The sequence below is a fragment of the Embleya sp. NPDC001921 genome (assembly GCF_053594475.1).
In genome coordinates, this window is the sequence record NZ_JBSFEO010000017.1 from 113034 (window position 1) to 209240 (window position 96207).

89 protein-coding genes and 3 pseudogenes (1 of these 92 cut by a window edge) are annotated in these 96207 nt (G+C 72.1%); 43 read left to right on the forward strand and 49 right to left on the reverse strand.

From position 1 onward, the window contains the following. From ACWCPW_RS21145 to ACWCPW_RS21155, 3 genes are all read left to right on the forward strand, one after another. Nucleotides 1-124 carry the 3' end of a WS/DGAT/MGAT family O-acyltransferase gene (locus ACWCPW_RS21145; RefSeq protein ID WP_449763119.1) on the forward strand. Its footprint begins 1280 nt before the window's first position, so only the last 124 of its 1404 coding nucleotides appear in the window; the start codon falls outside the window, past its left edge; it ends in the stop codon at nt 122-124. A 149-nt stretch (nt 125-273) separates the two neighbouring features. Then, nucleotides 274-1242, forward strand: coding sequence for a prolyl aminopeptidase (pip, locus tag ACWCPW_RS21150; RefSeq protein WP_449763120.1), 969 nt, complete (start codon nt 274-276; stop codon nt 1240-1242). Nucleotides 1243-1271: 29 nt separating this feature from the next. Beyond that, a complete protein-coding gene (locus tag ACWCPW_RS21155; RefSeq protein ID WP_449763121.1) occupies nt 1272-2051 on the forward strand; it encodes an alpha/beta hydrolase in 780 nt (259 codons plus the stop codon). A 180-nt stretch (nt 2052-2231) separates the two neighbouring features. Here ACWCPW_RS21155 and ACWCPW_RS21160 read toward each other — a convergent pair whose 3' ends face one another. Next, nucleotides 2232-3182: a DMT family transporter gene (locus ACWCPW_RS21160; protein ID WP_449763122.1), complete on the reverse strand. Its 951-nt coding sequence runs from the start codon at nt 3180-3182 to the stop codon at nt 2232-2234. Between the two features lie 178 nt (nt 3183-3360). Between ACWCPW_RS21160 and ACWCPW_RS21165 the strand changes: the two genes are divergently transcribed. After that, nucleotides 3361-3918, forward strand: coding sequence for a CGNR zinc finger domain-containing protein (locus tag ACWCPW_RS21165; protein ID WP_449763123.1), 558 nt, complete (start codon nt 3361-3363; stop codon nt 3916-3918). On the opposite strand, the gene ACWCPW_RS21170 is transcribed toward ACWCPW_RS21165, so the two are convergent. From ACWCPW_RS21170 to ACWCPW_RS21185, 4 genes are all read right to left on the reverse strand, one after another. Beyond that, nucleotides 3915-4442 (reverse strand): MarR family winged helix-turn-helix transcriptional regulator, encoded by a 528-nt coding sequence (locus ACWCPW_RS21170; protein WP_449763124.1) that lies wholly within the window; start codon nt 4440-4442, stop codon nt 3915-3917. The genes ACWCPW_RS21165 and ACWCPW_RS21170 overlap by 4 nt on opposite strands. A 113-nt stretch (nt 4443-4555) precedes the next feature. Then, entirely contained in the window at nt 4556-4960 is a 405-nt protein-coding gene (locus tag ACWCPW_RS21175) for a cupin domain-containing protein (protein WP_449763125.1), read from the reverse strand. A 303-nt stretch (nt 4961-5263) separates the two neighbouring features. Next, on the reverse strand, nt 5264-7207 hold the full coding sequence (locus ACWCPW_RS21180; RefSeq protein ID WP_449763204.1) for a hypothetical protein: 1944 nt from the start codon (nt 7205-7207) through the stop codon (nt 5264-5266). A gap of 477 nt (nt 7208-7684) precedes the next feature. Next, nucleotides 7685-7888, reverse strand: coding sequence for a hypothetical protein (locus ACWCPW_RS21185; RefSeq protein ID WP_449763126.1), 204 nt, complete (start codon nt 7886-7888; stop codon nt 7685-7687). A gap of 700 nt (nt 7889-8588) precedes the next feature. On the opposite strand from ACWCPW_RS21185, the gene ACWCPW_RS21190 reads away from it, so the two are divergent. After that, nucleotides 8589-9320 carry a ZIP family metal transporter gene (locus ACWCPW_RS21190; protein ID WP_449763205.1) on the forward strand — a complete coding sequence of 244 codons (732 nt, stop codon included), beginning with the start codon at nt 8589-8591 and terminating at the stop codon, nt 9318-9320. A gap of 395 nt (nt 9321-9715) precedes the next feature. Here ACWCPW_RS21190 and ACWCPW_RS21195 read toward each other — a convergent pair whose 3' ends face one another. The 3 genes from ACWCPW_RS21195 to ACWCPW_RS21205 form a co-directional block, all read right to left on the reverse strand. After that, complete coding sequence (locus ACWCPW_RS21195; RefSeq protein WP_449763127.1) at nt 9716-10120, reverse strand: VOC family protein; 405 nt, start codon at nt 10118-10120, stop codon at nt 9716-9718. Next, nucleotides 10117-10548 (reverse strand): DUF3995 domain-containing protein, encoded by a 432-nt coding sequence (locus tag ACWCPW_RS21200; RefSeq protein WP_449763128.1) that lies wholly within the window; start codon nt 10546-10548, stop codon nt 10117-10119. The genes ACWCPW_RS21195 and ACWCPW_RS21200 overlap by 4 nt, the downstream gene beginning before the upstream one ends. A gap of 956 nt (nt 10549-11504) precedes the next feature. Further along, nucleotides 11505-12521: a D-cysteine desulfhydrase family protein gene (locus ACWCPW_RS21205; protein WP_449763206.1), complete on the reverse strand. Its 1017-nt coding sequence runs from the start codon at nt 12519-12521 to the stop codon at nt 11505-11507. Between the two features lie 272 nt (nt 12522-12793). On the opposite strand from ACWCPW_RS21205, the gene ACWCPW_RS21210 reads away from it, so the two are divergent. Then, on the forward strand, nt 12794-13321 hold the full coding sequence (locus tag ACWCPW_RS21210; RefSeq protein WP_449763129.1) for a hypothetical protein: 528 nt from the start codon (nt 12794-12796) through the stop codon (nt 13319-13321). A 561-nt stretch (nt 13322-13882) separates the two neighbouring features. Further along, the gene (locus ACWCPW_RS21215) at nt 13883-14878 is read left to right on the forward strand and encodes a protein kinase domain-containing protein (RefSeq protein ID WP_449763130.1); all 996 of its coding nucleotides are present in this window, start codon (nt 13883-13885) and stop codon (nt 14876-14878) included. Between the two features lie 251 nt (nt 14879-15129). On the opposite strand, the pseudogene ACWCPW_RS21220 reads toward ACWCPW_RS21215, so the two are convergent. Further along, nucleotides 15130-16004: pseudogene (locus ACWCPW_RS21220) on the reverse strand (Tn3 family transposase); the annotation flags it as partial. Next, nucleotides 16001-16165 (reverse strand): annotated as a pseudogene (locus tag ACWCPW_RS21225) (DUF4158 domain-containing protein); the annotation flags it as partial. The pseudogenes ACWCPW_RS21225 and ACWCPW_RS21220, both read right to left, overlap by 4 nt. 702 nt (nt 16166-16867) lie before the next feature. Here ACWCPW_RS21225 and ACWCPW_RS21230 point away from each other — a divergent pair. Then, nucleotides 16868-17323, forward strand: a complete 456-nt coding sequence (locus tag ACWCPW_RS21230) for a hypothetical protein (RefSeq protein WP_449763131.1) — start codon at nt 16868-16870, stop codon at nt 17321-17323. Between the two features lie 219 nt (nt 17324-17542). Here the strand turns inward: ACWCPW_RS21230 and ACWCPW_RS21235 are convergent, their stop codons facing one another. Then, nucleotides 17543-18334, reverse strand: coding sequence for an alpha/beta hydrolase (locus tag ACWCPW_RS21235; RefSeq protein ID WP_449763132.1), 792 nt, complete (start codon nt 18332-18334; stop codon nt 17543-17545). A 1419-nt stretch (nt 18335-19753) separates the two neighbouring features. Between ACWCPW_RS21235 and ACWCPW_RS21240 the strand changes: the two genes are divergently transcribed. Beyond that, nucleotides 19754-20119: a YrdB family protein gene (locus ACWCPW_RS21240; RefSeq protein ID WP_449763133.1), complete on the forward strand. Its 366-nt coding sequence runs from the start codon at nt 19754-19756 to the stop codon at nt 20117-20119. 334 nt (nt 20120-20453) lie between these two features. Here the strand turns inward: ACWCPW_RS21240 and ACWCPW_RS21245 are convergent, their stop codons facing one another. The 3 genes from ACWCPW_RS21245 to ACWCPW_RS21255 form a co-directional block, all read right to left on the reverse strand. Beyond that, nucleotides 20454-21374, reverse strand: coding sequence for an anti-sigma factor RsbA family regulatory protein (locus ACWCPW_RS21245; RefSeq protein ID WP_449763134.1), 921 nt, complete (start codon nt 21372-21374; stop codon nt 20454-20456). Next, nucleotides 21371-21712, reverse strand: a complete 342-nt coding sequence (locus tag ACWCPW_RS21250) for an STAS domain-containing protein (RefSeq protein WP_449763135.1) — start codon at nt 21710-21712, stop codon at nt 21371-21373. Before ACWCPW_RS21250 ends, ACWCPW_RS21245 begins: the two co-directional genes overlap by 4 nt. Nucleotides 21713-21776: 64 nt before the next feature. Then, entirely contained in the window at nt 21777-22859 is a 1083-nt protein-coding gene (locus ACWCPW_RS21255; RefSeq protein ID WP_449763136.1) for a phosphotransferase, read from the reverse strand. Between the two features lie 474 nt (nt 22860-23333). Between ACWCPW_RS21255 and ACWCPW_RS21260 the strand changes: the two genes are divergently transcribed. Then, the gene (locus ACWCPW_RS21260; protein ID WP_449763207.1) at nt 23334-24170 is read left to right on the forward strand and encodes an undecaprenyl-diphosphate phosphatase; all 837 of its coding nucleotides are present in this window, start codon (nt 23334-23336) and stop codon (nt 24168-24170) included. 200 nt (nt 24171-24370) lie between these two features. Here the strand turns inward: ACWCPW_RS21260 and ACWCPW_RS21265 are convergent, their stop codons facing one another. Beyond that, a complete protein-coding gene (locus tag ACWCPW_RS21265) occupies nt 24371-25102 on the reverse strand; it encodes a hypothetical protein (protein WP_449763137.1) in 732 nt (243 codons plus the stop codon). Between the two features lie 284 nt (nt 25103-25386). Beyond that, nucleotides 25387-25740, reverse strand: coding sequence for an ATP-binding protein (locus tag ACWCPW_RS21270; protein ID WP_406299558.1), 354 nt, complete (start codon nt 25738-25740; stop codon nt 25387-25389). Between the two features lie 79 nt (nt 25741-25819). On the opposite strand from ACWCPW_RS21270, the gene ACWCPW_RS21275 reads away from it, so the two are divergent. Continuing rightward, complete coding sequence (locus tag ACWCPW_RS21275; RefSeq protein ID WP_449763138.1) at nt 25820-26071, forward strand: hypothetical protein; 252 nt, start codon at nt 25820-25822, stop codon at nt 26069-26071. Between the two features lie 194 nt (nt 26072-26265). Here ACWCPW_RS21275 and ACWCPW_RS21280 read toward each other — a convergent pair whose 3' ends face one another. Together ACWCPW_RS21280 and ACWCPW_RS21285 are read right to left on the reverse strand one after the other, a co-directional pair. After that, on the reverse strand, nt 26266-26907 hold the full coding sequence (locus tag ACWCPW_RS21280) for a hypothetical protein (RefSeq protein WP_449763139.1): 642 nt from the start codon (nt 26905-26907) through the stop codon (nt 26266-26268). Beyond that, nucleotides 26904-27698, reverse strand: coding sequence for a hypothetical protein (locus tag ACWCPW_RS21285; RefSeq protein WP_449763140.1), 795 nt, complete (start codon nt 27696-27698; stop codon nt 26904-26906). The genes ACWCPW_RS21280 and ACWCPW_RS21285 overlap by 4 nt, the downstream gene beginning before the upstream one ends. Nucleotides 27699-27951: 253 nt before the next feature. On the opposite strand from ACWCPW_RS21285, the gene ACWCPW_RS21290 reads away from it, so the two are divergent. Both ACWCPW_RS21290 and ACWCPW_RS21295 read left to right on the forward strand, forming a co-directional pair. After that, complete coding sequence (locus ACWCPW_RS21290) at nt 27952-28701, forward strand: tyrosine-protein phosphatase (RefSeq protein WP_449763141.1); 750 nt, start codon at nt 27952-27954, stop codon at nt 28699-28701. Nucleotides 28702-28775: 74 nt separating this feature from the next. Next, a complete protein-coding gene (locus tag ACWCPW_RS21295) occupies nt 28776-29567 on the forward strand; it encodes a GNAT family N-acetyltransferase (RefSeq protein ID WP_449763142.1) in 792 nt (263 codons plus the stop codon). Nucleotides 29568-29706: 139 nt separating this feature from the next. Here ACWCPW_RS21295 and ACWCPW_RS21300 read toward each other — a convergent pair whose 3' ends face one another. Together ACWCPW_RS21300 and ACWCPW_RS21305 are read right to left on the reverse strand one after the other, a co-directional pair. After that, nucleotides 29707-30507: a family 1 encapsulin nanocompartment shell protein gene (locus ACWCPW_RS21300; protein WP_449763143.1), complete on the reverse strand. Its 801-nt coding sequence runs from the start codon at nt 30505-30507 to the stop codon at nt 29707-29709. A gap of 91 nt (nt 30508-30598) precedes the next feature. Continuing rightward, complete coding sequence (locus ACWCPW_RS21305) at nt 30599-31768, reverse strand: Dyp-type peroxidase (RefSeq protein WP_449763144.1); 1170 nt, start codon at nt 31766-31768, stop codon at nt 30599-30601. A 469-nt stretch (nt 31769-32237) separates the two neighbouring features. Between ACWCPW_RS21305 and ACWCPW_RS21310 the strand changes: the two are divergent. Beyond that, nucleotides 32238-32351: pseudogene (locus tag ACWCPW_RS21310) on the forward strand (DivIVA domain-containing protein); the annotation flags it as partial. Beyond that, the gene (locus ACWCPW_RS21315) at nt 32349-32783 is read left to right on the forward strand and encodes a DivIVA domain-containing protein (protein ID WP_449763208.1); all 435 of its coding nucleotides are present in this window, start codon (nt 32349-32351) and stop codon (nt 32781-32783) included. The pseudogene ACWCPW_RS21310 and the gene ACWCPW_RS21315, both read left to right, overlap by 3 nt. Nucleotides 32784-32931: 148 nt before the next feature. On the opposite strand, the gene ACWCPW_RS21320 is transcribed toward ACWCPW_RS21315, so the two are convergent. The 7 genes from ACWCPW_RS21320 to ACWCPW_RS21350 form a co-directional block, all read right to left on the reverse strand. Next, entirely contained in the window at nt 32932-34062 is a 1131-nt protein-coding gene (locus ACWCPW_RS21320; protein WP_449763145.1) for a zinc-binding dehydrogenase, read from the reverse strand. After that, a complete protein-coding gene (locus ACWCPW_RS21325) occupies nt 34059-34379 on the reverse strand; it encodes a putative quinol monooxygenase (RefSeq protein WP_449763146.1) in 321 nt (106 codons plus the stop codon). The genes ACWCPW_RS21320 and ACWCPW_RS21325 overlap by 4 nt, the downstream gene beginning before the upstream one ends. Next, entirely contained in the window at nt 34376-35095 is a 720-nt protein-coding gene (locus ACWCPW_RS21330) for a glycerol-3-phosphate responsive antiterminator (RefSeq protein WP_449763147.1), read from the reverse strand. The genes ACWCPW_RS21325 and ACWCPW_RS21330 overlap by 4 nt, the downstream gene beginning before the upstream one ends. A 28-nt stretch (nt 35096-35123) precedes the next feature. Continuing rightward, nucleotides 35124-36665: an FAD-binding oxidoreductase gene (locus ACWCPW_RS21335; protein WP_449763148.1), complete on the reverse strand. Its 1542-nt coding sequence runs from the start codon at nt 36663-36665 to the stop codon at nt 35124-35126. Then, nucleotides 36662-38410 carry an FAD-dependent oxidoreductase gene (locus ACWCPW_RS21340; protein ID WP_449763149.1) on the reverse strand — a complete coding sequence of 583 codons (1749 nt, stop codon included), beginning with the start codon at nt 38408-38410 and terminating at the stop codon, nt 36662-36664. Before ACWCPW_RS21340 ends, ACWCPW_RS21335 begins: the two co-directional genes overlap by 4 nt. 240 nt (nt 38411-38650) lie before the next feature. Further along, nucleotides 38651-40183 carry an FGGY family carbohydrate kinase gene (locus ACWCPW_RS21345; protein WP_449763150.1) on the reverse strand — a complete coding sequence of 511 codons (1533 nt, stop codon included), beginning with the start codon at nt 40181-40183 and terminating at the stop codon, nt 38651-38653. A gap of 68 nt (nt 40184-40251) precedes the next feature. Further along, nucleotides 40252-41733, reverse strand: coding sequence for an MFS transporter (locus tag ACWCPW_RS21350; RefSeq protein WP_449763151.1), 1482 nt, complete (start codon nt 41731-41733; stop codon nt 40252-40254). A 319-nt stretch (nt 41734-42052) separates the two neighbouring features. Here ACWCPW_RS21350 and ACWCPW_RS21355 point away from each other — a divergent pair, with 319 nt between their 5' ends. The 3 genes from ACWCPW_RS21355 to ACWCPW_RS21365 all read left to right on the forward strand — a co-directional run bounded on the left by ACWCPW_RS21355 (nt 42053) and on the right by ACWCPW_RS21365 (nt 43651). Further along, the gene (locus ACWCPW_RS21355) at nt 42053-42328 is read left to right on the forward strand and encodes a hypothetical protein (protein ID WP_449763152.1); all 276 of its coding nucleotides are present in this window, start codon (nt 42053-42055) and stop codon (nt 42326-42328) included. A gap of 96 nt (nt 42329-42424) precedes the next feature. After that, entirely contained in the window at nt 42425-42568 is a 144-nt protein-coding gene (locus ACWCPW_RS21360; protein ID WP_449763153.1) for a hypothetical protein, read from the forward strand. A 90-nt stretch (nt 42569-42658) separates the two neighbouring features. Continuing rightward, on the forward strand, nt 42659-43651 hold the full coding sequence (locus ACWCPW_RS21365) for an aldo/keto reductase (RefSeq protein ID WP_449763154.1): 993 nt from the start codon (nt 42659-42661) through the stop codon (nt 43649-43651). Nucleotides 43652-43761: 110 nt separating this feature from the next. On the opposite strand, the gene ACWCPW_RS21370 is transcribed toward ACWCPW_RS21365, so the two are convergent. From ACWCPW_RS21370 to ACWCPW_RS21390, 5 genes are all read right to left on the reverse strand, one after another. Further along, on the reverse strand, nt 43762-44427 hold the full coding sequence (locus tag ACWCPW_RS21370) for an HAD family hydrolase (RefSeq protein ID WP_449763155.1): 666 nt from the start codon (nt 44425-44427) through the stop codon (nt 43762-43764). A 188-nt stretch (nt 44428-44615) separates the two neighbouring features. Next, entirely contained in the window at nt 44616-45701 is a 1086-nt protein-coding gene (locus tag ACWCPW_RS21375; protein ID WP_449763156.1) for a WD40/YVTN/BNR-like repeat-containing protein, read from the reverse strand. A 153-nt stretch (nt 45702-45854) separates the two neighbouring features. After that, nucleotides 45855-46217 (reverse strand): DUF2203 domain-containing protein, encoded by a 363-nt coding sequence (locus ACWCPW_RS21380; RefSeq protein ID WP_449763157.1) that lies wholly within the window; start codon nt 46215-46217, stop codon nt 45855-45857. Between the two features lie 146 nt (nt 46218-46363). Next, on the reverse strand, nt 46364-46555 hold the full coding sequence (locus ACWCPW_RS21385) for a hypothetical protein (protein WP_449763158.1): 192 nt from the start codon (nt 46553-46555) through the stop codon (nt 46364-46366). Nucleotides 46556-46606: 51 nt separating this feature from the next. Continuing rightward, the gene (locus ACWCPW_RS21390) at nt 46607-47809 is read right to left on the reverse strand and encodes a helix-turn-helix domain-containing protein (protein ID WP_449763159.1); all 1203 of its coding nucleotides are present in this window, start codon (nt 47807-47809) and stop codon (nt 46607-46609) included. A gap of 302 nt (nt 47810-48111) precedes the next feature. Here ACWCPW_RS21390 and ACWCPW_RS21395 point away from each other — a divergent pair, with 302 nt between their 5' ends. From ACWCPW_RS21395 to ACWCPW_RS21410, 4 genes are read left to right on the forward strand one after another with little or no spacing between them, the layout of a single operon-like run. Continuing rightward, on the forward strand, nt 48112-50601 hold the full coding sequence (locus ACWCPW_RS21395; protein WP_449763160.1) for a nitrate- and nitrite sensing domain-containing protein: 2490 nt from the start codon (nt 48112-48114) through the stop codon (nt 50599-50601). Further along, nucleotides 50598-51053 (forward strand): roadblock/LC7 domain-containing protein, encoded by a 456-nt coding sequence (locus tag ACWCPW_RS21400; protein ID WP_449763161.1) that lies wholly within the window; start codon nt 50598-50600, stop codon nt 51051-51053. The genes ACWCPW_RS21395 and ACWCPW_RS21400 overlap by 4 nt, the downstream gene beginning before the upstream one ends. Then, nucleotides 51050-51484, forward strand: coding sequence for a DUF742 domain-containing protein (locus ACWCPW_RS21405; RefSeq protein ID WP_449763162.1), 435 nt, complete (start codon nt 51050-51052; stop codon nt 51482-51484). The genes ACWCPW_RS21400 and ACWCPW_RS21405 overlap by 4 nt, the downstream gene beginning before the upstream one ends. Further along, entirely contained in the window at nt 51465-52061 is a 597-nt protein-coding gene (locus tag ACWCPW_RS21410; RefSeq protein WP_395865821.1) for a GTP-binding protein, read from the forward strand. The genes ACWCPW_RS21405 and ACWCPW_RS21410 overlap by 20 nt, the downstream gene beginning before the upstream one ends. 96 nt (nt 52062-52157) lie before the next feature. Here the strand turns inward: ACWCPW_RS21410 and ACWCPW_RS21415 are convergent, their stop codons facing one another. Beyond that, nucleotides 52158-54485, reverse strand: coding sequence for a terpene synthase family protein (locus ACWCPW_RS21415; RefSeq protein WP_449763163.1), 2328 nt, complete (start codon nt 54483-54485; stop codon nt 52158-52160). Between the two features lie 104 nt (nt 54486-54589). Further along, a complete protein-coding gene (locus tag ACWCPW_RS21420) occupies nt 54590-55489 on the reverse strand; it encodes a LysR family transcriptional regulator (RefSeq protein ID WP_449763164.1) in 900 nt (299 codons plus the stop codon). 108 nt (nt 55490-55597) lie between these two features. On the opposite strand from ACWCPW_RS21420, the gene ACWCPW_RS21425 reads away from it, so the two are divergent. The 4 genes from ACWCPW_RS21425 (at nt 55598) to ACWCPW_RS21440 (ending at nt 59224) form a co-directional block, all read left to right on the forward strand. Next, the gene (locus tag ACWCPW_RS21425) at nt 55598-56023 is read left to right on the forward strand and encodes a RidA family protein (protein WP_449763165.1); all 426 of its coding nucleotides are present in this window, start codon (nt 55598-55600) and stop codon (nt 56021-56023) included. Next, complete coding sequence (locus ACWCPW_RS21430) at nt 56020-56889, forward strand: NAD(P)-dependent oxidoreductase (RefSeq protein WP_449763166.1); 870 nt, start codon at nt 56020-56022, stop codon at nt 56887-56889. The genes ACWCPW_RS21425 and ACWCPW_RS21430 overlap by 4 nt, the downstream gene beginning before the upstream one ends. 197 nt (nt 56890-57086) lie before the next feature. Further along, nucleotides 57087-57449 carry an effector-associated constant component EACC1 gene (locus tag ACWCPW_RS21435; RefSeq protein ID WP_449763167.1) on the forward strand — a complete coding sequence of 121 codons (363 nt, stop codon included), beginning with the start codon at nt 57087-57089 and terminating at the stop codon, nt 57447-57449. Next, nucleotides 57446-59224, forward strand: coding sequence for a caspase, EACC1-associated type (locus tag ACWCPW_RS21440; protein WP_449763168.1), 1779 nt, complete (start codon nt 57446-57448; stop codon nt 59222-59224). Before ACWCPW_RS21435 ends, ACWCPW_RS21440 begins: the two co-directional genes overlap by 4 nt. A gap of 77 nt (nt 59225-59301) precedes the next feature. Here ACWCPW_RS21440 and ACWCPW_RS21445 read toward each other — a convergent pair whose 3' ends face one another. After that, on the reverse strand, nt 59302-60741 hold the full coding sequence (locus tag ACWCPW_RS21445) for a VWA domain-containing protein (protein WP_449763169.1): 1440 nt from the start codon (nt 60739-60741) through the stop codon (nt 59302-59304). 376 nt (nt 60742-61117) lie between these two features. Then, the gene (locus tag ACWCPW_RS21450; RefSeq protein ID WP_406299528.1) at nt 61118-61540 is read right to left on the reverse strand and encodes a YjbQ family protein; all 423 of its coding nucleotides are present in this window, start codon (nt 61538-61540) and stop codon (nt 61118-61120) included. Between the two features lie 153 nt (nt 61541-61693). Here ACWCPW_RS21450 and ACWCPW_RS21455 point away from each other — a divergent pair, with 153 nt between their 5' ends. The 3 genes from ACWCPW_RS21455 to ACWCPW_RS21465 all read left to right on the forward strand — a co-directional run bounded on the left by ACWCPW_RS21455 (nt 61694) and on the right by ACWCPW_RS21465 (nt 64326). After that, nucleotides 61694-62062 (forward strand): winged helix-turn-helix transcriptional regulator, encoded by a 369-nt coding sequence (locus ACWCPW_RS21455; RefSeq protein WP_449763170.1) that lies wholly within the window; start codon nt 61694-61696, stop codon nt 62060-62062. A 187-nt stretch (nt 62063-62249) separates the two neighbouring features. After that, entirely contained in the window at nt 62250-63440 is a 1191-nt protein-coding gene (aroB, locus tag ACWCPW_RS21460) for a 3-dehydroquinate synthase (protein WP_449763171.1), read from the forward strand. Further along, the gene (locus tag ACWCPW_RS21465) at nt 63433-64326 is read left to right on the forward strand and encodes a carbohydrate kinase family protein (RefSeq protein ID WP_449763172.1); all 894 of its coding nucleotides are present in this window, start codon (nt 63433-63435) and stop codon (nt 64324-64326) included. The genes aroB and ACWCPW_RS21465 overlap by 8 nt, the downstream gene beginning before the upstream one ends. Here ACWCPW_RS21465 and ACWCPW_RS21470 read toward each other — a convergent pair. From ACWCPW_RS21470 to ACWCPW_RS21480, 3 genes are all read right to left on the reverse strand, one after another. Then, a complete protein-coding gene (locus ACWCPW_RS21470; protein ID WP_449763173.1) occupies nt 64292-65467 on the reverse strand; it encodes a sugar phosphate nucleotidyltransferase in 1176 nt (391 codons plus the stop codon). The two genes, ACWCPW_RS21465 and ACWCPW_RS21470, sit on opposite strands and share 35 nt — an antisense overlap. Then, nucleotides 65464-66504, reverse strand: a complete 1041-nt coding sequence (locus ACWCPW_RS21475) for a sugar phosphate isomerase/epimerase family protein (RefSeq protein WP_449763174.1) — start codon at nt 66502-66504, stop codon at nt 65464-65466. Before ACWCPW_RS21475 ends, ACWCPW_RS21470 begins: the two co-directional genes overlap by 4 nt. Before the next feature lie 173 nt (nt 66505-66677). Next, nucleotides 66678-67601 carry a BadF/BadG/BcrA/BcrD ATPase family protein gene (locus tag ACWCPW_RS21480; RefSeq protein ID WP_449763175.1) on the reverse strand — a complete coding sequence of 308 codons (924 nt, stop codon included), beginning with the start codon at nt 67599-67601 and terminating at the stop codon, nt 66678-66680. Nucleotides 67602-67734: 133 nt separating this feature from the next. Here ACWCPW_RS21480 and ACWCPW_RS21485 point away from each other — a divergent pair, with 133 nt between their 5' ends. The 6 genes from ACWCPW_RS21485 to ACWCPW_RS21510 all read left to right on the forward strand — a co-directional run bounded on the left by ACWCPW_RS21485 (nt 67735) and on the right by ACWCPW_RS21510 (nt 74381). Further along, the gene (locus tag ACWCPW_RS21485; protein ID WP_449763176.1) at nt 67735-69126 is read left to right on the forward strand and encodes an MFS transporter; all 1392 of its coding nucleotides are present in this window, start codon (nt 67735-67737) and stop codon (nt 69124-69126) included. Beyond that, nucleotides 69123-70112 carry an SDR family oxidoreductase gene (locus ACWCPW_RS21490; RefSeq protein ID WP_449763177.1) on the forward strand — a complete coding sequence of 330 codons (990 nt, stop codon included), beginning with the start codon at nt 69123-69125 and terminating at the stop codon, nt 70110-70112. Before ACWCPW_RS21485 ends, ACWCPW_RS21490 begins: the two co-directional genes overlap by 4 nt. After that, complete coding sequence (locus ACWCPW_RS21495; RefSeq protein WP_449763178.1) at nt 70112-71548, forward strand: trehalose-6-phosphate synthase; 1437 nt, start codon at nt 70112-70114, stop codon at nt 71546-71548. The genes ACWCPW_RS21490 and ACWCPW_RS21495 overlap by 1 nt, the downstream gene beginning before the upstream one ends. Beyond that, on the forward strand, nt 71541-72929 hold the full coding sequence (locus ACWCPW_RS21500) for an aspartate aminotransferase family protein (protein ID WP_449763179.1): 1389 nt from the start codon (nt 71541-71543) through the stop codon (nt 72927-72929). The genes ACWCPW_RS21495 and ACWCPW_RS21500 overlap by 8 nt, the downstream gene beginning before the upstream one ends. Nucleotides 72930-73000: 71 nt before the next feature. After that, nucleotides 73001-73906: an alcohol dehydrogenase catalytic domain-containing protein gene (locus tag ACWCPW_RS21505; RefSeq protein ID WP_449763180.1), complete on the forward strand. Its 906-nt coding sequence runs from the start codon at nt 73001-73003 to the stop codon at nt 73904-73906. Nucleotides 73907-73970: 64 nt separating this feature from the next. Then, nucleotides 73971-74381, forward strand: coding sequence for a PPOX class F420-dependent oxidoreductase (locus ACWCPW_RS21510; protein ID WP_449763181.1), 411 nt, complete (start codon nt 73971-73973; stop codon nt 74379-74381). Nucleotides 74382-74417: 36 nt separating this feature from the next. On the opposite strand, the gene ACWCPW_RS21515 is transcribed toward ACWCPW_RS21510, so the two are convergent. Continuing rightward, nucleotides 74418-74798, reverse strand: a complete 381-nt coding sequence (locus ACWCPW_RS21515; RefSeq protein ID WP_449763182.1) for a histidine phosphatase family protein — start codon at nt 74796-74798, stop codon at nt 74418-74420. 86 nt (nt 74799-74884) lie between these two features. Between ACWCPW_RS21515 and ACWCPW_RS21520 the strand changes: the two genes are divergently transcribed. Beyond that, nucleotides 74885-75379 carry a hypothetical protein gene (locus ACWCPW_RS21520; protein ID WP_449763183.1) on the forward strand — a complete coding sequence of 165 codons (495 nt, stop codon included), beginning with the start codon at nt 74885-74887 and terminating at the stop codon, nt 75377-75379. Nucleotides 75380-75463: 84 nt separating this feature from the next. On the opposite strand, the gene ACWCPW_RS21525 is transcribed toward ACWCPW_RS21520, so the two are convergent. The 3 genes from ACWCPW_RS21525 to ACWCPW_RS21535 all read right to left on the reverse strand — a co-directional run bounded on the left by ACWCPW_RS21525 (nt 75464) and on the right by ACWCPW_RS21535 (nt 79215). Further along, a complete protein-coding gene (locus tag ACWCPW_RS21525) occupies nt 75464-76060 on the reverse strand; it encodes an Lrp/AsnC family transcriptional regulator (protein WP_449763184.1) in 597 nt (198 codons plus the stop codon). A gap of 59 nt (nt 76061-76119) precedes the next feature. Then, nucleotides 76120-77517, reverse strand: coding sequence for an NAD(P)/FAD-dependent oxidoreductase (locus ACWCPW_RS21530; protein ID WP_449763185.1), 1398 nt, complete (start codon nt 77515-77517; stop codon nt 76120-76122). A 249-nt stretch (nt 77518-77766) separates the two neighbouring features. Further along, nucleotides 77767-79215, reverse strand: a complete 1449-nt coding sequence (locus ACWCPW_RS21535) for an aldehyde dehydrogenase family protein (RefSeq protein WP_449763186.1) — start codon at nt 79213-79215, stop codon at nt 77767-77769. Between the two features lie 281 nt (nt 79216-79496). Here ACWCPW_RS21535 and ACWCPW_RS21540 point away from each other — a divergent pair, with 281 nt between their 5' ends. Further along, on the forward strand, nt 79497-80963 hold the full coding sequence (locus ACWCPW_RS21540; RefSeq protein WP_449763187.1) for an APC family permease: 1467 nt from the start codon (nt 79497-79499) through the stop codon (nt 80961-80963). A 140-nt stretch (nt 80964-81103) separates the two neighbouring features. Next, a complete protein-coding gene (locus ACWCPW_RS21545; RefSeq protein ID WP_449763188.1) occupies nt 81104-81640 on the forward strand; it encodes a hypothetical protein in 537 nt (178 codons plus the stop codon). On the opposite strand, the gene ACWCPW_RS21550 is transcribed toward ACWCPW_RS21545, so the two are convergent. Then, the gene (locus tag ACWCPW_RS21550; protein WP_449763189.1) at nt 81598-86388 is read right to left on the reverse strand and encodes a HEAT repeat domain-containing protein; all 4791 of its coding nucleotides are present in this window, start codon (nt 86386-86388) and stop codon (nt 81598-81600) included. The two genes, ACWCPW_RS21545 and ACWCPW_RS21550, sit on opposite strands and share 43 nt — an antisense overlap. A 343-nt stretch (nt 86389-86731) precedes the next feature. Between ACWCPW_RS21550 and ACWCPW_RS21555 the strand changes: the two genes are divergently transcribed. Further along, complete coding sequence (locus ACWCPW_RS21555) at nt 86732-87631, forward strand: GNAT family N-acetyltransferase (RefSeq protein ID WP_449763190.1); 900 nt, start codon at nt 86732-86734, stop codon at nt 87629-87631. A gap of 210 nt (nt 87632-87841) precedes the next feature. Here the strand turns inward: ACWCPW_RS21555 and ACWCPW_RS21560 are convergent, their stop codons facing one another. Next, nucleotides 87842-88144 carry a carbohydrate-binding protein gene (locus tag ACWCPW_RS21560; protein ID WP_449763191.1) on the reverse strand — a complete coding sequence of 101 codons (303 nt, stop codon included), beginning with the start codon at nt 88142-88144 and terminating at the stop codon, nt 87842-87844. Between the two features lie 242 nt (nt 88145-88386). On the opposite strand from ACWCPW_RS21560, the gene ACWCPW_RS21565 reads away from it, so the two are divergent. From ACWCPW_RS21565 to ACWCPW_RS21575, 3 genes are all read left to right on the forward strand, one after another. Further along, nucleotides 88387-88899: a hypothetical protein gene (locus tag ACWCPW_RS21565; protein ID WP_449763192.1), complete on the forward strand. Its 513-nt coding sequence runs from the start codon at nt 88387-88389 to the stop codon at nt 88897-88899. Between the two features lie 355 nt (nt 88900-89254). Then, complete coding sequence (locus ACWCPW_RS21570) at nt 89255-89998, forward strand: GntR family transcriptional regulator (protein WP_449763209.1); 744 nt, start codon at nt 89255-89257, stop codon at nt 89996-89998. A gap of 111 nt (nt 89999-90109) precedes the next feature. Beyond that, entirely contained in the window at nt 90110-91273 is a 1164-nt protein-coding gene (locus ACWCPW_RS21575) for an ROK family protein (protein ID WP_449763193.1), read from the forward strand. A gap of 50 nt (nt 91274-91323) precedes the next feature. On the opposite strand, the gene ACWCPW_RS21580 is transcribed toward ACWCPW_RS21575, so the two are convergent. Together ACWCPW_RS21580 and ACWCPW_RS21585 are read right to left on the reverse strand one after the other, a co-directional pair. After that, nucleotides 91324-91764 carry a nitroreductase family deazaflavin-dependent oxidoreductase gene (locus ACWCPW_RS21580; RefSeq protein ID WP_449763194.1) on the reverse strand — a complete coding sequence of 147 codons (441 nt, stop codon included), beginning with the start codon at nt 91762-91764 and terminating at the stop codon, nt 91324-91326. Further along, complete coding sequence (locus ACWCPW_RS21585) at nt 91761-92399, reverse strand: NAD(P)-dependent oxidoreductase (protein WP_449763195.1); 639 nt, start codon at nt 92397-92399, stop codon at nt 91761-91763. Before ACWCPW_RS21585 ends, ACWCPW_RS21580 begins: the two co-directional genes overlap by 4 nt. 101 nt (nt 92400-92500) lie before the next feature. Here ACWCPW_RS21585 and ACWCPW_RS21590 point away from each other — a divergent pair, with 101 nt between their 5' ends. Beyond that, the gene (locus tag ACWCPW_RS21590; protein WP_449763196.1) at nt 92501-92890 is read left to right on the forward strand and encodes a winged helix-turn-helix transcriptional regulator; all 390 of its coding nucleotides are present in this window, start codon (nt 92501-92503) and stop codon (nt 92888-92890) included. Between the two features lie 128 nt (nt 92891-93018). Here ACWCPW_RS21590 and ACWCPW_RS21595 read toward each other — a convergent pair whose 3' ends face one another. Together ACWCPW_RS21595 and ACWCPW_RS21600 are read right to left on the reverse strand one after the other, a co-directional pair. Then, nucleotides 93019-94068, reverse strand: coding sequence for an SIS domain-containing protein (locus ACWCPW_RS21595; RefSeq protein ID WP_449763197.1), 1050 nt, complete (start codon nt 94066-94068; stop codon nt 93019-93021). A gap of 250 nt (nt 94069-94318) precedes the next feature. Continuing rightward, on the reverse strand, nt 94319-95362 hold the full coding sequence (locus ACWCPW_RS21600) for a hypothetical protein (RefSeq protein WP_449763198.1): 1044 nt from the start codon (nt 95360-95362) through the stop codon (nt 94319-94321). Nucleotides 95363-96207 lie beyond the last annotated feature (845 nt).

Consider the following 96207-nt stretch of genomic DNA (forward strand, 5'->3'; position numbering starts at 1 on the left):
CCTGGACCGGGTGACCTTCGGGATCAACGCGGACTTCGACGCGGTCCCCGACGTCCAGGTGCTCGCGGACGGAATCCGGGCGGGCTTCGAGGAGTTGGTGGCGGCGGCGGGCGGGACCGCCTGAGCACGCCACGCGGGTGTGGGCGGCCGCGCTCCCACGGGGGTGATCGCCGATCCGGGACGGCCGGGCCGCCCTCGTGATGTGCTGGGTCACGTCGATATCCGTTCGTGTGGTCCACCCGAAGACCACACCACCGAGCCGGGGGGATCCCCATGCGCACGATGTATCCGGCCGTCGAACCCTACGACCAGGGCATGTTGGACGTCGGTGACGGCCAGTCGATCGCGTGGCGCCGCCACGGCACACCCGGCGCCAAGCCGGCCGTCTTCCTGCACGGCGGCCCCGGCGGCGGCTGTCTGCCCGACCATGTGCGCTCGTTCGATCCGACGCGGTACGACGTCCTGCTCTTCGATCAGCGCGGTTGCGGCAAAAGCACACCGCATGTGAGCCGGTTCGACACGGACCTGAGCACGAACACCACCTGGCACCTGGTCGCCGACATCGAGAAGCTGCGCGAACTCATGGGCGTGGAGCAGTGGTTGGTATTCGGCGGTTCGTGGGGCAGCACGCTGGCGCTGGCCTACGCGCAGACCCACCCGGAACGGGTCACCGAGCTCGTCCTGCGCGGCATCTTCACCATGCGGCGCGCGGAGTTGGCGTGGTTCTACCAGGGCGGTGCGGCGATGTTGTTCCCCGAGGCCTGGCAGGAGTTCCTCGCGCCCATTCCGGAGGCCGAACGCGGCGACCTGCTGGGCGCGTTCCACCGACGGCTGAACGGGCCGGACCCCAAGGTCCGCGAGGAGGCGGCCGTCGCGTGGAGCACATGGGAGGGCACGCTGATCGCGCTGCTGCCTCGGCCCGACCTGATCGAGGCGCACCGGCAAAAGCAGTTCGCCCTGGCGTTCGCCCGGATCGAGAGCCACTACATGGTCAACGCCGGTTTCCTGGAGGAGGGCCGACTGATCCGCGACGCCGACCGGCTGCGGCACATCCCGGGCGTGATCGTGCAGGGCCGCTACGACATGTGCACGCCTCCGGCGAGCGCGTACGACCTGCACCGCGCCTGGCCCGAGGCCGAACTGGTGATCGTCCCGGACGCGGGCCACGCCTCCTTCGAACCGGGCATCACGCACCACTTGATCGAGGCCACGGACCGCTTCGCGGGACGGAAGGTGGGCTGAGGTGTGCGTGGGCCCGGGAGAATGTGCGGATGAGTGCTTCTCGTGACATCCTCACCCGCCCGGCCGCCGGGCCCGATCGCACGCTGCGGTACGGCCCGGCGGCGGACCACGTCATCGACCTGTGGCAACCCGCGGCCGAGCCGCGCGCGCTCGTGGCGGTGGTGCACGGTGGGTATTGGCGGGCCGAATACGACCGCACGTACACGTATCCGATGTGCGTCGCGCTGGCCGCCGAGGGCTACGCGGTCGCCAGCGTGGAATACCGCCGCGCCGGGCAGCCGGGCGGCGGGCGGCCCGGGACGTTCGAGGACGTCGCGGCCGCGCTCGACCTGCTGTGTACGAAGTCCGAGCAGCCCGTGGTCCTGCTGGGACACTCGGCGGGCGGGCACCTGGCGGTCTGGGCGGCGCTGCGCGACCGGGTACCGGCGGGCGGCGTCGGATGGTTGCCCGCGGCTCCCCCGGTCGCGGGCGCGGTGTCGCTGGCGGGCGTCCTGGACCTGGACGCGGCCCTGGCCCTCGACCTGGACGACGGCGCGGCGGCGGAGTTCCTCGGCGAGGACCGCTCCGAGGCGGCGCTCGCACAGGTGGACCCGGTGCGGTTGGCCGCGGGCGGCCTGGGCGACCGTCGGCTGATCCTGCTGCACGGCGACGCCGACGAGCAGGTACCGATCGCGCTGGGCCACACCTTCGCGGCGGCATCGGGCCTGCCCCTGCGGGAGTTGCCCGGCGTCGGCCACTTCGAACCGGTCGACCCGCTCTCGGCGATCTGGCCCGAGGTCACCCGGGCGGTCGGGGAACTCGCGGGCTGACCGGGCCGGTTGGGACGGTTGAGGGCGGGCGGGCGGAGCGGGCGGGCGGTGCGGGTGATCGGACGTGGGCCGGGGTGAGACCGGGGCGGTGGGCGCCGCGTCCGGAGCCGTGGGCGCCGGGCTCGGGGCCGTGGGCGCCGGGCTCGGGGCGCGGACCGTACCTTGCCCGCCACTGCCGCGCTATCGGCGATTCGCCAGCAGTACGCCGATTCCGCCGATCGCGATCCCGGCCAGGGCGGCCGGGCGCAGCGCCTGGTCGAGCAGGAGCCACGCGAGTACCGCGGTGGCCGCCGGAGTCAGGAAGAACAGCGTGCCGACCATGCTCGCCGAGGACTGTCGCAGCATCAGGTTGAGCAGCGTGAACACGCCGATCGAGTTGACCAGGACCATCCACGCGAGCGTCCCGACGAACGGCCCCCACGCGCTCACGTGCGGCGTCTCGAAGAGCAGCGAGCCCAGTCCGATGAACGGCGCGCTGACCAGGAACTGCACGGCCGTACCGGTGCGCAGGTCGACGTCGTGGACATAGCGCTTCTGGTACACGGTGCCCACGCTCAACCCGAGCAGCCCCACGACGGCCAGGACCAGCGCGGCGATCGACAGGCTCGCGGGGTCGGCGACGGCGAGCACGACGCCGATCGTGCCCAGGCCGAAGCCCGTCCACTGCCGAACGCTGACCCGTTCGCCGAGGAGGCGTCCGGCCAGGAGCGCGATCAGTACCGGATTGAGCCCCTGGACGAGCGCCACGACGGCGGCGGGCAGGCCCATCGCCAGCGCGGTGTACATCGCGCCGAACTGGACCGCCTGGAACAGCAGTCCGGCGACGGCGACGTGTCCGAGGAGACGCCCGCGCGGCCACGGCGCCCGCACCGCGAGCGCGAACGCGCCGAGCAGCACACCGGCGAGCGCGAACCGGAAGAACGTGAGCAGGAGCGGCGGCGCGGCACCCACACCGATCGCGGCGACGATGAACCCACTGCTCCACAGCAGCACGAATACGGGCGGGATCGCCTTCCCGAGGAGGGCCGGCCGGTCCCGGTTCTCTCGATCGGGCGGCCGGCCGGCGGCGCTCGGCGCGATGTCGACCGTCCGGGCCTGGGCGCCTTCCGGGGTGGGTGTGGTGTTTCCCATGGCCGCCTTGTCTGTGGTTTCCGTCGTGCGGCACGGCGCCGTCGGGGCGTCGAGGCACGAGGCATCGGGCATCGGGCATCGGGCATCGGGCATCGGGCATCGGGCAAGTAACTGCCTAATCCGGTTATTCACCTTGACGCGCCCGCCACTAACCTGTCAATCCGGTTATGCTGGCCGCGTGACCTACACCTTCATCGGCGGCGACATCGCGCTCGATCTGGTCGGTACCGTGCAAAAGCGCCGCACCGCACCGCGTGACCTCTTGGAAACCCCGGCCGCACTCGGCTCCTGGGTGGTCGCGGCCGGCCTCGTGGACTCGGCGCCCGCGGTCGACGACGAGGCGCTCGCCGCCACGATCGAGCTGCGCGAAGCGCTGTACCGGCTCGCGTCCGCGCACGGGACGCCGACGGGGTACGGCGCGCGTGATCGCGCGACGCTGAACCGCGTCGCGGCCGGTGCGCCGGTGGCGGTCGTGCTGACCACCGACGGCCGGGTACGCCGTACCGGCGACCTCGCCGCCGTCCTGGCCACGATCGCGCGCTCCGCGGTCACCCTGCTCGGCGGCTCGGACGCCGCCCGGGTCAGGGAGTGCGAGGCGCCGACCTGTACCCGGCTCTACGTGGACGCGTCCCGGCACGGCAGCCGCCGCTGGTGCGACATGCGCGGCTGCGGCAACCGCGCCAAGGCCGCCACCTTCCGCGCCCGGCACCGCGACGACCAGCCCACCACGGCCTAGGGCGTGGCCGTACCTGTCCAACCCCGCGCGCCCAGCGTCGAGGCGAGGATCCGCAACGCCTTGTCGACCACGTCCCGGTCCGTGCCCGCGATCGGCTTCAGCAGGCCGTCGAGCGCGTCGATCCGCGCCCGCATCGCCGCCCGAGCGCACTCGCGCCCGCGCTCGGTGAGGCAGACCAGGACCGAGCGGCCGTCGTCCGGATTGGGCCGGCGTTCGACCAGTTCCTTGCGCGCGAGCCGGTCCACGCAATGCGTCATCCCGCCCGACGAGTACATCACCAGCGGTTGTAGCTGACGCAGGGTCAACCCCGGCTGGTCCGGCCGGGTCGCCAACACCGCCAGCACCATGTACTCGGGCGCGGTCAGATCCAGCGTGCCGATGCTGCGCCGGTCGAACTCCTCCATCGCGATCATCGCCTGATGCAGGCGCACCACGAACCCGACCGACGACGCCTCCACGTCCGGCAGGACCGCCGACCACGCCGCCACCACGGAATCGGCGTAGTCGACCTGTTCTTCACTCACGTCGTACTCCCTGGCAGCGTGCCGGGTCCCGCACCGAGGACGGAACCCGGGTCCCGGCGGCCACCGTAGTATCGGCGACCCGCCCCCGGGTCACGGCATCCGGAAGCCTCCGCTCACAACATCCGGAAGTCCTCGAACGAGAACGCGGGCGAGACCACGCACGACACCAGCACCTCGCGCTCCGCCGCCGGCCGGGCCGTCTGCCACACCCCGGGCGGGATCAGCACCTGCGGCTGTTCGCCCGCCGCCACCTCCGGGCCCAGCAGGATCCGGGCCGGCTCGGCGTCCGGCGTCTCCCCGTCCCCGCCCAGGCGCAGTTCGAGCGGCCCACCGCGATGCCAGAACCACAGCTCGGCCGACCTGACCACATGCCACGCCGACTCCTCGCCCGGACAGAGCAGGAAGTAGATGCCACTCGCGGTTTCGCGCGGCCCCGAGTAGCCGGGCGGGGTCAGACTCACACCGCTGCGCCACGTTTCCCGGAACCATCCACCCTCGGGATGCGGCGTGAGCTCCATGATCCGGGCCAGATCCGGCGGATCGAGTCGCGGACGGGCGACGGGGGCGCCCTTGGCGGTCTCGGCGGCTTCGGTTCCGGAGCCGGCCCCGGCTTGGGCCCCGACTTCGGCTTCCGTTCCAGCTCCGGCCCCGGCTTCGGTTTCGGCCCCGACTTCGGATCGCGAAGCCGAGTCGGCTGCCGATTCTGATGCGTCGTCGGATTCGGGGCCCGATTCGGACACGACGGACATGTACGCTCCCTCGCCTGGTGTGGGTTCCGGCGCCGGACACGGCCGGAACCCACACCCTCACACGAGTGAGCCCTATCCCGCAGGCGCCGTGCACGGCGCGCCGCCGCACACGTCCACAACCCGCCCCGTGGCCAGGAACTCCGCCTTCTGCCGCCGGGCCACCGGCGAGTTGCGCGGGTCCGAGTGCGGGTCGCGCCCGTACTCCGGCCCGATCGGCGGCGTGTTGGTCACCGGCGGCGCGGGCGACCCACTGTCCCACACCACCAGCGCGGATCCCCGGTACGGCTCGTGCGGCAGCGGCCGGATCCCCCAATAGGGATCCCGGTCCGGGTTGCGACCCGCCGCGATGGCCGGCTCGTGGATCCGCGCGCCGATCGTGCGCGCCTCGATCTCGGCGGTCACCGTGGAGACCTGATGGTCGCCGAAGGCGATCTGCATGAGCACCTGATGGCGTGGCGTACGCGGCAGCGGACTGTGGTCCAGGCCGCTCGCGTAGCCGTTCGTCTCACCTCGGTCCCACAACATCTGGAACAGCGACAGCACCACCTGCTGGTCGAGCTTGTCCGGATGCGTGGCATCCAGGATCCGGCCGTACGGCCCGAAGTCCGAACTGCGGTTGAGCAGGACGCTGTAGTTCATCCCGGTCACCCCCAGCACCCCGCGCTTGGCGTCCTGGGACACCGCGACCAGCGATCCGCCGAGGATGCCGCCCTGGCTGTTGCCGTCGTAGACCAGACCCTTCGCGATGTCGATCAGCGGCCGGCCGTCGTCGGTACGAAACGCCGGGTCCGCCGTGAAGCCACGCTCGTGGATCATGTCCCGGCCCAGGAACAACGCGTTCAGGAAGCCCTGCTGGGTACGGTCGGGCACGGCGCCGAAGCTGCCCAAGTCGGCGAGGGCGCGGGCCACCGTGGGCAGATCCTCGTCCGCCATGCCGATCCACTTGGTCGCGCAGAACGTGATGCCGTGCTCGGCGGCCATCGCCTTGACGTTCCCCCCGCCCACCTCGTTGTTGCTGCCGAGCAGACCGTGCCCGTACAGCGATGCCTGCGACGGCGTGTCGAACGCGCCGCGCGGGATCTCGCAACGGAACTGCGCCTGCTGGGTGTTGCCCGGCAACTGGCGCGGCAGGCCGTCCCGGCCGAGGTTGAGCGTGGATCCGGTGGGGCCGCCGGGGCGGTTCAGATAGCTGGGTACCGTGACCGTTCCGCTCACCTCGCGCGCGATCCGCGAATCCTGCTCCGGGGTCAGGTTCTTCACCCCGGTCACCGCGAACTCCGGTGCCCGGCCCCCGAGTCGCCCGAACGCGTCGTCCCGCATCCGAAGCATGCCGGCGGTGAGGTTGCGCTCGCTCGCGACGGTGAAGTCCCAGGCCAGGTACAGTCCGCGACGATCCACACCCGCTCGGTCGAGGCGATCCAGCACGGGACGCACCTGCGCCTGGCGCGCCGCCAACGGGTCACGGCGTGGCAGGGTACGGCCGGCGATCCTGGCGAACGTGTCGGGCGCGGGGATCACCCGGTTGTCGGCGCCGCGCAGATTGCGCAGGCCGACGACGTAGCGATGGCCGGGAACGAAGTTCTTGGCCGGGTGTACCAGGAGGGCCTGGCGGGCCGGATCGGTGGCGTTGGCGTCGAGTTCCGCCCAGTAGGGCCACCGTTCGCCGGTCTCGGTGTCGAGGATGACGATCGGCGCGTTGCGCGCGAGCGACGCGCCGACGTCGGTGACCGGGGCCGCGCCGCTCTTACCGAGGTCGACACCGGGAATCCGGGTGATCAGCGTCGAGCCGGGCGAGAACCCGTCGTTGCGGTTCCAGGCGTCGGGCGTCGCGCCCTTGGGCATCATGTCCGCCTTGAACGCGACCCGACGCCCGGTGTCGGTACGCCAATCGGCCCGAGTGAACCAGTTGTTCGGAAACGGCAGCAGACACGCGGCCGGATCGATCGGATCGCAACCGGGTTCACCGGCCGGATGGTTCGGGTGCGCTTGCGCAACGGGCGGTACCAGGAACGACATCAGCAGGGCGGCCACGGCGGCGACGGCCGCGGCCGGCAGCCGGCGTCGAGGACGGTGCGCGGTTCGGCTCACTATTCCTCCAACTCCTACGGCGAGGGCTGTGCAGGAATATCCACCGACATCTTGCAGCGTGGGCGGCACGAGGGGAACGGGAAACGGGGGTGGCTCGTGGTGATGGTGATGGCGGTGGCGGTGGGGGTGGGGGTGGGGGTGGGGACCAGCCGTGGCGGCTGGGGTGTGCCCATGGGCGCGGGCATGCGCGTTCCCCGCCACGAGGGTCGTGGCGGGGAACGCGAGGAGAGGTGGGTGGGGGGTAGAGGTGCGATCCGCACCCGAGGCCGAAGTCGAGGCCGGTTCGTTTCGATTCGGTGAGATTCGATTCGATTCGGCTTGGCCTGGCTTGGCTTGATCTGGCTTGATTTGGCCTGATCTACTTTGCTGCGGTTCGGATTCGGCTTTTTATGGAGTGCCGGTCGGTCAGACCTTGACGAGCTTGCCCGGCTCGACCGATACCTCGACCGTGCGGAAGCCGCCGGCCAGACCGCGCAGCGTGAAGCACACGTCCGCACGGCCCATCGTGGTACGCACGACCACTCCCGGTGCGCCTGCCGGGACGGTCTGCTTGGTGAAGCCGCCGATTTCCAACTTCGCCTGAACCTTGTCGCCTACATTCACATTCATCGTTCCGTTCTCCCCGTTGCGTACATGGCATGGGTCGCCCACACGCCTCGCGGCTCTTTGGGGTCGCCGAAGTCGCGCGGCGGCGGGGTGGCACGGAGTACGGCTCGCCTGGGACCGGGCCATCGGCTTGCTGCCGGGCGGGGTCGTTCGAGCGGCCGTGACCAGAATACGGGGGCGGTCCGCAGGTTGGCGCGTGTATTTCGGGGCCGCGCTCCCCTCTATTTCATAGCCGGTGCCCGTTTGTCGCCGCGTGTGGACCGCGGGAACACGGTGCGTGCTCGGGTGGCGGTTCTTCGCACCGCAGGTGAATCTGCCGCCGCCGGGTGGACGAGTGGGCCGGTCGGACGGCCGGGTGAGACGGGTGGACGGTCGGCCGGGTGGATGGGCGGACGGGCGGGTGGATGGGCGGACGGGCGGATGGTCGGACGGCCGGGTGGACGGGGCGGCGATCCCGACCCCGGTCAACTCGGCTCGATGCAACCCGACTTACCGGCCACCGGCAGGGGTGCGCGCGGCGCGGACGAGGTACGTGTGCTCACGCGCGTGCTCACTCGGACGGCGCAATCACGGACGCGTACGGGCGTCCACTCAACGACGATTGACCGATGACGCCGACGCGGATGAAGCCTCCGAAGCCCGGGTGGGCGCCTGGGCAGGCGCGGCCGTGACCGCCGTACTGATCGCCGCGGGCGCCTTCCTGATGACCCTGCTCGGCGGCTGGGTGGCGCAACGCATCGGCGACCGCCGGCACCTCGTACTGGGCCTGGCCGCCGGGCTGATGCTCGGCGTGGTCGCGTTCGACCTGCTGCCGGAGGCGCTTTCGGCGGCCGGCGATCGGATCGGCGGCGTACCGCAGGCGCTGCTGATGTTCGTACTCGGCTTCCTCGTCCTGCACGTGGTCGAACGCTCGGTGGCCATCCACCGGGCCCACGAGGGCGAGTACGCCCCGCACGCCCACCACCACGGCCCGACCGCGAACCCGAACGAGCCCGCCAAGGGCATCGGCCTGACCGCCGCCGCCGCGTTGGTGGGGCACAGCGTGATGGACGGCTTCGCGATCGGCGCGGCCTTCCAGGCCGGTACGACCGTCGGCACCACGGTGGCCATCGCGGTCGTGGCCCACGACTTCGCGGACGGCTTCAACACGTACACCGTCACCCGCATGTACGGCAACGACCGCCGCCGCGCCCTGGCCCTGCTGGGCGCGGACGCCGTCGCCCCGGTCGCCGGCGCGGCGATCACCCTCGCCTTCACGATCCCCGAACACGTTCTCGGCCTCTACCTGGGCTTCTTCGCCGGCTTCCTCCTCTACCTCGCCACGGCCGACATCCTCCCCGAGGCGCACAGCCCCCACCCATCGGGCTCGACCCTGCTCTGCACAATCGCGGGAGTGGCCTTCCTGTGGCTGGTCATCGCGCTGGCGCAGCACTGACGGCCCGCATACGTTGGTCCGCCCTTGCCCCACTCGGCCGGCGCCGGCTCGGGGCGGAGCCGGGGTCTGCATCGGCCATCGACCGCGAAACGAACCTTCGTGGTCGGCTCGGAGCGGCGGCGGCTGCGTCGGCGGCTTGCGCGAGCAGGACGGTGGAGGCGCGTTCCCGGGTGCCCTCGATCACCCGCGTCCGCAGCCTGCTTCGGGCTCCGTTCCACGACCCGACGTGCTCTGGGAGTTCCGTCCAGCGTTCCGGTCCGTTCCGGTCCGTTCCGGTCCGGTCCGGGACGCGAGCGCGTCCGTCACACGTACGCGAAGCCGGGCCTCGCCGCGACCGCCCATCCCCCGTCCGCCCATCCGTTCGGATCAGCGCACAGCACCGCACGGGATGTCGTTCACCGTGTCGGACCGGTGCGCTCGATCAGGTCCCAGCGGTTGCCGTACAGGTCCCGGAAGACCGCGACGACGCCGTACTTCTCCCGTCGCGGCGGCTCCTCGAAGACCACGCCGGCGGCAAGCATCCGGGCGTGTTCCCGGATGAAGTCGTCGGTGTACAGGAACAGCCCGACCCGCCCGCCGGTCTGATCCCCGACCCGGGACCGCTGCTCGTCGTCCACCGCACGCGCCAACAGCACCGCGGCCTCGTTCGGCCCGGTACCCGGCGGCGCGACCACGACCCATCGCTTGCCGTCCTCCATCGGACTGTCCTCACGCAGGTCGAAGCCGAGCGCACGCGTATAGAACGCGATGGCCTCGTCGTAATCACGCACCACCACCGCGACCAGCCCGAGCCGATTCACCGGCCACCCCCGCCGGCCGAGACCGCCGAGCCGACCGCGAGCGCGAGACACAGCGGCGCGTACGCCCTGCGATCAAGGCGGCGAAAGCGATCCGACGACGATCCCGGCGACAGCAGATCGGTCCGTCCGACCAGGCCGACCACACCGCGCAAACCCAATACGCCGGCCACCCCGAACGCCCCGATCCGAGCCACCGCCGGCTTCCTCCTCGGCCGCCCGGCAACCAACACCGCCGCCGTACCCAGCGCACCCGCGGCCGCGAAGCAAGCCGCCGGTCCGGGCACGCCCGGCTGCCCGACCACCGCATCCGCCAGCGACTTCCGATCGGGCAGTGGCCACGACGACCCCAGCCCCCACGCAACATGCAACCCCGCGATCGCGGTCAGGGTCCCGACCGACATCCGCACGGCAATGCCCTCGATGGTCATGCGCCCCAAGCTACCTCCACCCACCCTCACGTCCCCCGCCCCGGGTCGCCAACGAACCCGACGCCACCCCTCGCGGCAGGACCGGTCCGCCATGCTCCAGCGGTGCGCCCGGACACGAACGCCCGGATCGGCCCGAGCCGCGCACGCCGAGGACCACCCACAACCACGAACACCGCCGAAGCCCCACTCGAAGCCGGCGTCACCACATCCACCCGGACCCGACCGACCGACCGACGCAGAACCCACCTCGGCACACCGCAGCGCCCCTCGGGACCCTCGGGACCCTCGGGACCCTCGGGACCTTCGGGACCTTCGGACAGCCTCCGGAGCCGGTATGGCCCACCCCGCATGGCCAATTCGCCTACCCGTCCTACCCGCTCCTACCCGCGCGCGAGTACGAATACGGGCACCGGTGAAGCCCCGCTTTGAAGCCGGCGTCGACACGTCCACCTCGGCGCTGCGGCCCACCCGAATTGATCAACCCGCACCCGCTCCGACGCGACAGGAGGAGCCCACGCCATCGGCTCGGCACGCCCCTGAACCGGGCGTAGCCACTTTGCGTCGGCCCTTGCGGAGCCGGCGCGTCGGCAGTCCACCCGGTCATCCGCCAATCGACCGGCCGGTCAGGACAACGCCCACCTCGGTGCTTCGGCCCATCCGAACGGAGCGGAGTCGAGTCCACACCCGCATCGGCCCGGCAGGACCCGCGACTGGTACTCCCCCTCGGGACGGCCTTCGGAATCGACATATCCCACCCCGCGTCGCCGATTCCCCCATCGACCGAATGCCCGCCGCACCGACCAAACGCCATCCCGCGGATCCCCAAAGTCCCCGGCCCAGTTCAACCCCGCCGAGTCCAACCCAACCCAACCCAACCCGGCTCGCCTCAGCCCAACTCGGCCCAACTCGGCTCGACCCGAATCGCCTCCGCCGAACTCGGCTCGACCCGGCCCTACTCAGCCCACCGATCCGGCCGACCCAGCCCGACCATCGGCCGCCTTCAGGCCGGACATCGCCCTCCCGAGCGTCGTCGGATGCCCGAAGAACCCGGGCAGGCCACCGGTATGCACAAACACCGTGCGCCGGCCGGGTCGGACCTCCCCGTCCTTGACCGCCGCAATCAGCCCGGCCATCGCCCGCCCGGTGTAGATCGGGTCGAGCACGATGCCCTCCGTACGCGCCGCCAGGGTCAGCGCGGCCATGGATGCCTCCGTCAACGTCGCGTACCCGTGGCCGACTTGATCCAGCCGCACCCGCAACGAGTCCCGCGCGCAAAGTACTTCGTCCGGGGCGGAAAGCAACCCGTGTACGGTCCCGGCCGGATCGTCGACGGCACCGCAGTGCACACCGAGCACACGTTCGGGACCCAACTCGCCGACCAGCCCCGCCATCGTGCCGCCGGAACCCAGGGCCACCACGACGACATCCAATTCGGGTGCCTGGCCGATGAGTTCCCGCCCGCACTCCGCGTACCCTCGCGCACCGAGCACACTCGACCCGCCAAACGGAATCACCATCGGAACGCCCCCACGCTCGCGCAACCGCTCGGCCACCTCCCCGGCGGCGGCATCGAGCGCCGCCCGCCCGACGTCGCCCGCCCACACCACCGTGGCGCCGAACAGCCCGTCGAGCGCGATGTTCCCGGACGCCGAGACCCCACCCGTACCCGCCAACACGAGCACGACATCAAGCCCCAGCCGAGCACCGGCCGCCGCCGTCAACCGCGCGTGGTTGCTCTGCGGAGCCCCCGTGGTCACCAACGTGGTGGCCCCGGCGGCGATCGCCGCACCACACGTCCACTCGAGCTTCCGCACCTTGTTGCCGCCACCACCCAGACCGGTGAGGTCGTCCCGCTTGACCCACAAATCATCCGCACCGAGCCCGAGCGCCTTCGCCAACCTCGGCGCGGGTTCGAGCGGCGTCGGCCAGGTCCCGAGCGACACCCGCCGAGCCGTCCGACCCTCCGGACCCATCACCATCACCCCTCACCCGCACCCACGGCGCCACCACAGCCAAAGCCGCGACCGTGGCCACGGCAATAGCCCCGGCAATAGCCATCGATCGTGCCACGGCAACAACCGCCGTCGACCCCGGCACGCTGCCAACACCCCTCCGCGCTCCGAACTCCCACCCCGCGCCGCCCCACCCCCACCCGTCGTCCGTGTCCGCGTCCGCGTCCCGCTGCCAAATTCCGCTGTGGGCGGACCTCCTTGCCATCGGCCGGCATCGGCGTAACTTGAATTACATGATTACAACGAAGCAAGAAGCCGTACGAGGTTGGTTCACCGGCCGCCTCCCCGAAGGACTCTTCACCGCCCTCGTCGACGTGACCGTCGACCGCGAGGAAATCACCGTCATCGGCCGCATCCCGGAACCGGAACTCGCCGACGACGTCTCCACCGACGAACGCGACGCCGCCCTCGACGGCCGAATCGCCGAATTCCGCGAACGCACCCGCGACGACCGCATCGCCGTAGCCCGCGAAGCCGAGCGCCGCTTCGGCCGCAAGGTCTCCTGGGGCGTCGAATGCGGCGGCACCCGCGCCCTCTACACCACGGTCTCCGTACCGGTCATGACCCGCCTCCGCCAACCCGAACGCCAAGTCCTCGACACCCTCGTCGCCGCCGGCGTCGCCCGCAGCCGCAGCGACGCCCTGGCCTGGTGCGTACGCCTCGTCCAGGCCAACACCGACACCTGGCTCACCAACCTCCGCGACTCCCTCGAAAACGTCGAACGCGTCCGCGCCCAAGGCCCCGACACCCCCACCCCCTAACCCATCCCACCCCCACCCCGGCGCGGGCCGAGCCGAAATCAAAGCCGGGGCCGCAGCCGAGGGTCCGGATCAAGGTCGGTCCCGGGGCCCAAGCCGGGGCAGGGGCGGGGGCGGGGCCGGGGGTTGAGGAACATCCATGTCAGATCGTGCGCTAAGCCGACGTCCGCCCTGGTGGGCGGCCGGCGAGGCGGATGCGGTCGACGTGTTCGAGGATTGAGACACGGATAATCCCCTATTATCTGCGGCAACTCCCGGCGTGAGCTGGGCAGACCGTTCCCGGGGCGGACGCGAAGCGACCCCGTTATCTGCGACAAGCCGCGCGAGGGGGTCCGGGGTGGCCGAGGTCGTGGTGCTGCCGGTCGCGGCCGGGCCGACGGTGCGGGCGGCAGCCGAGGCCGCCGACACGCCGCGCACACCCGGGCACAGCCCTCCGGCGCTGGGACCAGAGCGGGCGGTCGGTGCCTTACGAGTCGTGCTTCGAGGCAGATTCCGCATCGGCGATCCATGGCGCCGGGTCGGCTTCGGCGTCGCCTCAAGCGCTGAGGGGGGTGGCCGCACCCTGTGACCGGAGCAAGCTTCCTGCCCGATGGCCTCGAACTCCTCTCGCCGGACCCGATCGGGGAAGGCCATCAGGGGGTCGTCTACGCTGCCGTCCACCGGCGGAGCGGGACCCGGGTGGCGCTCAAGACGCTGTTCGACCTCCACGGCGTCGACGTCCACCGCGACCTCATGCACGAGGTCAGGCTGGGAAAGCGGGTGCAGCCGTCCCCCCACGTGGTCCGTACGCTGGGCTACTACGCGGCGCTGGGCCCCCGTCCGCCGTTCGCCGTCACCGAGCTGATCGCAGGCCGCCACCTGCGCGAACTTGTCGCAGAAGGCCGTAGGTTCACCCCCAGGGAAGTCGCGGAGCTGGGCGAACAGGCCGCCGCGGGTCTGGCGAAGATCCACGACGCGGGCATCCACCACAACGACTTGCACGGCGGAAACATGCTCCTCGGCAAGGACGGCGTCCTCAAGATCGGGGACTTCGGACAGGCAACCGCGGTCGACCCCGACCTTTCCCCGCGTCGGCGCGCCCACAGGGTGGCATACGACGTCGGGGGTCTGGGCGATGCGCTCGCCGAAATGTTGTGCGGCCCCATCACCGCGGAAGAACGGGTGCACGAGCTGGCTGTTCCGGGTGCCTACCGCAGGCTTGCGCTGGACGCCGGGGCCGGCTCCGAATTGGCTGGTCTCATCGGCGATCTGGCGCACGGGGACCACCGAAAGCATCTGACTGCGCACGAGGCCCACGCCCGCCTCGGGGAGATCGCTGCCGTCGCGCGCTGCGCCGAACGTGCGGCGCTAGGGGCGTTGCCGGCCGTCCAGGGTCTTCCCGCACTCGGGAAGGCGTTCGGACCGGCCGGCGCCAAAGCGGACCGGTCGCGCGGCATGGGGCATCGCGGCCCGGGCGCCGCACCAACCCCCGTGAACGGATACTCCCGGGTCGGCGGAGCCCGGCGTTCCGGAGGCAACAGCATCCGGCCGAACGGGCCGGGCGGCGGCCGGACACTGTGACGCGGTGCGCCCCGCCGCCGGGCATGTACAGGCACGCTCGAATCCAACGGGGTGGCGTGTGCGGTCGGCGCCAGCGGGACCGGGAGGGGGCGTGCATGCACGGAATGGGTTGGCGTAGCGGCGAGTTCGGGGCCGCACGAGGCCCGGCTGACGACAACGTGGCCGCCCCGGAGCGGCCGCGAACGGCGAGGACAGCCAGAGCGAGCAGGACGGGCTCGAGGAATCGGGACAGCATCTCGGTGTAGGTGCCGGCGCGGCAGCATCGCCCCCACCGCGGCCCGCAGGTTCAGCAGGGAGACGGGCTCCGGCTCCGGTTCCAGCGCGGCGAAGTGCAGCCGGCCGCCGGCGTCGAACGTGATCTGCGTGTCGGCCGGGATCCGGGCCGCGACCTCGCGGTAGGTGCCGTCCAGCAGCGCGGCCCGCGCCGCCAGGTGCTCGCCCGGCGCCTCGGGCAGATTCAACGACGCCGGCACCGTGGGCTCGGTGAGTTGCCACGCGTCCCCGGCCGGCAGCTTGGCCCGCGGGTCGCCCCACTCGGAGGAGTTGCGCGTGGACACCTCCCGCCGGCGCAGCATCCGGTGGAACTGCTCCAGCACGCAGAACACGTACGCCTTCCGGTCCACCGTCCCCGGTTCCAGGCCCGGCGCGCTCAGCACCAGCCGCCGCCACGACCCGGCCGGCAGGTCGGCGTCGACCTCGGCGGGGTGACCTTCTTGCGGCCCACCAGGTCCGGCAGCGACTTCAGCGCGACCAGGACCGGCGTGCCCTCCGGGGTGGCGCCGACGTCGACGACGTCCACCAGCAGCTTCAGGAACGGCCGCACGGTGCCGAACCGGGCGACCAGCAGCGCCCGCCACGCGGCATCGGCATCCGAGTCCGGCGGCGGCGTCAGCTCGAACAGCGCCGCGACGGCTGCGGCGAGTTCGTGGCGCGGCACCACGGCCTCGATGCGCTCCCACATCCCTGTCAGTGTGTCGACCTCGGGCGGGGTGATCTTCCCGGTCTCGGTGTCGACCTGCTCGGCGGTGGTGTCGAAGACGACCTGGAACGCGGTCGCCGGCTTCGCCGACGCCCGCTCCACCCGCGGCAGCGTCTTCAGCTTCGCCTTCGCGCTCTCGTCGGCTGCACCGCGAACCCGAGCCGGTTGTGCGCCCGCCGCTTGGCCTGCACCGCCTCCATGTCCGCATCGTCCAGGTGGAAGTACCGCTCCAACTCAGCCCGCGACGGCACGTCATGAAACGCCCTGTACCTGGCCGCCTGCTCATCCGACAAGAACTCGACCGCCATCAAAGCCCTCCGAGGGTCGACAACAACGACCCGCGAAGGCTCCGCCCCGCAATCACCCCAGGTCAAAGCACCAATCAGCCCAGAAGGCTCAGCGCACGATCTGACGTGGATGTTCCTCAACCCCCGGGCCGAACCGGGGCCGGGGCGGTCCCGAACCGGGCCGAAGTCGGAGCTCGAACCGGGGCCGAAGCCGGGGCCGCACCGGAGTCGAGCCGGCGCCGGAGTCGTCGCCCAAACCGTAGGGCCCGAACTGGGGCTGGAGCCGAGGCCCGAGCCGGAGTCAGGGCCAGAGTCAGGGGCCAGAGTCAATGGCCAGAGCCCGAGCCGGGGGGCCAGAGCCCGAGCCGGGGTCGGATCCGGAGTTGGGGCTGGGGCTGAGGCTGGGGCCGGGACCAGAGAACGGGGCCAAGGTGGTCAACTCCATGGGCAAGCCTTGTGAACGGCCGGATTCCGGAACGCGATGCGGTGTTGATGCGTCCCAAGATCGTGGGCTTCGCCGAGAGCCGACCCCACGCGGTGCGAGGCGACGCGACCCGCCCCGTACCGACCCCGACCCGACCCCGACGCAACGCCGTACGAGACCGGAGAACCTCCGTGCCCCTCTTTCGTCGACGATCAAGCGAACTCGGCCCCAGGAACGGTGGCCGGGCGATCGCCCGGCAGGCCCGGGAACGGGCCGACGCGGGCAAACAGCGTCCCGCAATGGTCAGCGCCCACACCGCGTACGACCTGCTCACCGAAGACTTTCCGACGCCCGATCCGTTCGCCACCGCAGATGCTTTCGTCGACTGCGCCTCGGCGTTCACCACCTTCGGCAACCACGGCATGGCCTTCCGCTGCATGATCGGCGCCATGGCGGAGGTGGGCCGAGTACGCGACGACGAGCCCGAAAACGGGTTGGCGCAAGCCAGATTCGGCATGCTCGGCTATGCGGCCTACACATCGGGCGTGGCCGGCGGCCTGGCCGCGGCCGAACTCGTGGACCTCCTCGAGGTCACCGTCCGGGCCCTGACGACCGGCTCGGAACTGGGCTTCGCCGACCCCGACACCCTCATCGAAGCCGCGAAGGCCCTCGCGGACCGCTACGAGGACAACGACCGCCCAGCCGACGCCGCAACCATCCGACGCGTAGCCGAAGGCATGGCCGAACTGGACTGACCCCACCACACCAAGCCACGAGGCCAAGACCAAGAAGGGCGCCCAAGGCCACCCCACACAACGTCAACCGACCAACACCGGCCAGCCGGCCGGCCAACACCGCAATCCCACCTCCAACACAACCAGCCCACCCCAAAGCCCGCCCTCGACCCGTATCACTCGGGGAAGCTCGGACCCGGCGGCCCCATGAGCCAAGTAGCAAGCGCCTGGCGAGTGTCGCTAAGGCCTGTTACTCCAGCCGATCACGGCCGAACCCCGTGCGCGGCGGGCGGCGGGCGGCGGGCGGCGGGCGGCGGGAACCAGTCTGGCCAGCAGGTCCGCGAACAACTCGGGGCGGCTCAAGAAGGGGTGGTGGTCCGTCGGGATCTCCATCACATGGTCGGCCCGGGCCGCCCGCTCCCGCTGCCAGGCGGCCGAAGAGCCACGATCCTCCGTACAGACCACGTACGTGGAGGGCACATCCTTCCACGCGGCCACGCTCGGACTCTGGCCGAATGCGGCCAACGACTGCGGCACGAGTCGACGCACCGCCTCGGCAACGATCACCTCGTCGTCGCAGCCCTGAAGGAAGACCTCGGCGGCGGTCTCGGGTCGCGCGGAGATGGTGCCGTCGCTCCCGACCTCCATCCAAGGCGCGGGCTCCGCCCCGGCGAAGTGCGCCAGGGTCTCCCCTGGTTCGGGCATCACGGAGGTCACGTACACAAGGTGCCGCACCGAACCCAAACCGGCCGCAGCCTCCGTCACGACCATGCCGCCGTACGAGTGGGCAACCACGATGGTCGGCTCGTCGCTCCCCTCGAGCACGGCCCGCGTCGCCGCGACGTCATCGTGCAAGTCTCCCAACCCGGCCACATCCCTGCCGGCACTGGTCAGTTCGACCGCCTGTGTGTCCAACCAGTGCGCCGCGAGCGGCTCCACCATGCGATGCCACCACCAGGCGCCATCCGCCACGCATGCGCCGTGTACGTAGACCACCCTCACCTGAGAACCTCCCCGTCGGCCCCAACCCACCGCTCATGCGGCTTCCCTCAAGGTCAGCACACCGAGTGGTCCCTCAGGATCGGATTCCGCCACCGGCAGATTCCGCCATCGGCACAACCCTTCCGAGGCCCGCCAACCCCCCACACCCTCCAACCAAACACCCGCACGACCACCCACGCCCCGTGGCCATCCAAGAGCACCGCCCCACACCAAGACCACCGCCCACAACCAAGAGCACCGCTCTCGCACCTCAAGTCGGCAACCACCCACCCACCCCAAAACCCCGCGCCCCGGACCACCACCGCCTCTCCCCAAGCCCCCGAACACCGCTCACCATCGCGATCACCGCCCACAACCAAGAGCACCGCTCTCCTTTCGGAGCACGCGACCGAATCGACACCACCAGCCGCAACCCATATCCACCCAAGCAAGCTCCGCACGCACGCTCAGCTTCAAGGCCGACCCGACCGAGTCCGACCGCCGAGCAAAACACCGCTCACCAACGAGAGCACCGTCCGCACACGAGAGCACCGATCTCACTCCGGAGCACCCCGCCGGACCCAAGCCCTCCCACTTACGAGCCGGCCACCCGCCCCGCGAGCCGGCCACTCTCAACCCGTCACGCACGTCTACTCAGGGCAGCAAGGTCAGCCAGCCGGCCGGCATCGACAAAGGCCAACCCGACAGGCCGGACGGGGCAGACCAAGGCGAGCCGCACCACCGGGGCCTCGTTGTCCGGCCCCACATCGAAGTGGGCGAGCCCAAGCGGCCAGGAGGGCCCAGACGGGCGAGACAGAACCGAGCCGCGCATGCGTAGCAGATCGGGCAGGGCGGTTCGATGCGATGCCAGGGGAATGCAGGGCGAAGGAAAGGGACGGACCCAGGCGGGCAGCGTCGGCAAGTCACGCTCGCCCGCTCGCCCGCTCGCCCGCTCACCGCTCTCATCCGTGAGCACCGCCTCCAAACAAGAGCACCGCTCTCGATATTGAACACCGCAACCAGCCCAAGACGCATCCACGCAAAACGCAAGATGCGATGGCCCAGATGGCTCGCGCCACACCCACCGCCGACGCCGGCCCGCCCCCGGTCGGACAGGTGAAGCAAGTCGGGCGCCTACGGCTGCCGCAGCAGATCGGACGAGTCAGCCGAGTCGACGGATACGGCTGATGGCACGGTTCGGGCGGGTCGGATAGGCGAGGCACACGAGCGAGGCGGAGTCGGACGGTTTGGCCCGATGGGGCGGGTCGGACAGGTCGGGATCCCGCGCCCGCAGACCTCGGCGGCTGCGGAGACTCGGCGGCGCGTTGTGGTGGTGGGCGATTCGTTCATGCGGGCATTGTGCGAGAGCGGTGATCGCAAGAGAGAGCAGTGCTCTTGACTTGGAGCAGTGGACGCAGAATGATGCTCTCAGACGAGAGCGGTGCTCTCGTTTTAGACGGGGAGGCTCGCGTGATCGTGCTCTACTGGACCGCCATGGTGGCGCTGTTCTTGGCCGAACTTGCTGTTGTGGGGGCCACCGCCTTCTGGGGATTCACCCTTGCTGCCGCCTGGCCGGTCCGGGTTCTGGTCGGGTTGGCGGCGCCTTCGGTGATGATGCTCTTGTGGGGGCGGTTCGCGGCTGCGAACAACGCGGACGCGTTGACGGGCCTTCCGCGAATCCTGTTCGAGTTTGCGTGGTGGGGTACCGGGATCGTGGCGTTCATAGCCGCCGGGCTTCTCCCGGGCGCGATAGGCGTCGCCGTCACCCGCCTCACCGGCCTTGCCGCCCAACGCAGCAAGGCCCACACGCAGCGCGGTGCGGGAATCTCCGCCTGACTCTCGACCCACGTCCTCGCCCGCCGGCCGACCGAGGATCAAAGGATCAAAGGACCAAGGATCGACACAAAGCTCGCCGGACGCACCACCGCCCCGGCCCGCCTCGTCGCGATTCGGCCCGTCCGTGCAAGACGCAGCCACACCGCCACCCCCAGCATCCCCAACATCCCCGACATCCCCGTCGAGCGGATTCGCACCAGGTGCCGGATCCGGTCGAGTGTCACGCGATGCCAGTCGGCAACAGGTCGACCGGGAGCCGGCCCCGGCCTCGCAACCGACCAACCTCGCCCCGACCTGCCCCGCCTCACCCCACTCGGCCCGCCCCGCCCCGCTCCTAGCGGGCCAGGCGCACCCTTACCGTCGTCCCCGCGTCCTTCGTCGAGCGGATTTGTACCAAGTCGCAGATTTGGTTGGCCATCCACAGTCCTCGGCCGCCGTCTTGGTCGGGGGTGGGGCGGTGGCGGCCGGCGAGGGGGTCGGTGATGTGGCCGGCGTCCTGGATCTCGCAGATGAAGGAGGCGTCCTCGAGCCAGACGGCGACCGTGCCGTGGCCGCCGCCGTGCACGATGCTGTTGCCCGCGATCTCGCTCACGGCGAGGATCGCGTGGTTCACGTGTGCGCGCGGCGCGTCGGCCAGGGTGCGGCGGACCAGGGCACGGACGCCCGCCAGTTCGCCGGAGCGGAACGCCAGTCGGTCGGCGTGCGCGGGTGCGTCCGGCAGGGCCGGGCCGAGCAGGGTCGCGGCGTAGTCCTCGGCGGCGAGGTTCATCCCGCCGCGCTCGGCCGCGGCGGTCAACACGCGCGGGTGCGAGTGCTCCACGCCGTCGATCACCTCCGCGTCCAGCGCGGACACGTCGTACGGACACAGCAGTTGCCATGCCACGCCGTCGAACGCGAGGTTGAGCAGGGCCTCGTGGTGTCGGCACTCGACGATCTCCTGGGCGCTGCGACCGGCCCAGATCGGCTCGCCGATGCCGCGGAACACGCGTGCGCCGTGGTGTTCGGCCCAGTCCTGCCAGACCGGGATGATCCGGGCCGGGTTGCGGCCCACCCGCTCCATGTCGATCCAGGCCACCCGGTCGGCGTCGGCGCCGAGTTCGTCGCGCAGCGCGCCGGCACGCGGTTCGATCACCGCGACACCGACCGCCTCGTCGTCGGCCAGGCCTGCCCGGACGAAGCCGGCGGTACGCTCGACGAACTCGTCGATGCCCGCGTAGAGCAAGGCGTCGTGCCGGAACATCGTGGCCGTCGTCATCGGATCGTCACCTTCTCCAATACCAGGCCGGGGACCCGGTCCCATCCGGCGAGCCGGACGAGTACGCACAGTTCCTCGGACGCGCGATGCAGGACCAAGCGCCTCCCGGGCTGAATCCGCAGGGCGGTCTCGACCAACGTACGAATGCCGGCGACGTCGATGAAGCGTAGCGACGACACGTCCACGTAGAGGTCACCGGTACCGCCCGCACTCTGCGCGACCAGGGCCGAGCGTACGTGCGCGCAGTTGTCGAGGTCGACCTCGCCGAACAGGCGCACGCCGAGCGGTGGTGAGGTTCGCTCCACTCGGAGCACCCCATCCGCGTAGTCGACGCTCATGCACGCCCCTCCCGTTCGACCGACCGTCCTCGGCGACTACCCAGCTCCAGCCGTCCGACACCGCTCACCCCATGCGTCGCCGCAGCCACGTGAGTGCGCCGTGCGCCTGGGCCCGCTGGAACGGCCGCAGCGTCGGCAGTCCGGGCGGAGCCGGGCGCAGACTGCTCTCGGCGAAGAATCCCGCGACGGCGGCCAGCACGGTGGTGATGCGGTCCGGATCCACCCGCCGCGCCGCGAGATGCGCCTCGATCAGGTCGATGGCCGGATCGCCATTGTGCATGATCACGCTCGGTGCCATCACGACCACGTCGAACCACGCGGCGCCGATCACGGCCCATGGCCAGTCGACGAACACGACCCGGTCCGGGGTGAGCAGGATGTTGTCCGCGCGCAGGTCGCAGTGTACGAGCGCGGTGCCCTCCGCGGCGCTCTTCCAGTCGGCCGCTCGGGCGGCGAGCCGGTCGACGTTGGCGCGCGTCCACGGCCCGAACGGTTCGGGATCGAAGCCCCGGCGCCAGGCGCCGAACGTCCGGGCGAACGCCTTCGCGATCGTGGGCACCTCGATCGGGGACGGGTCCATGCCGGCGGTGAACTCGGAGTAGGCGGTCAGGACCCGTGCGAGGTCCTCGAGGCGCCACGGCTGGACCGGTGTGTGGCCGTCGATGTCCTCGAACACCAACGCGACCCAGTCGTCGAGGTCGACCACGGCGAGCAGGTTCGGTACGGGGGCGGCGGCCGGGAGCGCGGCGGTGATGCGGGCCTCGGTGCGGTGCAGATCAGGTGTGTCCGGGTTGGCTTCGGAGCCGACGGCCTTGACGAACGCCCTCCGCCCGTCCGCGAGTTCGATGCGAGCGGCGACGCCCGGCGAGAATCCGCCGACCTGGGTGACCGCGCGGGTGACCGGGGCGCCGAGCCGGGCCTCGACGGCGGCACGCAGCGCGGCGGGCGCGGCCTCCCACGACATGCGGACGCCGGCGGCCACGGGCGGAGGCGGAACGCTCGGGGTCGCCGCGCCCACTTGGTCCACGTCGGGCACCCCATCCTCCCGGCCTGGCCGCCCCACGCCGCTCACCCGACCCACTCCCCCCGCCCCCTCGGTCGCCTCCGCCGGCGTACCGACCGACTCGCCCACGCTCTCATCGCTCATGCCCATCAGGATTTCGACCCCTCCCGGCCCCGGGCAACCGCATATCCACCCCCACCGCCGAAAGAACGCCCGCCCACACCGGACCGGCCCGGGGCGTGTCCGCACTCCCCCGTCAGGCGATGGAAGGCACGGCACGCCCTGGGCGCCGACGCTCCCCTACCCCTGCTCCGCCGGGAAGGCCGCCACGCGGGCCACCGCCACCGGCTCGTCGTCGCGCGGCCGAACACAACAACAACCGGGCCGGCGTCCCCGATCACCCCCGATCAGCCGCGACGCCCCGATCGCACACCCCGCGCAGACCACCCGCACCCCACGCCACCTCGGTCGATTCGCCCGCCGATGCGTACCGGCGGCGCAGCCGTTACCGTTCCGTCCAATTTCGGCCATGTGGCGTCCACCTGACGCACCGTGGGCCGCCGCTACCGTTGCCGGCATGATCCGCATCCCTCTTACGTCCCTCGGAGTCGTCCGGTGATCGGTTGGTTCGAGGCCGTTGTACTCGGCTTGGTCCAGGGGCTCACCGAGTTCCTGCCGATCTCCTCCAGCGCGCACCTGCGCATCGTGTCGGCGTTCGCCGGCTGGGAGGACCCGGGCTCGGCGTTCACCGCCGTGACCCAGATCGGGACGGAGACCGCCGTCCTGATCTACTTCCGCAAGGACATCGGCAACATCGTCGGGACCTGGGTGAAATCGCTGTACACCCCGTCCCTGCGCGGCGAACTCGACGCGCGCATGGGCTGGTACATCATCGTCGGCACGTTGCCGATCGGGGTTCTGGGCCTGGTGTTCCAGGACACCATCGAGACCACGTTCCGCGACCTGCGGCTGATCGGCACGACGCTGATCGTGTTCGGTCTGATCCTGCTGTTCGCGGACCGGATGGCGTTGAACAACCGGGGGATGGACAAGCTCAACGGCAAGGAGTCGTTGATCTACGGCTTCGCGCAGTCGCTCGCGCTGATCCCCGGCGTCTCGCGCTCGGGCGGTACGGTCACGGCGGGCCTGCTGATGGGATACCGGCGCGAGGTCGCGGCGCGGTACTCGTTCCTGCTGGCCATCCCGGCGGTGCTGGCCTCCGGGGGGCTGGAGTTGTTCAAGATCGGCGAGGGGCCGGCGCCGGCGTGGGGGCCGACGATCCTGGCCACGGTGGTCGCCTTCGTGGTCGGCTACGCGGCGATCGCGTGGTTCCTGAAGTACATCAGCACGCACAGCTTCACCGTCTTCGTCGCCTACCGCGTGACGCTGGGTCTGATCGTCCTGGGCCTGGTCGCCTTCGGCACGCTGGAGCCGACGTCAGGAGCCACGAAGTAGCCCACGCCACCCCTGCCCCGCTCGGCCTCGTCGGCCTCCCACCGGCTCCGGGCCGGCCGCCCGGGCCCGTTGCGCGTACCCCTACGCACGACCGGCCCGGGCGTCTCGCGTCATCCGCCCATTCGTCCCGGTGACTCGCCCGCCCACTCACCGCACGCCTTCACCCCCACGCCCGGCCTTCCGCCCGCCCGGCCGGTTCCTCACTCGTCGCCGAGCATGGCGAAGGTGAAGGCAAGTCGGCGGTCGATCCAAGGGGCCAGGACGCGGACCGGCTGGTGGCGGCCGTCCGTTGTCATGACGAGGTCGCCCGCGGCCTTCCAGGCGAGGACACGTGGGCGGACCGGGCCGAGGGAGCCGTCGGGGCCGGAGAGCAGCGTGTCGAAGGTGAGGCTGAGCGCGGTGTCCGCCGTGTGCGCCGCCAGCCTGCGCGGATCGGTCGTGGCGAAGAGGTTGCGGCCGACGATCTCGGGCCGGCCGGGTTGGTCGATCCGCCACGTGTGCTTGAGCAGGCGACGAGCGGGCGGGATCCGGCGGATGGTGCCGACCGGTTGTCCGTCGGCGGCCCGGACCCGATCGTGGCGTACGCCGTCGATCGTCTCGGCGGCGTCCACCGTGCAGAGCAGACTGCCGTCCGGCAGGTACAGCGAGCGGCGGTCGTCACCGGCGAACGCGCAGGGGGTGAAGAAGGCGTCCGAACCGCCGCCCCGGAGAATCCGGATGCCGACGGTCGAACCGGGTGTGGGCGTGGTGGAGCGGGACTTCGCCGAGGCGAGCGAGCCGTACCGGAACGCGGTGACCCGCTGCCAGTCGGTCGCGTCCTCGGGGGTCGAGGCGGCGTCCGCCCCGTGCACCGGCGCGCCCGACGCGTTCGACCCGGGCCCGGCGGAATCCGGCCTCGGCTCCGACTCCGACCGCAGCCCCGTCTCCAACATCTCCGCCGATTCCGTCGCCGACGAAGGCGCAGGCGAAGGCGCGTACGAAGGCGCGTGCGAAGGCGCCCGCGAAGTCCCCGCCGTGGTTTCCGTCGGCCCCGTCTCCGGTTCCGTCTCGGTGCGCGCTCTGCGCCTGCCGAACACCATCCGAGCCCGCTCCTCCCCCGTCACGACACGTCGGTCGACGGGCGCGTGGGCGGAGGGGCGTCGTGCGCGCGGTCTCTCGACCGCCCGACCGCCCGTACGCCCGCGCGCCGGTACGAGGCCGACCGTATCGGGCGGGCTCAGTCGCCCTCGAACCCGGCACACACCGCCTTGCGTCCGCTGGTGCGCAGCTCCACCTTGAAGCGGTGGGTGAGCGCGGCGACCACGAGCAGGCCGCGGCCGGCCTCGGCGTCCTCCAGTACCTCGACGGGGGACGGCAGCGAACACGGCAGACAGTCGAGGACCTCCACCCACAGGACTCGGCCGTGCAACGACGCGGACACCTCGTAGTCGCCGTAGTCCCCGGCGTGCTCGACGGCGTTCGAGGCCAGTTCGGAGGTGACGCGGACCGGATCGTCGGACTCGAACCCGACCCGCTCGCAGAAGCGCCGCACATGCGCGCGGGCGGCGGAGACGGTTTGTGGTTTCGACACGAGTCGTACGGTCGAGCGCGTTCTGGACACGGTGGTGGCCACGTCTCCCCCTCCAGTCGGTCGGGCTGCTGAGAGCACCGTGATCGAATACACCCTGGAAACGGGCCCGAACTGCGATTATCGGTCGCCGAGCGCCCGCGATCTGGTAGAAACCGCGGCAAGATCGGTGGACCACTTGGAAGTTACCGAATCCGAGCGCCTTCCGGGCGGATCGCTTGGCAAAGAAACCCGCGAGTCGCGCCGGACAACCCGCGCGTATGACGCCAACCAGCCATCCGAGCCCGGCAGTTCACCGAATCCGCAGGTCACACCCACCCTATCGGCGGTGTGACGGGAGCGGGCGACGAGCGTACGGCGGCGAATTCCCGGGCCGTGTCGGGCGCGCCGAGGGGAGTGAACGGGCGCGGGACGGCGCGCGATGGGCGAGCCGAACGGCGCGCGGAGGCGTGCGTTTTTCGCGTCCCGTCGCCCGTCCTGCGCGCGCCCCGTCGCCCGTCCTCCGCGCGTCCCGTCGCCCGTCCTCCGTCAGAACCGCACCGAGCGCTCGATCGACTCGATCTCGCGGAAGCGTTCGCCGGCGCTGCTCGGTGCCGAGGACAGCATGTAGATCGGCACCGTCCCGGTGTCGATCACGGTGACCCGCAGCCGGAACGGTGCCACGTTCTTGTCCTCGGGAGTGCACTCGATGTCCATCAGCCACGCGTTGCGGCCGTCGAGTCGGGCCGCCTCGCTGGAGCGGACCGTGTCCTGGGCCTTGGCCGGGTATATCAGTTCGAGCTGGGCCCGGCCCACGGTCTCGGCCATCTCCGGCATCGAGCGCGACTTGGCCGCGTACACCTTGGTGTCCACCACGCCGACCATGAACGTCCCGAGCGGGTTGTTCGGGTCGACCGTCGGCTTGGCCGTGGGGTTCACGGTCTTGGGGTCGACCGTGGAGGCGACGGAGGAGTACAGGCCGACCACCGTGTCCGGCGGCTTGGCGTACCAGCCCGGTGGCAACACGTACGAGACGTGTGCCTTCTGGTCGCGGATCTCGCCGGGCCGGGCCGAGTGTGTGGTCGACGGCGTCGCGGACGGCTCGGCCTTGGCGTCCTTGTCGTCGCCGGGGCCGCACGCGCCGACCCCGATCAACGCGGCCACGGTCACCGCGAGCGCCGCGCGCCTCATTGCTCGACCTCCACGTCGCCCGCCTCGACCGCGGCGCGGTAGGCCGCCTCGACCTCGCCGGTGTCCGCGCCCTCGCGGTCGAGCAGGTGCGCGTACAGCAGGCGCGAACCCTCGATGCCCGCGTCGAGCGCACGCCGGATGTGCTCCCGCGCGGCCTCGATCCGGCCCGCGTCCAGCTCGGCGTCGCCGAGGTCGACCAGCGCGTCCTCCTGGCCGGCCTCGACCGCGCGGGTCAGCCACGCGATGCCGTCGTCGACCGCGTCGCCGTTGAGCAGCAGCCGGCCGAGGTTGGCCATCGCGAACTCGTCGCCGCCCTCCGCCGCCGGGCGCAGCAACGCCTCCGCCTCGGCGGCGCGGTCGAAGTCCTGGAGGAAGGCGGCGAAGTCGTTCGGCGCGTCGGGGTCGCCGGCTTCGAGCGCGCTGACGTACCAGCGCTCGGCCGCCTCCGGCTCGTCCAGCGCGTCGGCCAGCAGGTTGGCGATCGGCAGCGCCCACCGCGACTCGCCCAGCCGGTGCCGCTCGGTCAGCAGGTCGACGGCGGCGTCCGGTCGGCCGGTGACCTCCAACAACTCGCTGAGCGCGTCCACCGCCTCGGCGTCGCCCTCCGCCAGCGCCTCGCGCAGGATCGCCTCGGCGGTTTCGTCGCCGCCCGCGAACATCAGCTCGCCGGCCTTGCGACGGGCTTCGGGCACACCGGCGTCGGCGGCTTCCAGGTACAGCTTGACGGCGGCGTCCATCCGCCCCTCGCGCACTGCTTGATCGGCCTGGGCGATGTGGTTGGTGCCGGACATGGTCCTGCTTTCGATTCGCGGAGCGTAGACCCACGAGCCTGCCACATCCGGCACCGAACCCCACCCTTGGCGCGAGGCGCACAGACCACCACCGGGCCGCCCGGCCGGCCGAGCCTCGGCGGCGGGCGCGGCGGGCGCGGCGGGCGCGGCAGGCACGGCGGACGCGGCAGGCCCGCAGGCCCGGCGGCCCGGCGGGCGATTCCTTCCACCCGGCGCAAGAACCGGGGCTCGGAGCGGACAATATGCTGAGCCGATGAACCAACCGAATCGGCGTCACATCGACTTCGCGCGCCTGCACAACTTCCGCGACCTCGGCGGCTACCGGACCGCCGACGGCCGGACCGTGCGATGGGGCGCGCTGTACCGATCCGACTCGCTCGGCAAGCTCGAGGGCGCGGACTGGGACGCCTTCCTGGCGTTGGGCGTCCGCACGGTCATCGACCTGCGCTACCCCCAGGAGATCGAGTATCGGGGCCGCGTGCCCGAGCACGAGTCCCTCGCCTACCACAACCTCAGCATCGAGCACCGTCCGTACAACCAGCCCGACTTGGCCGAGGACGTGCTGCCCGGCCCGTACCTCGCCGCCCGGTTCGCCGAGGTCGCCGAGGACGGCGTCGAGGAGATCCGCGCGGCGCTGGCCGTGATCGCGGCGGCCGAGTCCGCGCCGGTGGTCTTCCACTGCGCGTCCGGCAAGGACCGCACCGGCCTGATCGCCGCGCTGGTACTGGCCCTGCTCGGCGTCTCCGACGAGGACATCGTCGCCGACTTCGCGCTGACCGAACTGGCCACGGCGCGCCTGCTCGCCGACTGGCAGGCCGAACGCGGCGGCGCCTCGCCCCGCTGGCCGGGCTTCGGCCGGGCACCGGCGGAGGTGATGGAACTGTTCCTGGCGGGCCTGGCCACGACGTACGGCTCACTGCGGGCCTACGTCACCGATCAACTGGGCTTCACCGAGGCCGAGATCAAGGCGCTGCGCGAGGCGTTGCTCGAACCCGCCGCGTGACCTCCGGCTGAGGTGACGCCGCGATCGAGGAAATTACCCCTCCCGCCGGCGGCCCGGTGTGGTGGGGTGACCCGATGAACGTGACCTCCCTCGCCTACCGCACCGACCTGATGCTGCTCACCCTCCAGGGCAGCCACGTCGAGGAGCGGGACGACCACCTGGTCGTGCGAACCCCGGCCAATCCCACCTTCCATTGGGGCAACTACCTCCTCCTGGCCGCGCCGCCGGCCCCGGGCACGGCGGCCGGCTGGATCGACACCTTCCGCCGTGAATTCCCCGACGCGGCCCACGTGGCACTCGGCGTCGACGGCACGGCGGGTGCCGCCGGCGACCCGAGCGAGCTGGCCGCCGCGCACCTGTCCGTCGAGCGCAGCACGGTCCTGACCGCGACCTCGCTCCGCCCTCCCGCGCGCCCCAACACCACCGCGACGTTCCGCGTGGCCGACTCCGACGACGACTGGGCCCAGGCCCTGGCGCTCAGCGAGGCCGGCAATCCCGGTTACGCCGCCGGTGAATACCGCGAGTTCGCCGCCCGCCGCCTGGCCGGCTTCCGCGACCTCCAGGCCCGCGGTCACGGGGCCTGGTTCGGCGCCTTCGAGAACGGCCGCCTCCGCGCGGGCCTGGGCCTGTTCACCGACGGCGGGGGCCTGGCCCGCTACCAAACCGTCGCCACCCACCCGGACCACCGCAACCAGGGCCTGGCCACCACCTTGATCCACACCGCGGCCCGGCACGCCCGGACCCACTGGTCCGCCGACCACCTGGTCATCGTCGCCGACCCCGCCTACCTGGCCATCGACCTCTACCGAGCCCTCGGCTTCTCCGACACGGAATCCCAGATCCAACTCGACCTCGTCCCGGCCTGACCTGACCTGACCTGACCCGCCCTGACCAGGGCACGGTCCGGGACACCGGTCCGGCCGGGCGAGCGCATCCCCGCCGCTCGCGCACCGCCCCCCGCCGGCGAAGCCGAATCGCCCGCCGACGGCGGCCGGAAGCCCCCGCCTATGGCCGAGCGAACGCGATCGCGGCCTCGCCCGTGTACATCAGGAAGGTCAGCGTCTCCTGGAAGTACAGCCGGATGTCGTCATCGTCGTGCGAGAGGTAGCCGATCGACAGATCCTGGCCCAACCGCAGCTCGTAGTCGCCGCCTCGGGTGGACAGCACGAACGCCCCCTCGATCGCGGGCGCCCAGATCGGCTCGCCGCCCAGGATCCGGGTCAGGTGCTGGCGGATCGGGTAGCCGTGGTCGGCCGCCTCGTTGACCGCCGTGTACGCCTGGGGCCCCAGCACGAGCTGATACTGCCCGTTGACGCCCGCCAGCCGCAGTTCGGTGAGCGCGCGGCTGACCGCGTCGGGGTATTCGCGCACGTCCATCGGCAGCGTCACCGGTTCATTGGTGGCCGCCGCCCGGATGCCCTCGATCGACGCGGCCGGGTAGCCCTCGAAGATCAGCCGGTCCTCGGTGAACGCCATCTTGCGCGCGGCGTCCTTGACCGGCTGCCAGTCCGCGTCCTTGGCACCGCGCTCGACCGCGTCCACCGCACCGCGCGTCACCGTGAACGGCACCCGCAGCTCGATCAGCGGGCGAAAGTCCCGGCTGCGCGCCCGGACTCCGTCGGCGGGCGGCGCGAGATCGGTCAGGTGCCCGGTACCCACACCGGCCGCCTCGCTGCCGTCCGGCCCCTGTACGTCCACGACCCGGCGCCCCGCGACGTGCCGCTTGAACGTACGCCTGGCCTCGTCCTCGAGGTCCGCCCACGCGGCGTCGGAGACGGGGGCGAGCTCGCGGTGGAGATTGTTCATGAGGTGTGGCTCCTGCTTTCCGGGTCGATGCGGCGGCTTGGGTGCGGCGGAACGGACGAAAGGAATGGAATGGAACGAACGCACGGAACGGCTAGCCGGGACCCACCCCGGCCCGGGCCTGCGCGTCCGCCCCCGCCCCCGCGTCCGCACCCAGGCCACCGATCCCGAGCGAACCGTCGGCCGAGTCGCCCGACGCGGGAACGGCCGCGGACGGATCCGGCGTCGGCGCGGGCAGCACCACCGGCTCGACCTGCTCCGCCCCGGCGGACGCCGCGCGCGATGCGGCCGGCGCCGGCGGCCCGGGCGGATCCGCCAGGAAATCCGCGGTGGGCACGAAGAACAGCCCGCCGGTGACCGCCGTCGAGAAGTCCAGGATCCGGTCGTACGTGCCCACCGGCCTGCCGATGAACATGTTCCGCAACATCTGCTCGGTGACGCTCGGCGTGCTGGAGTAGCCGATGAAGTAGGTGCCGAACTCGCCGCTGCCCACCGTCCCGAACGGCATGTTGTCGCGCAGGATGTCGCGCTCGGTGCCGTCCGGATCGGTGATCGTGTTCAGCGCGACGTGCGAGTCGATCGGCTTGATCGCGTCGGGCAGTTCGATGTCGGACAGCTTGGTCCGGCCGATCACCTTCTCCTGCGCCTCCACGGGCAGCGCGTTCCACGCGCGCATGTCGTGCAGGTACTTCTGCACGATCACATAGCTGGCGCCGGCGAAGTCCGGGTCGTCCTCGGCGGTGACCGTGATCGCCGCGAACGCGTCCCGCCCCTCCGGGTTTTCCGTACCGTCCACGAAGCCCATCAGGTCCCGCTGGTCGAAGTACTTGAACCCGTGCACCTCGTCGACGACCGTCGCCGCGCCGGCCAGCCGGTCCATGATCACGGTGGCCAGTTCGAAGCACAGGTCCATCGTCCGCGCGCGCAGGTGCAGGAGCAGGTCGCCCGGCGTGGACACGGCCCGGTGCTTGGCACCCGCCAACTCCCGGAACGGGTGCAGTTCCGCCGGGCGCGGCCCCTCGAACAGCCGGTCCCACGCGTGCGAGCCGATCCCGACCACACACTGGAGGTCGCCGTCCGGAATCCGGAACCCGACCGATCGGCGCAGTCCGGCCAGGTCGGCCAGGAAGTCGCGGACGGTGTCCTCCGCCTCGGCGCCCGCGTCGACGGTCAGGACCATGAACATCGCCGACTTGGCCGGCAGGCCCAGGATCGGCTGCGGCTGGGGCAGGTCCGGCGGCGCGGTCTCCCGAGGCTGGGTCATGGTGCGTGGCTCCTCGCCCGATGGTGACGCTGGTAACAGTGGTGCGGGTGATGCAGGTGGTACAGGTGGTGTCGGCGCTGACGACGATGGCGGCGCGACGACGGCGCGACGGGTCCCGGCACGCTCGACGAACGCCGCCGGCCCGGCGGCCGCGGACCCGCGCCGAGCGCGCCGGATCCGGCCTCGCCGTCACTCGCCGCCACCCCCTGCACCATCGACGGATCGCCCGGCCGGCAAACCTGCCCGGACCGGCGATGCGGCCGATTCGATCTTGTCCTTCGTCGTCCGCGTGGCGGCGGCAACACGGTTGTAGCCTTCGCGAACGAGGTCGAACGGGTGGGGCAGCGAGTGCTTGGGGGCACGGATGGAGTGGAGCTTCACGCGGACGCGGCTGCGTGAGGGGTACGCGATCGCCGACGTGGACGCGTTCCTGGCACTGGTGCGCAGCAGCCTGGACGGCACGGCCGCGATCCCGCTGACGCCGACCCAGGTGCGCGAGCAGCAGTTCACCACGGTGCGGCTGCGCGAGGGCTACGACGAGGACGAGGTGGACGCGGCGCTCGACGAGATCGAGGCCAGGTTGGCGGCGCGGGCCGGGGCCTGGGGCTTCGACGGCGGGCGCGGGCCGGACGGGCCGTGGCGTTCGAACGGCACGGCGAACCCGGACCGGGCGGCCGACTCGGCCGGGAGGGCGGACGCGGTCGGGACGCCGGACGCGGTAGACCGCTTCGCCGAGGCGCGGGCCGAGGCCGACGTGAAGGCGGTGACGCTGCGCCCGGCCGGGGAGCGCTTCGATCCGGTCCGGCGCGGCTACGGCCGGGACGAGGTCGACGCGCTGGTGGCCCGCGTCGGCGAGGCGCTCCGGAACCGGGTGCGCCTGTCCGCGGAGGAGGTCCTCGCCGACCGCTTCGAGATCACCCGGCGCGGCTACGACCGCGCCCAGGTGGACGCCTGGCGCGATCGAGCCGCCGACCTGCTGATCCGCCGCCGCCTCGACGACGCGACACCGGACTGAGCACACCGCACCGCACGTGACACCGGACTCGGTGGGGACACCGGACCCGGCGGGACACCGGTCCGAGCAGCGATACCGGACCCAGCGGGGACAGCGGACCGAGCGAGGACACCGGAGCCGGCGGGGACCCCGGCGCTCACTCCGCCCCTTACGCCCCCGTCCGGATCACCTGCCGGATCGCCTCGCCGCTCGCCAGCGCCTCCATCGCCTCGTTGAGGTCGGTCAGCGCCACCGTCCCGGTGTGCAGGTGCTCGACCGGCATCAGGCCGGCCCGCCACAGGGCCAGGTAGCGCGGGATGTCGCGGCGCGGCACCGCGTCGCCCATGTACGAACCGATCAGCGACTTGCCCTCGCCCGCGAAGGCCAGGGCCGGCACCGCGTCCAGCGCGCGGCCGGGCGCGGGCAGGCCGACCGAGACCACCCGGCCGCCGCGGTCCACCGCGGCCAGGCAGTCCGCGACCACGGCCGCGCTGCCGACCGCCTCGATCGCGACGTCCGCGCCGCCGGCGGTGAGGTCGCGGATCGCGGTGACCGCGTCGGCCGGGTCGTACGCGTGCGAGGCGCCCAGGCGCAGCGCGAGTTCGCGCTTGGCCGGCACCGGGTCGACCGCGACGATCGGGTACGCGCCGGCCGCCCGCGCGCCGAGCACCGCGGACAGCCCGACCCCGCCGAGGCCGAACACCGCGACCGACTGGCCCGGACGTACCTCCGCCGTGTTGATCACCGCTCCCGCGCCGGTGAGCACCGCGCAGCCGAACATCGAGGCCACCTCGAACGGCACGTCGCGCGGGATCGGTACCACCGACTCCTGCGCCACCACCGCGAATTCGGCGAACGCGGACACCCCGAGCTGGTGGTGCACCACCTCGCCCGCGGCGTCCCGCAGCAGCGCGGGCCCGTGCAGCAGCCCGCCCGAACCGTTGGCCGACGCGGCGACCGAGCACAACGCCGGTCGGCCCTCGTCACAGCGCTTGCAGTGGCCGCAGCTCGGCACGAACACGAGTGCGACGTGCTCGCCCGTCGCGACCCGGTCCACGCCGGGCCCGACCGCCTCGACCACGCCGACCGCCTCGTGCCCGAGCGCCATCGGCAGTGGCCGGACCCGGTCGCCGTTGACCACGGACAGGTCGGAGTGGCACAGGCTCGCGGCGGCGATCCGCACCAGCACCTCGCCCTCGCGCGGGTCGCCGAGTTCGAGTTCCTCGATCACGACGGGTCGGCTCGCCTGATACGGACGCTCCCGCGATATCCCGCGCAGGACGGCTGCCTTCGTCCTCATCGGGCGGCCTCGTCGACGCCCACCGCTGCGACCCGGGGGCTGAGCCGTACGACGTCCCGGCTCTCCAACAGCGGCACCACCTGCCCGAGCACGATGTCGCGGAAGTGCTCGGAGGCGCAGTGCGCGGTGAAGTCGGCCTCGGCGTCGTACTCCTCGTACAACACGATCGTCCGCGCGTCCTCGACGCCCTGGTGCACGCGGTAGCCGCGGCAACCGGGTTCGGCCAGCGAGCGCCGGGTCATCTCGTCGAGCAGCGTCAGGACCCGCTCGTGCGCGTCGGGGTTCGTGCGGTAGCGGGCGACGACGACATAACTCACGATGTGTTTCTCCTACTTGCCTGGATTGCACTTGCCTGGGATGCACTTGCCTGGGATGCACTCGCGCGGGATGCACTCGCGCGGGTTGCGGACCCGAGCGCCGCGAGCGTGTCGCGGCGCAGGTCCCACAACCGGGGGTCGGACGTGGCCACCGCGACCGCGCCGAGCGCGAGCGCGGCGGCCGCGTCCTCGGCGGTCTCCACGAAGCCGGCGGCGACGAACGGCGACATCGCGCGCTTGGCCTCGGGGGTCATCCGGGCCACGATCACCGACGGCATGATCTCGACCAGGTCGGGTCCGCCGCGGGCGATCGCGTCGGTGCTGCGGCGCATGTTGGAGCGGTCGGTGACGAACACCTTCTGCATGGTCAGCAGCCCGAGCGGGCGGCCCTTCTCCATCAGCGAGAGCCGGGTGCTGACCATGCCGTGCGCGCCCATCGCCTTGAGGAACTCCAGGGCGCCCTTGTCCTGGGCCAGGCCCGGGCAGCTGTCCACGTTGACGAACACCGTCTTTCCCGCCTTGCCGAGCAGTTGCACGATGTTCGGCAACTGCCCGACCGGGATGGACGCGAGGATGCACACCTTCGCCGGCGCGCCGAGGAAGTTCTGCAATCGCTGGGGTCCGATGATCGACGCGATGACCGGGACCTCGGCGAAGGCGGAGGACAGCACGGAGGACATTCGGGGCCCGCTCGCGGGGCGTTGACTGGCGTTCATGACCTACCTGCGTCGGGTCTGGTCCGCCTCACGCGTCGAAGCGGTCGGGAAGGCCCAGTTTGCCAGGATTGAGTATTCCGACCGGGTCCAGGGTGTCCTTGACCTTGGCGAACGTGTCGAAGCCGGCGCCGAGCGCGGCCGGCAGGTACGGGCCGCGCAGCAGGCCGCAGCCGTGGTGGTGGCTCAGCGCCGCGCCCTGGCGGATCAGCACCTCGTTGGCCGCGTCCCACACCGCGCGGTACCACTCGCGCCGCCTGGGCCGGTCCACGTCGCCGCGCAGCGAGAAGTACACGCACGCGCCGTCGGTGTACGCGTGCGACTGGTGCGCGGACGCGGCCAGCGTGCCCGGCACCGACTGGATCGCCGCGACCACCTCGTCGTACACCTCGGCCAGCGCGGTCCACGACCCGGCGATCTCCAGCGTGTCGGCGACGAAGCCGGGGCCGGGGGTGAAGCCGTCGGAGGACTTGCCGACCAGCATCCGATCCTTGAGCCAGCGCTCGAACACCGCGTCGCTGTCGAGTTCGGGACCGTAGGCGAGGCAGACCTCCTCGCTGACCTTCAGCATCGCGTCGACCAGGATCGGGTCGCCCTCGTCCGCGATCAGCAGCAGGTTGGTCGCGGGGTGGTCGAAGTGCACCCCGCTCTCCAGCTTGTCGTACAGGCGCAGCACGGCCGGAGTGGCGCCGCGCTGCATGATCTTGCGGCACGCGTCCAGGCCCTCGGCGAAGGTCTCGAAGCCGAACGCGAGCGCCTTGGCGTAGGTGGGCAGCGGGTGCACCCGGATCCGGGCGGAGGTGATCACCCCGAGCGTGCCCTCCGAGCCGATGAAGATCTGCCGCAGGTCGGGGCCGGTGGCGGCGCGCGGGTAGTCGCCGTAGGTGGCCCGGGTGCCGTCGGCGTGCACGACGTCGATGCCGACGACCATGTCCTCGATCTTGCCGTAGCGCGTGGAGAGTTGGCCGGCGCCGCGGCAGGCGATCCAGCCGCCGACCGTGGAGACGGCGAACGCGGACGGCCAGTGGCCGGTGGTGGCGCCGTAGGTCTCCTGGAGTTCCTTTTCGAACAGGTCGCCGAACATGCCTGCTTCCACGTCGACGACGAGCGACTCGGCGTCGAACGACACGATCCGGTTCAGTGCGCACAGGTCGAGCACGACGCCGCCGTGCACGGGCAGGGCCGCGCCGGTGACGTTGCTGCGGCCGGCGGAGGCGGTGACCGGGATGCCGGCCGCGTTGCAGATCCGCAGGACGGCGGCGACCTGGTCGGCGTCGATCACCTCGACCACGACCGCGTCCGGGGTGGCCGGGCGGCCGTCGGTCTCGCCGATCATGGTGCCCGCCCACCAGTCGCGGGTGCGGGCGACCACGTCGGCGCGGTCGGTGTACACCGCCTTGGCGACGCCGCGCAGGTCCTCGATCACCGACTCGGGGACCTCGACGACGGCGCCCTGGAGCGAGGCGTCGCCCTCGCCGACCGGGGTGTTGCGGGCCCATTTGGGCGGCGTGGGCGCGCCGACGATGTAGTCGCCGCGGTTGAACGGGTTGGTGATGGTCTGCCTGCTGATCACTTCACTGCTCCTTGGGGTGCGTCGAGCGCTGCGGATACTGCGGGTGCTGCGGGTGCCGCGGGTGCCGCCGGCCCCTCGGACTCGCCGAGCAGGACCGCCTTCTCGTGCCGGACGGCCGCGAGGTAGTCCGCGACCTGCCGCTCGATCTGCGCGGCGGACAGGCCCAGTTCGGCGCCGAGCAGGCGGCCGACCTCGGGCGCGGCGGCGGCCGAGGCGTCGCGCGCGAACAGGCGCGAGCGGGTACGGCGGGAGAGCACGTCGTCCACCGAACGGGCCATCTCCGAGCGGGCCGCGTAGACCACCTCGGCCCGGATGTACGGCATGCCCGCGACCACCGGCTCGGCCAGCGTGGCGTCCTCGGCGAGCAGGTCGGAGACGAAGCGCGCCTCGGTGCCGTAACGCTCGCCCAGGTGCGCGGCCAGGCCACCGGAGGCGGCGACCGCCTCGGCGTCGTAGCCGGCGCCGCCGATCAGCGGCAGGTTGGCGGTGCGGCTGCGGCCCTTGCGGCCGAGCACCTCCATCACCTTGTCGATCACCAGTTCGCCCATGTGCCGGCTGGTGGTGAGCTTGCCGCCGGTGACGGTGACCATGCCGCCGCGTCCGACGTCGATGTGGTGGTCGCGGCTCATGTCGAGGGTGGCGCCCTCCTTCTTGCCCACCAGCGGACGCAGGCCGCCGATGCTGCCGACCACGTCGTCCGGGGTGAGCTTGCCCTCGAACGCGGTGTTCGCGCCCTCGAGCAGGAACTCCATCTCCGGGCGGGTGCAGTGCACGTCGTCGACGGAGCCCTGGTAGTCCTCGTCGGTGGTGCCCAGCACGACCGAGTCGCCCCACCGGGTGCAGGTGGCGCGCCGGGCCCGGCCCGGGATCGGCACGGTGACCGTGCAGTCGATCCGGACCTTGCTCCACGGCACCACGATGTGTACGCCCTTGGCGGGCCGTACCCGCGGGTCGTGTCCGGAGTCGGCCATCGTGTCGACCGCGTCGCTCCACACGCCGGTCGCGTTGACCACCGCGGCGGCACGCACGTCGAACCGCTCGCCGTCCACCTCGATCCGGGCGCCCGCCGCGCGACCGCGCTCGTCCAGCACCCGGTCCACCTTGGCGCCGTTGAGCACGGTGGCGCCGAGCGCGGCTGCGGTGCGCACGATGGTGAGCACCAGTCGCGCGTCGTCGGCGCGCCCGTCGAAGTACATCAGGCCACCCTTGAGGTGCTCCGCGCGCAGCGTGGGGGCGTGTGCGAGCACTTCGTCGACGGTCAGCCGCTGGTGCAGCTTGCCGATCCGCCAGCCGCCGACCAGGTCGTAGGTCCACAGCAGACCCTCGAAGCCCTTGGCCAGTCGGGCGTCGAAGACGCCCTCCTTCTCCAGGATCGGGAACAGGAACGGCAGCCGGTGCACCAGGTGCGGCGCGTTCTTGCGAAAGCGGTGCCGCTCCAGGAGCGAGTGCCGGACCAGGTTGACGTTGCCCTGCTCGATGTAGCGCAGGCCGCCGTGCACCATCTTGGACGACTTGGAGGAGGTGCCCGAGGCGAAGTCGTCCTTCTCCACCAGGGCCACGTCCAGACCGCGCGAGGCCGCGTCGAGGGCGGCGTAGGCGCCGGTGACGCCGCCGCCGATCACGAGCACGTCGAACACGTGGTCCGCCAGTCGGCGCTTGGCCCGGCTGCGGTCGAGAAGCAGCGGCTTCCCTCTCGTGGCCGCCGCCGGCGCACGCCGAGGCTTGCGGGCGGGCAAGGTGATCACAACATCAACTCCTGGGATCTGTCCGACGGTTCGATGACCGGACCGCCGGGTGGTACGTGGTGCGGGTGGCCTCGCGGCCGGCCGGGGGTGGATGGTTTGGGGTGGATGGTCGGGGGCCGGACCCGGGCGGCCCGGACCGGGTCCGGGCCGCCCGGGTCCGGGGTGGCCTCGGGCCGGTGGCCTCGGGCCGAACCGCGCTCCAAGGTGGTCGCGCGGCCGGCCGCGTGGCGCCGGTGTGCCTCAGTCGAGGTGCGGCGCGAGCACGGTCCGCCACGCGGCCCGTTGTTCCTCGCGTTGCTCGGGGGTGGTGGTGGGTTCGAAGATTCGGCCGCGCGGCTGCGCCTCGACCACCTCTTCGAGCGAGGACCACAGGCCCTCGCGGACGCCGGCCAGATAGGCGGTGCCGCGCAGGCTCGCGGTCGCCGAGTCCGCGGCGCGCTCCAGCGGCAGGCCGACGAGGTCGGCCTGGATCCGCATCAGCGTGTCGCTGCCGGCCACGCCGCCGCCCACGCGCAGTCGCCCGAACGGCGCGCGCATGGTCTCGGCGACGCCGTCGATCAGATCGCACACCGAGTGCGCGATCCCGTCCAGTACGGCGCGGGCCACGTCGGCCCGGGTCGTGGCCAGGGTCAGGCCGCTGAGCGCGGCCCGCGCCTCGGGCCGCCACGCGGGGGTGCGGATGCCGGCGAGCGCGGGCACGAACCACTCGCGCCGATTCGCTCCGCCCTGTTCCCGTGCCTGGGCGGCGAGTTCGCCGATCTCCGCGGGCGAGGCGAAGAAGCCGAGATCGTCGCACAACCAGCGCAGCGCGGACCCGGTGGTCGAGCAGTACGCCTCCAGGCTGAAGTGCGTCTTCTCGCCCTGCCGCCACCCGGGTTGGGCCAGCACGCCGGTCACGCCGGGGACCGGCAGCGCGGGGGTGTCCCCCGTTGCCGCGTCCACGAACGTGCCGGTGCCGTACACGCACATGCCCTGCCCGGCCGCCAGTCCGCCGAGCGCGATCAGCGCGGCGTGCTGGTCGCCCATGACGGCGGCCAACGGCAGTTCGACGCCCAGGAGTTCGGGGTCGGTACGGCCGTAGCCGTGGTCGTCGTCGGCGAACAGGTCGGGCAACAGGTCTAGCGGATAGCCCAGTTGCCCGATCCACTCGCGGTCCCAGGCGTGTTCGCGGAGCAGGTAGGCGCCCACCGAACCGGCGTTGCTCGCCGAGACGGCGTGCGCCGCGCCGGCGGTGAACTTCCAGGCCAGCCAGGTGTCCACGGTGCCGAACAGCAGTGTCCCGGCCGCGTACGCCGCGGCCACGTCGGGCACTTCGGCGATCTGCCGGGCGGCCCACAGGAACGGCGCCCTGCTGCCCACCGGCCGGCCGAGCCGCGCGGTCAGCGGCTCGTCCCATGCGGCCTCGTAGGCGAGCAGGTCCCGGGCGTACCGCCGGTCCTGCCACACACAGGCCGGCACCAGCGGCCGGCCGGTGCGCGAATCCCACAACATCGCGGTGGCCCGCTGAGTGGACAGCGCGAGAGCGACGATCTCGACGTCGTTCGCCCGCCCCCACTCCAGCGCCTCGCGGCAGGCGGTCAAGGTGGCGGTCCAGATCTCCACCGGGTCCTGTTCGACCGAGTGCTCGTCGGGATGGTGCACCGCGATCTGCCGGTACGCCACGTGGCCCACCGTCCCGGAGTCCAGCACGACTCCGGCCCGGGTCCCCGTGGTGCCCTCGTCCACGGACAGGATGCCGAGGCGCCGTCCGGGAGCGTGCAACGTCTTCGTCATCACAGCCCTTTCGGTCCGAAATATCCGATTGCGATCTCCGCGTGCGAGTCTTTCGCGGGAGGTCTCCGTCAGCGGGTGACCAACGCGGGATTCGCCGGATTCGCGGGGTCCGCCGGATGCGCGGGCTGCCCGGTCAGGGTCGGCACGTCCGGGTCCTCGTCGGGCGAGATCGCCCGGGTCGGGTCCCACTTGATCGCCACGCACGTGAGCAGGCCCAGCAGCGGCACGATCGCCAGGACCAGGAACGTCTTGTCCAGCCCGATGCCGTCCTTGATCTGCGGGAACAGGTACAGCCCCGCCACGCTGCCGAAGCTGCCGATCATCCCGGTGACGCCGGTGCCCAGCGTGCGCACCTCACTGCGGTAGGACAGCGCGGCGATCGACTTGCCGTTGGCGCCGGGACCGGCCGAGTGACAGAAGATGAACATCGCCGGGAGGATGAACGCGATCCAGGTCGGCACCCGGTCGAAGGTCAGACCCATCCCGACCAGCATCACGAACACGCCGCCGAAGCCGATCGCCGAGCTGACCCGCAGGCCGAGCTTGCGGGCGAACCACGCGGACAGGATGCCGCCGACGATGCCGAAGGCGTTGAACACCATCGAGCCGATCGTGGCCTTCTCGAAGCTGTTGCCGAAGATCGCCAGGCTGATCACCGGCAGGTACCAGCCGACCGCGAAGTACTGCATGGACTGGCCGAGCGAGATGGCCGAGGAGAGCAGCGTGCGCGGCAGGTACTTGCCGCGGAACAGGATCCCGGCCTGCCGCATGCCCACGTTCGGCGGCACCTCGTCCGCGTCCGCGTCGTTGTGCGCGGCTCCCGCGGCGGCCGGCTTCGCGGCGACCGCCTCGATCCCGTAGATCCGGCGCAGGTTGCGCACCGCGTCCTCCAGGCGACCCTTGGTGGCCAGCCAGGTGGGGCTCTCCACGAGGAAGGCCCACTGGAGGAGGAACAGGGACAGCGCGATCACCCCGGCCGAGCCGACCGACCAGCGCCAGATGTCCGCGCCGACGTCGAACTTGAAGCAGATCAGGGTGAGCAGCAGGTTGCCGGTGGTGGCGATGTACCAGATGCCCTGCCACAGGTTGAGCCGTCCGCGCAGCGACTTGGGCGTGTACTCGGCGAGCAGCGCCATCGCCACCGCGAAGTCGACCCCGTAGGCGACGCCGACCAGGACCCGGCCGAACCACACCACGGTGAAGTCGTCGGCGGTAGCCGCGATCACCGCTCCGGCCAGCGCGAACAGCTTGGCCATCAGCAGTGGGGGCACCCGGCCGATCCGGGTGGCCAGCCACCCGCCGATCGGATTGAACAAGATGGCGAGAGCCGGCGCGGTGGCGGTGAGGATGGAGACCTGAGTGCTGCTCAGCTCCATCTGCTTCGTCATCGGGGCGAGCCCGGCGCCGAGCGCGGCGTTGGAGTACGCGTCGAGGAAGAGGCCCCCGAACACGAGGAACCAGATGACCTTGGCCCGACCGGAGATTCTTCCCAGTCGGTCGATGAGCGCGACGACGTCTTTGACGCCTCTGACGCTCTGCTGCTGTGCCATAAACCCGTCCTCGGAAAAAAGGACCAGTCGGCGACACGCGAGCGCTAACGCGTAGGAGGGCACAGCGAAGCCACCGACAGGTGGTCTTCGTCTGTTCCTGCCAAAGAATGTTCTGGACCTTATGAGCGAGATTTGGGGGTGTCAAGGGTCCGTAAGCAAACGAACCGGATCCCCGACCTCGTCGAGCACTCCCGATGCCGTGCGGCACATACCTGATCGCATGCGTCGCACGGTGTGCGCCGGGCGCATCGCCGGGCGGGTACTCCGCCGGTGTGCGCCGGCTATCGGTCACGGGCGGCCTCGTGCCACGCTGGTACGCATGAGCGACCGACCCGTCATCCGCGCCCACCACAACGGCCGCGTGGTCGAGCTGCCCGGCACCCTCGCGGACATCCGCGCCGCCCTCCCCGAGAGCGAGCGGGCCGCGTTCGACCACGACATCGACCACGCTGCCATCGACAACCTTCCGGCCGTCGCCTCCGCCTGGGCCAAGACCCCCGAGATGCGCGCCCACGACGATGCCATCGCGGCCCGAGTAGCGATCGGCGACCACAGCGGCCTCTACAACCCCGACGGCACACCGGTCGAGATGTGAGCAAATACCGAGTCCGGTACACGGACAACGCGCTCGCCGGGTACAACGCCCTGTCCTCTTCGACGCGTCGGGAATTCGACCCGCGCAGTCGACTCCATGTCGTACTCGCCGCGTACGTACGGTGACGCGATCCGCGGCAACCCCGACCGGCGCACCGCGGTACTGGCCGGGGTGATCACCGAATACGAGGTCAGCTCCGGCGTCCTGGTCGTCACCATGCTCCACGTGCGTGGCCTCTGACCGGGCACCCGCCCGACGCGCACCGTGCCCACGGATGTCGGCGTGGAAATCGCGCACCGAACGGGGCTCGAGCAGGCGAAGATGGTCGGCATGATCCACTCTGCTGCTGATGACCGTTACGAATCGATGCGATATCGCCGGGCCGGGCGTAGCGGGGTCGAGTTGCCCGCCGTCTCGCTCGGGTTGTGGCACAACTTCGGGGACACCCAGCCCATGGAGGTGCAGCGCGCGGTACTGCGCCGGGCCTTCGACCTCGGTGTGACGCACTTCGACCTGGCGAACAACTACGGGCCGCCGTACGGGTCGGCCGAGGCGAACTTCGGGGTGCACTACCGGGCCGACTTCCGGCCCTATCGCGACGAGATGTTCATCGCCTCCAAGGCCGGCTGGGACATGTGGCCGGGGCCGTACGGCGACGGTGGGTCCCGCAAGTACCTGCTGGCGAGTCTGGACCAGTCGCTCGCCCGGATGAGCCTCGACTACGTCGACGTCTTCTACTCGCACCGCTACGACCCGAAGACCCCGCTCGAAGAGACGATGGGCGCGCTGGACACGGCAGTTCGCTCCGGCCGCGCGCTGTACGCCGGCATCTCCAACTACGGCCCGCAGGAGCACCGCCAAGCGGTGACGATCCTGCGCGACCTCGGCACACCCGTGCTGCTCAACCAGTCGGCGTACTCGATCCTGGACCGCGAGCCGGAGCGCGGTGTGCTGGACGCGGTCGGCGAGACCGGTACCGCGCTGATCGCCTATTCACCGCTGGCCCAGGGCCTGTTGACCGATCGCTACCTCGACGGCGTGCCCGAGGATTCGCGGATGGCGGTGGGCCACTTCCTCAAGAAGGACGCGCTCACCGAGGAGCGGCTGACCCTGCTCCGCGCGCTGAACAAGCTTGCCCAGGGCCGGGGCCAGACCCTCGCCCAGCTCGCGCTCACCTGGATCCTGCGCGACGAGCGGGTCGTGTCGGTGATCGTCGGGGCAAGCAGCGTACGGCAGTTGGAGCAGAATCTGTCCGCCGTCGGGCAACCGGACCTGACCGCCGCCGAGATCGCCGAGATCGACCGGCTCTGCGCCGAACTCTGAACCGAGTCGGCGCCGGGGCGGCCGGGAGGGCCGCGATCGGAAAGGGCCGTGAGCGGAAAGGGCCGTGAGCGGAAAGGGCCGTGAGCGGAAAGGCCGTGAGCGGGAAGCGGCTACGCTCGCGCCGCCAGGGACGCGTGCAGGTCCCCGGCCTCGATCGAGGCCAGGGACGCGACCACTCGGCGGCCCGGTGCGGGCGTGATCGCAGTGGTCGAGGACACCGCGAGGACGGCGCACCCGGCGGCTTCCGCCGAGGTGACGCCGACCATGGTGTCCTCGACCGCGACGCACGCGCTCGGCTCGACCCCGAGCGCGGTCGCCGCGGCCAGATAAGGGGCGGGGTCGGGCTTGGTCCGCGCCACGTCCTCGGCCGCGACGGTCACCGCGAACCGGGCCGACCCCAACACGTCCCGCACCAGGTCCACGACCCGGCGCGGTGACGCCGACACGATCGCCAGCGGCACCTCGGCGGCGGCCAGGGCGTCGAGCAGCGCGACGACTCCCGGCAGCGGCTCGATGCGATCCTCGACCCTGGTCGTGAACGCCGCGTCCAGCGCGTCCGTCAGCTCGTGCACACACGGTGCCTCGGCCACCACCGTGTGCAGATACGCCGCGGTGTGCCCGATCGCGTGCCCGACCACGTCCGCCGCGTCCGTCTCGCCCAGCGCGTAGCCGACCCGCCCGGCCACGTCCGCGACCGCTTCCCACCACAACTGCTCGGTGTCGACAAGGGTCCCGTCCATGTCGAACAACACGGCGGCAGGCGGATCGGCGGACACGCTGACTCGTTTCGATGGCGTGAGGCGAGGACGTCACGACCCTCTCAGCCCGACGTGAGCACAGTGCCACGACCGGGTTGCGGTCGCGTGAACGTGTGTGAACCCCGCCGCCACGCGGCGTCTCCCGGCGCAGGCGCCCCGTCCGAGCCCGGAGCGGGCGGCCATGGCCCGCGTGCCCGCCACCCGCCTCAGATCACCGCCGCCCGCAGGGACAGCACGTCGGGGAGGTGTTGGGCGATGCGTTCCCAGCGGTCGCCGCCGTGCCGGCCTCGGTAGATCTCACCGCTGCGGGAGCCGAAGTACAGGCTCGCGTCCTCGGCGTCGTCGGCGCACATCGCGTCGCGCATCACGGCCGTCCAGAAGTCGTCCGGGAGGCCGTCCGCCAGGGCCGTCCAGGACTTGCCCGCGTCGTCGCTGCGGTAGACGCGGCACAGGCCGTCGACCGGGAAGCGCATCGCGTCGGCGGTGAGCGGGACCACGTAGACGGTGTCCGGGTGGTGCGGGTGGACCACGATGGTGAAGCCGAAGTCGGCGGGCAGGCCGTCGGCGATCGACTCCCACGTGGCCCCCGCGTCGTCGCTGCGGTAGACGCCGTGGTGGTTTTGCAGGAACAGCCGGTCGGGGCGGTCCGGGTGCCGGGCCACCTTGTGTACACACTGCCCGTACTCGGGGTACTCGTCGGGCAGGAACGTCACATGGATGCCGGTGTTGGACGGGTTCCAGCTCGCGCCGCCGTCCTCGGTGACGTACACCCCGCCGGTGGACATCGCGACGGTGATCCGGCGCGGGTCGGTGGGGTGCGGCAACACCGTGTGGATCGCCTGGCCGCCGAAGCCGGCCTCCCAGTGCGGCCGGTGCGGGTGGTCCCACAGCGCGCGAACGAGTTCGAAGGAACGCCCACCGTCCTCGGAGCGGAACAGCGCGGACGGCTCGACGCCGGCGTAGAGCACGTCGGGTTCGGAGCGGGCACCCGGCACCAGTTGCCAGATCCGCTCGACCGAGGCGCCCGCGTCCGCCGGGAAGCCGACCCGGCCCAGGTCCGGTTCGCGCCAGGTCGCGCCGAGGTCGTCGCTGGTGACCACGACCGGGCCGAAGTGCTCGTGCACGACGCCCGCCATCACCCGGGGCGCGTCCCCTCGGGTGTCGATCGCGACCGAGTAGACGCCGGTCATCGGGTGGTGCGGCCCGGTGTACGCCCAGGACCCGTCGTCGCGCGAACGACCGATCCACAGGCCTTTGCGGGTGCCGATGGCGAGCAGGACGGACTTCGTCATGGTGACCTCCAGGCAGCGTTCCGTTCCACGGGGAACGCTACGCGGCCGAGGTGACATTCGCCCGATTCGACGCGATCCGATGAGATTCGACGGAATCCGGTGGGCTCCGACGGAATCCGATGGGATCCGCCGCGATCCGAGTACTTTTCGGCCCTACGGCAACGGACGCCGCCCCGCGAAGCCCAGGTCGGCGCGGTGGTACCAGCCGAGCCGACGGTCGCCCTCCAGCCAGCACAGCAGCACCGGTACGCCGTCCAGGTCGGCCGGGAAGTCCACGAGCAGCGGCGCGAAGCCCTTGAGTTCGGCGCCGGTCTGCTGGATCCGCGTCATCAGTTCGTCGAGCCGGGCCTGCATTCCCTTGAGTTCGGGCAGTCCGCCCAGCTCGGACCGGGACCCGCCGCGCTCCAGCGCCGCGGTCAGCTCCGCCGCGTCCGCCCGTACGGTGATCAACTCGTCGAGCACCGGCATCAGCCGGGCCAACTCCGCGTGTGCCTCGTCGACCGTGAACAGACCCATGAGCACAGCCTCCCACGCCGAGCGAACATGCCACCGCCCGGCCACCCGGCCCCGACCGCACGACGCATCACCGCACGCACCACTCGCGCCATCCCGCGGCCGCGCGCTAAGCGGCCGACGGATCGCCCGAAGTACCGGGCGTTCCCCTACACCCCGGGAAAGGTCCCGTGGTTGGTGTGCACCCCGAGGACGCCGCCGGAGGATTCGGCCCGAGCGGTGAGGTCCCGCTCGATGTCCAGACCGTCGTGACTCGTGGTGGGTCCGCGCCTGCCGACCGCGACCGCGATCAGGCCCACGACCACGACCAACCCGACGACGAAGGAGAGAATCGTGATCACGGCGGCTCCCTGGGAACGTGCGCTGTGGTGACCCGACGGTGCCGCCGGGCTCTACATGATCCATGCCCGTTCCGGGCCCCACGACCCATTTCCTGCGCATCGGGCGGCCAGCGCGCGCAGCCGGGACTCGTCGCCGTCGGCCGGCGAGTCCAGTCGCAGGATCTCCTGGACGAAGCGGCGATTCGGCGGCCGACATCGGATCTCCTGGGCCGCGGCGGCCTCCGCCTCCAGGAGCGCGCCGACCGCCTCACCGCGCCGGCCGAGCGCGGCGAGCGCCCGGGCGAGGTCGATCAGGTGCCGGGCCTGCCGGCCGCGCGGCAGGACGGCCAGCGCGTCCGGGGTGAACCGACCCGCGACGGCCCGCGCGTACTCGCCCAGCAGGACGTGCGCGGTCACCCGGTACAGCGGCACCTGGATCGCACCGGGGTCGGCCCGCTCGGCCCCGTCCAGCAGATCGCGCGTGGCCGGGCGATCGCCGATTCGGGCCGCGGCCATTGCCGCGCCCAACCGCAGGGTACGCAGCGCCGCTCGGCCAACCCGGCCGCGCGAGTCCAGTGCCGAAGCCAGGTCCGCCTCCGCCCCGAGCGCGAACTCGACGGCGGCGCCCGCGCCTTCGTGCCCGACCATGGCACCGGTCAGCCGATGGGCCGCACGCGCCAGGACCACCGCGTCGCCGCTGTGCCCGGCCGAGGTGACCGCCCGATCGGCCGCCCGCCAGGCCAGGTCGGCGTCGCCGAACACCTGGGCGGCGGCGGCGGCCAGGCCGAGCGCGGCGGACCGGACGGCGGCCCGCGCGCACGCGTCGGGCCCGACCGCCCCGGCGATCGGCACCGTCGCCGCCAGAACCGGCGGCACCACGCGATCCAGGCACCCGTAGTCCGCGGCCGTGTACGCGGTCCACCCGTAGCTCAACTCTCGACACGGCATCGCGAGATCGATCCGCCGGCCGGACCCCGGGCCGGCCGCCGGCGCGGTGTCCGCCCGGCGCAGCGCGGTCCGCACCGCGCCCAGTGGATCGTGGTCGTGCTGTTCCCGGTCGGGTTCCTCGGGCAGCAGTCGGTCGATCCCGATGTGCAGCACCCGCGCGGCCTTGGTGAGCACCGACAGGCGCGGATCCGCCTGCCGGTGGCCCGCCTCCACGTCCTCGACCCAGCGCACGGATCGGCCCATCAGGCGCGCGAATTCGGCCTGGGTCAGACCTCGACGTACCCGCCAGTACGCGATCCGCCGGCCGATGCCGGTCGCGGTGTGCATGCCGGGTCGCTCCTTGGGGTATCGCCGAGTGTGCGTCCGATCACGTGTCGCCCGGGCGCGACGCGTGATCGTCCATGTGCGTGGTTTGTGCCGCACGTGCGGGAAGTTCCCCACGCGGACTGCGTGGATTCTGTCGGGTGCCCCGCCGGTACCTTCGGCCGGGTCGCGGCAACCGCATTTCGGGCCGGGTTGCCCTTGCGGGAGAGTCGATGAGAAAACTGATGCGCGTCCCCGGGACCGGTCGGACCCGAGCGGGTCGCTCGCGGTCGCGCCGTACGCCGTCGATCCGGACCCTGTTGGTCATGCTGACCGTGGTGCCCTCGGTCGCGATGGTCGCCCTGTGGGGCATCGCCACCTACCGACTCGCCGACCACGCGAGCGGCTTGGACCACCAGGTCTCGGTGGCCGAACGGGCCGGTACGCCCGCCTACAACACGATGGTCGGCCTGCAACTCGAACGGCGGCTGACCGCGGCGTGGATGGCCAAGCCGTCGCCGGCGGCGACCGATGCGCTGCGCGCGCAGCGGGCCAAGACCGACGAGGCGGTACGGGCGTTCGTCGCGTTCGCGAACAGCGACACCGCGGAGACGCCGGGCAATGTGATGTACCGGGCCGGTCGGGTGGCCCCGGAGCTGGCCGAACTCGCCGACGTCCGACGCCAGGTGGACGCAACCGGCGCGACCGGCCGGGATCGCTGGTTGGGCTACTACACGAAGCAGGTGGCCAACCAGATCTCCATCGTGCAGGCGCTGGCCGAGACGTCCGATACCGACGTCACCTTCGAGGGCCAGTTTCTGGTGATCCAGTTCCGTGCCGGCGAGGCGATGGCACAGGAGGACATGACGGTCTCCTTCGCGCAGCCCGGCGGCCGGTTGACCCAGCCGGACTTCGCCGGATTCGTGCAGAACGTGGGGGTACGCCGGCATACGCTCGAGGACGAGATCGAGCCGTTCCTGCCCGACCGGTTGCGTCCGCTGTATCTGGCGCTCACCGAGAGCCCGGCCTGGCGGGAGCTGGCCGCGATGGAGAACGCGATCATCGCCGCGGTGGACGCCCCCAGGGATCAGCGCAGCGCGGGGACCGGCATCGTGCTGCCCGCCGAGCTGACGAAGTGGCGCGAGACGTTCGATCAACTCGCTCTGCCGAACTCGGCCTTCGACTTCGCCCGGGTGGATCTGGTCTTCGAGGCGGGCGACGAGGCCACCGAGGACACCTGGAACCAGGTGTACCTGCTCAGTGCGATCGGCCTCGGTTTCGTGCTGATCGGCGCCCTGTTGTGCTGGCGGGTGACCCGTGCGGTGCGCCGGCGGTTGTCCCGGCTGCGCGACGCGACGGTCGAACTGGGCTCGCACCGGCTGCCGGTGGTCATCGAGCGGTTGCAGCGCGGCGAGCGGGTCGACCTCGCGGTCGAGGCGCCGGACGTGCCGGCGAGCGGGGACGAGATCGGCCAGGTGGCCTCGGCGTTCAACGCCGCGCAACGGGCCGCGCTGGACGGCGCGGTACAACTGGCGCGACAGCGCGAGGGTTTCGCCAAGGTGTTCGTCAACACCGCGCTGCGCACCCAGTCCCTGGTGAACCGTCAGATCGGTGAGCTGGACGCGATGGAGCGCCGCCACCAAGATCCGGAACTGCTGCGCGAGTTGTTCACGATCGACCATCTGGCCACCCGCCTGCGCCGGTACGAGGAGAACCTCGTGGTGCTCACCGGCAACCGGCCGGGCCGACGCTGGAGTCGCCCGGTGCGGATCGTCGACGTGGTACGCGGCGCGGTGGGCGAGGTGGAGGACTACCACCGGGTCGAGGTCTACTCCGACCGCGATCTGCAACTGTCCGGTCCGGCCGTGGGCGGGGTGATCCACCTGCTGGCCGAGCTCGTCGAGAACGCCGCGATGTTCTCGCCGCCGGACACGCCCGTGCACGTGCGGGCGGTGTCGGTCGCCAAGGGCCTGGCGATCGAGATCGAGGACCGCGGGCTGGGCATGTCGGCGGACGAGTACGCGGCGGCCAACCGGCAGTTGGCGGTGCCGGTCAGCTTCGACGTGATCGCCCTCGCCGAGGACGTGCGGATGGGCCTGTTCGTGGTCGCGCAACTCGCCGACCGGCTCGGGGTCGACGTGACCCTGCGGCCCTCGCCGTACGGCGGCACGCTGGCGATCGTGTTCCTGCCCGAGGAGTTGATCTCCCGGGAGTCGGGTACGCCGGGTGATCAGCCGGGAAGTGCCGGACCGTTCGAGCACGCGCTCGCGACGACGGCGGACTCCGAAAGCATGGGCGACCCGGCGGACGAGGCGGAATCGGGCGAGCCGGCCGAATCGGCGCACGAGCCCGAGGACGAGGAGGTGTCCCGGACGCGCCCGCCCGCTCGGCAGCACCCCGATCCGGTGGTCCGCTCACTGGAGCGCGTACCGGCGGCTCCGGAGCCCGCGGCCGAGGCCGAGCCGACTCCCGCACCCTCGCCGGCCGGCCCGGCCGCCGAGGAGACCACCGCCGACGGGCGCCGCGCGCTGCCGCGCCGGGTTCGGCAGCGCAACCTGCCGATGCCGTTGCGTGGCGAATCGGGCATCGCGAGCGAGCCGGACCCGCGAACCGAGGCGAAGCCCTCCTCACCTCGCGAAGCTGCGGCTACCTTGTCCTCGTTCCGATTCGCGAGCCAACGAGCGCGCGAGGCGTCCGAACCGAGCGCGGCCGGCGACGAGTCCGCGATCGAGACCGAACCCGGAACCGGGACCGAGCCCGCACCGGGCCCGAACCCCGCCGCCGGAAGCACCACGCACCCTGGGGAACCGTCATGACGAACACGCACGATCTCGCCGGCGGCACGGCCACCACCTCGACCGACAGTCGCCTGGACTGGTTGTTGACCGATCTGGTCAAGCGCGTGCATCAGACCCGGCACGCGATCGTGCTGTCCGAGGACGGACTGCTGATGAGCCGGTCCGAGTCCATCCCGCGCGACGACGCCGAGCAGTTGGCCGCCGCCGCGGCCGGGCTGCAGAGCCTGGCACGCAGCATCGGCCGGGGTTTCGCGGGCGGTTCGGTGCGCCAGACCCTGGTCGAGATGGACGACGCGTTCCTCTTCCTCACGGCCGCGGGGAAGGGCGCGCATCTGGCCGTACTGTCCGAACAGAGCGCGGATGTAGGGGTGGTGGCGTTCGAGATGAACATGCTGGTGAAGAAGGTCGGCGAGTACCTCGGCACCCGGCCACGCACCGAGGCCGACGATCCGGCGGGTGGTCGGGCGTGACGTCCCGCTGGGAGCAGCCCTGGGACGAGGACGCCGGTCCGCTGGTACGCCCGTACACGCTCACGCGCGGCCGGACCAAGGCCGTTCGCGACGCGGACCTGACCCTGATCACGCTGGTCACCACGGTCGCGCCGGAGGAGCCGGCAGGCCGGGCCGCGACCGCCGAGGAGCCGTCCTCGGGCGGGCGTCGCAAGGTTCGCGACGGTCGCGGCCGGCAGCCCGAGCATCAGCTCATCCTGGAGCTGTGCCGGGAGCCGCAGGCGGTCGCCGAGGTGGCCGCGCTGATCGACCTCCCGGTGAGCATCACCAAGGTGCTCGTCGACGACCTGCTGCGCGACGGCCTGGTGACCGTACGCGCCCCGCTGGCCCTGGCCCGCACCTCCGATCCCGCTTTGTTGAAGAAGGTACGTGATGGTCTCCTTCGGCTCTGACCGGCTGCCCGAGGACGCGGCGGCGGTCAAGATCCTGATCGCGGGCGGGTTCGGGGTCGGCAAGACCACGCTGGTCGGCACGGTCAGCGAGGTGCCGCCGCTGCACACCGAGGAGGTGATGACCGAGGTCGGTGTGGGCGTGGACGATCTCGCGGGCGTCGAGGCCAAGTCGCGCACCACGGTCGCGCTCGACTTCGGCCGCATCACGCTGTCCGAGGACCTGGTCCTGTACCTGTTCGGCGCGCCCGGCCAGGAGCGGTTCTGGTCGTTGTGGGACGACCTGGCGATCGGCGCGCTGGGCGCGATCGTGCTCGTCGACACGCGGCGCCTGGACGCCGGCTTCGGCAGCATCGACTTCTTCGAGCGTCGCGGCATCCCGTTCGTGGTCGCGATCAACCGCTTCGACGCGGCCGTGGAGTACACCGTCGCCGAGGTCCGCGACGCGCTCGACCTCGGCCCGGACGTCCCGATCCTGCCCTGCGACGTGCGGGTGCGGTCGTCGGGCCGGGACGTGTTGTTGGCACTGGTCGACCATCTGCTGGGCTCGTCGCTCGCGCTGGTCGCGCCGCACGCCTAGCCGTACGCCCGGCCTCGGTGTGCCGGACGGGCCGCCTTCGGCCCGTCCGGCAGGCGCGTGCGGGCGGCCCGCGGACCGCCCGCAATCGCGTACACGTCACCGCACGGCGACGCCCGCTCGCACGCCGGCCACGCGGGCGGCCGAGGTGCCCAGCCCACGCGGCCCGTAGCGCACCCGGGGAACCGTCGACGGCTCGGCCGGCACGCGGGCCGCCGCCGAACCCGCCGGGCCTGCGGGGCCCGCCGAACCCGCCGGGCCCCGGGCCACCTGCCACGGAAACGGCACCAGCGGCTCGGGGTCCGCGTAGCGCCGGCAGTCCTGATGCCACTTCAGGATCGCCGCGTTCCAGTCGCCGAGCGCCACCGCGTACCCGTCCAGTGCCTCCCGGGCCGCCGGGGCCAGGTCCAGGTCCTCGTACATCGCCGGGAGTTCCACGGCCACGACCCGCTCGAACTCACGCATCCGGGAGGTCATCAGGTCGTTCACGATCACCAGCGCCTGGTCGAAGTCGCAGCCGAAGAAGTTGCGCACCACCAGGAGCAGGTTGTGCAACTCCCCCTCGACCTCGATCTCCTTGCGATAGGAGAACACGTCGTTGATCATCCAGCCGAAGTCGGCCGCCGAGTTCTCCATCGCCTGCACCGCGCGCGAGCGGTACGCCTGATCCGGCACCACCTCGCCGTGCGAGAGCCGGGACAGGCTCTTGGTCAGATCGGAGCCGAACGTACGGCGGCGCATCTCGATGTAGTCGACCGGATCCGGGATCCGGTTCAGCGCCATGTTGGCCAGCTCCCACAGCCAACTGTCCATCATTTCCTCGATGGTGCGCCGGAACCTGAGCCGCGACGCGGGCGGCATCGGCGCGGCGGTGCGCGACCACAGGTCGGCCAGCGCGCGCTCCAGCGCGTCCGTCGGCACCGGCGCCGCCTCGCCGTCCACCGGCATCAGCGTCTTGAGCCGCTCGGTGTAGGCCTTCGCGCCGACCTGGTCGAGCGAGCGGCCGAACACGATCGGGTAGTAGTCGTCGCCGTAGGTGCCCCACGCCAACCACGCCGAGGCCACGTCCAGTTGGTCGAGTGACGCGTCCGGCGCGATGCCCGCGGCGCACAGCGGGAGGTCGAATCCGCGCAGGGCCCGCTCGTCCCAGATGCCCTCGCCGGTGATGCCCATCCGCGCGGCCCACTCGACCACGTTCTCCCGGGAGGTGTCCAGGTGCCGGTTCAGTCGCGGCGCGAACGGCAGGTAGAAGTCCGGGATCTCGTACGGCTCGACCGGCTGGAAGGGCACATGCGTGAAACCGCGCAGCCCGCTGTTCAGTCCGGCGACCAGTCCCGGCAGGATCCGCGCGGCCGAGGTGCCCATTCCCTGCGGTCCGGCCAACACCCCGGTCACCGTGGGCGTTCCGTGGCCGGCGGCCGAATCCGCGCCCGCTCCGGCGCCGTTCATGTACCGACTGGAGCGCATGTGCCACTCGTGCCCGCCCGACTGCCAGTCCTGCAGGCCCTTGACGTAGGCCATCACGTCCATGCAGGACTGCGGGTCCAGGCCGTGTTCGACGAACAGCGGCGGGAGTTCGGTGAAGGTGGTGTGCTCGAACTGGTGCAGCCGCGAGGTGAGCAATTCGTTGACGGCCTCGGCGGCCTCTTGTGTGGTGCAGCCGAGGAACTTCTCGAAGACCAGGACGGCGTTGGCGTTCTCGCCCTCGTTCTCCACCTCGCGCTGGTACGAGAACAGGTCGTTGCGCAGGTGCACACCGTCGGCGAAGGTGTCCTTGAGCACCCGCATCGGGCGCGAGGCCGCGATCACCGCGGGCACCTCGGCGCTCGCCGCGTACTCCACCAGGTTGGCCGACCACGGCGCGCCGCCGACCTTGCGCCGCATCTCGATGTACTCGACGGGGTTGGCGACCCGGCCCTCGTTGATGTTCGCCAGCTCCCACAGCGACTCCTCCAGGAGCGCCTGGGTGCTCTCGGCGAACCGCTCCCGCCAGTCCTGGGACATGCTCGGCACGGTGCGCGACCACAGGTCGGCCAGTCCCTCCTCGACCTGATTGGTCGGGGCCGGGATCGGGGTGGTGGGATCGACCGGCATGAACGCGCGCAGGCGTTCGAGGTACGCCTTGGCGCCGGCCGTGTCGTGGGTGCGTTTGAAGATGTCCAGGAAGTGGTCGTCGAAGAAGAAGACCCACACGTACCAGTCGGTGACCAGGTCGAGTTGCGGTCCCGTGCAGTCGGGATGGGTGTACGCGCACAGCAGCGCGTAGTCGTGCGAGTCGAAGTCGTGCTCGTCCCAGATGTCCGAGCCCTCGATCATCCGCATCCGTCGGGCCCAGGCCTTGGAATGCTCGCGCGCGCCCGCGAGGTGCGGGTTGAGCCGCGCCGGGTACGGCACGTAGAACCGCGGGAGTTCGAAGGGTTGTGGCATGCGGTGCGCCCCTTTCGCCACGGCACACGCTAGGTCGCGCGAACGCCCGGGAACGGGCGACGAATCGGTTCTCGCTCGATCTGGTGAAACCTGCCCGGACAGGCTTAAAGATCTTGGTGGGCCGCCACGTGGACGAGCGCGGCGACGAAGCGGTCCACGGCGTCCGCGCTCGTCGGGTCGGGATGCCGCGGGCGGGCCGCGTACACGCTGCGTCGGGGCGGATCGGCGAGCCGGTGCAGGGTCACCTCGGGGTGGATCGCCCGGGTCAGCAGCCCGGGTGCGAGCATCACCCCGAACCCGGCCACCACGAACGCTTGTTTGCCCAGCCACCCACCGCACTCGATGTCGATCCGCGGCGTGAACCCGGCCCGGGCGCACGCCCCGGTGAGCACCGCCGCGGCGCCCTCGTAGTCCTCCACCCAGGTCTCGTCCGCCAGTTCGGCCAGATCGATCACGTCCCGCCCGGCCAGGCGATGGCCGGCGGGCAGTACGGCGCGCAGTTCGTCGTCGAGCACGTGGGTGAGCCGAAGGCCCGCGTGCGTGGGCAGGCCCGGCGGGTAGTCGGTGACCACGGCCACGTCGAACTCGCCGTCCAGCAACCGCGGGATCAGGCCGGGTGAGAAGTCCTCGGCGAAGGTGACTCGTACGCCCGGCAGTTCGGCGGTGAACGCGGTGAGCGCGTCCGGCAGCAGGGACACCGCGGCGGTGGGCACCGCGCCCACCCGGACCCGGGTGCCGACCCGGTCCCGGGCGGCCCGCACCTCCTCCTCGGCCCGCTCGACCCGGGCCAGGATCGCCGCCGCGTGCTCGCGCAGCACCTCGCCCGCGGGCGTGGTGCGCACCCCGCGGGCGTGCCGCTCCAGCAGCTCGGTGCCCAGGCGCGCCTCCAGGCCCGCCACCTGGCGGGACAGCGCGGACTGGGTGTACCCGAGCGTGGGTGCGGCGGCACTGATCGAGCCGTGGCGGCACACTTCCAGAAACGAACGCAGGGCGAGCAGGTCCATGCGCGGTGACTCTACTGCCGCGACACTTTCGAGCCATGCGTCGCACGCATGGTCGTCCTGCGAAAGATGCGCTGGCGAGATGGGTGGCGCACGGGTGAGGATGAGCGCATGACGACTGCGGATCGACTCACCCACATTCCGGCGCCCGAGGGCGTGCGGCCGGGCAACGGCTACACCAACGTGGTCACCGGCACCGGCCGGCTGGTCGCGATCTCCGGGCAGGTCGCCTTCGACGAGGACGGCACCCTGGTCGGCAAGGACGACCCGGGCGCGCAGGCCCGGCAGGTGTTCGAGAACCTGCGCCGCTGCCTGGCCGCGGCGGGCGCGACCTTCGACGACGTGATCAAGCTGACCTACTTCGTCACCGACATCGGGCACCTGCCGCAGGTCCGCACGGCCCGCGACGAGTTCGTCGACATGACCCGCCCCCCGGCCAGTTCGGCGGTCCAGGTCGGCGCGCTGTTCCTGCCGGAGCTGCTCCTGGAGGTCGAGGCGTTCGCGCTGGTCCCGGACACGGACGAGGCCGCCGGATGAAGATCGCCGCGTGTGGTCTGGGACGGATGGGCGCGGCGGGCGCGCAGGCGCTGGTGGCGGCCGGACACGAGGTGACGGTGTGGAACCGCACGCCGCGCACGGTACCGGGCGCGACGACGGCCGAGAGCGCAGCCGACGCGGCGCGCGGCGCGGACGCCGTCGTGCTGTTCGTCTTCGACGGGCCGGCCGCCGAGTCGGTGCTGCTGGGTCCGGCCGGCATCGTCACCGGCGCCGCGCCCGGCACGCTGGTGATCAACGCGACGACGCTGGCCCCGAACGAGTCGCGCCGGCTCGCGGTGGCGGCCCGCGCGGCCGGGTTGCGGTACGTGGAGGCGCCCGTGCTGGGCTCGGTGCCGGCGGTCCGCGCGGGCACGTTGATCGTGCTCACCGGCGGCGGGCCCGAGGACGTCGCGGCGGCCGAGCCGGTGTTGCACGCGTGGTCGCACGCCGGCGAGCGGCGGTACGCCGGAGCGATCGGCGCCGCGACCGCCCTCAAACTGGTCGCCAACCTGGGCCTGGGCATCGCGGCGGCCGGACTGCACGACGCGATCCGACTCGGCGCCGACCTGGGCCTGTCCCGCGCGGACGTGCTGGACGTGCTCACGCACAGCGCGATCGGCGGCCTGGTCGCCCGCAAACGCGACCGCCTGGACCAAGCCGCCTACACGAACGCCGACTTCACCCTCGCCGCACTGGCCAAGGACCTCCTCCTGGCCACCGAGGCAACCACCACAGCCCTCCCGGTAGCCCGCGCGGCAGCACATGTCACCACAACGGCAACCCTCACCAACGACCCCACCGCCGACATCGCAACCCTGGGCCGCACCCCAACCCGACCTGCACCCTCCAGCCCGGCCGGCGTTTGAGGCCACCCTCCAGCCCGGCCGGCGCTTGAGGCCACCCTCCAGCCCGGCCGGCGCTTGAGGCCACCCTCCAGCCCGGCCGGCGCTTGAGGCCAACCCACTCCTCCCCCCGTCGCCCGCAGGCCACATGGCATCATGGCCCCGCATCAGGCCGGCCCGCCGCCCGCGGGCCCCCGACGGTCCCCGAAGGGTGGCGGCACGTGCTCGTCCAGGTACGCGTAGTCGGTGACGAAGGTGCGGAAGTCGCCGCACTGCAGCGGTGGTTGGCGATGGATCCCGACGTCCGCGGCGGCACCGTGACCAGTTACGCCGAGGACGACACGACGGGCGCCATGGGCACCACCCTCGACGTCGTCAACATCGTGCTGAGCAACGGCATCGCGCTCGGCAGCCTGATGACGGCGATCGCCGGCTGGCGCCGCTCGCGCGCACCGATGGCGGGCCCGGGCGGCCCCGACATCGTGATCCGGCGCGGCGAGGTCGAAGTGGTGCTGACCGGTGCCACCGAGGCGGACATCGGCCGGGCCGTACGCGCGTTGGAGGAGCCCGGGGACCCTGCGTGACGGTGCCGGCGGCGGAACTGGCCGATCCGGCGGCCTCACGCGCGGTGTTGATCGGGACGCACGAGTACACGCATCTGGAGCACTTGCCCGCGGTGCGTCGCAACCTCCAAGAGCTGAGCCGGCTGCTGTGCGACCCGCGCCACTGGGGCCTGCCCACAGGGCATTGCACGGTGGTCGGCCAACCGGCTTCGGCGAGCGAGGTCCTGGACGCGCTCTCCCACGCGGCGACCGAGGCCCGGGACACGCTGCTCGTCTACTTCGCCGGGCACGGCCTGGTCGACCATCTCGACGACTCGTTCCATCTGGCGCTGCCGAACACCCGCCCGGATCGCATGTACACCGCGTTGCGCTTCGACGACGTGCGCCGGGTGCTGCGTGATCCGAGCACCCGCGCGCCGCGCAAGGTGCTGATCCTGGACTGCTGTTGGAGCGGTCGGGCGATGGTCGGCGCGATGAGCGGGCAGGATCGCGCCGGGCAGGTGGCCGTGGCGGGCACCAGCGTGCTCACCGCGACCGCCGAGACCCGCCGGGCCGCGGCCCCGCCGGACGAGGAATTCACCGCGTTCACCGGCGAGTTGATCAACATTGCCCACGAAGGCGTCGAGGACGCGCCAGAGTTGATCGACATGGAATCGCTGTACCTGGCGCTGCACCGCCGACTGGCCGCCCGCGGACGCGAACTCCCCCAGCAGAGCAACCGCAACACGGCGGCGCGGATCTGCGTGTTGCGCAACGCGGCGTGGCCGACCACGTCGGCGCGGGCCACCGGCCCGATCACCGGCCCGATCACCACCGGATCGATCACCACCGGACCGCAACGGTCGGACGTCGACGAACTCGCGACCGGGTTCTCCCACATCGCCAAGGTCCTCGCGCGTCGCTACGGCCCCTTGGGCAGGAACGCGGCGAACGACGACTGGCTGCGCGGCTCCGGGGGGCGGGCCGCCGAGTCGATCCTGGCCCGGCTGGACACTCGACTGCGCCCGGGTGCCCGGATGGCCATCCGGTTGCTGGAGCGCGTCGCCGAGGACGCCCACGACGGGACCGTCACCGCGATCCTCCTGGCCGACGCCATGGCGACGCGCTGTCGCGAGCTGATCGCACACGGCACGGTCGACCCGCTCACCCTGATCCGGGACGTGGTGCGACAGACGGAGGCAGCGCGCGCGTGGCTGCGTTCCTCGGCGGTGCCGATCGAGGACCGGCAGATCCCGGGCCTGGTGACCGCCGCCACCGGAAGCCGGGCCGCGAGCGCCGTCGCCGAGGCCATCGGTCGGGTCGGCCGCGAGGGCACGGTGACCGTGACGACCGGTCCGGGTCGAGCCTGGCAGGTGGTCTCGGAGGGAACCACGGCGCAAATCCGGGTCGGCGCGGTGAACGATGAGGCCGCGGCGCAACAGATCGAACTCCTGCGCAAGAGTGTCGCGATCGTGCGCTCCGCGTTCGAACACGGCATCGTGCCCGGGGCCGGGGCCGGCTACCTGCGGATGGGCAACCACCTCGCGGAGGAGGGGAGCCCGGCACATTCGGTCCTGTCCCGCACGTCGGCCGCGCCGGCCCTGCACCTGGCGGGGTTCGTCTCGGGCGCCCCGGGCCTGCCCGAACTCACCGAACACGCGCTGCTGGGACGGTCGTACGACATCCTGCACGAGGCCTACACGTCGAGCGATCCCGAAGGGCAACTGCTCGACCCCGTACACGTCCTGGACGCGGCCCTGGCGCAGGCCACGCGCACGGTGATCAGCCTGCTGCTCCCACTCCCCTCCGGGGCCTGACCCGGCAGCGGAAACGCCCGACGGTCGACCCAGGGGTCGACCGTCGGGCGTGATCCCACGAGTGCGCCTATCCCGGCCTACACCAACGCGTCCACCGGGTCGGCCGTCAGGACGCCCGCCGCGACCGCCTCGTTGAGCCATTCCGGGAACTCCAGCAGGAGTTGGTCGTACAGCTCGGCGTCCGTCAGCAGCCTCGGGTCCTGTCCGGCGTGGAAGAAGCCCGCGTTGTCGACCACGCGCTGCTCCGGTACCGCGAGTTCGTCCAGCTTGCGGAGGAAGTCGAAGCCCTTGGCCTCGGGGTCGCCGAAGCCGATGAACTGCCAGAAGATCGGCAGTCCGGCCGCCTCGCACAGCGCCTTCGCGGCGGCGGGACGGCTGGTCGGCGCACCGTCGGTCTGGAAGATCACCAGGGCCGGGTCGGTGCTGCCGGACGCGCGGTAGTGCTCGACCACCTCGGCGATCGCCGTGTGGTAGTTGGTCCGGCCCATGTGCCCGTAGGAGCCGTGCAGTTCCTCGATCCGGCCCACGTGGTTGGCGGGATCGAGGTCGGCCACGCCGTCGATGTCGGTGGAGAAGAACACCAGCGGCACGACGGCCTCGCCGAGCTGCGCGGACAGCGCGAGCGTCTGGTCGGCGAGGTGCTGCACGGTGCCGTCCTTGTAGTAGGAGCGCATCGAGCCCGAGCGGTCCAGGACGAGGTACACCGCGACATTGCGGCCGGTGAGACCGCACTTGCCCACTGCCGCCGCGGCGGCCTCCGCACGACCGCCGAGGCCGGGAGCGGCCTCCTCGACGCGGGCGGGCGGCACCACCGCGATGGTGGTCGGTACCGCCGCGGCCTCGGCGACCACGAACGGCTCGGCCGCGGCCTCGACATCGGCCGAGTCCTCGGCCGGTGCCGGCACGGGCGCCTCGGGCTCGACCTCGACCTCGACGGCCGGCGTGACGACGGCCTCCTGCTCGGTCTCCTTCCCGATCTCGGCTTCCGGCTTGGTCGGTTCGGTCCCGACGGGCGTCGCGATCGACTGTGCCGGCACCGCGATCGGCGCCTGCGCGGACCCGGGGGTGTCGAACTCCGCCCGGGATTCCGGGATGACCACCGGTTCCGGAACGACCACCGGCTCCGAGACAGCCTCCGGCCCCGGAACAACCACCGGCTCCGAAACGACCACCGGCTCCAAGGCGGCCTCCGGCTCCGGAACGACCACCGGTTCCGAGACGACCTCCGGTTCCGGAACGACCACCGGTTCCGAGACGGCTTCCGGTTCCGGCGACACCGCGGATTCGCGGACGGCGATCGGCTCGGGGGCGACCACCGGTTCCGGTCTCGCGGCCGGCTCGGGGCGCGCCTTCGGCGCCGATTCGGCGACCGGCTCCGGCACGTCGACCGGGGACTCGGTCGGCGCGTCCTGGAGGTCGGTCGGCGCCGCGGTCACGTCCGTCGTCTCGGGTGTCTCCGCCGCCTCGCGGGACGCCCGCGAACGAAAGACGTTGCGCAGCAGACTCCTCAAACCCATCGGCGAATCCTTACCTGTGTGAGGGACGCCGTCCCGATGCTCAGGACGGTTACGTAAGGCTAGTCATGGCCTCGGCCGACCTGTGGGCGACCCGCGCGTACGACACCCCGACGGCCCCCGAACAGCCGAAGGAACGTCGTCCCGCGCGACCGCCGTCGCCCCCTTCCACCGCCGCGAGCAGTACGAACGCCGCGTCCACCGCGGCACACGCGGCCGAAACGTCCTCGCCGGACCAGCGCGGCGGTCCCGAACCGGCACGCCGAACCGGCCACTCCGCGCCCCAACGGAGCGTGGCGGAACAGCGTGTGGCGCACGTGCGCGGCACGGCCCGCGTGGTTTCCGCCAGTTGCTTCCTCGGCGGGGAGTGCACGCCGGCTCAGCCCATGAAGGTCAGCCGTACCGTCCGGTCCGGGTTGTCCCGGTTGGTGTCGACCATCGTGACCGACTGCCACGTCCCCAACGCGAGTTCGCCGCCGATCACCGGCAGTGTCGCGTGCGGCGGAATCAGCGCGGGCAACACGTGATCACGCCCGTGCCCGGGACTGCCGTGCCGGTGCCGCCACCGATCGTCGGCCGGCAACAGGTCCGCCAGCAGCGCGAGCAGGTCGTCGTCACTGCCCGCCCCGGTCTCCAACACCGCCACTCCCGCCGTCGCGTGCGGCACGAACACGTTCAACAATCCGTCCCGCCCACCGGCCACCTCCCGCAAAAACCCGGCACACACCGCACTCAGGTCGTACACCCGCTCCCGCCGCCCGGTACTGACCTCGAAAACCCGCGACACGGTCACCTCGCTCATCCCGCCATGCTCGCCCAAGCTCCGCCCGGTTCCGTGTTCTCGACACGGGCGGATCGGGGATTGCTTTGCTTTCGGCCGAATGCGTACCGACAATATGGAGGGGTACCTACCTGTCGGTAAGGATCGATGAGGCCCGGTCGGGAGGAGACGCGCATGGCTCGGCGCTACCAGTGCGGGCTCGATGCCGCGATGGATGTCATCGGCGGCAAGTGGAAGGCGCTGATCCTGTGGGCGTTGCACGTCGAGGAGCGGCGGTTCGGTGAGCTGCGCCGGGCGGTGCCCGGGATCAGCGAGAAGATGCTGATCCAGCAACTGCGCGAGATGGAGGCCCGCGGAATCGTGCACCGCGAGGTGTTTCGCGAGGTCCCGCCGAAGGTGGTGTATTCGCTGACCCCGCTGGGCCGGTCGCTCAACGAGGCGCTGTTGCCGCTGGGCGTGTGGGGAGAGGTCAACGTCGAGCAGATCGCGGCGACCGCGCCCGAGACCACCGGAACGCGCGACCCCGCCCTGCCCGCCGCGTAGGTCGTTTCCGGGCGAAGTTTCCCGAATTGGCGAATGCGCGGGAATAGCGCGGAGCGGTCTGCTATACCGCGCGGACGCACTCTGGGTGAGGCGTTGTTGACTTTTCGTAGCACTCGCCGTAATTATTTCGGCAGCGAATATCCGGATTGTCTGCGACGTCTTCGTTGAGCCACCGGGGTGTGAATATATGACCGAATACGTCCGAGTGTCCGAACAGCTCGCGCTGCCACGCGGCCCGGTCGACCCGATCATGGCCTCCGCCCGGCGGCTCGATACGTATCCGGTGCATGTCTGCCTCGACGAGGAGACCGCGCTCGCCCGGCTGTGCGCCGAGATCGACGGCCGGCGGGTCGCGCTGATCACCGACGACACCGTGTTCGCGCTGCACGCGCGTCGGCTGGCCGAACTCCTGGGCGCCGCCGGACTGGACGTGGTCGGCACGTCGTTCCCGGCCGGCGAGGCGAGCAAGAATCTGCGCACCGCGAGCACGCTGCTGGACTGGTTGGCCGGCACCTCGCTCGCGCGCCGCGACATCCTGCTCGCGGTCGGCGGCGGCGTGGTGATGGACACGGTCGGCTGGGTGGCCAGCGCGTACATGCGCGGCCTGCCGTACATCAACGTGCCCACGACGCTGCTCGCCCACGTGGACGCCGCGCTCGGCGGCAAGGTCGCCATCGACCATCCCTCCGCGAAGAACCTGATCGGGGCCTTCTACCAGCCCAGGGCGGTGGTCTCGAACGTCGGCTACCTGGGCACCCAGGACGGTCGCGGGCTGCGCGCCGGACTCGCCGAGGCGATCAAGACCGGGATCATCGCCTCCCCCGAGCTGTTCGAGCTGATCGAGCGCCGTCACGAGGCCATCCTGGGCACCGAACCGGTGCCCACCGCCGCCCTCGTGCACGCCTCCAGCGTGCTCAAGTGCCGGTTGATCGCCCGCGATCCGTACGAGCGGGACCTGCGCCGGCCACTGAACTTCGGGCACACCATCGGACATGCGGTGGAGACCGTGACCGGCTACGGGCCGGTGCTGCACGGCGAGGCGGTCGCGTTCGGCATGGCCTGCGCGGCCCGGATCGCCGAACGGCGCGGGCTGCTCGACCCGGCCCTGCGCGCGCGGGTGACCGGCTTGCTCGACCGGGTCCGACTGCCCACCACACTGGCCGCGTTGCCCGCGCCGCTGGATCCCGCCGGCACCGTCGAGGCGCTCGGTCAGATCCGCAAGATCCGGGACGGCCGGCTGCGGTTCGTGCTGCCCACCGCGCTCGGCGAGACGGTGATCACCGACGACGTGAGCGACGAGGAGATCCACGCGGCGCTCGTGGTCTCGCCCGCCGCCGAGGTCAGCTACGCGCACACCCGCGGAGGCGGCGATGGCTGAACTGGATGTGTTCGTGGTCGGCGGCGTGGGCGTGGACATCATCGTCCGGGTGCCCGAACTTCCCTTGCCGATACATGACTTCAAGGTCCCGCCGATCCGGCAGTACGTCGCGCACACGGGCAACGGGGTGGCCCTGGGCTGTCGGGCGCTGGGCCTGCGCACCCACTTCGCGGCCGTGCTCGGCGCCGACCCGGAGGCGGACTTCGTTCTGGACCACTACGCGAAGCAGGGCCTGTCCTTCGCGCACGTCACCGATGCCCACGGCACCCCGCGCAGCGTCAACCTGGTCGGCCCGGACGGCGAGCGGCTGTCCCTGCACGACGGCCGGCTGCCGGCGGACCTGGTCGTCGACCCCGACCTGTATCGCCCGGCGATCGCCCGCACCCGGCACGCGCACGTGTCGATCGGCGGCTGGTCCCGCCCCGCGCTGGCCGACGCGATCGAGGCGGGCGTGTCCACCTCCACCGACCTGCACGGCTGGGACGGGAAGGACCCCTCCCGGGCCGACTTCGCGTACGGCGCCGACCTGGTGTTCACCTCCACGCACCGGCTCGGCGACCGGGTCGAGGAGGCCGCGCGGGACGTGCTCTCCCGGGGGCGGGCCAAGGTCGTGGTCGCCATGGCGGGCGGTCGCGGCAGCTACCTGGCCCTGCCCGACCGGCCGCTGTGGCACGTACCGGCGCTGGCGATGCGGGCCGACGAGGTGGTGGACACCAACGGGGCCGGGGACAGCTACGTCTCCGGGTTCCTGTACGCCTACCTCGCCGGCCGCGACTGGGCGGGCTGCGCCGCCGCCGGTACCCACGCGGGTGCGCACGCGGTGCGGACGGCCGGGACCCACACGTCGTTCATCACGGCGGAGGCGTTGGATCGTGCGCTCTCCTGACGAGGTCGGAAGGCGAGCCGGTATGGGGTGCGTCCACCCGGGTCGGGCCGGCGCCGGCCGCACCGACGGCACCGCTCGGCGTCACGATTCCGGTCGGGGTGACGATCGTTTCCCGGACCGTACTCCCGGCGGCGACCACGGCGCCCGGCAGCAGCACCGAGCGCACTACGGTCGCGCCCGGCTCGATCCGGCAGCCGGCGTGTACGACGCTGCGCTCGACGCGCGCTCCCGGTGGGATCTCGGCTCCCAGCAGACTCCCCTCGACGTACCTGGGAAAGCCGTCCGGCACACCGGCCAACGTGCGCGGGAGCGCGGCGGAGGCGATCGGGTGCGGCTGGTCGAGCAGTCGCAACTGCTCGGTGCGGTACCGGTCGACCGTGCCGATGTCGGCCCAGTAGTCCGGCACCGGGTACGCCGTCACCCGCCGGCCGCCCGCGATCATCGCGGGCAGTACGTCGCGGCTGATGTCGTGTTGCCAGCCGTCCTCGCCGAGTGCGGCCAGGTCCGCCAGCACCGCGCGCAACGCGTCGACGCGGAACACGCAGAACGCGGTGAACACCAGGTCCGAGGTGGGCCGTTCGGGCTTCTCGACCAGCGCTCGCACGCGGAGCTCGGCATCCGCCTCGACCATGCCGAACAGGTGCACGTAGCGGCGTTCGATCCGCTGTACACCGATCGTGCAGTCGGCCCCCGAGGCCCGGTGCGCGGCGACCATCGGCGCGTAGTCGAACACGTAGACGTGGTCCGCGTGTTGGATCAAAAGATCGTTCGCGCCGGGGGCGAAGAGGTACTCCGCGTTGGCGAGCAGCGCGTCGGCGGTGCCGCGTTCGGCCGGACGCTCCGGCAGTACGGCGCCCGGTCCGCTGCGCGCCAACGCGTCGTGTGGGCCGAAGTGCAGGCGGGTGCCCGGGTGTTCGTCCCAGTGTGCGACCAGGTGTCGGACCAGGTCGGATTCCCGGTGTTGGGAGAGCAGGACCAGTTCCGGCAGGCCGGACCGGACCGCGTTGGCCACGCTGAAGTCGACCAGCCGGCAGGACGCGGCGTAGGGCACCAGTGGTTTGCACACGTCGGCGGTGAGCGGGCCCATCCGCTCGCCCAGGCCGCCCGCGAGCAGCGCGCCGCGTACTCCCTCGAGCGTCACCAGGTCCGCCCCGGGGCGACGCCCGTGGGTACCAGGGTGCGCAGTCGCGCGAGCGAGGTCGTGATGCCCTGCTCCGTGGGCAGTAGGACGTCCTCGTGTTCCACGTAGATCACTCCCCGGTAGTCGTCGTCGAGCAGCGCGGCCACGATGGCCGGCCAGGGCAGGTCGCCGGCGCCGAGCGAGCGGAAGCGGATCGCCGGTCCCGGGCCGTAGCGCGACCACCCGGCGCCGCGCGGTGCCTCGGCGCCGGACCAGCGTTGCAGGTCCTTCGCGTGTACGGCCGCGAGCCGATCGCCCCAGCCGCGCACGGCGGCCACCGGATCGTGTCCGGTCGCGGCCATGTTGGCCGGATCGAGGCACAGGTGAACACCGCTCACCGTCGAGAGCAGTGCTCTCGCACTCGCCGGGTCGTACGCGACCTGCTTGGGATGCGGCTCCACCACGACCCGCACGCCCAGTTCGCCCGCCAGGTCCAGGATCGGCCGCGCGGCAAGCGCCCACGCGTCGACGTTGTCCTGCCAACTCACGTCGCTGCCCGACCAGGACAACCAGCGGGCCAGGTCGGGCACCCCCAGCATCAGCCGCACCTGCGGCGCACCCACACCGGCCGCGAGCCGCACCGTGTCGAGCGCGGCACGCAGCCCGTAGTCCCGCTTGGCCTCGGCCGTCCCGACGAACACCGGGTCGGTGTGCGGCCCGTGCGGCCCCAGCAGCAACTGGGTGTCCCGGCTGTTGCTCACGCAACCCACCTCGACCCCGACCTCCGCACACCACGCGCGCACCGCACGATGCAGCGCCGGATCGGCCCGCCGCCCGGGATCCACCAGCGCGAAGCCGCTGTCGGCGGGCAGATCCACCACGCCCACCCCCGCGTCCCGCGCCACCCGCAACGCCCCGGCCAACCCCACCGGCGCCAACGCGGCCAGGCACACCCCGAGCCGGATCGGCGCCCCGCCGACCGAACCGGCCGCCGCGACCCGCGCCCGCCGTCCGGCGACCGACCCGCTCTCGTCCTCCGCCGCGAGGCTCCCGCGCACGGACGTCGGTCCGACGGAGGGCTCCGTCGCGGGCTGGTGCCGGCGTCGTGGAGCGGTTCCGGGGGCGGTTCCGGGAGCGGTTTCCGGGCCTGTTCCCGTGACGGTTCGTGGTGCCCGCTCGTTCGGCGTCCCGGTCATCGGCGGTCCCCCTCGCTCGGCTGCGCTTCGGCAGATCAGAGATTGCGGGTGTGTGCCCAACTCTTCGGCGGCGAACCCTCGTTCGCGACCAGCGCGGCATACACCGCGTCGACCGGATCGGCGATCACGGTCGGCGGTTCGGCCGCGCCGAGTTCGGCGACCATCCGCCGACCCAACTCGGCGGCGTACGGCGGACATCCACGAAAGACGCCGCCGTTGAGGACGGCCCGCCACGTCCCGCTCAGTCCGGCCGCGTCCCGGGCCGCGCGTACGCCGTCGAGCAGGTCGTCCAGCGCGACCCGAACCACCTCGCCGGCCACCGCGTCGCCCGCCTGCCAGGCCGCGCACACCTCGCGCGCGAGCGCGGCCACCCCGGCCTTCGGAAACGGCTCGGCGGCCAGCCGACGGGCCAGTTCGCGCGGACCGTGCGCCGCGAACAGCGTGGTCGGCCGCCCTCGCCCGTCCGCTCCCCGTACGGCGGCGCGCAGACCGGCCACACCGAGCGCGTACGCGCTGCCCTCGTCGCTGCCCAGGTACTCGCATCCGCCGATCACGACCGGCGGGCCCGCGTCCGGACCGGCGGCGGCCACGCAGGCCGAGCCGGTACCCGCCACCACCACGACGCCCCGCCCGGACAGCGGTGGCGCGAGCAACAGCGGCGGAACATCCCCCGACACCACCAGCCGCCCCACGAAACCCTGTTCGCGCGCGATCACGGCCAGTCGGTCGATCTCCCGCGGCGGGGTGTCCATGGTGATCGTCGAACTCGCGAACCAACCGACCGAGGGCCCGAAACCCAGGTCCGACGCCATCTCGGACAGCAGTCGCACGAGCGTCTCCTCGGCCGCCGCGCCGGTCGAGGCGGGATTGACCGACTCCCGGGTGTACCGCGTGTCGAGCACCACGGCGGTGGTGTGCGTGCCACCGGCGTCGATCGCCCAGTACTCCTCAGCCGCCACCGTCGAAAGCCTCCGCAGTCGGTCGAAATCCAACGCCGCAGGTCACGCTACCGGTAGCGGATGCCGGCCGAGGGTAGTGGTTGAGCAGTACGGTAAGCGACACTCTCGGTCACTCCCGACGAACGGAGCGTCGATGCGGCACGGCGGCGGTGTGCTCGGCCTGGTGGCTCCCGCGACGAGTTGGGGGCTGTTCTGGGGCGGTTGGGCCGCGTTGATCCCGACGCTCAAGGACGAACTGGCGCTGGACGACCGCCAACTGGGCCTGGCGCTGTTCGCGGTCCCGGTCGCGGCGGTGCCCGCGATGCTGCTCACCGGGCCGCTCGCGCGCCGACTCGGGCCGCGCACGCTGCCACTGGTGACCGCCGCCTTCGCGCTCGGCACGCTCGCCGTGGCGGGCGCCGGGTCCCGGTGGACGTTCTCGGCCGCACTGCTGGTGATCGGCGCGGCCAGCGGCGCGATCGAGGTGGCGCTGAACGCCACCACGGCCGCGCGTGAGGCGCTCACCGGCGAACGGCTGTTCAACAAGGTCCAGGCGGCCACTCCGCTGGCCATGGTGCTCGCCGCGCCGGCGGTCGGCCTCGCGCTGCATCTGGGCGCGTCCGCGCGGGCGATCCTGGTGGCCATCGCCGTTCTGGTCGCGCTCAGCGCGGTCCTGGCCATCGACGAGCGCCGGTGGCAGGAACACAAGCCCGGCCCGGCCACCGCCACCCGGGCCGGCCGCGCGCACGGCCGCCTGTTGACCGCCCTGCTCGTGGTCGGCGCGGTCGGCGGCATCGTGCTGCTGATGGAGAACACCGTCGAGCAGTGGGGCGCGATCCACCTCACGGACGGCCTCGGCGCGGGTTCCTTCGTCGCCGCGTGCGGCCCGGCGGTGTACATGGCGGGCCTGTCCGCCGGCCGGATGCTCGCCCAATGGCGCGGCGAGCGGGTCGGCGAGCGCACGCTGGTGCTCGTCGGCGGCGCACTCGGCGGCCTCGGCCTCGCGCTCGCGGCGGCGGCCTGGTCCACCGCGTCCACGCTGGCCGGATTCGCGCTCGCGGGTGTCGGCCTCGCCCCGGTCGTCCCCACGCTGCTCGCCGCGACCGGGCGGGCGGTCGGCCCGGAGCGGCGCCCGCAGGCGATCTCGCTGGTCACCACGGTGTCCTACGCCGGATTCCTGGGCGCACCGCCGCTGGTCGGCACGCTGGCCGGCCGGCTGGGTCTGGGCACCGTCCTTGGCATCGTCGCGCTGTGCGGGGTATTGGTGGTGGCGGGCAGTGGGTCGCTCCGACTGTTGCCGGCGGAGCGCACGAACGAGCCCGGCGCGGACCGGTCGGACGGGCCGGACCGGTCGGACCGGTCGGACCACGAAGCCGGCACACCGAGCGACACGCGAGGCGACCGGGGCGACCGGGACAACCCGCGCCCGTCGGGCGGACCGAGCGAGCGGGCCCGGCCGAATCATACGAACCACCAGGACCACCAGGACGACCCGAACCATCCGAATCACCCGAACCATCCGAACGAGAAGGGGGTTTCCCGATGACCCGGGTCCTGGTGTTCGGATCGGGGTACATAGCCGGCCACGTCGGCACCCGGTTGACCCGACTCGGCCACGGTGTCGTGCTCGGCTCGCGCCGCCGGCCCCGCACCCCGGAGACCCGGGGGCTGCGCTGGCTCCCGGTGGACGTGGCCGATCCCCGCCAGGTGCGCACCGTCGTCGACGCGGTCCGCCCCGACGCGGTGGTGGCCGCGCACGGGCCCTCCGACATCACGTGGTGCGAGGCGGACCCGGCGGGGGCGACCGCCGTGCACGCGGCCGGCGCCCGGCACGTGGTGGCCGCGCTGGCCGGCCGGGCCGCGCGGACCGTGCTGATCTCCACCGACAACGTGTTCCCCGGGCACGCGGACAGTTCCACCGAATCCGACGCCACCGCGCCCGCCAACGCCTACGGACGGGCGAAGTCGGCCGCCGAGGCCGCCTATCTGGCCGGCGGCGACGCGCTCGTGTTGCGGGTCAGCCTGGTGTACGGGTGGGATCGGGCCGGCCTGCGGCCCAACTTCTTCACCACGTGCGCCGAACGCCTCGGTGTGGGGGCGCCGGTCGCGGTCCCGGACGAGCACTGGAACACACCGGTGCTGATCGACGACGTCGCGGTGTGGACCACCGCGCTGCTGGACTCGCCGCACACCGGCGTCGTGCACCTGGGCGGGCCGCGCCGGCTCTCCCGCGTGCAGTGGGCCAGGCACATCGCGCTCGGCTACGGCGTCGACCCCGAGTTGGTGACCGCCGTACCGCAGGGCGACACCGCGTACGCGTGCCGTCCGCGCAACGCGTGCCTGCACAGCGAGCGCGCCGCGCACCTGCCCGAACTGCGCGGCCTGGACCCGGTCGACGTGTACACGGCCGACACCGCGCTGATCGCGGCGCCGACGGCGCACCACCCCTCGATTCCACGCGTCGCCCCGACCGCCCTCGACACCCCAGCCGCCTTCGACGCTTCAGCCGTCTTCGGAAGGGATCAGTCCTGATGGATCGTCATCTGTTCCTGGCCAGCAAGCGCGCCGCCGTCAGCTTCGCCCCGGATCCGGAACACGGGCGGCTGCGGCCGTGGCTCGCGCCGGGTGGTACCGGAAACGTGGTCGCCGAGCAGGCGGGTGTGCTCGACGTGACCTGGATCGCCAGCGCGGACACCGACGACGATCATCAGGCGGCCCGGGAGAGCCCGAACGGCCTGGATCTTCGGCTTCGTTCGGGGCGCGACATCCGGGTCCGGCTGCTCCGCCACGATCGCGAGACGTTCGAGGTGGTGCAGAACTTCCTCACCGCGCAGTTGTTGTGGGCCGCGAACAACTACGGCTGGGACAAGTGGACAACGCCCACGTTCGGCCCCGAGACCTACACCGCGCTGGACCGGTTCGCCGAGTTCACCGAGGACTTCGCCGGCGCGCTGCTCGCCGACTCGGCCGACGTCGCGGACCCGGTGTACCTGGTGCACGACTATCAACTCGTGGGCGTACCGGCCCGGTTGCGCGCGGTGCGGGCGAACGCGCCGATCCTGCTGTTCGTGCACATCCCCTGGCCCTCGCCCGACTACTGGCGGATCCTGCCCAAGGCAATGCGGGTCGGCATCCTGGAGGGCATGCTGCCCGCGAACACCATCGGCTTCTTCGCGGAGCGCTGGTGCCGCAACTTCCTGGACTGCGTGGCGGACCTGATTCCGGACGCCGAAGTGGACCGGAACGCGGGCGTGGTGCACTGGCGCGGCCGACGCACGGGGGTACGCACGATGCCGCTCGGCTACAGCCCGCTCGCCCTGGAGGCGGACCACCCACGCCTCCCGGCGGGCATCGCGGAGTGGGCGGGTGACGCGCCGCTGGTCGTGCACAGCGGCCGGACCGACCCGATGAAGAACGCCGAACGCGCGGTGCGGGCCTTCGTGGCGGCCCATCGCGCCGAGCCCTCGGTGCGCTCGTCCAGGTTGCTGGTCCGGATGAATCCCAATCGACTCTACGTCGAGGCGAACGCCGAGTACGTGCGCCGCGTGGAGTACGCGATCGCCGAGGCGAACGCCGAACTGGGCCCGGACACCGTGCGGTTGCACTGCGACAACGAGGTCGAGCACACCATCGGCTGCTTCCGCCGGGCCGACGTGTTGGTCTTCAATTCGACGGTGGACGGCCAGAACCTGAGCACCTTCGAGGCTCCGCTGGTCAACGAGCGGGACGCGGACGTGATCCTGTCCGAGATGTGCGGCGCGGCCGAGATCCTGGCCCCGGTCTGCCGCACGGTCAATCCGTTCGACCTGGTCGAGCAGGCCGAGGCGTTGATCGCCGCGTTGACCGCACCCGCCGCCGAACGCAAGGCCGCGGCCGAGCGGCGCCGCCGGGTGGCCGAGCCGTGGACGCTGGAGGCGTGGGTGCGCACCCAGTTGGAGTGGCTCGACGCGGACCACCGCGATGACTGAGCCGGCCGACGTGCGGGCGGCCGGGGCCGCCCAGGTGGCGCAGTACCAGTTGGGCGACGCGGTGTTGGTGCGCGGCGAGGGCATTCGTTCGTGGGACTCCACCGGCCGCGAGTACCTGGACTGCGTATCCGGGACGTTCAACCTGGTGCTCGGGCACAACCATCCCGAGGTGATGGCGGCCGTACGCGAACAGACCGAGGAACTGGTCTTCGCCGCCTCGTCGTTCCGCACCGAGCCGACCGACCGGGTGATGCGCGACCTGGTCGAACTGGCGCCGGCCGGCCTGACCCGGGTGAACCTGCGCAGCAGCGGCGGATCGACCGCGAACGAGGGCGCGATCAAGATCGCCCAGCACCACACCGGCCGACGCGATGTGATCGTGCCGTTCCGGGGCCACGTCGGGCAGACCATCGCGGCCACCGCGTACAACGGCAGCAGCCGGATGCGCGCGCCGTTCCCGGCGCACGCCGCGGGAGCCGTACACGTGCCGGACGCGTACTGCTTCCGGTGCTTCTACCGGCAGACCCCGGACACCTGCGGAATGTTGTGCGTGGCCCGGATCGAGGACTTCATCACGTACGCGAGTTCCGGCAGTGTCGCGTGTGTGCTGATCGAGCCGATCAGCGGGATGGGCGGCAACATCGTGCCGCCGCCCGGGTATTTCCAGGCGCTGCGGGCGCTGTGCGACGAACACGGGATCATCCTGGTCTTCGACGAGATCCAGACCGCGTTCGGCCGCACCGGGGAGATGTTCGCGGCTGACCACTTCGGCGTCGCCCCGCACATGATGACCGTCTCCAAGGGCCTGACCGGCAGTGGACTGCCGCTCGCGGCGATCCTGACCGAGGAGCGGATGGCCGACTGGGACCGCTCGCTGCACGGATTCACCTACGGCGGCCACACGCTGGCCGCCGCGGCTGCGGTCAAGACCCTGGAGATCGTCCGCCGACCCGGGTTCCTGGCCAACGTCCGCCGGGTGGGCGCGATCTTGAGCCGCCGGCTGCAAAGCCTTCAGCGCGAGCATCCGGTGCTCGGCGACGTACGCGGGCCGGGGCTGATGCTGGGTGTCGAACTGGTTCGCCCGGACGGCGCGAAGGCGCCGGAGTCGGCCCAGGCGTTCCAGCGCCACCTGCACGCGCGGGGCATCCTCACCCGCGTGTCCGAGCACGGTCTGGGCAACGTGATCGAGTTGCGCCCGCCGCTGATCCTGACCCCGGCCGACGCCCATCTGATCGCGGACCGGTTCGGCGAGGCGTTGGAGATGTTGCGCGCCCGCACGGCGCGGGCCGGCTCGCCGATCGCGGCCCCGCCGCGTTCGCCGCACCGGATGGCCGACGCCGCGCCGGCCGCCTCCACCGGCGGTTCGGATTCGCCGCGATGAGGGTCGAGTTGGGTCCGGACGGTCCGTCGTTGCGACTCGGCCGTCCGGATCCACCGCACGGGGAGCACGCGGTGCGGATTCGGGTGGAACTGGCGGGCCTGTGTCGCTCGGACCTCAAGGAGGTGGCCGGCGAGCGCTACGGTCCGAGCCAGTTCGGCCACGAACTCGTCGGTGTCGTCACCGAATCCACCCTGCCCGACGCCCTCCCCACCGGCCTGCGGGTGACTCTGGACCCGAACGTGCGCCTCGCCCGCACCACCGGGTTCGCGACCGAGATGTACGCCGCCGGCCCGGCCGGCCGGCTGTGCGCCGCCCTGCCCCGGGTCCCGGACGAACTCACGGCCCGTCAGGCCGTGTTCGCCGAGCCGCTCGCGTGCGCCGAACACTGCGTGAGCACGCTGGCCCGGCACCTGGGCAGCTCTCCGACCGGCCGGACCGTCGTCGTATTCGGCGCCGGGGCGGCCGGTCTGCTCATCGCCCGCCTCGCCGAACTCGGCGGGGCCGAGGTCACGTTGGTCAACCGCAGCGCGGACCGCGCCGAGTTCCTGCGAAGCCGCGGCTTCGACGTCCGCCCCTTGGCCACGCTGCCGGCCTCGGCATTCGACGCCGCGGTGATCGCGACCAGTTTCGTCCGCCCGGACATCCTGACCGAGGCCCTGCGCGTCCTCGTCCCCACCGGCGTTGCCCTGCTCTACGGCGGCACCGCCCCCGGCGACGAACTCCCGGGCCTGCCCGTCGATCTGGACCACGTCCGCCGATCCGAACACGCCGTCCACACCATCTGGTCCGGCCGCCCGGTCACGATCGCCGGCAGCTACGGCACCACCTCCACCGACTTCACCGCCGCCCTCGGCACCCTCCCGAAGCTCCCCCTGGAACACCTGATCACCACCGAGATCACCCTCCCCCGCCTCCCCACCACCCTCCACACCCAACTCACCGGCCGCCCCCTCGGCAAAACCCTGATCCACCCGTGACCGCCCTGCCCGGCAGCACGATTCACCGAAGGTGTCGGTTTGCGGGCGGGTTAGGATCGCGATCATGACGATTGCTCTGGGCGATGCCGCGCGGGCGCTTCTCGACGCGGCGTATCCGGCCGTTCTGGCGACGGTGAATGTCGACGGGGGGCCGCAGACCTCGGTGGTGTGGGTCGGGCGGGACGGGGACGACGTGTTGATCTCGTCGGAGGCGGGGCGGCTCAAGGAGCGGAATCTGCGGCGTGAACCGCGGGCGAGCGTGACCGTCTACGATCCGGCCGACCCCGACGTCTACCTGGAGGTACGCGGCACCGCGACGGTCGCCGAGGACGTCGGGCGTCGGGTCGCCGTCGCGTTGGCCGAGAAGTACGAGGGGCCCGGCGCCGGCGACGAATACCTGGCGCTGCCGCCGGAGTCGGTGCGCGTCGTCATCCGGATCACCCCGACCCGGCTCACCGGCAGCGCCGCGCGCTGAACACGCTTCGCCCGCCCGCAGCCGGGCCGGGCGGTGTCACGGGCCGGGCGGGCCGAATCCGCGCAGCGCCCAGCGGACGCCGTTGTGGGTGAGGTCGACCCGGGCCGGCGGGCCGGCGTCCAGGTGCCGGAACACGCTCGCGGGCGCGCGCAGCGCGTGCACCGCGACGGCGCGCGCGAGGATCGGGTGGGTGACCGCGACCAGCCGCCCGTGCAGGCCCGCCCGCTCCTGCTCGTCGAGCCGGCCGCCCGCCCGGGCGGGCACCGAGGTCAGCGATTCGCCACTGTGCGCAGCCGCGTCCGGGTCGCCGAGCCACGCGGCCACCCCCGTCGGGTCCGCGGCCCGGCACCTCCACCTGCGTACGGCCCGGCCGGCGGTCGCTCGCTCGCTCGCGCTCGCTCGCTCGCTCGACGACACGTTCGGATGGCATCGGGCGACCCGATAGGGTCGGCTCCCCGGATTCCCACCACGCGGCGCCGGCCGCCTCCGTAGGCTGCGAGACCATGCGCAAGATCGTCGTCGTCGGGATGGGCGGAGCCGGCCGGACCGGGTGGGCCGACGCGCTCGGCACCCGACTCGGGCTCCCCGTCACGCACTTGCACACCCTGTACCACCGCGAGGACCGATCGACCGCGCCCGCCGAAAAGTTCGCCGACGCACAGCGCACGCTGATCGCGGACCCCGATTGGATCCTGGTCGGAAATCACGCCCCGACACTGGCCCTTCGCCTGGCCGCCGCGGACACCGTCGTGTTCCTCGATATCAGCGCGCCGGCCGCGATCACCGACCTGCTCGCCCGCCGCCGAGACCCCGAACCCGACGGCCCCGACGGCGCGAACCCGAGCGTGTTGCGCTCGGTCCTGGCCTACCGCCACGCGGTCCGCCCCCGACTGCGCCGCCTGATCACCGAACACACCGGCCCCGAGACGTCGGTACACACCTTCACCAGCTACGGCGCCGCGAACCGATGGCCGGCCGCACTCCCGGCGGCGCGCTGACTCGGCCCCGCGACGAGGCGAACGGTCGCCCGGCCCGCCGACCGGAGTTCCGCCCACTTCGCCGGGTGGCGGCGAATTCGGGTCTCAGCGGTTGTCGCGCTGGTCCAACCCCGAACCCGGCGATATCTCCGGCGAGTCGAGCAGCGAGGACTCAACCCCGCCGACGCCCCAGCCATAGGCCAACTTGTGTACCTCGAGAACGAAGAAGGAGTCGGTGGAGAGCACCCCGTCGATCAGCAGCAGTCGGCGGTTGAGCAGGTCGGTGAAGTGGTCGGTGTCCCGACAGATCACCTCGACCATCACGTCGTACTGCCCGGCGACCATCACCACGTAGGAGGTCTCCGGCAGTTCGCGCAGTTCGCGGCACACCTCCCGGGCGCTGCCGGGCCGCACCCGCATGCCGATCATCGCGAGCCGATCGAAGCCGATGGTCAGCGGGTTGGCGATGCCGACGATCTGGAGCGTGCCGCTCTCCTCCAGGCGCTGGACCCGATAGCGCACCGAGGACGCCGGGATGCCCAGGTCCTCGGCGATCTGCTTGTAGGCACGCCGCCCATCGGCCTGGAGGATGGCGATGATGCGCCGGTCGATGTCGTCCAACGGGCCTGTGGGGTTCATGCGGCTGCTCCGGGTGTGCTGCGGCGCCGAGTTCGGCAGGTCCTCTCGATCTTCGGCAGCCATCTTGCCCTGTTCCTCCCGCTCCCCGGGGACACCGGGCCCGCCGGCGCCGCTCGCGTCGGTCACGAGTCGAAGCCCAGGCCGAGCCGGTCGAGCGTGCGCAGCCACAGATTGCGCCCGCCGTGCGCGTCCTCACGGGCCATCGACCAGCGGGTGGCCTGGATGCCGATCCAGCGCGCGGGCTCGGGCGGGAACGGGATCGGCTTGCGCTTGATCATGGCCAGCTCCGTGCGCTCGGACCGGATGCCCGCGAGCAGGTCGAGCACCACCTCGGCACCGAACCGGGTGGCGCCCACGCCCAGTCCGGTGAAGCCGAGCGCGTAGCCGACCCGGCCGGCGGCGGCGGTGCCGGCGAACATGCAGAACCGGGTGGTCGAGTCGATCACGCCGCCCCACGCGTGCGAGAAGGCGACGTCGGCCAGCGGCGGGAAGGTCGCGGCGAACTGCTCGGCGAGCACGTCGAACGTCTCCGGGCGCTGGGTCAGCGCCTCCTCCACCTTGCTGCCGAAGTGGTAGATGGCGTCGTAGCCGCCCCACAGGATGCGGTTGTCCTCGGTCTTGCGCACGTAGTGGAACTGGTTGCCCGCGTCGGTGACGCCGTGCTCGCCGGTCCAGCCGATCGCGGCGAGCTGCTCGTTGGTCAACGGCTCGGTGGTGAGCGCGTAGTCGTACACCGGCACCATGCTCAGGCCGAGCCGGCGCAGCAGCGGCGGGAAGATGTTGGTGGCCAGCGCGACCCGGCGCGCGCCGACGATGCCGTACGGGGTGGTCAGCCGGATCAGGTCGGTGGGCTTGGTGTCGATCGCGGTGACCTCGGTGCGCTCGACGATCCGCACCCCGGCGTCCAGGCAGGCCCGGCGCAGTCCCCACACCAGGCGGGCGGGGTCCAGGAGGGCGTAGTCGGGTTGCCATACGCCCGCAGACCACAGCGGCGAGTCGACGTACGCCCGCAGCGCGTCGTGTTCGAGGTATTCGGCCTTCTCGCCGTGGCGGTTGGCGATCGGTACGGACTCGCGCAGCGCCTTCGCCTGCCACGGGGTGGCGGCCACCGCGACCTTGCCGGTGCGGGCGAAGCCGCAGTCGACGCCGTGCGTGTCCAGGTCGCGTTCGAACGCGTCCAGGTTCCGCGCGCCCAGGCGTTGCAGCGTGTCGATCTCGTCCGGCCAGCGCTGGAGCCCGTTGGCCAGGCCGTGGGTGAGGCTGGGTGAGCAGAAACCACCGTTGCGCCCGCTGGCCGCGTGGCCGCAGGTGCCCTGTTCGAGCACGAGGACGTCGCGGCCGGGGTCGCGTTGCTTGGCGATCAGCGCGGTCCACAGACCGGTGTACCCGCCGCCGACCACGGCCAGGTCGGTCCGGGTGTCGCCGACCTGGCGGGGCAGCGGCTCGGGACGCTCGGGCCGATCCAGCCAGAACGGTTCCTGGGCGGTGCGGCTCAGCGCGGTGCGGTGGGTTGGGGTCATGGCGGTTTCCCTTGCGGGTTGTGGCCGATATACGTGCTTTTGCTTGGCTCGCATGGGCGGCCGGGCTCTTCGGCCTCGAACGCCGGCCGGGCCGGATCCGGCGGCACGCGTCGGCCCGGCTCGGTGGCCTCGACCGCCGGCCCGGCTGGATGTGGCCTCAAGCGCCGGCCCGGCTGCTCGGCCTCGACCGCCGGCCGGGCCGGATTTCGCGAACCAAGCCGTCAACAGCCCGGCCGGCGCGGTCGAGGGCTAGAGGTTGATGACGCCCGTGCGCAGGTCGGACATGTCCAGCAGCGTGTGCTTGCCGCCGATGCGGCCCCAACCCGTACCCCGGTTGCCGGCTCCGCCGAAGGGCATGTTCACGTCCCAGAAGCACGTGCTGTCGTTGACCACGACCTGACCGACCGCCATCTCCTCGACGAATCGGTACGCCGCGCGCATGCTGCTCGTGAACACCGCGCCCTGGAGGCCGAGCTTGTCGTCGTTGGCCAGCCGCAGCGCGTCGTCCTCGTCGGCGGCGGTGATGATCGGCACGACCGGACCGAAGGACTCCTCGCGTGAGAGCAGGCTGTCCACCGGCACCTGGTCCACGACGGTGAACTCGTAGTACAGGTCGGTCGGCATGCCCTCGCGGCGCTTGCCGCCCAGCAGCACCTTCGCGCCGCGCTCGTGCGCGTCGGCGATGTGCCGGTCCATCTTGGCGGCGACGCCCTCGTTGTTGAGCGAGCCCAGGTTGGTCGCGGCGTCGAACGGGTCGCCGAGCACCACGTCCTCGGCGGCGCGCAGTACGGCGGCCACGAACGCGTCGTGCACCTCGTCCACCACGATCACCCGCTCGGTGGCGCAGCAGACCTGCCCGGCGCACAGGTACGCGCCGTACACCGCGGCCTTGGCGGCGGCATCCAGGTCGGCGTCCGCCAGCACGACCAGCGGGCCGTTGCCGGAGCACTCCATGATCGAGCGCTTGAGGCCGGCGGTGGCCTGGATCTTGGCGCCGGTCGCGGAGGAGCCGATGAAGCCGATCGCGTCGATGCCGTCGTGCCGCACCAGCGCGTCGCCGGTGGCGCCCTCGCCCGGGAGGATGTTGATCAGGCCCTCGGGGACACCGGCGGCGACGAACGCCTCCATCGCCTTGAGCACGGTCAGCGGCGTGTTGGCCGGCGGCTTGACCACGTGCGCGTTGCCGGTGGCCAGGCCCGGGGCGACGAACTCGGCGAGCATGAGCAGCGGGAAGTTCCAGGGGGTGATGATGCCCCACGTGCCGACCGGCGCGTAGAAGGTCCACATGCGCTTGGTGCCGTCGGTGGAGGGCATCGTCTCGCCGTGCAGCCGGACCGCGTCCTCGGCGTGCAGGTGGAAGAGCTGCGCGGCCTCCTCGATGTCGGCGACCGACTCGGCGAGCGGCTTGCCCTGCTCCAGGGTCTGCAGGCGGGCCAGCTCGTCGACGCGCTTGGTGATCTCGTCGCCGATGCGGTGACACAGCTCGGCGCGCTGCCAGACGTTGACCCTGGCCCACGCGCGCTGCGCGGTGTTGGCGGCGGCGACGGCCTTGTCCAGGTCCGCGGCGGTGGGGACCGGGATGGTGGCGACGTACTCGCCGGTGACCGGGCTGATCACGTCGTAGCCCTCGGCGCCGGAGCCGTCCACGTAGGCGCCGTTGATGAAGAACTGATGGCGGGCGGAGCCGTTGCTGCTCATACGGGGGGATCCCTCTCTGCTCTCGGGCGACGTGTACTCAGAGTTCATCAGCAACTTTGACCTGTCAATAGATCTCAATGAGCAACTTCCACAGGTCTCATTTGTCGAATGAACAAAGACGAACCCTTGACGTGGTCGAAAACTCGCATCTATAACAGGGCCATCAGCAGGGCCGACGACGACGCCGACAGCGGCGCCCCCGGAGCCCGCGACCCCCTCCCTCAAGCGGCCGTCCCCCGGGCTCACCCACCGGCCGCCTCCACCCCGCGAAGGGGATACAGATGTCCGCATCAACTCAGCCGGCCGCCCCCGGCGCGACCGGCCCCGGTACGGCCGACTCCGCAGCGAACCCGCCCGCGCTCGCCAAGAAGATGCGCTGGTACGACGGCTTCGCGATGTCACTGACCATGCCCGCCGCCCTGATCGCCTCGCTCGGCGCGTCGATCGGCGGCCTCGGCGCGTGGGGCGCGATCGCGCTGTGGGCCGGGTCGATGGTCCTGGCCACGATCGCCAACTGGATCTACACCGAGCTCGCCGCGATGTTCCCCGAGTCCTCCGGCGGCATCGCGCACTACGCCACCGAGGGGTGGAAGAAGCGCGCGCCGTTCGTCGGCCCGCTGGCCAGCATCGGCTACTGGTTCCCCTGGACCACCGCGCTGTCCGTGTACGCGGGCATCATCGGCTCGCTCGTCCAGGCCCAGTGGTTCAAGGGCCAGGACTGGACGCTGGACCTGGGCTTCGCCGAGCTGACCTTCCCGATCGTGGTCGGCATCGCGGTGATCGTGCTGCTGTTCGGCGCGGCCATGTTCGGCCTGCACGTCGCGATGTGGGTCGTCTACGTCACCGGCGGCATGCTGCTGGTGCCGCTCGCGGTGTTCATCGTGCTGCCGTTCGCCAGTGGCGACTGGAGCGCGAGCAACCTGCACTGGAACCTGCACGGCGCGGCGGGCATCCGCGAGTCGCTGGTGTGGCTGTACGTGATGGCCTGGACCTCGTTCGGCGTCGAGGTCTGCGCGACCTTCGCGCCGGAATACAAGGACACCGTCAAGGACACCTCCCGGGCGCTGCGCGCGGGCGTGCTGTTCTCCCTGGGCGTGTTCATCCTGCTGCCGCTGGCCCTGGCCGGGTACGTCGGCGAGGGCGCCATCGCGCTCGACCCGACCACGTTCTACGTCGGCGCGTTCAACGACCTGGTGGGCGGCGCGGCCGACCTTATGGTGGTCTTCCTGATCGCGTCGCTGCTGCTGATCATGATCACCGGCCTGGCCGACGGGTCGCGCGTGCTCTACAACATGGGCAAGGAGGGCACCACGATCAAGCAGGTCGGCGTGCTCGACAAGCGCGGCGTGCCGGCTCGGGCGCTGATGATCGCGCTCGTGGTCAACGTGGTCATCCTGATCGCGCTCAAGACACCGCTGGCGATCATCGTGACCGGCAACCTGGGCTACATCCTGACCCACATCCTGGCCATCTCCGGCTTCGCGATGTTGCGCAGGGACCGCCCGGACCTGGCCCGCCCGATCCGACTGCCGGGCTTCTTCGTCCCGTTGGCCTGGCTGCTCGCCGCGTTCCTGACCGTGGTGCTGGTGGTCGGCGCGACCGGCTTCTCCATCACCGGCTACGGCGGCTTCAAGGAACTGGGGATCGCCTGCGGGGTGCTGGTCACCGGCGTGGCGTTGTGGCTGTACCGCACCAAGGTCCAGGACCCGCGCGACGCGGCCCACACCGGGTCGACGCACCGCCGCTGACCCGAGCCCACGACCAACCAACGAACGGGGTCCCGCGCCTGGCGCGGGGCCCCGTTTCGTCGTCGGTGCCCGGCTCGAAGCCCCGTCCCGCCGGTCTCCACTGACATGGGTTGTCAGGTGATCGGGTCTACCGTCCGGCCATGTCCTTCACCGCGAAACTCCTCCGCGCCCACCCGCCGATCGAGGTGGCGGGTCGGCGGATCAAGCGCTACCACGTCACGCGCGATCCACGCGGGATCGATCCCGCCGTCGAGGCCGCCGCCTACGCGATCCTGCCCGAGTTGTTGCCCGAGCCGGACGGCACGCCGCCCGCGTCGTTCGTCGTGCTGCACCGAGGCGCGGACGACGGCGCGTATCTCAATGTGTACAGCTGGGTGTGGGACAACACCCTGCACTTCGCCGGTGTCGCGGCGGGCCAGCCGGTGCTCGGCTGTCCGGACCGCGACCCGACCAACTTCGTACGAGTGGAGCGCTCGTTGATCGGCTGCGTCTGGGAGTTGCCGCCGATCCTGCACGAACGCGACGCGTGGGTACGGCACATGCTCATCCCGGAGTCGCCCGACGGCGCCGACCTGGACGCCTACCTCGCCGACTCGCTTCCCGACGGCAGTACCGAGGACCGCGCCGGGTACGGTCACCTCGGCGCGGCCTCGATCCGCTCGCGCAGTTCGGTGTAGCGGGCGCGGCGGTCCGGGCGGGCGTGCGCGGCGGCCTTGCGCAGTGCGGGCAGCGCGGGCACGCCGATCCGGGCCAGTGCCTCGGCGGCGGCCTCGCGAAGCACCGGGTCGGTGTCCCCGAACAGGGTGACCAGTGCCGGAACGGCGGGCTCCCAACCGGCGTGGGACAGCGTACGGATCGCCATGCGCACGATGTCCCGACGCGGATCGGCCAGCAACCCCTCGGTGTGCCGCAGGTACCCGGCGCGGTCGAGCAGGCGGCGCGAGAGGCGATGCGCGTGCAGCCGCACCCTCGGGACCGGATGGCTCAGCGACTCGACCACGAGGGCCCGTACTTCGTCGTCGCCGCCGTGCTCGTCGGCGAGTCGGGACAGGGCCCGGCGGGCCTGTTCGGGTCCGTCGCCGCGGACCGTGGCGATCAGTTCGTCGCGGGTGGGGCGCTCGGTGCCGGCGGGTACCGAGCGGGTCCGCAACTCGGCCAGGACTGCGCCGCTTCGGGTCGCGGCCTCGACACCGAGCACGAACCCGTCGGTCGGGTTCAGGCGGTCGGCGAGGTCCGTGCGTCCCTCCGCCCGCAACCGGCGAACGGTCTCGGTGAGTTCCGGGGTGCGCCGCGTCGAACGACCCGCCAGCAGGTCCAGGCAGCCCCAGCGGCCGGCGTCGAGCCGGGTCCGCAACACCTCGGCGAGCGTGTCGGCGGGGATGCGCCGGGTGGCGGTGAGCACCCGGGCCCTGGTCGCCGGTGCGCCGTTCTCCCACCAGGAGACCAGGTGCGGCGCCATCCGCTCCGACTCCTCCACCGGCATCAGGGCGCACAGCCTCGCGGCCCGTTCCCGACCACCCTCGTCGTAGTCGGTGAAGTCCGTGACGCCGAGCAGGGCCCGGGCAAGCCCGGGCCGCGGCGGCAGGTCCGGCGTGCCCCGCAGGTAGGCGTCGAGCGTGGCCCGCCGCACCTTTGGCTCGTCCCAGTCGCTCAACGTGCGCGCGGCGGCGGTGCGGCGCGCGGGTTCGGCGGCGGTGAGCAGGGCGAGCAGGCGTTCGCGCTGTGCGGTCGAGCGCGGTTGGTCCAGGTCGGTCGGATCCGGGACCCGCGGGGGCGTGGCGGCCCGTGCCACCCGCGCGGCCCGTTCGGCCCGTTCGGCCAGGACCCACGCGGGCGCGCCGATCGGCTGAAGCTCCGTCAACCAGTCGAGCAGGGGCCCCCGGCAGGCGGTATCGGCGGCCGGAAAGGCGTCGATCAGCGCGTCGACACGCGCTCGGGAGTCGAGGTCCGCAGGGTCGGCGGCGCCGGTGCCGGAGCCGGCGGCGGCATCGGCCCCGACCCCAGACCCGACCTCGGCCCCGGCCTCGGCTCCGCCCCCGGCTCGGAAGGCGACGAAGGCCCGGAGCGAGCGCACCGCGTCGTCCAGGGCGGACCGCCACGCGGCGACACGGGCCGACGTTTCGGTGTCGACGGCCGCCACGTGGCGGTCGCCCGCAGCGGCACGGTCCAGGGCCGGGTCGAACTCGCCGGCGCGCCGATCGGGCTCGACCCTCGCCGCGTCCGCCGCCGCCGTCGGCACGAACGTGAGCCTGAGCACCTCGACTTCCACCTCCCACGGGTTCGGTCCCAGCCGCGCTCCACTCAACGCCCGGTCCACGTCGTCCCGGGTGAGTACGGCTCCACATCCCCGCAACACCGCCAACGGCGCCCGCCCGGCGAAGGATTGCGCCGGCAACGCCCGAACGCGGGCCGCCAGGACGAACGCGGCGACCTCGGACAACGTGTCGGCGATGCCTTCGAGTACCTCCCACACCCCGGCCACGGCGCCGAGTTCGGCGGCGAGCACGTCGTACGCGTCGGCGAACGCACCGCGTTCGGCGGCCGACCACGGCGCGGGGCACACGTCCAGGGCGAGGCGCAGCACCGTGGCCCGATCCGTCGGGCGATCCCGCGCGACCGCCATCAACTGCGGCAACGCCGCCCGCAGGTCGACCCGTTGCCCGACGCCGATGTCCCCCGAGCGCGCCGCCAGCCGCAACGCCGCGCGCGCGTCGTCGTGACCGGGCCGCCAACCCCGCCGGGCGAGCGTGATCAGGTCCGCCCGTATCTCGGCGTCCTCGTCGGCCGCCGGCTCCGGCAGCGCGATGTCGTACGCCGCGAACTCCGCGGTCAGGTACCGCAGCCGACCGCACTTCAACCACGTCGTGCCCCGCGCCAAGCCGGTCAGCAGCGCTTCCGCGACCGGGGATCCGCGCCGGACCAGGGCCGCCACGGCCGGCGCGGACAACTCCCACGGCAACGCGTCGAGCAGCAGCGCGCGTTCGCGCGCGTCCGTCGCGCGTTCCGCCGCCGCCACCACGCACACCGCGTACGCCTCCCGCCCCAGGACGACCCGGAGCGCACGCGTCAGCGACTCGCGCAGGCCCGGGTTGTCGTGCCGGCCGAGCCACCGCAGCAGCGCCGGGACCTGGGCCGGCGTAGCGGCGTCGATCAGCGCCTGTGCCGCCGTCTTCTTGATGTTCATCGCCGGGTGGTCCAGGCATGCCGCGATCGCCTCACCCGCCCACCGGGCCCGCGCGTGGCCGAGGGCGAGCAGGGCCTGACGCACCGTCTGCGGGTCGGCGGCCGAGGTGAGCGGGATCAGGCTCGCGGACAGGGACCGCGCGGCGTCCAGGTCGGCGTCGTGCGCGAGCAGTGCGATGACGTGCTTGCGCACGTGCGGATCACGGTGTCGGATCAGGTGGTGGACACGGTCCTTGACGTGTGCGGACGGTACCCGGCCGAGGAGTTCGAGCAGAACGGCCAGTTCGGCGTCGGTGACGCCGCCGCGCTCCAGCAGGCCGAGCGTGAGATCCACGACCAGCGCCTCCCGCGCCGCCTCCGGCGAGGACGCGTCGAGCAGGCAGACCGGACGCAACGCGCGGCGCCGGTACAGGCGTTCGCCCAGGTCGCCGATCGCCTGGTACACGTTTCCCGGCACGACCGGTTCGGCGACCTCCTCGCCGCGATTCGCGACGAGGTCGCTCACCACGCGCAGCAGCAGGTCCGCGAGCGCCGGAATGGCGCGCGCGTCGCCGTGGTCGGCGAGTCGGCACAGCGCCTCGCCGGGCCGGAGCACGTCCGGATCCGAGGTCCACACCGCGAGTTCGTCCGGGTCGGGAATGCCGAGATCCGCGGCGACGCGTTCGGGCAGCCCCCGAGGATTGAGCCGAGCGCGCAACCCTCGGCGCGCGGCCGGATCGTCGGTGAGGTGCCACAGCACCTCCAGCGCGAGGCCCGCCGCCGGGCGCAGATACGGCGCGACCACACCGTCGGGGTCGGTGACACCCAGCGCCTCGCGCAGCACCTCGACCGTGCGCGCGCCGCCGATCGCCTCCAGCGCCCGCAGCGCCGCCCGGGGCGCGCGCGGCAGGGTGGCGAGGACGGCGTCCTCCGCCTCCTGGTAACGCAGTTCGCGCAGCACGGACAGGATCGGCTCGGGTCGGGCCGAGTCCGCGAGACGCGCGGTGAGCACCGCGCCGACCGGCAGGTCGGGGGCGCCCTGGGCGGCCAACGCGTGCAGCAGTTCGACGCGCCGATCCTCGTGCGGGTCGTCGTCCGCGACCGCGGTCAAGGCCCGCAACGCCTCGTGCCGCACGGTGAACAGCACGATCGCGACATCCGCGGTGGACACGCGGTAGTCGGCGAGCGCGATCTCGATCACGGCCGGCACATCGTCGGCCCGCACGAAGTGCCCGCGTCGATGCATCGCCCGCAGACACGCGACGAACGGTTCGGCGAACAACAACGGGTCCGTGCCCGCGAGCCCCGACAGCCCTGCCGTCTCGCCGCGTTCGGCGAACTCCCCGACCCACTCCAGGGCGCGCCGCCGCGGGCTCCCCGGCAATCCCGGATCGGCCGCGATCTCGCGCAACAAGCCGGCCAGGCAGAACCGGGCCGCCGTCTCGACGGCCTCGGGGTACGCCGACGTCAGCCGCCGCAACGCCGGCTCGACGCCCGAAGGTGCGTCGCCGGCGGCCCACGGTTGGGCCAGTTCGGCCAGCGCTCCCGCGACCACCCGCGCCCCGCCGGCCGGATCCAGCAGTTCGACCAGCCATCCGCGCGCCTGCTCCGGCCCGAGCAGCGCGCCGTGCACCGCCTCCCGGACCACGCCCAGCGCCGCCGCGCGCAGCACCGGATCGGGCCGCGCGACCAACCCGCGCAGGTAGCCGTCCAGGTCGGCCGGCGCCTCGGCGTCGATCGCGCGCACCGCCTGGTACAGCTCCTCGCCCGGCGGTTCGGCCCGCACGGTCGCCTCGGGTCGGGCGATGATCTCCGCGCGCAGCCAGGCGATCCGGACCTTGGCCGGCCATGCCGCCGACCGCCATTCCGGCACCGGGACGCGCAGTCGCGCGTACGCCTCGGCCAGCACCAGCGCCGTCTCGGCAGAGCCGGTCGACACGGCGGACGACGCCGAGCCGGCCGGCACCGTGGACGCCAGGGCCGCCGACGCCGCGGACAGCAGGGACTCCCCCTCCGCGAAGGAGCGCTGATCGGGCCGCCCGGCACGGTCGCGGAGCAGTACCACCCCGAGGTGGCGCGGCACCGAATCCGCGTGCCCGATCAACCGCCGCAACACCGCGACCGGGCACGGCGTCCTCTCGAAGTAGGCGAAGAGCCGGCCCACGTCGCCCCGACGCACGGCGTCCGTCACGGCGTCCGGCACCGCCTCCGGCACGGCGCCCCGCACCGCGTCCTTCCCGCGGGCCCGGTCGGAAGTCGTCATCGGTCGATCCTAGGCAGGCCGCCGATCCGGCACGAACGAGTATTCCCGCGGCCTGCCGGCGCTCGCCGGGCGCGCCCGCCCGCACCGGGCGCACGACGCACCACCCCGCCACCCCACCGGCCCACCGGCCCACCCGCGCCCCGACCTGACAGGTCCGCGGTACCACCCTTGCCGTCGGGCCGCCGCGCCGGCTACGTTCGCCACCTCACCGCCCACCATTCGGTCGGGCCCCGGCCGAGCGAGGAGGTGTGCGGCGGATGCGCGCGAGTGCCCGGATGCCCCGAATCGGCCCCACCGGTTTCGACCGTCCTCTTCCCGGCCCGCACCCTTCGCTGGAGTCTTCTTGTCCACGCACCTCACTCCGCTGACCGACCCCGAGCAGAGCCCGGCCGGTCGCCGACTGGCCTGGCTGGCCTCCGATGCCGACGGGATCCCGCTCGGCTCGGCCTTCCTGCGGCTGTTCGGCAGGCCCGGACAGGACCACCTGGCCGAACTCGACCTGCGCGTCCACCCGGCCGAGCGCCGCCGCGGCACCGGCGGTCGGCTCCTGGCCGCGGCGGTCGAGGCGGCCCGCGCGGACGGGCGCCGATCGCTCCTGGCCCAGGCCGAGGTCGACTCCCCCGGCGACCGCTTCCTGGCGGCGCGCGGCTTCCGCGCGGTACTGACGCTGATCTACGCCCGGCTCCCGCTCGCCGAGGTCGACCTCGCGGCGGTGACCGAGGTCGCCGAGCGAGCACATCCCGGCTATCGCTTCCTGGCCTGGGACGGCACCGTCCCGGACGAGTGGGCCGACACCTTCGCCGACTCCCGCCGGGCGATGGACGACATGCCGATGGGCGACACCGACTACGGGACGGTGGTCTGGGACGTGGACCGGGTTCGGGCGGCGGCGCGGGCCATCGCGGACCGCGGCGAACTGCTGCACACGATCGCCGCGATCGACACCGCCGACGGGTCGATCGTGGGCTTCACCGAGCTGGTCGTCCCCGGCGACGGCAAGGGCGACGGGCAGCACTACAGCACCGGCGTGTTGCCCGAGCACCGCGGGCACGGTCTCGGGCTCCGGATGAAGGCCGAGGCGATCCTCCGGGCCCGAGACCGGCACCCGGATCTGGCCGGCCTGTGCACCGACACCGCCGCCGAGAACCGCGCGATGCTCGGGATCAACGACGCCCTCGGCTACCGCCCCACCCACCGGTCCACCGAGTACCAACTCGACCTGCTCGACCTGCCGACCGGCTGAGACCGCGTCGGCACGACCCGCCGTCGGGATCGCCACGACGCCGCCACCCGGTCGGGGCCGCCGCGAACGCCGACGGACCGGAGTCGCCGATGCGGCGCCTCCGGTCCGTCACGCGCTCGCCGCGGCGTCGTCACGCCCGGCGGCGCCGGTCTCTCGCCGGCCGGGTCGACCCGCGCCGACGACCGCGCACCTCGTCCTCCGGCGGTCCGGTCAACAGGCGCCCAGGTCCTGCCACACACCCCATTGGCCGGTCGTGCCCGGCTCCTCGCCCTGCGTCCACCACTTCGCCTTCCACGCATGCCCCTTGTGCGAAACGCTGTTGTTCGCGACGTAGATCGCCGCGCGCTCCCACGCCGTGGTGCCGCGCGTGCTCGGCGGCACGGTGCTCGGCGGGATCGTCGTCGGCGGGGTCGTGGCGGGCGGCGTGGCACCCGCGAACCGTACGGAGAGCTTCGAGAGCAGGCCGGCCGACGACGCGGCCGCAGCCGGGACGGGGACGAAGCGACGGACCACGAGGGACTCCTGTGGAGAGACGTGGTATAGACCAATGGCCACAGGGTGGCCCTCCGGTTCCGAGCCGTCAATACATTGGACTAGACCAATTTTGCCGAACTCCGAGGCGTACTCGCACCCGACCGCGACGCGCCGACGACATCCGGCGGCACCACCCCGCACGCCCGGCGGCAACACCCGGGCCCAACGCGTCACCCGGACGGTTGGGTATCACTCCGGGCAATGCGGGCAGGCGTCCTGGCATGTCAACAATCGACGCCACGTCGGCCATCGACATCCCCGCCCCGAGCCCCCGCCCGCCCACGCCGGCGAAGGCCGCCGCGACCACCCGACCGACCGGGCGCCACCGCCGAGCCCGACGCCGCAAGGGCCGCCTGCACCGCCGACTGCTCGCCTACCGCGAGGTGGACCTGGTGCATTCCGCCGATCCCGCGCGCGACGGCGGCGCATGCCTGCTCCTGGTGCACCGGCGGCGGATCGTCGGATGCGTCACCTACCGGGTCTGCCCGCTGTGCGCGCTGGGCGTGATCACCGAGGTGCGCGTGCGCGAGCCCTTCCGCGACACCGGTCTGGGCACCCGGGCCCTGTCCCACCTCCAGGCCACCCACCCGGGCACCACGTGGCACAACACCGACCCCGCCCGCCTCATCGCCGACCTGATGCGCCGCATGCGCATCCCCTCCACCCCCACCCCTCCCTCCTGCCCCCACCCCCTCGCGACCCCACCGGGCCCACCCCGCACCGCCACGCCGTGACGGACGACGCGCCTCGGTCCGCCGACCGCCCGCCGCGCGGACGCGCGTACGCGGGTGGCGCGGGTGGCGCGGAACGGGCGGGTCATCCGAACTCCCGCGCACAGCTCCGGAGTCGCACCGGATTCCGCTCGCGACGCATGCCCCGGATCGGGTGGTGAACCATTCGCGCAGGTCAGCCCGGGAGGCACCGGATCGAGCGGATCGGTGTGAGCCAGGTCACCGGGAAGTTCGACCGACTTGGTCTGGACCTTTCGTGGTCCGACGCGGTTATATTCAACCGTCTTTACTAAACCGAGCATGCAATAAGTCCGCGCCGCGCAGGCGTCGGCCAGCCGAGGGGGCGTCCGTGAGCAGCATGGCGACATTGCCGGACGAAGCGGTCTTCGGCGAACCCAAGTACTGGCAACTGCGCACGTCCTTGCTCAAGGCGATCGACGAGGACTTCAACTCCGGCGACATCCTGCCCAACGAGCGCGAACTCGCGGCCCGTTTCGGCGTCGCCCGCGCCACCCTGCGGCACGCGCTGGAGCAGCTCGAACTCGAAGGCCGCCTGGTCCGCAAGCGCGGCGCCGGCACCACCGTCGCCGGCCCGCGCGTGGACGTCTCGCTCAGCGCCGACGGCGAGGGCTGGCCGGGCGTGGACCTGCGCGACCGCGAGGTGATCGACTGCGCCACCGTGCCGGCGACCGGCGAGTTCGCGGACGCCCTCAAGGGCCGCCCCTCGGCCCTGGTGCACCGGCTGCGCCGTCGCCAGTTCTCCATGCGCCAAGTGGTCGGCCTGGAGTGCCTGTACGTCTCGCGCGCCGTCGTCCCGTCGCTGTCCACCCGCGTCCCGGGCTTCGAGCGCGCCTCGCTGATGCTTCGCCAACTGCGCGGCCACCGCCTGGAGAGCCGGCACCGCGCGGTCGAACTGGGCGTGGCCGAGGCCGAGGAAGCCCGTTACCTGGAGCGTCCGCCGGGTACGGCCGTGCTGGTCGTGACGACGACGTACACCGCGCTCGGCCGGACCGCCGCGGTCACCGTGGCCACGTATCGTGCGGACACCTGCCGGCTCGCGTTCGCCGAGGCCGGGCCGGCCGCGTTGCGGCCCGCGTCCTGATCCGACGCGAAATCTGGGTACCATCCGCGCCTGAGCGACGACGACGTGCACGACGGGCGCGGGCGCCCGGGCGAACGTACCGCGCGACGGCGCGATGAGAGGACAAGAGCTGTGGCACAGGCGACCGGCGGGGACTCCTCCGTGGTCCGACGGATCAACTCCGCCGCGACCCTGCGCGCGCTGCGCGGTGGCGAGGTGTTGACGGTGACCGCGCTGATGGAGGCCACCGGACTGTCCCGCCCGACCGTCGAGGGTGTCGTGGACGGACTGCTCGCCGAGGGCCTGGTCGTGGAGACCACCACCACCGAGAGCGAGGACGGCAGCCGCCCGCGCGGCCGGCCGGCCCGACGCTTCCGCTTCCACGCCGAGGCCGGCCACCTGCTCGGCGTCGACGTCGGTGTGCACCACATCCGGGTCGTGCTCGCCGACCTCGGCGGCACGATCGTCGGCCGCGCCGCGCGCACCGTCGAGGAGGACTGCGAGGCCGAGGACCGCCTGGAGCGAGTCCGCGGCCTGATCACCGAGACGCTGCGCCGGGCCCAGATCTCGCGCGGTTCGCTGTGGGGCGTGGGCATCGGCACACCCGGAATCGTGGACACCGAGGGTGTGGTCACGCTGTCCTCGGCGATGCCGGGCTGGACCGGCCTGGATCTCGCCGGTCGACTCGGCCGCTCGTTCAGTTGTCCGGTCCAGGTCGAGAACGACGCCAACCTGGCCGCGATCGGCGAGCGTTGGAAGGGCGTCGCGGTCGGCTCCGACGACATCGTCTACGTGATGGCCGGCCTCAGCCCGGGCGCCGGCTCGTTCATCAACGGCCGCCTGCACCGCGGCTTCGGCGGCGCCGCCGGAGAGATCGGCGCGCTGCACCTGCTCGGCCGGCAGGTCACCCCGGAGAACCTGCTGTCCACCACCGGCACACCGCTGCCGCCGCTGGACGAGGCGGCCGTCGGCGAGGTGTTCCGGCACGCGGCGGCGGGCGACCCGACCGCGACCGAGGCGGTGGACCGGTTCGTCCGGCGCCTGATCCACGACGTCACCGCGCTCGTGCTGGCGCTCGATCCGGAGATCGTCGTGATCGGCGGCTGGGCGGCGGGCCTCGCCGACGCCGTTCCGCCGCTGACCAGCGAACTGCGCCGGCTGTGCCTGCGCATGCCGCGCGTGGAACTGTCCGCCCTGGGCGCCGACGGCGTCGCGCTCGGCGCCGTACGGGTGGCCCTCGACCGGGTCGAGCACCGCCTGTTCGCGGTCGAACACACCGGCTCCGCGAGAGCGTAGGGCCGGCCCGAGGAAACCCCGCCCAGGGGAACCCGGCCGGCCCGCACCCCTCACCCGATGCCCGCGATCGCCGCCGCCCGCTCGATGATCACCACCGGGATGTCCCTGGTCGTGCCCTCCTGATACGCCTGGTACGACGGCATCGCCGCCACCATCAGCCCCCACAACCTCGGCTTCTCCGCCGCCGTCGCGGTGCGCGCGTGGGCCGGCACATCCGTCACCCCGATCCTGATCGTGACGGCCGGATCGGCGACCAGGTTCAGGTACCACGCCGGATGCCGCTCGCCGCCCCGGTTCGAACCGGCCACGATCCACCGATCACCGTCGCGCGCGTACACCAACGCGGTCCGCCGCAGCAGCCCCGACCGGCGCCCGCGCGTGGTCAGCAGGAGGTCGTCGATCCCTTCCCGAGCCCGCCCGTCGCTCTCGACGAAGCGCCGGATGTGCTCCGCCACCCACGGATCGGGGCTGTCCACGACCGACCCGCTCATCGCCCGCCCTCGATCCCGACGTGCACCCGGCGCAGCTTCGGCGTGTCGATCTCGTCCAGCAGCGCGATCGCGAAGTCCGGGTAGGACACCCGGCTTTCCGCGTCGGCGGGCGCGACGCGATGGTGACCGGTACGAACGCCCTCGTGGTCGAAGTCGCCCGCCGGACTCAGCACGACCCATTCCGGCCCGGCCTGCGACGCGCTCAGCGCCGCGTTGCCCTCGGCGTGCGCGAGGAAGAACGCCCGGTACTCCTGCGGGTATCCCGGCGTATCCATCAGCAACTCGCCGGACTCGGTCGGCAGCACCGAGGCCAGGCCCACCCACACCAATCGCCCAACATCCGCCCGGGACAGCCCGTCCAGCAGCGCCCGCACCGCCCGCCCGAAGAAGTCGCCCACCGGCGCCGCCGGGTCGTACACCGCCGCGACCGCCGCGTCGTGGCCCGCCGCGAGTTGGGCCACCGCGTCCGCGTCGGTCACGTCGCCCGCGACCACCCGTAGGTCCGGGCCGGCCAGGTCCGGGTATTTCGCCGGATCGCGCACCACGGCGGTGACCCGGTGCCCCCGGCGCGACGCCTCCGCGACGGCCGTGCGTCCGGTCCGACCACCCGCGCCGAAAACGATGATGTCGCTCATTGGATGCCACCCCGCTCGTCCGGGTCGAGCCTCGTCTCGACCACCGCCGCGAACCTACCCGGGGCCCTGGTTACCTCCCGGATACCAACTACGCTGGGCCCATGAGCGAGGCCACCACGGAACCCCTGTCCGCGGACATGTTCGACCCCGTCTGCCCGTCGAACCTGTCCCCGATCCGGTTCGGCGACAAATGGGCGGCGATGATCATCCGCTGTCTGGAGGGTGGTCCGCGGCGCTTCTCCGAACTGCGCGTGCCCATGCGCGGCGTCACCGCGAAGGTGCTCACCCGGTCGCTGCGCACGCTCGAACGCGACGGGCTGATCAGCCGCACCGCCCACGACGCCCCGGTCCGCCGGGTCACCTACGCCCTCACCCCGCTGGGCCGCGGCATGCTGGTCCCGATGGCCGCCGCGTGCGAGTGGGCGGCGGCGAACTGGGACGAACTCCTGGACGCCCGCGAGGCCGCGACCGACCTGGACCGCACGGCCTGACCGCGCCCACCGGCGGGCCGGCGACTCCCGCGTCCCGGTCGACCACCGCGGGTCGGCCACCGCGTCCACGTCGTCCATCGCGTTCCGGTCGGCCACCGCGTCCAGGTCGGCCACCGCGTCCAGGTCGACTACCGCGTCTCGGTGACCTTCGCCAGTGCCCGAGGCGCGTCCGGGTCGCAGCCGCGTCCCAACGCGACCTCGCGCGCGAGCAGTTGCAGCGGCAGGATCTCCAGGATCGGCGACACCTCCTCGGCGACCCCGGTCGGCAACACGAAGCCCCGACCGTACTCGGCCACCGCTTCCGCGGACCCGATCATGTACAGATCCGCGCCGCGTTCGCGCAGCCGGTCCAGCACCGGCCGCAGCGCGGTCCCGCCCGCGCCGTCCGGTGCCACCGCGAGCACCGGCCAGGCCCGGTCGACGATCGCGAGCGGGCCGTGCATCAGGTCCGCGCCGGAGAACGCCTGCGCGCCGATGTAGCTGGTCTCCATGATCTTGAGCGCCGCCTCACGCGCGGTCGGATATCCGTAGCCACGCGCGGTGACCACGAGCCGGTCCGCGAACCGGTACCGCTCGGCCGGCACCTGGATCTCGGCCTGCCGTTCCAGGATCGCGCGGGCCGCGTCGGGCAGCGTCCGCGCCGCCTCGCCGGTGCCGCCTCGAAGGTGGTCCACCAGCAGGAACAGGGTGAGCAGCTCGGCGGTGTAGGTCTTGGTCGCGGGCAGCGCGAGTTCCGGACCGGCGAGCACGTCCAGGTGCAGGTCGGATTCGCGGGCGAGCACCGAATCGGCGTTGTTGGTCACCGCGAGGGTGAGCGCGCCGTCCGCGCGGGCCTGCCGGGCGGAGGCGATCAGGTCCGGGGAGCCGCCGGACTGACTCACCGTCACCACGAGGCAGCCGGCCAGACGTTGCCGTGCGCGGTAGGCGGTCGTGGTGGACATCGAGGTCAGGCCCGCCGGCAGGCCGAGCAGCACCTCGGTGAGGTAACGCGCGTACAGCCCCGCGTTGTCGGAGGTCCCCCGCCCGGTGAACAGCACGAACCTCGGATCGCGCGCCCGGATTTCCTCGGCGACGGCGCGGATCGCGCCGAGCCCCTCGGTCAGGATCCGAGCCAACCCTTCGGGCTGGGCCGCGATCTCACCGGCCATCACCGACCCGGGCACGGGGGAAACGGTCATCACGGCGGTACCTCCGGCTGCGACGAAGCGGAGCACGAGGTGATCCCGACGTGCCTCGACCCGCGCCGAAACAAGGCACGGCGCGGTGGACCGAAGGTATCCACCACGCCGAACGAGACGCAATATTGGTCTGGACCACTCCTGCGCCAAAGACGCCGGGCGGGTCGGAGCGGGCCACGCCCGTGCCTTGAAACCCCCACCTCCGCACCAACAACAACAGATGGAGCGGGCGGTACACCATCGCGCCGAGTCAGGCGTTCTCGCGTGTTCGTTCGGGAGCGACCTCCGCGGCGGGCTCGGCCCCGCGCCGCGACCGCCCCCGCCGCGACATCCCGCGAACCCACGTGCCCGGCATCGCCCACAACACCCGCGCCCGCGCCGGAGGCCCCGAGCTCAGCACGGCCATCCGCGCCCGAGGACCGTCCGTCCAGGCCAACCAACGCGGGCGGGTACGCCCCGCGAGCAGACCCAGCACGATCGCCGCGCCCACCGCGATCAGGTGTTCCCGGCCGGCCAGGTTGGGCAGGATGATCGACTCCAGCACCATCGACCCGCCGGTGATGGTGAAGAGTATGGGCGCGCGGTGAATGATCGAGAGGTACGTGAACAGGCCCACCACGGCCGCCGACGGACCCGTGTCCAGCACGTGTGCGGCCGACGAGGGCAGCCCGATCGCGTGGTCCGGACCGATCGCGATCATGATCCGGGCGCCCATCGTGCCCGCGAGCGTGGTCACGTAGGCGACCATCAGCGTGCGGCCCGCCCCGAGCGAGAGCTGGGCGATGGCGAACGCGAGGAACAACTGCGTGATGCCCGCCCAGACCGGCAGGTTCAACGCGGGCACGAACAGCGAGATCGGCGTCCGCAGCAGGGCCAGCCACAGCGGCAGGTCGGCACTGACACCACCGAGGAGGCGCACCACGGTCTTGCCGGTGGGGGTCTGCCCGATCGCGTGGAAGAAGATCACCGCGGAGCTGGCCACCACCGCGAGCGTGAGCCCCTTGCCGCGCGTGCGCCACAGTTGCCGGACCGGATCGGCGACGATCCCGCGCCACTCGCCGCACAGGGTCCGCCACAGGAACAGGAGCAGTTGCAGGGGCGCGGACCACAACCGGCCGCGCCAGGCGCGCGGTGCGGCGGCGGACGAACCTTCGCCGGCCGGCTTCCGTACGGTGTCCTGGGCCATCGGCTCGGCACTGTCGGGCACCCGGGCTCGGGTGAGCGTCCCCGCCGAAGCGGACCCGCCGGCGAAGTCGTCGCCGTCGTCCCGGCGATCGTCGAGAACGCGCAACACTGCTGACCAACCCCCAACGACTCGTCGAGTCCGACAGCCACGGACCCGGGCCGGTGGCGTTGTGGCATTCACTACGCCCTGCCCTCAGCGGCGCCATCGTAGGACGAGGACACGACACACCGGTCGGAAGGTTGACGCTGGGCGGACGCTCCGCGGTTGCGACAGATTCCGGTCGGCCGGGCGATGCGGGCGGTGGTGAACCGCTTTCCACACCAAAGATTACCGACTGCCGGCGCCGGCCATCGTCAACCGAATCGATGACTTCACCATGTCGACGTCATCATCTGGTCGTATGAAATCCCTCCCCACCCCCGGCCGACCTGCACCGATGCCCGGCGCGCCGGATCCGATCCGGCGCGCCGACAACCGCTGCCCGACGGCTGCTTCGAGGGTTGGTTGCGGGAACGGGCGTGTGGCGTAGGAAATTCACGCCCATGACACACCGAAGCCGTCCGGTCGCGGATGGTGGGATCCGTGGTCGGACGGCTTCGAGCACCACGTGCAGTGGTCGGGCGCGGAACACACACCCCGCCGGGTCGTCGAGGGGTGCACGCGGTCAAGTCTTGCCCAGGTGGTGCCCAGGTTTTGCCCAGGTTCCGCTAAGACTGCGTCGAGAGTGGAGCCGGCGCCGGCCGGTCCGGCCCCGATCCGGTGCAACCCGGCTCGGGCCCGCACCGGCCCATCCGCACCTCGCCTTCGGCACGCGCGCGCTCGCGTCGCGCCCCGTCCTCAGCCCGTCCTCGGCCCGAACTCAGCCCGAACTCAGCGCCTCGGTCGGTGGCAGTCGTGCCGCGCGGCCGGCCGGGTACAGGCCGGCGAGTGCGCCGATCGCGACCGATGCCGCG

Bases quoted from the DNA above. Each gene is read 5' to 3' on its own strand.
- pip (WP_449763120.1), top strand. From the start codon at position 274: ATGCGCACGATGTATCCGGCCGTCGAACCCTACGACCAGGGCATGTTG.
- ACWCPW_RS21155 (WP_449763121.1), top strand. From the start codon at position 1,272: ATGAGTGCTTCTCGTGACATCCTCACCCGCCCGGCCGCCGGGCCCGAT.
- ACWCPW_RS21160 (WP_449763122.1), bottom strand. From the start codon at position 3,182: ATGGGAAACACCACACCCACCCCGGAAGGCGCCCAGGCCCGGACGGTC.
- ACWCPW_RS21175 (WP_449763125.1), bottom strand. From the start codon at position 4,960: ATGGAGCTCACGCCGCATCCCGAGGGTGGATGGTTCCGGGAAACGTGG.
- ACWCPW_RS21180 (WP_449763204.1), bottom strand. From the start codon at position 7,207: ATGTCGTTCCTGGTACCGCCCGTTGCGCAAGCGCACCCGAACCATCCG.
- ACWCPW_RS21185 (WP_449763126.1), bottom strand. From the start codon at position 7,888: ATGAATGTGAATGTAGGCGACAAGGTTCAGGCGAAGTTGGAAATCGGC.
- ACWCPW_RS21190 (WP_449763205.1), top strand. From the start codon at position 8,589: ATGACCCTGCTCGGCGGCTGGGTGGCGCAACGCATCGGCGACCGCCGG.
- ACWCPW_RS21200 (WP_449763128.1), bottom strand. From the start codon at position 10,548: ATGACCATCGAGGGCATTGCCGTGCGGATGTCGGTCGGGACCCTGACC.
- ACWCPW_RS21205 (WP_449763206.1), bottom strand. From the start codon at position 12,521: ATGGGTCCGGAGGGTCGGACGGCTCGGCGGGTGTCGCTCGGGACCTGG.
- ACWCPW_RS21210 (WP_449763129.1), top strand. From the start codon at position 12,794: ATGATTACAACGAAGCAAGAAGCCGTACGAGGTTGGTTCACCGGCCGC.
- ACWCPW_RS21230 (WP_449763131.1), top strand. From the start codon at position 16,868: ATGGTCAGCGCCCACACCGCGTACGACCTGCTCACCGAAGACTTTCCG.
- ACWCPW_RS21245 (WP_449763134.1), bottom strand. From the start codon at position 21,374: ATGACGACGGCCACGATGTTCCGGCACGACGCCTTGCTCTACGCGGGC.
- ACWCPW_RS21250 (WP_449763135.1), bottom strand. From the start codon at position 21,712: ATGAGCGTCGACTACGCGGATGGGGTGCTCCGAGTGGAGCGAACCTCA.
- ACWCPW_RS21255 (WP_449763136.1), bottom strand. From the start codon at position 22,859: ATGAGCGATGAGAGCGTGGGCGAGTCGGTCGGTACGCCGGCGGAGGCG.
- ACWCPW_RS21265 (WP_449763137.1), bottom strand. From the start codon at position 25,102: ATGTTGGAGACGGGGCTGCGGTCGGAGTCGGAGCCGAGGCCGGATTCC.
- ACWCPW_RS21280 (WP_449763139.1), bottom strand. From the start codon at position 26,907: ATGAGGCGCGCGGCGCTCGCGGTGACCGTGGCCGCGTTGATCGGGGTC.
- ACWCPW_RS21285 (WP_449763140.1), bottom strand. From the start codon at position 27,698: ATGTCCGGCACCAACCACATCGCCCAGGCCGATCAAGCAGTGCGCGAG.
- ACWCPW_RS21290 (WP_449763141.1), top strand. From the start codon at position 27,952: ATGAACCAACCGAATCGGCGTCACATCGACTTCGCGCGCCTGCACAAC.
- ACWCPW_RS21295 (WP_449763142.1), top strand. From the start codon at position 28,776: ATGAACGTGACCTCCCTCGCCTACCGCACCGACCTGATGCTGCTCACC.
- ACWCPW_RS21300 (WP_449763143.1), bottom strand. From the start codon at position 30,507: ATGAACAATCTCCACCGCGAGCTCGCCCCCGTCTCCGACGCCGCGTGG.
- ACWCPW_RS21305 (WP_449763144.1), bottom strand. From the start codon at position 31,768: ATGACCCAGCCTCGGGAGACCGCGCCGCCGGACCTGCCCCAGCCGCAG.
- ACWCPW_RS21320 (WP_449763145.1), bottom strand. From the start codon at position 34,062: ATGAGGACGAAGGCAGCCGTCCTGCGCGGGATATCGCGGGAGCGTCCG.
- ACWCPW_RS21330 (WP_449763147.1), bottom strand. From the start codon at position 35,095: ATGAACGCCAGTCAACGCCCCGCGAGCGGGCCCCGAATGTCCTCCGTG.
- ACWCPW_RS21345 (WP_449763150.1), bottom strand. From the start codon at position 40,183: ATGACGAAGACGTTGCACGCTCCCGGACGGCGCCTCGGCATCCTGTCC.
- ACWCPW_RS21350 (WP_449763151.1), bottom strand. From the start codon at position 41,733: ATGGCACAGCAGCAGAGCGTCAGAGGCGTCAAAGACGTCGTCGCGCTC.
- ACWCPW_RS21355 (WP_449763152.1), top strand. From the start codon at position 42,053: ATGAGCGACCGACCCGTCATCCGCGCCCACCACAACGGCCGCGTGGTC.
- ACWCPW_RS21360 (WP_449763153.1), top strand. From the start codon at position 42,425: ATGTCGTACTCGCCGCGTACGTACGGTGACGCGATCCGCGGCAACCCC.
- ACWCPW_RS21365 (WP_449763154.1), top strand. From the start codon at position 42,659: ATGATCCACTCTGCTGCTGATGACCGTTACGAATCGATGCGATATCGC.
- ACWCPW_RS21375 (WP_449763156.1), bottom strand. From the start codon at position 45,701: ATGACGAAGTCCGTCCTGCTCGCCATCGGCACCCGCAAAGGCCTGTGG.
- ACWCPW_RS21380 (WP_449763157.1), bottom strand. From the start codon at position 46,217: ATGGGTCTGTTCACGGTCGACGAGGCACACGCGGAGTTGGCCCGGCTG.
- ACWCPW_RS21390 (WP_449763159.1), bottom strand. From the start codon at position 47,809: ATGCACACCGCGACCGGCATCGGCCGGCGGATCGCGTACTGGCGGGTA.
- ACWCPW_RS21395 (WP_449763160.1), top strand. From the start codon at position 48,112: ATGCTGACCGTGGTGCCCTCGGTCGCGATGGTCGCCCTGTGGGGCATC.
- ACWCPW_RS21400 (WP_449763161.1), top strand. From the start codon at position 50,598: ATGACGAACACGCACGATCTCGCCGGCGGCACGGCCACCACCTCGACC.
- ACWCPW_RS21410 (WP_395865821.1), top strand. From the start codon at position 51,465: ATGGTCTCCTTCGGCTCTGACCGGCTGCCCGAGGACGCGGCGGCGGTC.
- ACWCPW_RS21415 (WP_449763163.1), bottom strand. From the start codon at position 54,485: ATGCCACAACCCTTCGAACTCCCGCGGTTCTACGTGCCGTACCCGGCG.
- ACWCPW_RS21420 (WP_449763164.1), bottom strand. From the start codon at position 55,489: ATGGACCTGCTCGCCCTGCGTTCGTTTCTGGAAGTGTGCCGCCACGGC.
- ACWCPW_RS21425 (WP_449763165.1), top strand. From the start codon at position 55,598: ATGACGACTGCGGATCGACTCACCCACATTCCGGCGCCCGAGGGCGTG.
- ACWCPW_RS21430 (WP_449763166.1), top strand. From the start codon at position 56,020: ATGAAGATCGCCGCGTGTGGTCTGGGACGGATGGGCGCGGCGGGCGCG.
- ACWCPW_RS21445 (WP_449763169.1), bottom strand. From the start codon at position 60,741: ATGGGTTTGAGGAGTCTGCTGCGCAACGTCTTTCGTTCGCGGGCGTCC.
- ACWCPW_RS21450 (WP_406299528.1), bottom strand. From the start codon at position 61,540: ATGAGCGAGGTGACCGTGTCGCGGGTTTTCGAGGTCAGTACCGGGCGG.
- ACWCPW_RS21455 (WP_449763170.1), top strand. From the start codon at position 61,694: ATGGCTCGGCGCTACCAGTGCGGGCTCGATGCCGCGATGGATGTCATC.
- aroB (WP_449763171.1), top strand. From the start codon at position 62,250: ATGACCGAATACGTCCGAGTGTCCGAACAGCTCGCGCTGCCACGCGGC.
- ACWCPW_RS21465 (WP_449763172.1), top strand. From the start codon at position 63,433: ATGGCTGAACTGGATGTGTTCGTGGTCGGCGGCGTGGGCGTGGACATC.
- ACWCPW_RS21485 (WP_449763176.1), top strand. From the start codon at position 67,735: ATGCGGCACGGCGGCGGTGTGCTCGGCCTGGTGGCTCCCGCGACGAGT.
- ACWCPW_RS21490 (WP_449763177.1), top strand. From the start codon at position 69,123: ATGACCCGGGTCCTGGTGTTCGGATCGGGGTACATAGCCGGCCACGTC.
- ACWCPW_RS21495 (WP_449763178.1), top strand. From the start codon at position 70,112: ATGGATCGTCATCTGTTCCTGGCCAGCAAGCGCGCCGCCGTCAGCTTC.
- ACWCPW_RS21500 (WP_449763179.1), top strand. From the start codon at position 71,541: ATGACTGAGCCGGCCGACGTGCGGGCGGCCGGGGCCGCCCAGGTGGCG.
- ACWCPW_RS21510 (WP_449763181.1), top strand. From the start codon at position 73,971: ATGACGATTGCTCTGGGCGATGCCGCGCGGGCGCTTCTCGACGCGGCG.
- ACWCPW_RS21520 (WP_449763183.1), top strand. From the start codon at position 74,885: ATGCGCAAGATCGTCGTCGTCGGGATGGGCGGAGCCGGCCGGACCGGG.
- ACWCPW_RS21525 (WP_449763184.1), bottom strand. From the start codon at position 76,060: ATGGCTGCCGAAGATCGAGAGGACCTGCCGAACTCGGCGCCGCAGCAC.
- ACWCPW_RS21530 (WP_449763185.1), bottom strand. From the start codon at position 77,517: ATGACCCCAACCCACCGCACCGCGCTGAGCCGCACCGCCCAGGAACCG.
- ACWCPW_RS21535 (WP_449763186.1), bottom strand. From the start codon at position 79,215: ATGAGCAGCAACGGCTCCGCCCGCCATCAGTTCTTCATCAACGGCGCC.
- ACWCPW_RS21540 (WP_449763187.1), top strand. From the start codon at position 79,497: ATGTCCGCATCAACTCAGCCGGCCGCCCCCGGCGCGACCGGCCCCGGT.
- ACWCPW_RS21545 (WP_449763188.1), top strand. From the start codon at position 81,104: ATGTCCTTCACCGCGAAACTCCTCCGCGCCCACCCGCCGATCGAGGTG.
- ACWCPW_RS21550 (WP_449763189.1), bottom strand. From the start codon at position 86,388: ATGACGACTTCCGACCGGGCCCGCGGGAAGGACGCGGTGCGGGGCGCC.
- ACWCPW_RS21565 (WP_449763192.1), top strand. From the start codon at position 88,387: ATGTCAACAATCGACGCCACGTCGGCCATCGACATCCCCGCCCCGAGC.
- ACWCPW_RS21570 (WP_449763209.1), top strand. From the start codon at position 89,255: ATGGCGACATTGCCGGACGAAGCGGTCTTCGGCGAACCCAAGTACTGG.
- ACWCPW_RS21580 (WP_449763194.1), bottom strand. From the start codon at position 91,764: ATGAGCGGGTCGGTCGTGGACAGCCCCGATCCGTGGGTGGCGGAGCAC.
- ACWCPW_RS21585 (WP_449763195.1), bottom strand. From the start codon at position 92,399: ATGAGCGACATCATCGTTTTCGGCGCGGGTGGTCGGACCGGACGCACG.
- ACWCPW_RS21590 (WP_449763196.1), top strand. From the start codon at position 92,501: ATGAGCGAGGCCACCACGGAACCCCTGTCCGCGGACATGTTCGACCCC.
- ACWCPW_RS21595 (WP_449763197.1), bottom strand. From the start codon at position 94,068: ATGACCGTTTCCCCCGTGCCCGGGTCGGTGATGGCCGGTGAGATCGCG.